Source organism: Kribbella sp. NBC_01505 (assembly GCF_045040285.1).
Classification (GTDB): domain Bacteria; phylum Actinomycetota; class Actinomycetes; order Propionibacteriales; family Kribbellaceae; genus Kribbella.
In genome coordinates this window covers 9053759-9169101 of the sequence record NZ_CP109425.1, presented here as the reverse complement: position 1 = coordinate 9169101, position 115343 = coordinate 9053759, and the positions used below count along the sequence as shown (strand labels likewise).

Genomic DNA, 115343 nt, shown 5'->3' with positions numbered 1-115343 from the left:
CGGATCGGTGACCGCGTCGAAGAACTCCTCCTCGGTCTCGGCGTACTCGGCCCGGACATCCGCCAAGTGGCTGTGCATGGCCTCGCGCGGCGGGTCCATCAGGTACCGGCAGGCCTTCTCGTACAGCCACAGCGCGCGCTCCTCCTGCGGGAGCGCGCCGCCGGTGAGGTGGCACTTCTTGTACTTCCGCCCGGATCCGCACCAGCAGTCGTCGTTGCGCCCGATGTCCGTTCGGGGCGCCGCGTGATAGCGCTGGAAGGCCTCCAGCATCTGGTCGTCGTCGGGCGCACCCATCCGGCCGAGCAGTGACAGACCACGGGTGGTGTCACCACGGTCGAACGCATAGCGAGCCAGGTCGAAGAGGCTCAGCGGCCAATCCGCATCGAGCGATTCGGCGGCCAGCAGCGTCTGTTCGGCGGTCGCGACGTCGCCGAGCAGCTCCTGGGACTTGGCCCGGAGCCAGAGCAGCGCGGGGCGAGCGGACCTCGGCAGTTGCGGCTCGAGGATCTTGGTGAGCCGAGCCAGCGCAGCAGCCTTGCCGGCGTCGTACCGAGTCGTGTGTTCCAGTAACGCGAGGGCGACCACCGGCTCGTCCAGAAGTGTGAGCAGCTCCTGCGACTCCTCGGTCAGCTCGGACAGGTCGTCCACCTGCTCGTACAGCCTGTTGGCCTCGATGACGGCCAAGGCCTCTTCTTCGTCCAGCTCGAAGTGCTCCATCACGTTGGCGATCCGGCTCTCCGCGCGCCAGGCCTCGAAGTCGAAATCGGCCCGCGCGTAGAAGTCGACGAGCCGGCGCAGGCCGTTCGCCGCGAAGAGCTCGTCCAGCGGTAGCAACGGCTCGCGGAAGAGCTCGGGATCCTCGGCACACAACAGCCAGATCGCGGCATCGAGCTGCTCGGGCTCACGCCGCTCCAGGAGGACGTTCAGCGCGTGGGCGGTCGCCGTACTGGCTTTTGTGCCGACCAGGCCGTCTGCAACCTCGAGACCGAGCCCGTCGCCGGCGATCCGCAAGGCGATCACGTCACCGGACTTGACGCCCTTGCCACTCCAGTAGCCCGCGGGGAGCAGGACCACCTCGTAGTCGGTCATGTCCTCGAGCGGGATGCCGCGCTCCTCGAGCTTCTTGGGCTCGAAGGGCACAACGATCAGCTCGACGGGGGTGCCGTCGAGCAGTTGCGCGTCCTCGGTTCCGAACAACAGCGCGGCCGCGGTGAGGTCGGGCGTCAGGAAGAGGACGTCGTGAGCGGCCTCGGTCTCCGTCACCCGCCGGGCGAACGTGCGGCCGGCGAGCAGGGTGGGCAACCAGGCCCAGCGGTCGTCGGCGAGCAGCACCACCTGGGAGTCGGGCTCGCCGTCGAGGGCGCCTCCCCAGGCTTCCGCGGGATCCGCGCCGAGGTCGACGCCCCGGCGGCCCAGCTCGGTGAACAGCTCGTCATCGGTCAGCGGCCCGCGCGCGGCGAGAATCTCCGCCGCGGCCTGCAGGATCGGGTGGTGAAGGTGCTCGGCGTCGCCCATGGGGGGCAACTCTAGGCCCCGGGAAGATCGGAGGCCGCTGACGGGTTGCGTAGGGTTGTGAGCCCGAACCCGAGGAGGACTGCGTGACGCAGTTGAAGCTTTTGAACGGTACCGAGATCCCCGCGGTGGGACTGGGTGTGTGGCAGGTGGAGGACGGCGCTCAGACCGAGCAGGCTGTCTCGGCGGCGCTGGAGGCCGGCTACCGGCTGATCGACACCGCGCAGGGCTACGGGAACGAGGCCAGCGTCGGGAAGGCGATCCGGGAGAGCGGGATTCCGCGCGAGGAGATCTTCCTGACGACGAAGTTCCTGCCGGCCAAGGACGACCCGTACGTCGAGGCCGAGAAGAGCCTGGAGCGGCTCGGCACGGACTATCTCGACCTGTACCTGATCCACTGGCCGCAGGGCGGTCCGACCTGGGCCTGGCCGGGGATGGAGAAGGTCAGTACGGCGGGCCTGTCGAAGGGCATCGGCGTCTCGAACTTCAGCGCCGCCGAGCTCGCCGAGCTGGCGAAGGTGGCCGAGATCCCGGCCGCGGTGAACCAGGTCTACTTCAGCCCGTTCGCCTACCGCCGCGCGCTGCTCGACGCGAGCAACGAGGCGGGCCTGGTCACCCAGGCCTACAGCCCGCTGGGCACCGGCGAGCACCTCACCGACGCGGTCGTCGGCCGGATCGCCGAGGAGCTCGGACGCACCCCCGCGCAGGTCCTGATCCGCTGGGGCGTCCAGAAGGGTCTGTCGGTCATCCCGAAGTCGACGCACCGCGAGCGCATCGTGCAGAACTTCGCAGTCTTCGACTTCGAGCTGGACGAGCAGGCCGTGGCCGCTCTCGACGCGCTCGACACGACGAACGGCACCGCGGACGGCTTGGCCGCCACCACCAAGTGGTGGAGCTGACCTAGCCGGTGGGCATCGGGTCCGCCCCGACCCTGATGCCCACCGACGGTCACTACCGCAACTGCCTACAGCTCTTATCGGAGCTTTTTACAGCTCTTATCGGAGCTTTTTGAAGGCAGTGCGGAGTTCTTGGGTGAGGAGCTTGGGCTGTTCCCAGGCGGCGAAGTGGCCGCCGCGGTCGACCTCGTTCCAGTGGATGAGGTTGCCGAAGGTCTTCTCGCCCCAGCTGCGCGGGGCGCGGTAGATCTCGGCCGGGAAGACGGTGACCGCGACCGGCACCCGCGGGATCGGTACGGCGTTGAACGGGCCACCGCCCGCCTGTGCGCCTTCCCAGTACGAGCGCGAGGACGACGTACCGGTGTTGGTCAGCCAGTAGAGCGAGATCGCGTCCAGGATCTCGTCGTAGGTGAGGACCTTCTCCGGGACGCCGCCGCTGTCGGTCCACTCGGCGATCTTGTCGTAGTAGTACGCCGCCATCGCGACCGGTGAGTCGGCGAGCGCGTAGCCGATCGTCTGCGGGCTCTGGTTCATCATCGCGGCGTAGCCGAAGCCGTCGCGGTAGAAGTGCAGCAGCCGGTCGTAGGCGACCTTCTCCCGCGGCGAAAGGCTCGCCGGTGCCGCATCGAAGTTCCGCAGGTGCCGCAGTACGTCGTCCGGAACGGTGCCCGGCATGTTGATGTGGATCCCGAGCAGGCCCTTGGGTTCCTGGGTGGCCAGGATCTCGGAGATGATCGCACCCCAGTCGCCGCCCTGCGAGACGTACTCCGGGTAGCCGAGCCGCTGCATCAGCTGGTGGAACGCGGTCGCCATGTGGCCCGGGTTCCAGCCGACCTTGGTGGGCCGCCCGGAGAACCCGTACCCCGGCAGCGTCGGCAGCACGAGGTGGAACGCGTCCTCGGCCTTGCCGCCGTGCGCGGTCGGGTTGGTCAGCGGGTCGATGACCTTCAGCAGCTCGATGATCGAGCCCGGCCAGCCGTGCGTCATCAGCATCGGCAACGCGTTCGCGTGCTTGGACCGGATATGCGCGAACTGGATGTCCAGCCCGTCGATCGAGGTGATGAACTGCGGCAGCGCGTTCAGCTTGTTCTCGACCGTGCGCCAGTCGTAGTGCGAACCCCAGTACTCGACGAGCGGCTTGAGCTTGCTCAGCTGCGCGCCTTGGGTGCGGTCGGCAACGGTCTCGCGGTCGGGCCAGCGGGTGCCCTTGATCCGGCGCCGCAGATCGGTGATCGCGGCCTGCGGCACCTTGATCTTGTACGGCCGGATCCGGGCGTCACCGTGACTGGTGGTGGCGGCCTGGGCCAGGTTCGGTACGCCGAACTGGACAGCTGCCGCACTCGCGGCGGCCAGGCCGAGGAACTGACGGCGGTCGGTCATGGGGAGGGCTCCTTCTGAGCTGCGGACTGACACTTGTCCGTCCACCATCGCCAGACCTGAGCCGGGTCGCCCCAGTGAGCACACTGGGAGGACCACTGGTCACCGGGGGAGCGTGTCCCGCAGCTGCCGCCGCGACGTGATGCCGAGCTTCGCGAAGGTCTTCCGCAGGTGCCACTCGACGGTTCGCGGGCTGAGGAAGAGCTGCGCCGCGATCTCCGGATTGGTCAGACCGTCCCGGGCCAGCCCGGCGATCTGCGCCTCCTGCGTGGTCAGCTCGTTCGCCGTCTCGACCGAGCGCTTCCGGACCGTCTCGCCAGTCGCGAGCAGCTCGTGCCGCGCCCGCTCTGCGAACGCCCCAAGCCCCAGCTCAGTCAGTACGTCGTACGCCGTCCGCAGCTCGGCGCGTGCATCCGCGCGTCGGCCTTCGCGACGCAGCCATTCGCCGTACAGGAGCCGACCGCGGGCCGCTTCACCCCGCAGACTCGTGCGGTCGTAGAACTCGATCGAACGCCGGTACTCCGCTTCGCCGCCGTTCAGCAGCGCCTCGACGCGCGCCTCGAGGCCACGACTCCAATCAGTCGGTACGGCGGCCGCCCGCTCCCGCAACCACGTGAGCGTCGACTCGACCAGCTTGCTGTCGCCGGTCCGCGATGCGGCTTCGGCGAGCTCGCCGGCGACCAGGGCGCTGTACCCGATCACCTCCTGCTCGAAGAGCCAGTGCGCGGCATCCCGGGCGATCTCGTAGCGACCGAGGCCATTGTTCAGAACGGCCTCCGCGTACGTCGTCAGCACGCCCGCGCGACCGCGATCCGGTCCGGCCGCGGTGGCCGGTTCGCCACGGAAGGCGGTGAGCAGCAGGGCGCCGTACTCGACCGATGGATTGCCGGTCGCGGCCGCGATCCGGCGTTGCTCGTCGACCATCCGGCCCGCAGCGGTCAGGTCGCCGCCGATGCAAAGCAGCGCCGCGCCGAAGTCGAGCGCGAACTGCAAGCGCAGCAGGGCTCCCGTCTGCCGGGCGATCCGCTCCTGCCGAGCGACCAGTCGCCGCGCGCTCTCGAGATCCCAGAGGTCCACGGCGACGATGCCGACGACCGTGTGCCCAGCCACCTGGTCGGAGTGGTCCCGCAACCCAGCCGCAACCGCCTTGGCCAGGTCGGGGGCGGCCACGACATAGCCACGGGTGAACCGCGCCGCAAGCGCATGCAGGAGCGAGTCCTCCGCCCCAGTCGCCGAGTCGAGCGATCCCGGAATGGCCGCGGCAACCTCCGCGACGATCCCGGTGGTGTCGGGGACGGCGGCCCAGATCGCCGCTGCCATCGCCGCGAGGTGCGTGCTCTGCGCCAGATCAGGCTTCAAGGATTCGAGCCGGCGCGCGGCGTCGAGCAGGGTCGCGGCGGCGGCCCGGTTCTCGCCTTGGTCGAACTGGATCTCACCGCGCAACCGCTGCGCCAGCGCCGACCGCAGCTCGTCGGGCGGGCTGTTCTGCAGGTTGTCGAGCAGACCGAGCGCGGTATCGAGCGCACCGCCGGCGCACCGCGCGGTCGCCGCGGCGAGCAGTCGCTCGGCTCGCCGTTCGGGATCGAGAGTCAGCTCGACCGCGCGCTCCAGGAAGGCACCGGCCGCGAAGTGCCCGCCGCGTTCCCGAACTCCGGCTGCGGACCGCTCGAGGTCGGCCGCCACGTCCTCGTCGGGCACTGGGCTGGCCTGCGCGCGGTGCCAGGCACGGCGGTCCGCGTCCCGATCCGGATCGGTGACCTCGGCCAGAGCCAGATGCGCAGCCTGTAGATCCGATGCGGTCGCCGTTCGGTACGCCGTCGATCGGACCAGCGGATGCCGGAACCGGATGTGCGTGCCGAAGGTGATCAGCCCGGACTCGAGCGCGGTCGTGGCCGCGTCCGCGCCGAGACCCAGCTGCTCGGCAGCTCGCCAGAGCAGCGTCGGATCGCCGAGTGGTTCGGCAGCGGCCAACGTCAGGAGTTGTCGGCTGGCGGTAGGCAACTCGTCCAGCCGCCGTTCGAAGCTCTCCTCGATCAGCGCGGTTCGGCCGGAGGAGTTGGCGGGCCCGACTCCGGTGTGCGGGAGTTCGAGCAAGGCAAGCGGGTTGCCCTGAGCCTCGGCGACGATCCGGTCCTTGACCCGCGGATCGACCAGCCCCGGCAGGGCCATCTCCAGCAGGGTCTGCGCGTCGGCGCGATCCAGCCCGGCGAGCTCCAGTTCGCGCAGTCCGGTGAAGCCGTGCTCGATGCCGTTGCGGACGGCAATGATCATCACGACCGCCTCGGCGTTCAGCCGCCGGGCCACGAAGGCGAGGATGAGTTCGGACATCTTGTCCAGCCACTGTGCGTCGTCGACCACGCACACCAGCGGCTTGTCGGCGGCCGCGTCGGCGAACAGGTTCAGGACGGCGAGTCCGACCAGGAACGCGTCCGGCGTCGGTCCGCTGACCAGGCCGAACGCCGTACCGAGGGCTTCGGCCAGTGGGGCCGGCAGCCGGTCGAGATCGGCCAGGAACGGCCGGCAGAGCGGATACAGACCGGCGTACGCGAGCTCCATCTCGGCCTCGACCCCGGCCGTCCGGGTGAACCGGCAGCCGTTGGTCCGGTCCTCCATCGCCTCGAGCAACGCCGACTTCCCGACGCCCGGCTCGCCACGCAGTACCAGTACCGCACTGCGCCCGCCACGGGCCGCCTCGATCAGGCGATCGAGTTCGGTGCTCTCCGTACGGCGCCCCACGAGCTCAGCTCTGACCACCCTGGCATCGTACTGACCGATTATGAAGAACCTGTCTGCTTACCGCAGCAGTCCGGACTCCCAGGCCCAGACGGCGACCTCGGTCCGGTTGCGGGCGGTGATCTTGCGCTGGACCGAGGTCAGGTGCGACTTCACCGTGGACAGCGAGATCATCAGCTCCTTGGTGATCTCGGCGTTGGTCCGGCCGCGGGCGACTGCCAGCGTGACGTCGAGTTCGCGCTGCGTGAGCGCCGGTACGGCGGGGCGCGCCTTCCCGCTCGTCGCGCTGAACTGGGCAAGCAGCCGAGTGGTGATCGACGGGGAGACCAGGGACTCGCCATGCGCCGCCGCGTGCACGGCCTCGATCAGGAGCCGCGGGCCGGCGTCCTTCAGCAGGAAACCGCAGGCCCCGGCGCGGAGGGCCTCGTGCACGAGCTCATCGAGGTCGAAGGTCGTCACGACGAGCACCCGCAGCGGGTTCCGGACGTCCGGACCGGCCAGGATCCGGGTCGCGGCCAGACCGTCGACGAGCGGCATCCGGATGTCCATCAAGGTGACGTCCGGCCGGAGTTCCTTGGCGAGGGCAACGGCCTGCTTGCCGTCGGCCGCCTCGCCGACCACCTCGATCCCGGGCTCACGCTCCAGGATCAGCCGGAACCCCGTGCGTACCAGCGCCTGGTCATCGGCCAGCAGAACGCGCAGCGTCACGATTTCTCCTTGGGCAGGGGCAGCTCAGCGAGTACCCGCCAGCCGCCCTCGCCATCCGGTCCGGCGGTCAACGTGCCGCCGAGCGCATCGATCCGCTCGCCCATCCCGATCAGTCCGTACCCACCCGCCGTACGCCGAGTGCGCGTCGAACCGTCGTTGCGGATCGCGGCGCGCAACCTCCGATCCACGACCTCAACCACGACTGTCACCTGGCGCGCTTCGGGTGCGTGCTTGCGGACGTTGGTCAGGGATTCGAGGACGATCCGGTGGACGGTCGAGACCGTCTCCGGAGCAACCGCCAGCTCGGCCAGCCCGGGGGCGAGTTCGAGCCGGACGTGGTCGTTGCCATCGACAACGGACTCGATCGCCGCGACCAGACCGCCGGTCGTCACCGGCGGTGCATCTTCCGGACTGCGCAGTACGCCGACCAATCGTCGTACCGCGGCCAGTGCCTCGGCGCCCGCCTGCTCGATCTCGCCGAGCATCTCGTGTTCGGTGCTGTCGGCAAGGACCACCTGGGCAGCCTGCGCGCGGACGACCACGCCGGTGATGTGGTGCGCGACGAGGTCGTGCAGTTCCCGGGCCAGCGCCAGCCGCTCCCGGTTCCGCGCCGCGGCCAGCGCCGCCTCGCGACGAGCGGCGCTGTCCCGCAGCATCAGCCCGACCGCCAATCCGACGCCCCACAGCACCGCCCAGACAATGGCCACGGTCAGAGTCGGCTGGTTGCCGTCGTACCGGAGTAGGGGTGCGGCGACCATCGCGAGCCCACCCAGGACCGCGAGCGCGCCGGCCCCGATCGAGGCGAGCCGATGACAGCACGCGCCGATCAGGAGCACCAGCGCCAGGGACTCGCAGTCGCCGGCGAGGGGTGCGCTCGGGTTGGTGAGCCAGCCGACACCGCTGCACAGCAACGAGATGGCGATCGCGACGGCCGCGAGCTGCCCGGTGCGTTCGGGGTAGCGGCGGCGCAGCAACGCGAGCGCGCTGATGGCCGCGCCCGACGAGAAGTAGAGAATCTCGCCGGGCTGGGCGCCGTCCAGGATGAGCCGCCGGATCAGGTCGTCGAGGTTGAGCCCGACGAGAAACACGATCTCGGCGATCATCAGGACGCGGGAGCGTGTCACCGGGGCGCCGCCGCGGCCGAGCAGCCGTAGTCGTGCGCCGGGCGGACACCGGTGGTCAGGAAGGTCGTCACCGGATAGTTCGCGCACTGGTTCCGGCCGAAGAGGTAGACGCCGTGACCGCCGGCGTCGGCGGTGATCATCATGACGCGCTGCCCGAACGCCTGCCGCATCTTCCGGGCACCGGCCAGGGGAGTGGCGGGATCGCGGAGGTTCTGCACCATCAGCACGTTAGCCGGACCGTGGTCGTTGATGCGGACCGGCGCCTCGGTCGCGTCCGGCCAGTAGGCGCACGGCTGGATGTTGGCCCCGGCCGCACCGAACAGCGGGTAGCGGACCCGGTCGACGGCGACCGCTCGCTGGTAGGTCTTGACCGACGTCGGCCAGCGCGAGTCGTTGCAGATCATCGCGTACCGGCCCGAGATGACCTGGTCCGCGCCTTCGGCCACACTTGTCGAGCTACCGGGCGGCGGTGGCGGCGGCTGGTTCGCGTCGAGCGCCTTCCACGCCTGGGCAAGTACCGGCATCTGCGTGGCGCCGTACAGATAGGCGAACGTGAGCAGCCGGAACATGGCTCCGTCGTAGCCGCCCTCGACGGGCTTCGTGTCGAGCCTCGCGGCCAGCTCGTGGTACTTCGCTGTCACCTGAGCGGGCGTCCGGCCGAGACCGTACTCGCGGAAGTTGGCCGCCAGGTACGCCGCGAAGTCCGGGAACCGGTCCTCGACCCCCTGGCTCCACAGGCGTTCGCTGGAGTAGTCCCAGCCGGCCGGCCCGAGATTGCTGTCGAGCACGATCCGGTCGCTGCGGTTGGGGAAGAGCGTCGTGTAGACCGCGCCGAGGTGCGTGCCCCAGGATGCGCCGAGGTACGACGTCTTCGCCTCGCCGAGCGCGCTGCGGATCTGGTCCATGTCACGCGCGGTATTGGCGGTCGAGATGTGGGGGAGCAGCGCGGCGGACTTCGAGCTCCAGCACTGCTTGGCGATCCGCTGGACGTCGACCGCCCGGTCGGCGACGGCGTCCGCGCTCTTCGCGTACGGCGGGATGTTCCCGTAGAGCTGCTGTTCCGCCGTCAGGCCGCAGGTCACCGGCGTACTGTGCCCGATCCCGCGCGGATCGAATCCGATCACGTCATAACTGTCGAGAACACTCTGCGGCAGCTTGGCGGCCACGAGGAGCGCCGGATAGCCGAGGCCGGCGCTGGGGCCGCCAGGGTTCGTCAGGAGTACCCCGCGGCGCTGGGCCGGGTTCTTGCTGGCCACTCGCGAGATCGCGATGTCGATCTTGCGGCCGGACGGATCGGCGTAGTCGAGCGGCACCTTCAGGGTTGCGCACTGCATCCCCGGTGGAACGGGCACGCCCGGCGAGACGTCCGCCGGGCACGCGCCCCATTTCACATCACTTGCTGGTTCTGGATCTGCTGCTTCTGGTTGGGCTTGCGACGTACTGGGGATCAGTGCTGTCGCCACGGTGGCGGCGGCAACGACCAGGGACAAGGACTTCCGCATCTCGCGTTCCTCCCGAGCTCGCTGTGGACACCGCTCACTCTTCCGAGCGGACCGCTGTCCCACATCGCACGGGCGGCTACTTCGGCCCCGGCCAAAAGTACGAGGGGATCAGGCGAGGACGGGCTGGGCGGTGGCCGGTACGGCGGCCTTGGCCTGGCGCTGGGCGTGGACGGCGAGGGCGATCATGACGGCCGGGATCAGCAGGTCGTAGACCAGGACGCCGCCGGTGTTGCCGGGGGCGTGGTCACCCTTGAAGAAGAACTGGTACAGGTGGCCGAGGTCGGCGCCCCAGAGGAACATGCCGGCGCCGAGGCCGACGGTGAGGCGCTCACGGTTCGACGCCTTCGAGGACGCGGCGCGGAAGGCCAGGACGGCGAGGCAGAGGTTGGCGCAGCCGATCTCGAACTCGAAGGGTGTCTGCTTGAAGCCGATCGCCTCGGACATCACCCCGGGGATGGTGAAGAACGAGACGACCATCCAGGCGCTGCCGCCGCCGAGGGCGGCGCCGGCCCACCAGCGCTGCCAGGTCTCGAGCCTGGCCTCGGGGGAGGTGTTGTGGCGGTTCTTGAGGGTGGCCCCGATGACGGCCAGCAGCAGCCAGATCATGGGAACGGACGTTTGGACGACGAAGCTCGGTGTGCTCATGAGGTCAATCTTGCATGGTTAATATTAACAAGTCAAGATCCGTGTATGCTCACCCTGTGGATGAAGGATTGGCAGACTTGTTGCACCGCGTCGTACTGATGGTGGGCGACGCCGGGCGCCGGCGGACCGACGACTCCGGCGGCCTTACCTACAGCCAGTTGCGGCTGCTCGGCGCCGTGGAAGACCTCGAGCCGGCCACGCAGCACCGGCTGGCGCAGGCGACGGCGGTCTCGGACCCGGCGATCAGCCGGGCCCTGAAGCCGCTGGAGGCGGCCGGGTACGTGCGGGTCGTCACCGACCCCGACCACCGCCGCCGCCGCCTGGTCACGCTCACCGAGGCGGGCCGCGCCGTCTTCCACGACAGCGGTAAGCCGCTGGTCGAGGAGTTGCGGGTGTATCTCGTCCAGGCGGGTTTCCCGTACGAGCGCTACTTGGAGGACACCACTCGGCTGGCCGAGCTGCTCAAAGCGACCTAGTCGCCCGCAGGATCATGAACGGCGGCCGGTCGACCAGTTCGGTCGGCGCGTCCCCGCCTGCCACAACCCGCCGTACTGAGTCATAGCCGGCTGCGTGCAGGCCCTCGAGCAGTACGTCGGTCGCCCAGCTGCCGGACTGGAAGCTGAAGCTGCCACCGGCGTACGAGATCGTGGCCTTGTACGGCTGCCGGCCGTCGATCGCGGGGCCGTTCGGTTCCTGCTGGACTCCGTAGCGACCGGCCTGAGTGCCGAGTACGTCCCAGTCGGCGTCGGCGTTGGCGGTCACGAGCAGCAGGTCGTCACCGGCGACCGCGAAACCCTTCATCATGGCGTCCAGGTCGGCCCGCGTCTCCGCGTGGTTCACCAGCCACATCGCCGTGACGAGGTCGAAGCGACCGTCTTGCGCGCCGAGGACGGCGTCGCCGATCAGGTACTCGATCTCGCCGGGCACTGACTCCGCGATCGCGATCATTTCCTCGGACAGGTCGACCCCGACGACCCGGTCTGCCCCCTGCGCGGCCCACAGCCGGCTGTAGAAACCGGTCCCGCAGCCCACGTCGAGGACGGTCCGCCCGGCCAGTCCACCGACCTCGGCCAGTACGACGTCCTGCTGGAACCGCCCGGCCACCGAAAGATTCCACTGGTCGTAACGGCCGGCCAGCGTCGCGTACGTCTCCATAGTTCCCCCGAAATCCGTCACCTCGTTGCTTGACGCATCGAGTCTGCCAGTCAGTACGCACGGGGACCCGGGAGTGGACCGGACGAACACAACGATGGCACGTTCGGGCAGCCTGACCGGGGGTGTTGTCGTCCGCGTCAGGTATCGGGCAGATACTGCTCCAGGCGACCGGATGAGGCCGGCCGCCTTCTGCCCACAGTTTCGGAGAATCACCCATGCCCGGTTTGACCCGGCGTTCCGTCCTATTCGCCGTACCCGCCGCTGCCGCCGCCATCGCATCCCCGGCCCTGATCAGCCGAGCGAGCGCCGCCACGCCGCACCAGAGCCCGATCGACATCCACCGCAGCGGAGCCGTCGTGAGCCACGACCTCCCGGCGTTGCACGTGCACTACCCGCGTTCGCTCGACCTGGAGATCCGCTACGAACGCAAGGACTCCGGCCAGCCCGACGGCTGCGAGCACCGCACCGCCGAGGAGACCGTGCTGGCCGAGATCCCGGCCGGCGCCGCCTGGGTGACGCTCGGCGGAGTTCGCTACGACCTGGCGAACTTCCACTTCCACACCCGCTCGGAGCACCGCCTGGACGGCCATCAGTTCCCGCTCGAGCAGCACTGGGTGCACATCGGCTCGAACGGCGAGAAGCTGGTGATCGGCCTGTTCATCACCACCGGCGGTCACGGCGGCACGCTCCAGGACCAGGCCCTGGCCACCGTCCCCGCCGAGTGCAGCGAGAACGTCCGCCTGCATGCCGCAAACCTGGCCGCGGCGCTCCCGACCGACCTGTCCACCTTCCGCTATGACGGTTCATTGACGACAGATCCCTACACCGAGCCCGTCTCCTGGCTCGTCCTGAACCACATCCGCGAGATCAAGTCCTCCTCGCTGACCCACTTCCAGTCCCGCTTCCCCGACGGCGACAGCCGCCCGCTCCAGCCGCTGAACGGGCGCACCGTCAAGTACCGCCCGCAGCACTAGCTGGTTCCGAAGAGCCAGAGTTCACCGCTGCCGACCGGAACGATGGCCAGGCCTGGACTCTCGCGGACCAGCATCTGCAGGAGGCTGCGGCTTGCTCAGAACACGCCGGTCGCCGTCCGGCTGACGATCTCCACCCGATCGGAGACCTGCAGCCGGTACCCCCTCCTTCGCGGCGACTGGCGTGTCCTTCAGTCGGCCGGACCCGCCGGTCCACTGCTTGCAAGGACGGCACTACCGGCGGGGCCGCGGAGGGGGTTGCGATGACGCTCCAGCAGGTGTCGTCACCGCGGCAGCGGGCCCCGGAACGCACCAAGGCGCGGACGCAGGACAACCGGATCCACAACCGATCGCTGGTGCTCGCGACGCTTTACCACCAGGGGCCGATGACCCGGTCCGAGCTCACACGCGCCTCCGGGCTGACCGCGCCGACGATCTCGGCGCTGGTTGATCAACCGCTACAGCGGTCTCGCGCTCAGCCTGAGCGGGTCGTCCGGGTCGACTGCGCCGCAACAGTCCTGGGGTGCGGCCAAGGATGCCCAGCTGCTGACCATCACCTGAACCGAAGCGGCGCCACCGAGTCGTGTCAGCTCGGTGGCGCCGCGTCAGTGATACCCGTCGACCGGATCGTCAGGCGGCCGGGGGCATCAGGACCGTGTCGATCAGGTAGACGGTCGCGTTGGCGGTCTTGACGCCGCCGCAGATGACGTTGGCGTTGTTGACCTTGAGGCTCTGGCCCGAGCCGGTGACGTCGACTTCCTGCTTCTCGACCGTCATCTGCTTGCCGACGACCGCGGTGGGGTCGAGCTGGCCGGCGACGACGTGGTAGGTCAGGATCTTGCTGAGCAGGGCGTCGTCGGTCTTGAGGGTCTCGATGGTCTTGGCGTCGATCTTCTTGAAGGCGTCGTCGACGGGTGCGAAGACGGTGAACTGGCCGCCGTTGAGGGTCGAGACCAGGTTGACCTTCGGGTTGAGCTTGCCGGAGACGGCCGCGACCAGGGTGGTCAGCAGCGGGTTGCCGGCGGCGGCGTTGGCGACCGGTACGGCGGCCATGCCGTCGACCGAGCCCGCACCGGTGGGGTTGGCCTTGGCGTAGGCCTCGCAGCCCGGGCCGACGAGGCCGGAGGCGTTGTTCATCGAGGGCTCGCTCGACGGCGCGCTGCTCGGTGCCGAGGTCGGCGTCGAGGCGGCCGGGGTGTCGGCCTTGTCGTCACTGCCGCAGGCGGCGGTGACGAACAGCAAGGAGAGGGCTGCGGCCGCGATACCGATGCGGGCGATGTTCTTGGACATGAGGGAACTCTCTTTCGAAGTCATGGTCTTGGAAGGCGGCCGACACCGGTAGTTCGGGGCTGCTCAGGGGGCGGATGGGTCGGATCGGGAAAAGATTGCGGACCCATCCGGGGCGGGCGGCAGGTTCGAAGAGCTGCTGTCCTGTTCGGCTTTCCGTCCTTGGAGATTCCTGATGCTCACACTGGCCTTCATCGGATTGGTAGGCGGTCTGATTACCGGGGTCTCACCCTGTGTCCTGCCGATGCTTCCGATCATCTTCTTCGCCGGCACTGCCGGTCAGAAGGAACCTGTTGCTCGTAAGGCCTCCGAGGCCGGCGGTGATGTGCTGGTCGAAGAGGTTGAGGTCGCGAAGCCGCGTCGTGATTTCCGGCCGTTGAAGATCATCGGTGGGATCGTGGTGAGCTTTAGTCTGTTCACGCTGACCGGTTCGGTGATTCTGTCGGCGCTGGGTCTGCCGGATAGCTTCTTGCGGTGGGGTGGGCTGACGATTCTGACGCTGGTCGGGCTCGGTCTGATCTTTCCGGCGTTGGGTCATTGGATCGAGAAGCCGTTCTATCGGTTGCCGAAGATCAACAAGAACAACAACGGTGCGTTCGTGCTGGGTTTGGGCTTGGGCACGCTGTATGTCCCGTGCGCGGGGCCGGTCCTGGCTGCTATCACGGTGGCTGGTGCGACGGGCAATGTTGGTTGGCGGACCGTCGTACTGACTGTGTCGTTCGCGATCGGTGCTGCGCTGCCGTTGCTGATCTTTGCTTCGGCCGGTTCGCGGATCTCGCAGCGGGTGAAGGCGTACCGCGATCATCAGAAGGGTTTCCGGGTCGGCGGGGGGATCGTGATGATCCTGCTGGCGATCGCGCTGGCTTTCAATATCACTGACGTGATTCAGCGGTCGCTTCCGTCGTATACGAGTGGTCTTGAGAAGAAGGTTGCGGAGAACAAGACGGTGCAGGGTGTGCTCGCTCCGGCGTTGGGTCAGGGTGGGCAGGAGTTGGTGAAGTGCACGCCGGGTGCGGCCGAGCTGGCGATGTGTGGTGCGGCGCCGGAGTTCACGGGTACGCAGAAGTGGTTCAACACTCCGGGCGGTCAGGCGGCGTCGATCGCCGAGCTGAAGGGCAAGGTTGTCCTGGTGGATTTCTGGGCGTATTCGTGTATTAACTGCCAGCGGGCGACGCCGCATCTGCTGGCCTGGGACAAGGCGTACAAGTCGCTTGGGCTGGAGATCGTCGGGATTCACTCGCCGGAGTTCGCGTTCGAGAAGAGCGCTGGGAACGTCGAGGCGGCCATCCGTAAGGAAGGCATCAGCTACCCGGTTGGTCAGGACAACAATCTGGCTACGTGGACGGAGTACCGCAATCAGTACTGGCCGGCGAAGTACCTGGTCGATGCCGGTGGCACCGTTCGGTCGATCAAGTTCGGCGAGGGCAGTTACGACCAGACCGAGAATCAGATCCGTCAGCTTTTGAAGGCCGCGAACCCGAACGTCCAGCTCCCGGCTCCGGTCGACGGCACCGTGAAGGCCGACTCGATCGGCGCCGACGGAACCACCCCTGAGACCTACCTGGGCTACTCCCGCGCGGCCAACCTGAACGGCTCGGGCAAGCTCACCCCGAACAAGACTGTTGCCTTCGGCCTCAACCCCGAGCAGCCCGCTGACACCTTCAGCCTCGGCGGTAACTGGGCTGTCGGAACTCAGAGTGTCACGTCGACCAAGGGTTCCCAGAGCCGGCTGAACTTCAACGCCGCCAAGGTCTTCCACGTCCTGTCCGGTGAAGGCACCGTCACCGTTTCGATCCCCGGTGTACCCGACAAGACCATCAAGGTCTCCGGCACCCCGAACGCCTACCAGCTGGTCGACCTCCCCGCCCAGCAACGCAAAACCATGACCGTCACCTACAGCCCCGGCCTCACCGCCTTCACCTACAGCTTCGGCTGAGGAGTCACCTCATGAGCAACCACCTGAGCGCAGTTACCGACGCGGACTTCGACAGCGTCGTACTGCAGAGCGACAAACCCGTCATCGTCGACTTCTGGGCCGAATGGTGCGGCCCCTGCAAGCAGGTCACGCCGATCCTGGAGGCGCTGGCCGCCGAGCACGGCGACCAGCTCACCTTCGTCAAACTCAACATCGACGAGAACCCCGCAACACCCGGCCGGTACGGCGTGATCAGCATCCCGACCATCAACGTCTACGTGAACGGCGAACTCGCCAAGTCCATCGTCGGCGCGAAGCCGAAGGCCGCCCTCCTCAAAGACCTCCAGCAGTTCGCCACCCTCTGAGCCAACGTCCGAAGAACCGCAGCACGTGGTCGGCGTGTCTTCGGACGTTGTGGTGTTGGGGCTATCCGGTACGGCGGGGGGTGCGCTCGGATGCGGCCGGAGCGGTCGCTCGTGGTTGCTCGCCGCTGCGGCCGGCTGGCAAAGGCGGGGTGGTGGGGTCGCGAGGTCGCCGTCGGTGTTCGGTCGCGGTGGGCTGGGGGCTTTGCCTGGGCAGGAACTCCGCCTTCCCGAATGCGCTCGTCCGATCCCGCCGCTCGGATTCGGCCGGTGGGGTGGGCGGTGGCTGGTCGCCGCTGCGGCCGGTTTTACTGAGACGGGTGGCTGGGCGGGTCTGTGGCTGGGCCGGATGGCGGGGCCGGGGGCCGCGTGCCCGTCGCTTGGGGCTGACGGGCTGTGGTTGCTCCCGACGGCGAGGAGGCCTGGTAGCTGGCCCGTCGCGGTGGTTGCTCCCGACGATCAGGAGGCCTGTCAGCTGACCCGCCGCCGCGGTCGACCACTGCGGTTCGAGTTGTCTGCCTCGGCTGCGGAAATTTGGCTGGATATCCGTTCAAGTTGGCCCTTCTCTGCTCAAATATTGAGGGGAGAACCAGCAACTTGCGGGGAGATCCCCTCGTTTTCCGGGACCGCAACCGAAGCCCGGAAGCTCAAACGACCGGCACGCGGTCACCGGCCTCGCCATCCCCCTTAGCCCCAGGCGACGCCCGCTTAGCGCTTCAGTAAATCGGCCGCCGCGGCGGCCAGCCACCGGGTACGTGTCCGGCCTGTCCGGTGCGGCACGAATCGGGGGCACAGCTCTCTTTGCGGGGATCTGCTGCCCAGTGGCAATGAGGTTCCACAAAGGCGCGCAGAACCGAGGTCGGCCGGTGATTCGCGGCGCGCGCGATGGCCCGGCCGCGGTACAGGGGGCGAACTGCTCCGCCGTTGCAGGTTTGCGGGGTTCTACTGTCACCCAGCGGCAGTAGATCCCCGCGGATCGGGCGAAACGCGCGGTGGGTCGAATAGTTTTCAGTTCTTTCTCGTGGGGCGAAAGTTCGGCGAAAGGGTTTCTGGCAAAACTCTGTGAAAAACGATCGTTTGCTTCTCCTCCGCGTTCTGGTGGATACGTTGTTAGGGACACTGACAACGCGAGGAGTCCGTCGTGAGCGTATCGACAGAAATCCCTTCTATAGCACATGATTCAGCGATCTATCGGTCGGCCGAACCTCCGCAGGAGCGGACGCTGGTGGATATCTTAAGCGCATCTTATAAAAGCCGTCCGCGGGCACCGGCAATCGACGATGGCGAGGTTGTGCTTGATTATGAGGCGCTGATGCGGCGGGTTAGTGAGATGGGTCGGCTGCTGCGATCCGGGGGGATCGGGGCCGGTGACCGGGTCGGCATTCGGATTCCGTCTGGGACGGCGGAATTGTATGTTTCTATTCTGGCGGTGCTCGCGGTTGGCGCCGCCTACGTTCCGGTTGACGCGGATGATCCGGATGATCGGGCCGAGCTTGTCTGGGCGGAGGCGCGGGTTTGCGCGGTGCTTCAGGCTGGGGGTGCGCTGACCTGGCGACCGGACGTTCCGCCGATCGGGACGCGGTACTCACCCACTCCGGACGACGATGCCTGGATCATCTTCACGTCGGGCTCGACCGGTCGGCCCAAGGGAGTCGCCGTACGCCATGGGGCTGCCGCCGCCTTCGTGGACGCGGAGGCTCGGCTGTTTCTGCGTGAGCAACCGCTGGGTCCGTCCGACCGTGTTCTGGGCGGGCTCTCCGTCGCGTTCGATGCTTCGTGTGAGGAGATGTGGCTGGCGTGGCGCCATGGTGCTTGCCTGGTGCCCGCACCTCGCGCGCTGGTCCGGAGTGGGTCCGACCTGGGGCAATGGCTGCAGGATCGCCGGATCACCGTTGTCTCGACTGTGCCGACGCTCGCGGCGCTCTGGCCGGAGGAGACCTTGAGCGATGTCCGGCTGGTGATCCTCGGGGGAGAGGCGACCGGCCCTGAGTTGGTGGCCAAGCTGGACAGGCCGGGGCGGGAGGTCTGGAACACTTATGGCCCGACCGAGGCGACCGTGGTGGCCAGCGCGGCGTTGCTCCAGGCAACTGAACCGGTCCGGATCGGTCTCCCGCTGGACGGCTGGGAGTTGGCCGTGGTCGACGACCACGGGGATCCGGTCGGCTGGGGCGAGGTTGGTGAACTGATCATCGGCGGGGTCGGGCTGGCCCGCTATCTCGACCCCGTGCAGGACGCGAGGGCCTTTGCGCCCTGTCCGGCGCTCGGTTGGGAGCGTGGTTACCGCAGTGGCGATCAGGTCCGGGCAGAGCCTGAAGGGCTGGTCTTCGTCGGCCGCGCGGACGATCAGATCAAGATCGGCGGCCGGCGGATCGAACTCGGCGAGGTCGAGGCCGCGCTGCTCGCCCTGGACGACGTTCAGGCGGCAACTGCCGCCGTACAGCGCACTCCGGCTGGCAGCCAGGTCCTGGTCGGCTACCTCGTGGTTGCCGACGAGTTCCAGGCGGCCGACGCTAGAGATGAGTTGAGCCGACGGCTGCCCGCTTCGCTTGTGCCCACCCTGACGACCCTGCCGACCTTGCCCACCCGCACCTCCGGCAAAGTCGATCGTACGGCGTTGCCGTGGCCGCTGCCCGACGACGACAATCAGGATCTCGACGAGACAGCCGGCTTCGTGGCGGGTCACTGGAAGCAGGTGCTCGGCAGCTCACCCGCACTCGATGCGGACTTCTTCGCTTCGGGCGGTACGAGTCTGGCCGCGGCACAACTGGTGTCCGGGCTGCGCAGCCGGTACCCCGAGGTGTCCGTCGCCGATGCGTATCGATATCCGACACTGCGAGCGCTCGCTGATCGGTTGAACGTCCTGAGTCCGAGCGACCCGAGCATCCGCGCCACCCGCCGTACGCCGAGGCTGTTCGGTGTCTTCCAATCAGTCATCACCGTTCTGCTGTTCGCGTTCGTCGGCCTGCGCTGGACGGCCGGCGTCTTCACAGTCGCTGCCCTCTACGGTCAATTCGCCGGCAGTACGACGGTGTCCTGGCAAACCTGGACCATGGTCGGACTGGCCTGGCTGCTCTTGTTCACGGTCCCCGGCCGGGTGGCACTCGTGGCTGGCGGAGCGAGGCTCCTCACCGCAGGACTACGTCCGGGCAGCTACCGTCGCGGTGGTTGGGTGCACCTCCGCATCTGGACGGCTGAGCGGTGGGCGACCGCGGTCGGAACCGGAGGAATCGCCGGTACGGCGTGGGCCCGCTGGTACGCCGTTGCCCTGGGATGCACGGTTGGACGCAACGTCGACCTCTACGGCCTCCCGCCCGTCACCGGGCTGGCGCGATTCGGGGACCGGGCAGCCGTGGAACCCGAGGCGGACCTGGCCGGGTGGTGGCTGGAGGGCCAGGAACTACGGGTCGGCGCGATCGACATCGGTCCCAGGGCCCGCGTCGGTGCGCGCACCAGCCTGCTGCCGGGCGCCATCATCGCGGCGGATGCCGAGGTGACGTCAGGCAGTTCGGTAGCGGGCACGATTCCTGCTGGTGAACGATGGGGCGGTTCGCCCGCCCGCCGACTGGATGAGGCCGGCCTGCGGTGGCCCGATGAACCGGCGAGGCGATCGCTCTGGTGGCAGCTCGCCCACAGCCTCACGCCGACAGCAACAGGTCTGATCGCTCTGGTGGCAACGCTTCCTGGCGTGTTGGCTGTTCAGATGCTGCTGAGCAAAGACTCGAGTCTTGGCTCGGTCCTCCTGTCAGGTCTGTGGATCGTGCCGGCCGCGGCCGCCGCATATCTGCTGCTGAACAGCATGCTGACCGCCGCCATGGTGAGATTGGTCAGCCTCGGTATTCGGCCGGGCGTTCACAAGGTGGACAGCAGGGCCGGATGGTGCGCTTCGCTGATCCAAGCCACGATGACGGTGGCGCGCGGCACGTTGTTCCCGCTGTACGCCGGTCTCTTCACACCGGTCTGGCTCCGGATGCTCGGCGCGACGGTGGGACGAAGGGCCGAGGTGTCGACCGTCACCGGCCTGCCGAAGATGATGACGGTGGGCAGCGGCGGGTTCCTCGCCGACGACTCGGTCGTCGCGCCCTATCAGTTGCGAGCCGGCTGGCTCCGGATCGGTCCCGCCGAGGTCGGCCGGCGGGCGTTCGTCGGGAACTCCGCGGAGGTCGAGCCGGGCCGAACGGTCCCCGACCATTCGTTGGTCGGCGTACTGTCCGAGACCCCTGACGGTGCCGGCGTCGGCTCGTCCTGGCTCGGCCGTCCGGCGATGGAGTTGCCGCGCGTCCCCCAAACCGGCCCGGTCGCGCGCACCTTCGAACCATCGCGTCGGCTCGTCCTGGCGCGAGCCGCGGTGGAGGCGTGCCGATTCGTCCCGGTGCTGCTGACGACCGCACTGGCGATCTTGGTCTATGTCGCGCTGTCGACCCTGAGCCAGCGGTACGGCGTTCTGCTCGCCGGGCTCGCGAGTCCCGCGGTGCTGTTGGCCGCGGCGGGCATGGGCGTGCTGCTGGCCGTGACCGCGAAATGGCTGCTGATGGGTAGGTTCCGCACCGATGAGCACTCGCTGTGGACGACGTTCGTCTGGCGCAACGAGCTGTCCGACGTCTTCGTGGAGGAGCTGGTGATCCGCTGGGCCGGGCTGGCCGTCGGGAGCCCGCTGTTCAACCAGGTACTGCGGCTCATGGGTGCGCGGATCGGCCGCGGCGTCTCCTGCGAAACGCGCTGGCTCCCGGAACCCGATCTCGTCACCCTGGAAGACGGAGCCGTGGTGAACCGAGGCTGCGTCCTTCAGACCCACCTGTTCCACGACCGCATCCTGCGCCTCGGCCCGGTCCACCTCGGCGCCGGAGCGACCCTTGGCCCGCACAGCATCATCCTGTTCGACGCAGCGCTCGAAGAGGGCTGCACAGTCGGCGCCAACTCCCTGGTGATGCGCGGCGAAAGCCTCCCGGCCAACACCCGCTGGATCGGCAGCCCCGTGGAACCTGTCGTCGACCAGGACGTGAGACGTGCCGTCGCCTGACGAATTGTCTCCTAAATTAGTGCACAACTGAGGAGGACTTTCGTGAGTGTGTCTGCGTCTGTATCCGTGGAAGGGTCGTACCGGTTGCGGTACGGCGGCCAGGTGGCGGGGGAGCCGCCGGCCGAGTGGACCGAGGTGCTGGCGCAGCAGTTGGCGCATCGGTCGGTACGACGCTATCGGCCGGATGACGAGGTGTCGGAGGAGACGTTGTTCGCGCTGATCGCGGCCGCGCAATCGGCGCCCACCTCGGGCAATCTGCAACTGTGGGCACGGTGTTCGTCGGTGCCATCCGCAACAAACCGCTCGAGGTCGCCGCAGAGCTCGGCCTGCCGCCCAACGTGTTCCCGGTCTTCGGGCTGACGGTCGGTCACCCGGACCGCGTCGACGAGACGGCGGTCAAGCCCCGGCTGCCGCAGGACGCCGTACTGCATCGTGAGCAGTATTCGCACAACCCCACACACCTCGAAACGTATGAGGACGTGCTGAACGGCTTCTATGCCTCTGCCGGTCTTCCACAAGGCTGGGCGCAACGGGTGGCGCACCGGTTCGGCAGTGTGGCGGGCCTCAAAGGACGTGAGCATCTTCGGGCTGCGCTGCTCGATCGGGGGTTCCAGCTGCGATGAGCACCTATACCGCTTCGTCGGCGCGCTACGAGACGCTGGACTATCGCCGTACGGGGGAGTCGGGGTTGAGGCTGCCGGCGTTCTCGTTCGGGTTGTGGCAGAAGTTCGGGACGGACTACTCGTATGCGACGCAGCGCGAGATCCTCCTGCATGCTTTCGATCTGGGGATTACGCACTTCGACAATGCCGATCGCTACGGACCGCCGCATCGGGCGGCCCAGGAGACCTTCGGCCGCCTGCTCGCCACGGACCTGGCGCCGTACCGGGATGAGCTGATCTTGGCGACGAAGGCGGGGAACCGGATCGGGCCGGGCCCGTATCAGTACGGCGGCACGCGGAAGTCGTTGCTGACCTCGCTCGACCAGAGCCTGCGGGACCTGGGCACCGACTATGTGGACATCTTCTACCACCACCGTCCCGACCTGGAGACACCGCTGGAGGAGACCGTCGGCGCATTGGTCAGCGCGGTCGAGCAGGGCAAGACGCTGTATGTCGGCATCAGCAACTACGAGCCGGATCGCGCCGAAGCTGCGGCTCAGCTGCTGCGTGCTGCTGGAGTTCCGCTGCTTGTCGATCAGAGCCGTTACTCGATCTACGACCGTCGCCCCGAGACCGACGGTCTACTCGAATCCGCCGAGCGCAACGGCTTCGGCGTCATCGTTTACAGCCCGCTCGCCCAAGGACTGCTCACCGACAAGTATCTGAACAGCATTCCGGAGGGCGCACGCGCGCAGAACAGTACGTTCCTTTCGCCCGATGTCATCGACGACACCTACCGGCGCCGTACCGCGGAGCTGAACAAGCTGGCCGAATCCCGTGGCCAGTCACTCGCCCAGCTCGCCTTGCAGTGGGTGCTTCGCCGTCCGGAGGTCACCTCGGCGCTGATCGGCGCGAGTTCGACGGCGCAGCTCGACCACAACCTGCAGGCGCTGACCTTCCCGCCGTTGACCTCCGAGGAGCTCGCGCTCATCGACACACATGGAGTCCACGGCACGGGCCTCAACCTGTAACCGGCGCCGCGATGCCAGACTGGGCGCCATGAGTGATCCCGTGGTGCGTACGCCGGCAGGCCCGGTCCTCGGTGAAGCTTTCGAGCACGGCACGGTCTTTCGAGCCGTCCCGTACGCCGCTCCGCCGGTTGGCGAACTGAGATTCCAGCCACCGGCAGGAGTCGCACCGTGGACCGAGATCCGGGACGCGCGGCAGGTCGGAGCCACGGCGCCGCAAAGCGCGGAGTCCTCGGAGCTGCTGCCGAACGTGATGATTGCCGGTGACGACTATCTGCACGTGAACGTCTGGACGCCGGATGTCAGCGGGTCGGCGCCGGTCGTGGTGTTCATTCATGGTGGCGCGTTCGTGACGGGCTCGAACGCGCTCAGTGGATACGACGGCTCGACCTTCGCCCGTGACGGCGTGGTGTTCGTATCGGTCAACTACCGGCTGGGGGCCGACGGCTTCCTCTGGTACGGCGACGGCGTGGCGAACCTCGGTCTGCTCGACCAGGTCGCGGCGCTGACCTGGGTCCGCGACTCGATCGCCGCGTTCGGCGGTGATCCGGAATCCGTCACGGTGATGGGCGAGTCGGCCGGCGCGATGAGCGTGGGGGCGCTGATGACGATGCCGGCCGCGCAGGGCCTGTTCCATCGCGCGATCATGGAGTCGGGCGCCGGCCACCACTCGATCTCACCGGCCGGGGCGCTGAAGGTCGGCAAGCGGCTCGCCTCGGCGCTGGGTGTCGCCGCGACCCGGGACGCGGTGGCGGCCGCAGATCTGGGTGAGCTGATCGCGGCGCAGACCAAGGTCTCCGCGCAGCTGGGGAAGTCGCCGTTCCGGCGCACTTGGGGTGACGTGGCAACGAACCTGATGCCGTTCGAACCGGTGATCGATGGGGAAGTGCTTCCCCAGTTACCGATCCGGGCGATCGAGAACGGCGCCGGCCGCGAGATCGACGTACTGGTCGGCTACAACACCCAGGAGGGCCGGCTGTTCTTCGCCGAACTGCCTGACCGCGGCCTGAAGACGCGCCTCGTGACCTTGGTGATCTCAAGGCTCTTCGGCCTCGGTCGCAAGGACCGCGCGGCCTATCGCAGCTGGGCAGCCAACGACTACGAGACCTTGGTCGCGCTGCTGACCGACGCCGTCTACCGCATCCCCGCCCTCAACCTCGCCGAGGCCCACGGCCGCGCGCACGTCTATCGCTTCAGCTGGGAGTCCCCGGCCCTCAACGGCCGACTGGGTGCAAGCCACGCCATGGAACTGCCCTACGTCTTCGACAACCTGGCCGACCCCAACTGGAAAGCCCTACTAGGCGGCCCCGGCTCCCAATCCATCGCCACCCAGATGCACGCCGCCTGGATTGAGTTCGCCAAGACCGGCACCCCCGGCTGGCCCCGTACACGTCCGGACGCCTCGAGATGGAGTTCGGCAACCGCACCACCCTCCAAACCGACATCCACCCACCCAGCCGAACCCTCTGGTCCGGCCGCCGTTAACCCCGCCCACGTCGCATCCGGCCGCCCGAAGAACTGATCCGCAAACTCCCTCAAGCCACCACCGTCGACGCGCGAGGAGAGGTCGGTCGCCGGCCTCGCCATCCTGCCCAGCCACAGACCGCCCGAGCCACACGTCTTTCAGCTAACCGGCCGCAGCGGCGAGCAATCATCGCGTACGCCGTCGGCCGGATCCGCGCGGTCGGACGGTGGTACTGCCTTCCGGCCCGGTATTGGTGGGCCGCGGAGTCAGCGGCAGCAACCACCGCGACGGATCACCTAGCAGGCCTAGCCGTCGGAAGTAGCCACCGCGACGGATCAGCTACCAAGGCTCCTGATCGTTGGGAGCAACCACAGCCCGTCGGCCTCAGGCGACGTGAGGCGCGGACACCCGCCCAGCCACAGATGACCCGAGCCACACGTCTTTCAGCTAACCGGCCGCAGCGGCGAACACCACCGGGTACGCCGTTCGGCCGCAGCCCACCAGTGCGAATCGGCGCTGTGCGGAGTCCGCTGCCACGGAAAGACGGTTGCGGAGGGGGAGGGTCGCTATCTGGCAGCCAACATCCGTGAACCTGCGACCGCCCGCCCATGGCGTCTCTGTGGGGATCTGCTGCCGCTGGGTGGCAGTAGATCCCCGCAAAGTCGCTCTTGCGCTCGGTTGCGATGCGGCCGGACGGCGTACGCGGTGGTTGCTCGCCGCTGCGGCCGATTGAACGGCCAGGGTGGCTGGCCTTTGTCTATGGCTGAGGGGGATGGCGAGGTCGGCGGCCACAGGTGCACGCTGTCTGAGCTTCCGGGCTTCGGTTGCCGTGCGGAGACGAGGGATCCCCTAACGGCTGCATCCCCAGCGAACCAGACGCCGACCGAGCGTGGATACTCCATCGCCTTCTGACCACAGAGGGACGATTTGGTTCCGCGCCGATCAGCGGACGGCCGCCTGGGGCTGACCGTCGGCCGGGCGGCGACATCGAGGGGTGCCCGCCCGCCGGGAGCCGCGTGGGCCAACTGCAGCCGGCTTGCGGTGGAGGATGGCGAGGCGTTCCTGGATACGCGGCACGCGGCCGCTAACCCCAGATCGCGTGGGCGCGCGGCTGAGCCGGCGCTGTGGTTCGTGATTCACGAGCGCCGGCTGCCGTTCCGAGTCGGGTGGTGACGGTCGGAGCCGCGAGCCACCAGCGGTCGGGGTCTACGGTCCTGCTGCTGGGGTGTCGTCGGTGCCCCAGGGGTCGGTGTAGCCGGGTGCATGCGAGAGAAGGTGGGCGCGGAAGGCTTCGCGCTCCGCGACCAGTGCGGGGCTGGGGTGGATGCTGTCGGCGGGGAGCCGGGTCGGCTGTTCGCATGTCGGGTTGCTCCCGGCATCGCCCCAGCTGAACCGATTCCCGCTGACCTCGCCCACGTCGACACGATCCCTGCTGGCACGAGCCGTGCTGGACTCGCCGACACCGCCGACACCGCGATCATCGCCCGCGCTGGTACGAGCCACGCGCTCATCGCCCGCACTAGCCCTGGCCTCGTCGGCATGAATCTCGCTGTCACCGCCGATGCCCGGACCTGCTCTGCCGGTACTGGCCCTACCGTCGCTGTCCCCACCGGCGTTGGCGCCGCTCGCGGTGCTGTCGGCCTCGGTGTCGGTGTTGTGGGCAGGGGTGACCCACGCGGCCATGGCAGCAAGGTCCGCAGGGGTGGGTGGTGGTGGGTCTGCCCAGGGCGGGCGACCGACGTGGACGACGCCTGCGGTGATGGTGATGGTCCATTGGTTCTTGTGGACCGCGCGGTGGTGGGCGGAACACACCAGGGCGAGGTTGTGCAGGCTGGTGGGGCCGCCGTCGACCCAGTGGATGACGTGGTGGGCATGGCACATCCACGGTGGCGCTTTACACACCACACAGCCTTTGTCTCGTTTGTTCAACGCCCGCCGGATGTAGCGGTTCACGAACCGTTGTTCGGTGCCGACATCCAGCGGCTGCGAATCCCCACCGAGCACGATCGGAAGGATCGCGGCATCGCAGGCGAGGAGCCGGACGGCGCCGGCGGACAGGTTCCCGCCGAACACCAGTTCACCCATCCCACCCGATCCACCCACCGCACCCGATCCATCCATCCCGTCCGTGGCCCCCGAACCGCCATTCGCACTGGCCGCGCTGTTGAAGGCGTCGGGGATGTTGGAGAGGGCGTTTTTGAGGTCGTTGAAGTCGATGGTGACGGTGAGGTGTGGTACGCCGGGGTGGTCGGGGTTGCCTGCTGCTGCATCTGAGATCCCGATCAGCGCGTCGGCTTGGCGTTGTTCCAGGGTGCGTGGGTCGCGTTCGCCGTCGATGGTTTTGTGGGGTTTGGCGAGGGTGTGGATCTGGGTTTTGACTTGTTCCCCGGCGGCGCCGGGCAGGAAACCGGTGATCTTCACCCCGCCCTCAACATCCCGTAGCCGCAGTGAGCGTTGCTTGTGGGCTTCGTCTTCGGCGGGTTCGGGGCCGTCGGTGTCGAGGCGGGCGAGGACGTCGCGGCCGAACTTGGTGAGCTCGCGGGTGTTGGTGTGCTCGGCGGCCTGGATCATTTGGCGTTCGGCGACGTCCAGGACTTCGACCGGGACCGTGGAGGGTGCTTTCTCCAGCGTGGACACGATGACCTTCGCCTGGTCCGGGTTCAGGGTGGCTGGTTCTGTGGGGTTCTGAGGGTCGGGTAGTGCGTCGGCGACGGCGGAGTATTTGGGGAGGTTCTTGGCGAAGGTGAGGTCTTTGCGGACGTCGGTGGGGACGAGGCGGTAGCGCTGCGAGACGAGTTCGGTGGTGTCGCGGGCGCCGAGTTCTTGGGCGGTGCCGATTTCGTCGAGGCGGGCCATGGTTTGCAGTTTCAGGGTTTCGATCAGGGCGGCGGTGGCCATCAGGGTGTCGAGAGTCGACAGCAGTTCGCTGCCGCTCTGCGTGTACACCGGTGGCATCGCCAAGATCTCCATACCCCAAAGCATAGCCATGCCCACCGACAGTTTTCGAGCCCAGAACCCCTTATTTGCAAAGGAAGTGTGGGCTCTTGGTGTGGGCTGATTGCCCGCTCAACTTGCCCACACCTGACCACAGCTAAATTCAGGCGGCGCTGGTCGTGTTGGCCGGAAATCCTTCGTCACTTGGCGCCGAAGAGTTTCCGGCCAGCCGCCACATCACGTACCCAAGCCACCGCCCGTCAGCCTCCAGCTCCAGGCGACGGGATCGCGGTCGCTGGGCTCGCCGTCCGGCTCAGCCATGCGCTCTGCTCGCGGTGCGGTTCAGTTGGCTGGCGTTGGTGGTCGGGCGGGGTGCAGACCGAAAGGTCTCGGCCGGTGTCGTGGGTTGGTGGTTGCTCGCCGCGCCCGGCCGATCTGAAAGACAGCACGGCGGGCCGCCGCGGTGGCTGGGGTGGTTGGCGAGGCCGCGTCGGAGGTTCCGGCCGCTTGCGGCTGACGGGTTTTGGTTGCGGTTCGGCAAGGGGAGGCCGGTGACCAGCTTCTCGTCGCCTGGGCTTCCGGGTTTTGGTTGCGGTTCGGCAAGGGTTGGCCGGTGACCGCGTTCTCCGCTGCCTGTGGCTGGTGGGCTGTGGTTGCGGTGCGGTGCGGTGCGGTAGAGGTCGGTGGTGGGTTTCTGTTGCCTGTGGTTGGCGGGGGCCGGTCGAGACGCTGTACCTGCGGCTGCTCGGTGTGGTCTGTGCTGTGCGGAGGAGTGCAGGGGGCTACTTCAATCGCATACTCGTGCTGTGTGGGGTGCCTGTGCGTTCGCTGGTGGATTTTCTTCACTGGGAGGCTGTTGCAGAATCGGCGTGGCTTTGGTGACTGGAATCCGGTGGCTGGGCGGGGTTGGTGCGGGTTCACGGATGATTGCTGCCGGTATTTGGCAGTAGGTATCCGTGGATCTGTGGCTGGTCGGGGTTTCCACGGGTTTGCGGGGATCTGCTGCCGCTGAGAGGCGGCAGATCCCCGCAAAGAGAGCTGTGGCCCCGATTCGCGCTGCACCGGACAGGCCGGGCACGTGGTCGGTGGCTGGTCGCCGCGGCGGCCGATTTGCTGAAGCGCTAGGCGGGCGTGGTCTGGGGCTGAGGGGGATGGCGAGGCCGGTGACCACGGTTGTGGTTGCTTGAGCTTCCGGGCTATGGCTGGGGTCGGCAGGGTTGCGGTAGTCGGTAAGTTTTGGTCGCTATATAAGAAAAAGTACCGGCTAAAGAACCCGGCTACCCGATCCGCCCAGCAGCAACCCCCGGCGGCGGATCACCTACCCGGCCTCCTCACCGCCAGCCCAGCCACAGCCCGCCAGCCACAAGCGACGGGAACCGCGGTCACCGACCGCACCATCCCCCTCAGCCGAAGACCACCCCAGCCACACTGCTTCAGTCAGTCCGGCCGCAGCGGCGACCAGCCACCGCGTACGCCGCCGGCCGAATCCGAGCGGACGGATGGGACGAGCACCTTCGGGGAGGAGGGGTTCCTGTCCAGGCAAAGCCCTCAGCCACCGCGACCGATCACCTGCCGCGATCTCGCTCCCCGAACCGGTCTGGGGAACAACAGCCGTCAAAACGCAACAGGCACCGGGCACCGGGCACCCAAAATCCACCGGATAGCGCGGCCTCACGAACCCCAGCCCCAGCCGGTAACCCCACGCGACGGTGGACGGCCGCCGGCCCCGCCATCCCCCCAGCCATCCCCTCAGCCATCCGCCCTGCTCGCCGTGCGCTTCAGCCGGCCGCCCTTGGCGGTCGGACGGGGTGCAGACCGAAAGGACTCGGCCACGGACGTGCACTGTGGTTGGTCGCCGCGTCCGGCCGATCTGAAAGACAGCATCGCTGGCCGCCGCAGTGGCTGAGGTGGATGGCGAGGCCAGCGACCAGAGGCGAACGTTGCGTGGGGTTGACGGGCTTGGGTTGCGGTCCGGGAGGGCGGGTGGCGGCGACGATCCTCGTGTTGCTTGGGGGTTGAGGGGTTTGGGTTGCGGTCCGAGACGGCGGGTGGCGACGATCCTCGCGTTGCTTGGGGCTGAGGGGCTTGGGTTGCGGTCCGAGACGGCGGGCGGCGACGACCCTCGCGTTGGACTGGGGTTGGCGGGGCGTGGTTGCGGTGTGGGGACAGGCCGGCGAGATCTCTGGAGGCCTTATTTGTCGGGGATGTGGGGGTGGACTTGCAGTTGACGTTGGCGTCAGGTTTTAGCGTGCGGGTATGACAGATCTAGTACTGGTTACGGGTGCGACTGGGCAGCAGGGTGGGATTGTCGCGCGCAGGCTGCTGGCTGATGGGGTACCGGTTCGGGCGTTGGTACGGCGTGCTGAGGCGGATGCGGCTCGGAGGATTGAAGCGGCGGGGGCGGAGCTGGTTGTTGGTGATCTGAGTGATCGGAGCTCGCTTGGTCCGGCGCTGGAGGGGATTCGGGCGGTGTTCTCGTTGCAGACGCCTGACCTGAACGACTTGGGTTCTGACGTTGAGCGGGTCAATGGGCTGAACCTCGTCCAGGCTGCGCGTGAGGCGGGGGTTGAGCAGTTCGTGCACTCGTCGGTGGCGGGCCTGGGGACGTTCCTTGAGCAGGCTGCTGAGGGGCGTGCTGAGGAGTGGGGAGTTCCGCACTACTGGGACAGCAAGGCGGCGGTGGGGTTGGCGTTGCCGGAGGCTGGGTTCCGGTCGTGGACGGAGTTCCGGCCGGCGTTCTTCACGACGAATCTGGTTCGGCCGTCGATCTGGTTCGAGGACCTGACCGGCGAAACGATCGTCACCACGATCAACGCGGACAAGCCACTCGCGGTGGTTGCTCCAGAGGATATCGGTGCCGCCGTGGCGGCCGCATTCGCAGACCCGGCGCGCTTCCACGAGCAGGTCATCGAACTCGCGAGTGAGCTGTTGTCGTTGCGGGAGATGGCCGCGGCGCTGACGACCGCCAGCGATCCTGCACGGGTGGAGACTGTCACCGCCGAGCAGGGGATCGGCCGCGGGATGTTGCCGCAGCTGATGGACAACCAGCTCGGGATGAACAACCGCGAGAACACCGCGGACCCGGCTGTTGCTACCGGCTTCGGTATCCCGCTCACGTCCTTCGCGACCTGGGCCGCTCAGCGCTAGCTGTGGACGACTGAGAGGAGCTGGAGTTTGTCGGCGTCCGCGGAGCCGGGCTCGGCGGTGTAGACCATGATCCGCAGGTCGTCACCGGCCACCTGCAGGACGTCGCAGTCCAAGGTGATGGCGCCAGCCCGCGGGTGGTCGATGGTCTTGCGGGTGGCCTGGTGCTCGGCCACCACGCCCGAAGACCAGAGCTCGTCGAAGCGGTCCGAGCGGCGGCGGAGGTCGTCGATCAGCGCGTGCAGGTTGGGGTCGTTCGGATAGCGGCCCGCCGTACGGCGAAGGTCCGCGACCTGTAGCTGTTGAAGCAGCCCTAGGGATTCCGGGGTTTGGCGGATTCGGCTCGTCGAGCCCAGGAAGTTGCGCCAGGCAGCGTTCCGTTCGTTGCCTTGCCGCTCGCCCATCAGCTCGACGTACAAGGCGTTGGCGTGCAGCTCGGTCAGCATCGCGTCGAACACGGCGACCGGGGTGTCGCCCAAACGCTCCAGCATCCGTTGCACACCAGGGGAGATGGAGGCCGGGATGCGGTCAGGGCCGGGTACGGCGAGCCCGGCGAGCTGGTAGAGGTGACTGCGCTCGTCGGTGCTGAGCTGGAGGGCGCGGGTCAGCGCCTCGACCACCTGCGCGGAGGGGTTGGCGGCTCGGCCCTGCTCCAGCCGGGTGAGGTAGTCGGCCGAGATGCCGGCCAGTTGGGCGAGCTCCTCGCGACGGAGTCCCGGCGTACGGCGGGCTCCGCTTCCAGGCAGGCCGACGTCTCGGGGCGCGACTGCCGCCCGCCATGTCATGAGTGCCTCGCCGAGGCCTGTCCGTGTCATCGGTTCCAGTATGCACGGGCGCCAGCCTGGCCCTGCGAGTCCTAGGACGGAGAGGCGACTACCTGTCCGAGGACCGCGGGAGCATCGTGAAGGACATGACAATCACGAACAAGCTTGCTCTCGTCACCGGTGCCACCTCCGGCATCGGCGCCGCCTTCGCCGAGCGGCTGGCAGCTGACGGCTACGACCTGATCCTGGTCGGCCGCCGGAAGGAACGCCTCGACGACTTCGCCGCGGCACATCCGGAGGTGTCCGTCACGGCGGTCACCGCGGACCTGTCGACCGATGACGGCATCACCACTGTGGCCGGTCTCGCCGCGACTGAGCCGCTGGATCTGCTGGTCAACAACGCCGGTGTCTCGCACTACATGCCGATGGCCGACCTGCCCGCCGACAAGGCGCGCGAACTGCTCGGCGTGAAGGTACTCGCGCCGACCCTGATCACCCGCGCCGCCGTCGGACCGATGCAGCAGCGCGGTTCCGGCGCGATCATCAACGTCGCCGGGATGATCGCCTTCAGCGGTCCGGCCGGCAAGTCGGTGATGCCACGACGAGCCGTGTACGCCGGAACGCTGGCGCACCTGGTTGCCATGTCGCAGGCGTTGAGCGCCGAACTCGACGGCACCGGCGTCCAGGTGCAGGTCCTGTGCCCGGGAGTGGTCGCGACCGAGTTCCACACCCGGCAGGGGCTGGATCTGAGCGCGATCCCGCGGATGAGCGCGGCCGATGTGGTCACAGCCGGTCTGCGCGGCCTCGAACTCGGTGAGGTCGTGGCCGCGCCCGGAGTGGAAGACATTCACCTACTCGAATCCGTTTTCCAGGCTGACCTGGCGGCATTCGGTGGGCAGAGCACGGAACTGGCGAGCCGCTACCGCTGAACAGCCAGGGCGCTCTCCATGCCGTCGAGGATCGCGCGGCAGTCGCGGAGCAGGGTCGGGGCGTCGTCCGCGGTGAGGAGGAAGACGCCCAGCCAGTTCCGCGATCCGCCGGACGGATCGAATTCAGGGACCTGGGTGCCGTTCGCCAGCATGAATGCCGGCACAGGCTCGACAGTGCTGCCGTCCGAAAGCAAGCTCGCCCAGTCGACCTGCTCCGGATCCCACAGCGGCTGGGTCTGCCACGGCGTACCGTCGGAACTCGCCGGAACCACGGCGACCGAGGCTGCCGCCCGGCCACCCGCGACGAGCATCGCCGGCGGGTAGTCGACGGGCTCGCCGAGCTGCTCGCGGATCAGCATGCCGATCGGGTCCAGGTCGAAGGCGATCTCGACCTGCCGCGTGGTGAGCAGTCCGCCGAAGCGGGCGCCGACCTCGATCACGACCAGCTCGCCGTCCGCCCGCAGCTTCAGTTCGGTGTGCGTACCGCAGGTGTCCAGGCCGAGCGCGTCGACCGCGCGCCGGGAGACGTCCTCGATCCGGCGCTGCAACTCCGCCGGCAGGACGCAGGGCGACGTACTGGCGACCTCGATGTACGGCGGGACCGTCGGCAGCTTGGCGGTGATCGCCAACGGGTGGTAGGTGCCCTTGGCAACGATGCCCTCGACGCTCAGGTAGTCGCCGTACCCGTCCTCGTCGTACCAGCCCTCGGTGGTGCCGTCCATGATCTCCTCGACCAGGCGGTCACCGTCGGTGTTCTGCTCGAACAGCTCGTTCATGCCGACCTGGCCACCGCGCTCCAGCGCCTGCTCGATCTCCGCCCACGCGTCGGCGACCTGGTCCTGCGAGGTCAGCACGAGCTGCGCCACCGAGCCCGCGCCCCAGGCGGGCTTGAGCAGCAGCGGCGGGGTCAGCGCGGCGAGCGCACCGCGAAGGTCGGCCGCCGAATCGACCCGGCGGAACCGGGGGATCGGAACGCCGGCCGCCTGCCAGGCCTGCCGCATCAGTCGCTTGTCCCGAGCCACCCGGATCCCCGGCCCAGCGCCGGACAGGCCGAGCCGGTCCGCTGCATTGGCCACAGCCAGTACGGCGAACTCGGACAGCGTGAACAGTGCATCCGCACCGATCTCCTGCGCGTGCGCGATGATCGCCTCGACCACCGGCTCACCCGGCGTCAGACCTCCGGGGTGCACGGAGATCGACGTACAGCATGGCTCCCAGATCGCTTTGGCTGCCTCTGGCAACGGCGACAGCGCGAGCACGTGCAGCTCGCCGCAGGCCGCGAGGCGCGGGAAGGCGGTCTCGAGCGGGGCGCCACCCTTGACGTAGACGTACAGGATCTTCTTCACGCGAGGCTCTCCTTGGTGGCCGCGCGATCGCGGCTGCGAGTGACGAGTACGGCGAGGGCGACCATCGCCACCGTGACGGCGGCGGCCAGTGCGACCAGGAACTCCGGCATCGCGCCCCGGGCGAGGAACCCGCCCATGATGAACACGACGAGCGCGCAGACGGCCCGGTCGGCGAGGGATTCGATCGACAGCAGGGTCGCGCGGCGGGACGGTTCGGTGATGGCCTGGTTGACCAGCTTGCGCTGCACGGGGAACGCGAGCCCGGAGGCCAGCGAGAACACGGCGAGACAGGCCATCGTGCCGACCAGGCCGAGCGGGATGACCGAGGCCAGCGCGATCGCCATCAGCACGGTCAGCGCCAGTACGACGCGGATCTGGCCGAACCGTGCCAGGACTGCCGACCGTGCCGCTCCGGCGACCTCGAACACGGTGGTGGCAGCCATCAGTACGCCGAACCAGTGCAGCGGAAGGTGCTTCGATTCCAGGATCGGCTGGAACAGGTTCGCCTGGCCGATCCGGACGAGGGTGAACACGGCGATGCCCTGAGCCATCAGCAGCATCAGCCGCTTCGACTTGAGCAACGACCTCAGCGCACCGCCCAGTGCAGGGAGGACCGGATCAGGCGTCGAATGCTCAGAGGTCCCTGGCAACGCAGGGAAGCCCAGCGCGATCACGGCCGCGATCCCACACGTCACCGCGGACAAGACGTACGGGGAAGGTCCCCACCAGGCGGTCAGAAAGCCGGCCGCGGGCAGGCACACGATCCGCCCGATCAGCGTCCAAGCGCGCGCCGAACCTTCGGCACCCTGGTACGACGCCTCGTTCCCGGTCCGCTGCAGATACTCGTACAGGTAGGCACTGCCGGCCCCGGAGAACAGCGAGTGCGCCAGCGCGATCAGCAGGAACTGCGCGAGGAACCCGCCGAACGTCGGCTCCCAGACCGGGATCACGTTGGCGACCACGAGAATGATTGCGCCACCTTGAAGGCAACGCCGATAGTCGAACCGGTCCGCGATCATGCCGGTCGGGATGTCGAACAGGCAGAACGCCAGGTAGAAGATGCTCTGGATGGAGAAGATCTCGGTGTCCGAGAGTCCGGCGGACCGCTGGAACACGTAGAAGACCGGCAACCACCACAGCAGCCCGGCGAACAGCTGGAAAGCGTTGTAGCGACGAATCACCCGCGTCGCATCGGTCGTGCGCGCGGTCACGCGGCGAGCTGGTAGGGCCGGCACTGCAGCAGCACGATCCGGTCACCGTCGACGAGCCACTCGACATCCACCGGTGCGTCGACCGGTCCGTCGGCCCCGGCGAAGTGGGCCTGCAGCAACCGTCCGATCAGCGCGAGCCGTCCGAGCGTGACCTTGGCCTGGTCGTCCACATCGACGCCATCGGTGCCTAGGGCAACCGTTCGGCTGCCGCCCTCCATCGTGTTGTAGAGGTGCTGCAACGGGTCACCGGTACCGGAGACCACGTCGTCGACGGAGTTGCGGGCCAGGTTCAGCAGGACGGAGCGGAAGTCGGCGCGGTCCAGCGGGTTCGTGGTGACCATGACGCCACCGAGCGCGCCGTCGAGCTGCTGCTGGATGACCACACCCATGAAGCAGTCCGACAGCCCGATCCCGGCCTCGTCCCGGAGCAGCACGCCGCGCGTGGTGACGAGCGAGGCCCACACGCGCTGGATCGCATGGACGACGTCCTCGATCGACTCGACCTCGGGGATCGACTCGTAGATCCCGGCGGCCGAGAAGCCGATCAGGTCCTCCGCGTTCGACGAGCTCCGCACCACGACCCGGCCGGCGCCGGTGAGATGCCGCAGTACGGCGTCCTCGATCAGCGTCCGCAGATCCGTGGGCAGCGGGGTGTCGCGGATCAGCGCACCGAGCTCGGCGCACAAGCCGTCGACCTCGCCGCCGAGTGCCAACGCCATCTTCAGCTTGCCGATGGTCTGCTGGATGGCCGGTGACGACTCCAGGAACTGCTGCTGCAACGCGAACGGCAGCGCGACCCCGCGCGGAACGGTCACATACTCCTTGACCATCCGCAGCGCAGCCTGCGACAGCTCACCCGGGTCGATGCTGTCGGCATCGAGGTGCCGGGCCAGGTACTCGAGCAGGTGCGGTCGCGGCGGGCGGGGTGCCGCGTAGAAGCCAAGCCAGTAAGGCGATCCGTCCCGCAGTACGGCGGTCAGCTCGCCCAGATTCGCGGCCTTCGTGCCGAACCGGTGTGCGTCGGTCTGCCGCAGCTCCTCCAACGGCAGAATCTGTGCCGCGGCCAGATCGGGCTTGCCGATGTCCACCTGAGTGATCGCCCACGCCGGACCGGCATCGATCGAGTCCGGCCGGGTCACCTCGCGGACCGAAAGGTTCGCGGGATCCACGGTCACCTCGACCCAGGCGCCGTCCAGCTTCGCGAGGTCCGCGAGTGCGCCGATCTGAATGGCGTTCGGGATACCCCAGCCGGCCGCGAGCACGTTCGTGTGCGACAGGGGAGTGGTGTGCCGGGAATTGATCAGCCCCGAGATCCGCGGGATGTCATCGGGCATCCGGTCCATCACCAGAACGTCGTACCAGCGGACGGACTCGTTCGTCGTCCGGTACTCGTTCTCAGATGTGAATACGCGCAGCCGGCCGGTCGTCGTACCGGGATTGAGCGGCACGTACGGCGCGGTCGAGTACAGCTCGTGCGCGAGGATCCGCGGCACGCCGTCGGCGGCGAAGCCTTCCTGCAGATGGTTGGCGGGCTTCAGCAGAACCGGTACGGCGTCATCCACGAGCTCGCGGACCGTCCGGTAGAAGGTGTGCAGGAGCTCGGCGTTCATCGTGTCGACCTCGACGGTCTCCAGGCTGAAGAACTGACCGCCGTACTCCGCGCGGTCGTGCAGGGCGAGCGTCCCGAGCAGGAAGCGCCGGTCCGCGGCCCGGTAGACCGAGTCGTTGAAGGCATCCAGGTTCCGCGCCAGCTCGGCCCGGGTCATCCCGAGGATCCGCTCGGCGACGTACTGGACGTGCAGCAGGCGATCGGCACCGTCGATCAGGTGAACGGTCCCGGTCTCCTGGTCGAGAACGAGCTTCACGTACGGGTACCCGGCGACGGTGGTCGCGAGGCCGGCGAAGTCGGCCAGAGTCAGGTGGGCATGGGGCAGTGAGGGAATTGTGGGGGCGGTAGACACAACAGATCACAGTAAGGTAAACGCCGTGCCTACGGGTAGTTTTCGTGACGCGCTGTGGCCAGTCTCACCACCTGTAACGTTCAGCGCGCGCTGACGACCGCCGTGATCGCGTTGGTGAGGTTGGCTTCGACGAGGGCCGGGTCGTCGAGGTAGCCGGCGACCAGAGCGCCGTCGCGGAGCATCATGATCTGACCGGCCGCGCTGTCGGCGGCCGCACCGGCGGGGACCCCGAGGCGCTCGGCCAGCGAGCGGAAGTAGTCGGTCCACCATTGGCGCTGCTCGGTGACGAGCCGCCGTACCGGGTGATTGACGTCGGGATACTCGGCGCCGGCGTTGATGAACGGGCAGCCGCGGAAGCCGGGCTGGCAGCTCGAGTTCGCCAGTACGCCGACGACGCCGCGGAGCGCGTCCTGGGTGTCGGGGGTGTCACCGGCCGCGGTGATCGCGGTTCGCTCCCAGTCGGCCTTGCCCTGCAGGTAGGCCAGCACCAGGTCGTCCTTGGTGGGGAAGTGCCGGTAGAAGGTGGCCTTCGTCGTACCGACCCCGGCGATGATCCGGTCGGCGCTGATCGCCCGGATGCCCTCGGCGTAGAACAGCTCGCTGGCGCAGTCGATCAACCGCTCGCGCACCGGGCGCGCGCGTTCGGTCGTGGAGGTGTCGTTGGTCATCACGGCGATTGTCCCATCCCGAGGTTTGACTTCTGCAAGAGTAACTAGTTAGTCTACCTGACATCAGCCCCTGGATCTAAGGAGTCCGAGATGCCCACACGCACCGCACGCACCGCTTGGAACGGCACCCTCCAGGAGGGCTCCGGGCAGGTCGAGCTGACCAGCTCGAAGGTCGGCACCTACGAGGTCTCGTTCCCGAAGCGGGCGGCCGAGGAGGCCAACGGGACGACGAGCCCGGAAGAGCTGATCGCGGCGGCGCACTCGTCCTGCTACGCGATGCAGTTCTCGGCGCTGATCGGCGAGGCCGGCGGTGTCCCGCAGGCCCTCGACGTCAAGGCCGACGTCACGCTCGGCCCGGACCCGGCCGGCGGTTTCAAGCTGACCGGCATCACGCTCACGGTGCGCGTCGAGGTCGACGGCATCGACGCCGACACCTTCGCCAAGCTCGCCGCCGACGCCAAGGCCGGCTGCCCGGTGAGCAAGGCCCTCACCGGTGTCGAGATCACCCTCGACGCCGCTCTCGAGCAGTAACGGCAGCTGACCTCAGGCTCTTCGGGAGCGCGCGTCGGCGAGAGCAGCGGTGGCTTCGGCCAGCCGCTGCCATTCGCCGACTTGTTCCAGGCCACGGATCGCCGTCCGGTACGCCGTTGCCGCCTCGCGAAGGCGGCCGAGTCCGGCGAGGGCGCGACCCAGTTCGTAGTGAGTGACCGCCGTACCCCACTGGTCGTCGTGGGCCTCGAACACCGCGAGGGCCCGGCCGCCTCGCCGGAGTGCCTCCTCGTGATTGCCCTGGTCGTTACGCAGAGCCATAAAGCGATACTCCGCCATCGCAGCACCCCGGTCGTCGCCGATCTCGGTGCGCATCTTCAGAGCGAGCTTGAGGCAGGCCGCAGCCTCGGTATGGCGGCCGAGCATCTGCAGTGTGTGTGATCTGCGGCCGGTGGCAGCGGCCTCGCCGAGCTTGTCGCCGAGCGCCCGACACTGGTCCGCATGATCCGCGTGCCGAGTCTCAGCCTCGGCGTACTGGCCGAGTCCTTCGTAGGCGAGACCAATACGGCCCGAGAGCTCGGCCACCTCCGCTGTGAGCCCAGCGGCCCGAGCGTCGACCAGTCCGAGCTCGCAGGACGCCAGACCGGCGCGGTAGCGATGCTGACCGAGTTGGCCGAGCCCGAGCATGCTGTAGGCGAAGGCGCGGGCCGCCACATCGCCTGACCGGTCCGCGACGATCCGGGCGTGGTCGGCGACCTCGATCATGTCGGACCACCGGCAGCGCAGGTCGTAGTACCAGGGGATGAGCTGGGTGAGCTCGCCCAGCAGAGCGTCGTGTTCGCGGTCCGTGCGCGCACTGATCCGCCGTACGGCGCCAAGCAGCGTCCCGGCCTCGGCGTCGAGCCACGCCACGGCGGCAGCGCGGCCGCCCGGGTACTCCCCAGGCTCCGGCGACACCGCTACGGCCGCACGTTGCGCCTGCTCGAAAAGCCAGCAAAACAAGGCGCTCTCGGCCTTGTCGCGTTCCGAATCCTCCTGCAGGAGCTCGCAGGCGTAGAGCCGCAGCAGGTCATGCAGGCGGTAGCGGCCAGGCGTTGCAGCCAGACCGATCAGACTCGCTCCGGCCAAGACCTCGAGCGCGGACTCAGCCGGCTCACCCAGCAGCGCACCGGCAGCCTGTACGTCGAAGTCCGCGCCCGGCGTGAGCGCCAGCCGCCGGAACAGCCGGCCGGCGATCGGCGACAGCTCGCGGTACGACAACGCGAAGGCGCTCCGCATCGCCAGGTCGCCCGCGGTCAACCGACCCAGCCGGTTCTGCTCGTCGCGCAGCAGCTCGGCGAGATGCGCGATCGTCCAGTCGGGCCAGGACGCGAGCCGGTTCCCGGCGATCCGCACGGCCAGCGGGAGCCGTCCACAAGCGGCCACCACCTCCGCCACCGACTCGGGCTCAGCCTGCGCGCGCCCGGCTCCGACGATCTCGGTGAGCAGCGCCTGCGCGTCATCCACCGTCAACTCGGCCAAGCCGACGCGCCTCGCCCCGGCCAACCCCGTCAGCCGCTGCCGACTGGTGATCACCACCAGCACCGGCCCCGGACCAGGCAGCAACCCACGCACCTGTGCCTCGTCCCGCGCGTTGTCCAGCACCAGCACACACCGCCGCCCAGCCATCCGGGACCGGAACATCGCCGCAACCTCATCGACCTCGGTCGGCAACTGCGCATCCGGTACGCCGAGCGCCCGGAGCAACCGGCGCAGTACCGCCTCAGGCTCGGCGGCACCGAGCTCGACGAAGAACTGGGCATCCTGCAGCCCGAGCCGGAACGCCTGCTGGGCTGCATGCACCGCCAACGTCGTCTTCCCGGCGCCAGGCTGTCCGGTCACCACCACTGTCACCGGCCCTTGACCAGCCAGACAGTCAGCGGCCGCAGCCAGCACAGTCGCAAGCTCCGTACGGCGTCCCTGGAAGTCAGCCGGGACAGCGGGCAGCTCGGCGATGGTGACGGCGGGCTGCTGCTCGACAGGATCGATCTTGCTGGTCGCGCGTTCGGCGAGCGCTGCAGTCCGGAGCGCGCGGAGCTCCCCGTCGGTGATCCGGAGCTGATCCTCGTACCGCTCGATCAGGTCCGCCGGTGCGAGCCGTCGACCCTTCTCATAGTCGGACAGGCCACCGTGGCCCTGCATGCCAAGGCGTGCGGCGAGCTGTCGCAGGGACAGCCCACGGGCCATGCGATAGCGCAGCATCGCAGCACCGAGCGCTGCCAGGGCGGAGCTGTCCATAGCCTCACCTCACCCCAGTGGACAGTCTCTGGACGGCAATCAAGCCACAAGATAACCGACGCTCCGTAGTCGGCGGATAGCTTTTCGCCACCGATCCTGTTCCGTCCCATCAGGAGGACCGTTATGACGTTCAACTCGCAGTTGCGCTGGGGTGCAGCGCTCTGTTTCGCCACCGCGCTGGCAGTGCCCGCCACCGCCGCACAGGCGGCACCGCAACCAGATCTGCAGCAGGCCGTGACGGCCAAGGTCGGCCTGGCGAAGGCAAGCAAAGCCAGTTCTGACGTCCAGGTGAACGTGACCCGCGGCGCTGGGACCGGCACCGTGTTCGGTACGACGGTCGCGCTGGTTCCGCAGGGTCAGGACACTCACCCGGAGGGGTGGTTGTTCGCCGCTCGCCTCGTCGACGGGAAGTGGCAGGTCGGCCTCGAGGGCGAGCGAGCCTTCAGCGATCTGGCTGCTGCCTCGCCGGTGGTCTCGACGAAGGAGAAGCAGCTGTTCGCCCCGCAGGCCGCCGGTGGCGACTTCCGCACCGGTATGCGGCTGCCGTTCGCGGTCGGTGCCTCCTGGAGCATGCCGGGCGGCGCACACGGTTGGGCGGGCACAGACACGCCGTACAGCTCGGTGGACCTGTCCGGCGGCAACGGTCAGGTACTCGCGGCCCGCGGCGGGACGGCGTACACGATGTGTGGCAATGGCAAGGGGTGGATCCGCGTGATCCACGACCGTGGTTACGCCACCGACTACTACCACCTGTCCGGGAACATCGCGGCCAACGGGCTGGGTGTCAGTGAGGGCACGTTCCTCGGCAACATCGGCACCGACGTCTCCTGCGGCGGCTCGGCCAGCGGGCCGCACGTCCACTTCGCGCTCCGGCAGAACAGCGCGTACGTCGGCATCGCGAACCACAACGTCGGCGGCTGGGTCTTCCAGAACGCCGCCTCCGCGTACAACGGCACTGCCCTGCACGGAAGCACGGTCCGTAGCCCCGGCCAGCAGCTCTACAACTACGGAGCGCTCGGCTTCACCCAGGGGATCATCGACTCGAACGGCGGTACGACGGTCAACAAGCGCACCGGACCGGGGACCGGCTACGCACTCGCGGGAAGTGTCGCCGACGGTACGACGGTGAACATCTCCTGCTCCAAGAACGGCACCTCGCACAGCGGGCGCTGGGGGACCACCAGCCTCTGGAACCGGTTGAGCGATGGCACCTGGGTCACCGACGCGTACATGTGGACCGGGCTGGCTACGCCGGTCAACGGCACCTGTCCCTGACCTGAGGTGGCCGGGGTGCCCCCAGCGCCCCGGCTGTCAGGCCAGCTTGCTGCTGATGAATCGTTTGCCGACGTTGATCATCGGCTTCTCCACCCAGAGGAAGCACAGGTGCGCCATCAGGATCGACATCAGCGACACGGCGACGAACGGCACCGGCGTCTTGCCGAGGCTCGCGCCGAACAGCAGGTAGATCCCGGCCACGGCCTCATGCGCGATCAGCTGCACCAGATAGATCGAGTACGAACGTTCACCCAGGAAGACGAACGGTCGCATCGACAGCAGTCGCTGCGGGAACGCGTTCGCCAGCAGAGCGGGAAGTAGCAGGAAACCGACCAGCAGCACGTACGGCGGGGGGACCGCGATGAAGCCGGGGACATTGCCGGCGAGGTGGTGCTTCTCGATGAACGCGCCCCACAGGTGCACGCTCCCGTGGATCGCCACGAACGCGGCAGCCGCCGTACAGGCGACCCACGGCCGGGTCAGCGGCTGGAACAGCTTGTAGGTCCTCGGGTTGTGCATCAGGATCGCGACCAGGCAGCCGACCAGGATCGAGAAGTAGTGCGCCGTCCAGCCTCGCGGGTCGCCGCCCATCGAAAGCGGCACCATGACGACCATGATCGCCATCAGCACCAGGCTCAGGCCGACCCGGCTGCCGAACTTCGCCTTGCGCTGCACGATGATCGCCGAGAAGGCCAGCAGCGGCCAGAACAGGTAGAACTTCTGCTCGATCCCCAGTGACCAGGACTGCCCGTACGACCCGCCGTGGCCGAACTCGTTGAAGAAGGTCAGGTACAGCGGCAGCTCGGAGCCGGGCGGGCTCTTGGTCAGGTTGCTGTGGAACAGCTGCAGGACCAGCGTGACGCCGAGCAGGACGAAGTAGACCGGCAGGATCCGGAAGATCCGCCGGGCGTAGAACTTCTTGAACGAGATCCGCCCGGAGCGGTCCTCCTCGCGCAGCATCAGCGTGGTGATCAGGTAGCCCGAGATCACGAAGAAGATCTGGACCCCGATCCAGCCCTGCACCCAGTCCGGCCCCTGGTTGTGGAAGACCACGACCATCAGCGCGGCGATCGCGCGCAGTCCGTCGAGGGCGGGGAAGCGCTTCAGCGCCAGATACTCGCCGTGGGTCATCGGCTGCCGCTTGGTGCCGGCGCCCTGCCCGGCTCCGGCGAGCCCGCCTGACGCCACGTCGGTGGTCGGCGATGAAGTCATCCTTGTCAGGCTCCTCTGCGTCGCCCGCGATCTCGGGCAGGGGGTCGAGCAAGTGAACAGTGGGACGCCGGCGCCGAGAGAAAAGTTCAGTCCGTTACACCCAGATACCGTCCGTCACTATATCCGCCACCTTGGGTCAGTGCCCAAACGTGCAGATAGCCATGCCTGGCAGGCCCGCCGGACGGGTGATCGGCCGGTGCTGAGGCGGCGGTGAAATGGCCGTGAAACGGCCGGCCCGGACGCTGAGCGAGGAACTGGTGGCTGGGGCGTGTGACTCATGCCACGCCACTCAACCTCTGGTCCTTCCCAAGTGGTCTAACTCGTCGTCGCGCCGCGTGAGGTCGCGCTTTCGGCGTACGACGACGGGTCCGTGTCAGACCACGGGATGACGTCTGCTGCCAACTGGGGGCTGATGGCAAATGGATCCGATTTCCCTAGTTTTTAAGACATGTTGACGGCGGATGCGACCGCGGAAGGAAACGAAATGCCGGAGCGGAGCCGCGTCGCCTGGGCGGATGTTGCCAAGGGCGTCTGTATTTTGCTGGTCGTGCTGTGGCACGTCCTGATGAAGCACTACCTGCAGATCGACTGGCACATCGGCGGCCATGTGAAGGGCGCCTGGGGGACCTTCGGGGAGCAGCTGCTACCGCTGCGGATGCCGTTGTTCTTCGCCGTCTCCGGGTTCTTCGCGGTGCGTGCGGTGCAGCGGACCTGGCCGGAGGTGCTGCGCACCAAGGTGGCGAAGTTCTACTACCTCTACGTGCTCTGGCTGATCATCCACACCGCGATCCTGGCCTTCGTGCCGGACTTCGGCACCGAGAGTGCGGACGGGCCGCTCAAGTTCGTCGCCCAGTTGTTCATCACACCGTCGAACCTCTGGTACCTCTACGCACTCGCGCTGTACTTCATCGTCGCCAAGGCGGCCCGCCGGCTGCCGGTCTGGCTGGTCCTCGGAGCGGCCTTCGTGCTGTCGGCGATCGCATCGGCCGGGCTCGTCCCGGTCCCGGGTGACCGGGCCGGCGTCTACCAGAACCTGATCTTCTTCCTGGCCGGTATCTACGGCAAGACCGTGATCGAGAAGCTGGCCGCCCAGGCGAGCTGGCTGCGACTGGCCGTGATCGCCGTCCCGTACGCCGTACTGCTCGGTGTCGTGCAGGTGCTCCACGCGAAGACGTGGTTCGGGCTGTGGCCGATCGTGAGCGGGGTGGCGATCGTCCTCGGCGTCACGGCCGCGGGGCTGGTGACGCGCTCGGAGCGCCTGACCAACGGTCTCGCGAGCGTCGGCCGGCGGACGCTGCCGATCTACGTGATGCACATGCCGCTGCTGGCGCTGGTGCACGAAGCGCTGCTCAAGCCGCTGTCGTCCGCGAGCCCGACGATCCAGCTGGTCACCCAGATCGTCGAGCCCGTCGTCCTGACCGCCTTCCTGGCCTGGCTGTGCCTGGTCCTCTACAAGTACTTGCCCAAGGCCCTCTTCGAGCTGCCGTTCGGGCTCGGGCTCAGCCGCAGTGCTGCGCCCGCTCATCGGCGGACATCGCCGCTGCCTTCGCGGTAACCGTGCGGTATTAGCCCAGCGCCTGGATCGCCGCCGTGGCCGCGGCGGCGATCAGCGCATCGTCGGTCGGGGCGTCCTTGACGCCCTTCGTGGACATGATCGCGAGCATGATCGGCGCGCGGTTCGGCGGCCAGATCACGGCGACGTCGTTGCGGCCGCCGTAGTTCGCCGTACCGGTCTTGTCGCCGACCTTCCAGTCCTTCGGCACGCCCGCGCGGATCGTCTTGTCGCCGGTGGTGTTGGTGAGCAGCCAGCCGTTCAGGATCGCCTGCTTGGCCCGCGGCAACGCGTGGCCGAGGGTGAACTTCTGCAGGCTCGTCGCGAGCTGCCGCGGGGTGGTGGTGTCGCGCTTGTCGCCGGGGGTCGCTTCGTTGAGCGTGGGCTCGTTGCGGTTGACGTTGGAGATTCCGTCCCCGAGCTTGCGCAGCGCTGTCTGGAGGGCGGCCGGTCCGCCGAGCTCGGCCAGGATGAGGTTCGCGGCGGTGTTGTCGCTGTAGCGCATCGCGGCGTCGCACAGCTCGCGCAGCGTCATACCGGTGTCGACGTGCTTCTCGGTGACCGGCGAGTACGAAACGAGATCGGCCGCCGTGTAGCGGATCAGCTTGTCGAGGTCCTTGGTCTGACGCAGCAGTACGCCGCACGCCAGCGACTTGAACGTCGAAGCAAACGCGAACCGCTCGTCGGCCCGGTAGCTGACCGTACGGCGGCTGCCGGTGTCGAGCGCGAACACCCCGAGCCGCGCCGAGTACTGCTTCTCCAAAGCGCGGAACGCACCCGCCTGGGTCACCGACGCGGTGGTTGCCGTCGGCATCGATGCCGGTGCGGCCACCGCCCCCGACGAGCAAGCGGAACTGATCAGCAGGACAGCGGACACACCAGCCAACAGAAGTCGTCGCATGCCCCCAACATAATCAATCGTTGGAAAGACGCCGCGCCGGACCCCGGAGTACCGGCTCCGCCTCCCGGTCGCGCCGGTCAGTCGAAGTCGAAGATCGAGTTCCGGTCGTAGAAGTGCAGCACGTACCGGCAGTTGTCGCAGATGAGCAACGTCATCCGGTGCGACGTGAACCCCCAGCGTGAATCCTGGCGGGACTCCTCCTGCGAGAAGCTCACACCGTTACAGAGGGGACAGGCAAGCGAAGGCTGATCAGTCATGCCCCCTAAGACGCACCAACCCCCGTCCCGGTGCCCGCCATCACGTCTTTGTGGAGTCCTGCTGCCGCTGGAGCCTGTTGCGATTTGGCGGCTGCTGCTCCCCAAACTGGTTTGGGGAGCGAGATCGCGGCAGGTGATCGGCCGCGAGGGTTGGGGTCTTTGTCTGGACAGGAACCCCGCCTTCCCGGATGTGCTCGTCCGATCCCGCCGCTCGGATTCGGCCGGTGAGGTAGGCGGTGGCTGGTCGTCGCTGCGGCCGGATTTACTGAGACGGGTGGCTGGGCTGGTCTTCGGCTGGGCCGGATGGCGAGGTCGGTGACCGCGGTTGCGGTTGCTTGAGCTTCCGGGCTGTGGTTGCTCCCGACGATCAGGAGGCCTGCTAGCTGGCCCGTCGCGGTGGTTGCTCCCGACGACAAGGAGGCCTGTCAGGTGACTCGCCGCCGTGGTTGACCACTGGGGTTCGGGTCGCCTGCCTCGCCTGCGGAAATTTGGTGGGATATCCGTTCAAGTTGACCCTTCTCTGCTCAAAATATGAGGGGAGAACCAGCAACTTGCGGGGAGATCCCCTCGTTTTCCGGGACCGCAACCCAAGCCCGGAAGCTCAAACGACCGGGTACGCGGTCACCGGCCTCGCCATCCCCCTCAACCACAGACCACGCCCACCTAGCACTTCAGCAAATCGGCCGCCGCGGCGACCAGCCACCGGCTACGTGTCCGGCCTGTCCGGTGCGGCGCGAATCGGGGCCACACCAACACCCCGCGAACACGCACAAACCGCGACCAACCGCCTCGTTACATCTTTGTGGAGTCCTACTGCCACTGAGTGGCAGTAGCACTCCACAAAGGCGAGCTTCCGCCCGGTTCGGACGCGGCCAGCGAGTTGAGGTCGTCTGCAAGGTGCCGGTTGCGAGATTCACGGATGCCTACTGCCGCTCCCTGACAGTACAACTCCGTGAACCGACAGACACGCCCGCACATCGCGCCTCTGCGGGGACCTACTGCCGCTCAGAGACAGTAGATCCCCGCAAACCGCCAAAACCACCGCAAACGGGCCACCCAACAGGCCTCCTCACCGCCGGCCGCAACCGAAGCCCAGAAGCTCAAGCAACCGGCACCGCGATCACCGGCCGCACCATCCCGCCCAGCCACAGACCACCCCAGCCACACCGCTTCAGTAAAACCGGCCGCAGCGGCGACCAGCCACCGTGTACAAGATCGGCCGAATCCTAGCGGACGGATGGGACGAGCACCTTCGGGGAGGAGGGGTTCCTGCGTCCGACGGTGGATCACTCACCGCAGACCTCATCGGCCGCAGCGGTCGACCCACGCCAGGGGAGATCCCCGCCGAGCACTTCGAGTTAGCGGTAGCCGCGAAAGGCGGCTCGGACCTCGTTGGTGAACAATGCCGGTTCTTCCCAGGCGGCGAAGTGGCCGCCTCGGGTGGGTTTGTTGTAGTAGTTGAGGGTGGGGTAGTTCTTCTCGACCCAGCTGCGCGGGGCCTGCATGATCTCGCCGGGGAAGGCGCTGAAGCCGACCGGTACGCCGACTGGGGGTGGGACCGGGCCGATGGCGCGGGCGCGGGCGCTTTCCCAGTAGACGCGGGCGGCAGATGCGCCGGTGCCGGTGAGCCAGTAGAGGCTGATGTTGTCCAGGACGTGGTCGCGGGTGAGGTTTCCGGCGGGCATGCCGTTCACGAACGCCTTGGAGATCTTGTAGTAGCTGTCGGTGTCGTGGTCGAGCATCCAGGCGGCCAGGGCGACCGGGGAGTCGAGCAAGGCATAGCCGACGGTCTGCGGGCGGGTGGTCTGCTCGATCCGGTAGCCATTGCCGGTGGCATTGAATTCGGCGACCGCGGCAGCCGCGGCGCGCTCCTCGTCGGTGGTGGTTGGCCAGCCGACTCCGTTGAGGGCTGCGCCGAGCAGGTTGACGTGGATGCCGAGCAGGCCGGTCGGCGCCTGGCGACCCAGGTTGTCGGTCACGGCGGAGCCGACGTCACCACCCTGAGCGACGTACTCGCTGTAGCCGAGTCGCTGCATGAGTACGTGCCACGCCTTCGCGGTATGCCCCGGGTCCCAGCCGACCTCGGTCGGCTGGCTGGAGAATCCGTACCCCGGGATCGACGGCAGCACCAGGTGGAACGCGTCGGACGCCTTGCCGCCGTGCGCGGTGGGGTTCGTCAGCGGGCCGACGGTCTCGAGCAGTTCGACGAAGGAGCCCGGCCAGCCGTGCGTCATGATCAGCGGCAGCGCGTCCTCGTGCGGCGACCGGACGTGGACGAAGTGGATGTCCACACCGTCGATCTCGGTCATGAACTGCGGCAGCTTGTTGACCTTCGCCTCGAACCGGCGCCAGTCGTACCTGCTCAGCCAGTACTTCGCCAGCGCCTGCGTAGTCGCCAGCTGCACACCCTGAGAGCGGTCACCGACCAGTTCTGCCGTCGGCCAGGTCACCGCACCGACCCGACGCCGCAGATCCGTCAGCTTCGCCTTCGGGATCGACACCCGAAACGGACGGATCCCAGCACCGGTCACCGGCGCGGCTTCTGCGACGGCCGCGTTGCCCAGGGCCGCCAGACCGACTCCGGCCACCAGTCCACCCTGCAGCACCGCCCGCCGTGAAGGCTCGATCGCATTCCCGAAGCGCATTCGTCTCTCCATTCAACAAAACCCGTGCTGTCACCACCCACCCTGGTCCGACGACCCGCCCGTCGCACCCGTGAAACCCCCTGGTCTCACTGGCACGCCGGTCAGGTGCGGAAGGTGACCAAGGCAAACTGCGCGGCGAGACGAACCAGGCCACCGGCAAGATCGTCCTTCGCGTTCGAGACTAAGGAGCGCAGGTCGGCTTCGGGCCCTGGTAGCCCGGCTTGGAGGACTTGTCGATGCCGACGTAGCACTCGATGTCTTCGCTGACCGTGTTCTCGCCGATTGTGGCGTCGGTGGACTTGATGGCCAGGCCGATCGCCTTGTCCGGGCCGGCGGCGAAGGTGTTGCCCTCGACTACGAGATGCTGGATGTCCTCGATCATCAGCGCCTGGGATGCCTTCAGGGTCTCGCAGTAGTTGTTGCGGAGGGTGAAGTAGTTGCTGTGTCCCTTGCCGTCGCCTTCGCCGTCGTTCGGGCCTTCGGCCATCAGGCACATGTTGTCGATCTTCTCGCAGCGGTTGCCCTCGATCAGCACCCGCTGGCTCGGCGGGGAGTCGTCGGCGTAGGTCTGCATGCAGTCGGCGTGCCGGCCGCCGGTGTTGCGGGTACCGCTGATGGTGTTGTTGAGGATCTTCAGGTCGTTGCCGAAGAACCGGAGCCCGTCGCCGTCACCGCCCTGCGGGTCGGTGACGGTGTTGTTCTGGAGGGTGATGTTGTTGCCCTCCAGCCGGATGCCGGGCGCGCTCGGCCGGTTGATCTTGTAGTTCTGTACGACGACGTAGTCGGCCTCGATGGTGATTCCGGCCACCGACTGCCCGTTGCCGTCGTACACCTTGGGGTTGTCCGCGGTGCCACCTTGCGTGATCGTGAGCCGGCTCGTCTGCGGGGCTGCCGCTGCTACGTGGACAGTTCCGGCGGCAAGTACAGCGGCCAGAGCAATGATTGGGGCGGTCCTCATGAGGTACTCCTGCTCGAACGGGGCTGGTTCCCCGCGAAGCTAAACCCGAAGCCCCGGGAGCAGTCCCGAACTACTCGTTGAGCACACCCAGATCGGCCGAGGTCAGCGTCGTCGACAGCATCAGCGCGGTGAAGAGGTTGTCGTTCAGCGTGTTACCGACCGGCTCGCCGATCTCTTCCCGAGTCAGCCCGGACACGCCATCCCGAGACAGCCTGGTGCGGACGCCGGAGACGAGGTGCTCAACCCGCTTCGGACTCCAGCCGGCATCGGGAACGATCTCCGCGAGCTCGTCGGCCGCCTGCCGCCAGGACAGGGGGAGCGGATGCAGGTCGTGGAGCAGATAGCGCTGGCCGACCACAGTCAGGACGAGCCGCTCGTCAGCTGAAAGCTTCCATGACCGTGGCGGCTGAGTCGGATCCTGCGGCCGTACGACGGGCTTCACCCCGCTGTCACCCGCGACGAATATCTCGAGCAGATGCTCACGGCCCTGCGATCCCTGCACGAACAGCGGCGTGTACCCGGCTGTCAGTGGGATCGCCGTCTCCCCAGGCAGCAACCATTGGGATCGGGGGAACCGGATCGGCAACCGTCCGATCGCCGTCACCCACCACTGGCCCTGGGTGAAATCCAACCGGCCATGCCGTCGGCTGACCCGCTGGTCGTCCTCGCCGACACAGACATGGACGTCCGGCTTGTTCCGGCCGAAGTAGATCGTGTGCCCTTCGCCAGGAGCGACCGACAGACCACCCGCCACGCTGAGCACATAGATGGTCTTCGGCGCAGCCGCCGGAGCGAAGTTCGCCAGGCTGGTCCGCTCGTCCGGCAGGATCTGACCGAGTGGTTCCATCCTCACGCCCTCGGGAGCTTGGTCGCCGCGGCTTGACCGAGCTGCGTGGCCAAGCGGCACAGCTCAGTACTCGAAGAGTTGCCTCGGACAACAAGCTTGATCAGCTCGACCGCCTCCTTGCCATGCGGGTCCGCGTAGGAGCGGTGCACGATCCGCGCGACACAGGTATCCGGGCCGTCGTCCTCCGCCGCCACGAACGCCTTCCGGTCACCGAACCGCGCCGGTACGCCGTCGGCCGCGGTCAGCGGCTGATCCCGATCGAACACCAGATCCACGCCGAGCTGATTGGTCGTGCTCTCCCACTCGCAGCTCCAGTTGCCGAACCCGCGGTCAGGATGGTTGCCGTCGACACCAGGTATCCGGGCGAGCGCCGGCGCGTCGAGCAGCGAACACGCGTCGGCCTGGATCAGCGACTCGGACTGCAGCTGCCCTGCCCGGCGGGCGATCGGCCCGGCATCCAGAACTGTCACCGCATGGGCGGTCGCGGCGTCGGCCACCTTGCAGAGATCGGGTCCGACGTCGCCCAGCCGCCGTACCGAGACGTAGACCCGGTGCCGATCGGAGAGCAGCAGCATCCGCTCGCAGTTGTCGTCCTCTGCCTTCGGGCGCAGGATGCCCGTGATGTTGCCGGTGTGGGCCTCGAGACCGGCGGGCGTCAGATCGGCGCCGAGCGGAGTCTCCAGCTCGACCTTGACGTCGAGCTCCTGCTCGTCGGCGACGGTGACGATCACATCGCAGCGGTTGAAGTTGCCGTAGTCGGTCTCCAGATCCGTGCTGCCGAACTGGATCAGCGTGCTCGGCTCAACCAGGGAACAAGGATCCGCGGTCATCAGCTCACCAACAGGTCCCGCGGCCGGCGCAGCCTGCGGTGTGTTCTTGTCCAGCAGCGGACGCACCACAAACACACCAGCCAGTACGACGACCAGCCCGGCCGCCGCGGCCACCACGGGCCACCGGCGTCTCCGGGCCGGTGGTGCCAGTTGCACCGAGCCTCCGAGCTCGGCGACGAGTTGTGCCGCAGTCGGTCGCACGGCGGGATCGACTGCGAGGGCACGGGCAAGCACCGAGGTGAGCTCGCCGGCACGACGACTGGGCTGGATCTCGCCCTGCGCGGATTTGCGCAGCAGGGCCAGCGGATTCGACTCGGTACCGAACGGTGAATGACCTTCGACCGCGGTGTAGATGATCGCGCCGAGCGAGAAGATGTCGGACGCCATGGTCGGCTCGGCGCCGTTGGCCACCTCGGGAGCCAGATGCGCCGGCGTACCCATCGTCGAGCTGTCCGTCAACGTGGCATCGGCCCAGATGCGCTGCGCGATACCGAAGTCGGTGAGCTTGGCGGTGCCGTCCTCGGTCACCAGGACGTTGGCGGGTTTGAGGTCGCGATGGATCACGCCGGTGGCATGGACGGCCTGCACAGCTTGAGCAATCTGCAGACCAATGGCCGCCGCCTCGTGCGGCGGCAGCGGTCCCCGCCGCTCGACAATCTCCGCGAGGGTTGGGGCCGGCACGTACTCGAGCACCAGCCAGTAGTCGAGGCCGTCCTCGATCACGTCGAAGGTCGTCACCACATGGGGGTGGTGCAGACCGGCACTCAGCTTCGCCTCGCGCCGCAATCGCCGGCCGTCCGGATCGTCGGCGCCCGGGTGCGCCCGCTTCAGGGCCACCACCCGGCCGAGCTCGAGATCCAGCGCCCGCCAGACCGAGCCCATCCCGCCGGTACCGAGCGGTTCCTGCAGCAAGTACCGGCCTGCGATGGGCTGATCGCGCTCGCTCATCACGCTCCTCACTCGCGGACGGTCACACCTGGCAACCGTCGTTGAGCAAACAGTAGCGTCCTGAGGCAGGCAGCAGCTCACCGCCCGAAGACAACCTCCCGTCCCTGCGCCGACTGGGTGAGTAGGTGTCCGCGAGCGCGAATCATTGAACTGTCCCGTCGCCGGCGAGCAGGCGGAGGCCTAGTGGAGTTGCGAGGTGCAGGACCGAGCCGCCGACTCGGCGCCGGGTGATCAGGCCCGCCTCGCGGAGGGCCGCGGCCTGCTGGCTGGCCGAGGCAGGGGAGACCCCGCAGCGCCGGGCCAGCTCGGTCGTCGTACAGGCCGTGACGGCGGCGGCCAGTGCGGCGGCGCGGGTCGCGCCGAGGACTGCGGGCAGCCGGTTGCCGTCCGTGGCCGGGCCTTCTTCCGCATGCCGCAGCAGACCGGGCTGGTGCTGGATCGGGTAGACCAGCACCGGTCTGAGCTCAGGGTCGAACAGCTTGGTCGGCACCCGCCAGCAGAACGCGGACGCCTGGAGGTGCAGTCCGCGACCGCCGAGGTGGTAGTCGCTGTCCTTCAGCCCGACGATGTGCAGCACTGGCGCTTCCCAGTGCATCTGCGTGTTCAGTGAGCTGAGCAGGCCTTCGAGTCCTTGGCGCGCGAGCTTGTCCGTCTGCCGGCCGCTGTCGGCCGCGACGTGGGTCCGAAGTGACTGCCAGTACGGCGCGATCGCCGTGTCGTGGTAGACCCGCAGCGCCCGTCCAAGCCGGCGGTGTGCGTCCTGCCGTCCGGTCGCGACTGCCCGTCGCCACGTGGTGCCCGGCGATCCCTTGCGCAGCAGCTCGAGCTGCCGGTCGATGTCTCGCCAGGGCGTGGCGAGGACCTGGCCGAGCCCGGTGGCGAAATCGACCGCGGTGTCGGACGGGGTCAGGAAGTCGGGTGAATAGCCGCGCGATGGGGCCAGGTCGAGCAGGAGCCGGGTGTGCTCGGGCGGTACGTCGGCCAGCACCCGGCGCCGCCAGTCCGTGAAGTACGGGCGGCCGTCCTGGTGCTGGAGGATGTGCAGGCTGAGCAACAGCTCCCACATCGGCGTGGGCTCGGTCGCGATGGTGGTGCGGGCCAGGTCCTGTGGAGTGAAGTGGATGCGAAGCATGGGGCGGCTCCAGAGCGTGCTGATCACTGCATCGGTGCTGCTTCGGCACGATGCTAGTGATGCTGCTCGGGAGGGGTCCCGGCCGTCAACCGTCGTACTTGTCGAGTTTCCAGCGCTGACACGGGCCGTTCCAGTACGGCCAGATGATCAGGTCGGCCCCGGCGTCCTCGCGGCAGCCGCCGACGTCCATGGATTTCCCGGTGGTCGTCTGCCGGATCGACCAGCTGCCGCCGTTCGCGGGCTCGATCCGCCAGCGCTGGCAGGCGGAGTCGTCGGCGGTCCACAGGTGGACGATGGCGACGTTCTCCTCGGAACAGCCCAGCACGTCGGCCGCCTTGCCCGAACTCGGGTCGATCAGCTGGTAGACATCGTCGCCGACGGGTTTGAGCCGCCAGCGCTGGCAGGGGCTGCCCGAGTTCCACGTCCAGGTCCGCATGTCGGCGCCGTCGGCGTTCACACAGTTGGTGACATCCACAACCTTCCCGCCGCGGACCGAGCTGATCCGGTAGCGCGCGTCCAGCTGCTTGCCGGCCGCGGCCGGCCGCAGGATCCACTGCTGGCTCGCGGCGGCGCTACAGGTCTGCTGCGCGATCACGGCACCGTCGGTCGTGGCGGCACCCCGGACTCCGACACACTTGCCGCTGTGCCCCATCCGCAAGCGCACCAGGGTGTCTCCGGTTACTCCGTCGACGGGCTCGATACCGAACTGCTGATAGGCATTGCCGAAGCAGGCCCACTGCACGATCGGCGCGTCGTCGGCCAGGCTCTCGTCGTTGACGTCGAGACACCTGCTCCGGCCGTCGATCCCGGCACCGTCGATGTGGTTGGGGTGCAGCATGAACTGATCGGTGCCTGCGACCTGCTCGACCCGGAACCGCTGTTGCAATGCGCCCGCACACGCCGCCTGCTCGAACGGCGTCTCGTTGTCCTGACCCGCTCCCTTGACCTGCAGGCAACGCCGGCTGTGCCGGGCGACCAGTTCGTACGCGCGGTTCTCCAGCTCGAACTTCGGTCCGGTGACCGCGCCGACCGTCGTTCCCTGCCAGGCGAGTCGCCGCGGGCCGAACGCCGTACCGGATGAGTTCAGCAGGTAGGCCGCGCGGCCGCCGTTGGCCGTGCTCGCCAGGATCGCGAGATCGTCCTTGCCGTCGCCGGTGAAGTCACCGGCGCTGAGGGCAACTTTGGCCGGGTCGAATTCGCCGGGTGTCCGCCACCAGACGCTGGATGTCAGCGTGGGTTGGCTCGGGGTGCCGGTCGATCGGAAGACGACGACGCCGAGGTCGGTGTCGCTGTAGTCGTAGGCGGCGATCAGGTCGTCGCGGCCGTCCCCGTCCACGTCGCCGACCGTGGTCCGGCTTCGGTCCAGGCAGTAGGCACCCGCGCCGCTGTCGTGCAGGACGACGGGCGTCGCGGCAAACGCCGTACCGGTCGAGCGGTAGAGCTCGCTGACTGTCCGGCAGTTCGCGGTCGTCTTCTGGGTGACCAGATCGTCGGAGCCGTCGCCGTTGAGGTCTGCCAGCTGCAGACTGCTCAGCGCCCAATCGCCAGTCGCCCGCAACCACTCGGTCGGCGCACCGAGCGCGCCACCGCGGAAGACCAGTACCTTCCAGGTGCCGTCGCCGTTGTTGACCTGGACTGCGAGATCGCTCCGATGGTCGCCGTCGACATCGCCGGACGCGATCCGGGCCATGCTGTGCGTCCAGCTGTCCGGGCCGCTGACCCAACTGGGCGAGGCGGCCGCGACATACCCGTTGCCGTCGGACTCCAGCAACCGCAGCGACATCCGCCGCCCGGCCTCCTCCCGGAACAGCGCGACATCGGAGCGCCCGTCGCCGTCGAAGTCGCCGGGCACCGATCGGGTCCGGTCGAGCGGATACCCGCCGCTGTCGCCGGAGTCCCACCCGATCTGACCACCGAGCAGACCGTTGCCGCCGGCCACCAGATTCCAGACCGAGGTCCGGCCGTTGCCGTGATCGAGCACAGCCTGTACGTCGGCGCGGCCGTCGCCGTTGACGTCGCCCCGAACCTGGGGTGGCGGGGAAGGGTTGGGTTTCGCGCGCAGACTCCACCCCGGCGTAACCGCACTGAGCTGGCCGGCCCGGTCGGCCGATCGGACGAAGAGTCGCGCGTCGCCCGCGCCGTTCGGAGGGTTCGGCGTGATCGTGACCGGCAACTTCGCCGTACCGTCCGGGCCGACCGGGATCCGTTGGGTGACTCGGTCCTGCTGGAAGCCGTAGTAGAACTCGGTGGTGTCGGTATCCCCGGCCGCTGGTCGCAGGGTGACCACGCCGGCCGTCCGGGCCGGGATGACCGCGACACTCTCCGGGTAGTCGGTGGACTCGATCGTCGGCGGCGGCGGCGGCGTCTGATCGACGGTGAAGTAGCAGGCCGGGCTGGTGGGACCGAAGGGGATCCCGTCATCGGCGACCGCGTCGTCGCTGCGAGCCTGGTAGGAGTAGATGACGCCCTCGGTCAGCTTGTCCGCCGGGATCTGCGGCCAGGCGAAGGCCGCGCCCGAGGTGGTCAGCGCCGAGTCGACCTCATGGACGACGGCGTTGGTGTCGGTCCGGCGAATCGTCAGCCGGGTGGTGACGTTGTCGTTGTCGAGATCGCTCGCCACCGCGCCGAGCGTCGGCTGGGTGGTGTTGATCGCCGCCGGGGCGGTGGCCGTGCCACAGGGCTGCGGACGGTTGAAGTTCACCTTGATCGGCACCCGCGGCGGGTTGTTGTAGCTGACCACGATCTTGGCCGTGTCCCAGTAGAAGACCTTCCACTGGTCGCCCTCGTCCTCGTCCGGCGCGCGCAGACCGACGGTCACGAAGGACTTCCGGCCGGCCGCGGCCGTGCGGACGAGGTCGAGGATCGACTGTGCGTTGAACTCCATCGCCATGTCCGGCTGGCTGGCCGGATCCGCGCTGCCCTTGGCGGACGCGAGCTTCTTGATCCACTTGTTCTTGGAGTTGTTCCAGGTCAGCGACTTGCTCGGGTCGATCGACTCGGTCTGCCACAGGTCGACCGGCTCCTTCTCCTTGACGCCGGTCTCGTCCAGCACGATCTGGAACTTCGCGCTGCTGATCGTGCTGCCGATCAGCGGCCCGGTGTCCAGCTGGAAGAACGAGCGGAACATCGCCCCCTTGTCCTCCCCGAACTCGGCGTACCCGACGAAGGCACGGCCGCGCAGGGTGTTCCAGTACGACTTGTCCTCCTCGTCGCGGTTCACCTGAGTCCAGCGGTACGGCATCGCGGCGTACGACTTCGCCGGGACCTCGAGCGTGTGCATGGGTTGCGACCGCGCCTTCGGCTGGTCCGCCTGAGCGGGCAGCGGGGCGGGAGCCAGGGGAGTGAGGCACAACGAGAGCACGGCCAGCAGACCGATGAGCGCGCGCTGCCTGCGGCGACGTGCCATGACGAACCTCCCCCGTAACCCTGAGTGCCGACATCGTGCCAGGGCGCGCCGACAGTTCGGAAGCCCCGCCGGCGAACTGGGTTTTGGCCCCATCCGAATCCGTTGCGCACGCAGAGTCGCCGAACCGATACTGACGCCGAGTTGCTCCCCGACCACTCTGGGTCGATCTGTCCCGCCCCCTGGAGGAATCCATGTCCGCTGTTGCTGAGGTCCGGTCCGGCCGGGCGCGAAGGTGGCGCCGGCAGGCGTCGGTCCCGGTCGCGATCGTGACCGCGCTGGCCCTGATCGTCACGCTGGACGGTGGCGCGACCGCGGAGGCGGCGCGGATGGCGCCGAAGGACAAGATCTTCAAGCCCCGCACGGAAGAATCGGTCGGCGGCGTCGACGCGAAGGCGACTCCGCGGCGGACCGATCCGGCCGAGACCAAGGCGCTGACGGCCACACCAGCCGTGATCTGGCCGAAGGCGGGTAGTGCGGAGGTCGCCGTACCGCGTCCGGCCGCGCCCGGTGTGGCGTGGGACGGCGTACTGAGTGGTTCGGCCAAGGTTCGGCCGGGGCCGGCAACTCGCGCCGGCGGGCTGCCGATCTGGGTCGGGCCGACGATGGCTGCGAACCGTTCGGAGGCCGTCGCCCCCGCGCCCGCGCGGCTGAAGGTCGATCTGCTCGGCAGAGACGGCGACCGGCTGCTGATGCGACTGGCCGGCGCTGACGGCGCGAAGGCGGCGGGCCAGGTCGAGCTGCGAGTGGACTATTCGGCGTTCGCGCAGGCGTACGGCGCCGACTGGAACAGCCGGCTCCGGCTCGTCCAGCTCCCGGGGTGCGCGCTGAAGACGCCGGATGCTGCCACGTGCGCCGGTACGCCGATCGCCACTCGCAACGACGGCTCCGGCGTACTGGCTGCCGACGTACCCGCTGCCGGCCTGTACGCGATGGAGGCGGCCGCGGCCGGTGGCGCCGGTGACTTCGGCGCGAGCTCATTGTCTCCGGCAACGAACTGGCAGGTCGGCGGATCCTCGGGCGACTTCAGCTGGCGCTATCCGATGGAGACCCCGCCCGGCCTCGGCGGTCCCGCGTCGGGCCTGTCGCTGGAGTACTCGTCCGGCGGTGTGGACGGCCGGACCTCGGCCACGAACAACCAGCCGTCCTGGGCCGGTGAAGGGTTCGAACTCGAGCCAGGTGGTTCGATCGAACGCCGGTACGCCGCCTGTTCGTCGAAGACCGAGAAGTCGGGCAACAACGGCAGCAAGAAGATCGGCGACCTGTGCTGGGCGACGGACAACGCGTACTTCTCGCTCAACGGCAAGGGCGGTGAGCTGGTCCGCGACGACGCCACCGGCGCCTGGCGACCGCGCGCCGACGACGGATCCAAGATCGAGCGGCTGACCGGTGCGCCGAACGGCGACAACAACGGCGAGTACTGGCTGCTGACCACCGAGGACGGCACGAAGTACTACTTCGGCATGAACCGGCTGACCGGCTGGACGTCGGGCAAGCCGGAGACGAAGTCGACGTGGACGGTGCCGGTCTTCGGCAACCACAGCGGTGAGCCCTGCCACGACGACGACTTCTCGGACTCGTACTGTCAGCAGGCCTACCGCTGGAACCTCGACTACGTGGTCGACCGCCATGGCAACACCATGAGCCTGTTCTACGACACCGAGACCAACAACTACGGCCGCAACGCCAGCGCGAGCTCGGTCAGCAGCTACGTCCGGGCCGGCACCATCAACCGGATCGAGTACGGCCAGCGGGACGGCTCGGTCTACACCACCCCCGCGGTCGCCCGGGTGCAGTTCACCACCGGAGAGCGGTGCATCGGCGCCTGTACGTCGTCTCAGCCCGCCACCTACCCGGATACCCCGTGGGACCAGTCCTGTACGTCGTCGAGCAGCTGCAAGAACAAGCTCACTCCGACGTTCTGGACCCAGAAGCGACTCGCGAAGGTGACGACCGAGGTGTGGCGCGGTACGGCGTTCGCCCCGGTCAACTCGTGGACGTTCCGGCACTCGTTCCCCGCACCCGGTGACGGCACCCGCGCCGGACTGTGGCTGGAGGCCATCAGCAACGCCGGTCACGTCGGCGGCCAGGCCGAGACCCCCGAGGTGAGCTTCGACGGCGTCCAGCTACCCAACCGGGTCGTCGGAACCGAGGGCATTCCGGCGATGAACTGGTGGCGCATCGGCGCCGTACACACCGGAACCGGTGGCGAGCTCGCGGTCCGCTACTCGGCGCAGGACTGCAGTCTGCCGGGCAACGTGCCGGCTCCGGACACCAACGGCAAGCGGTGTCATCCGGCCAAGTGGACGCCGGACGGGCAGAAGGAGCGGCAGGACTGGTTCAACAAGTTCGTCGTGACCGACGTGACCGAGTCCGACCGGGTCAGTGGGCTCGAGCCGGTGGTGACGAAGGTCGAGTACCTGTCGCCGCCGGCCTGGCGTCATGACGAGGAGGACGGCCTGGTCGACATCGACCGCAAGACCTGGTCGCAGTGGCGCGGCTACGAGCGGGTCCGGGTCACCAAGGGCCACCCGTCCGGGGTGCAGTCGGTGACCGAGAACCGGTTCTTCCGCGGGATGGACGGTGACAAGCTCGCCAACGGCGGCGTCAAGGACGTGCAGGTGACCGACTCCACCGGCGCGAAGGTCGAGGACGTGAACCCGCTGGCCGGACAGTCGCGGGAGGAGATCAAGTACAACGGCACCGCGATCGAGGAACGCTCGATCACCGACCAGTTCATCTCGGCGCCGACCGCGACGCGGGTGCGGTCCTGGGGCAGGACCCAGGCCTTCCAGGTCGAGGAAGGAGCGGTCCGGCAGTACGAGGCGGTCGACGGTAGCTGGCGGCAGTCGTCGTCGAAGAACACCTACAACGCGACCGGTGCGCTGACCCAGCAGGACGACTTCAACAACCTCGCCGATCCCGCCGACGACACCTGCACGCGCTACAGCTACACCGAGAACTCCGCGGCCGGACTGCGTGAACTGCCAGTACGACGGCAGACCGTCTCGAAGGCGTGCGACCAGCCGTGGGCGAACACCGACGTGATCGCGGACCAGCGGCTGTACTACGACGGCGCGACGACACCCGGTGCCGTACCGACCAGGGGCGACGTGACCCGGAGCGAGCGGCTGAGCGGGTTCGCGGCCGACGGCACACCGACGTACAAGACGCAGTTCACGAACGCGTACGACGCGATCGGCCGCTCGGTCGAGTCCACGGACGCGTTGAACCGGACCAGCAAGCTGAGCTACACGCCTGCCGGCGCCGGTCCGTTGACCCAGGTGGTCGAGACCGCACCGAACGGCCACACGACCACGACCGTGCTCGAACCGGCCTGGGGTGAGGAGCTGACGGTCACCGATCCCGACGGCCGCCGGACCGAGCTCGCCTACGACCCGCTGGGACGCACCTCGAAGGTGTGGACGGCGGGCAGACCGCGCAGCGAGGCACCGAACTATGCCTACAGCTACACACTGCGCGGCGACGGTCCTGGTGTGGTCAGTACGACGACTCTGCAGGCAGACAACAGCTTCGAGACCACACTGGAGCTGACCGACGGACTGCTACGGCCGCGCCAGACGCAGGAGCCCGCGCCTGGTGGTGGGCGGGTGATCACCGACTACGTGTACGACTCACGCGGTCTGCAGGTGAAGGAGAACGGGCCGTACTACAACTCGGCACCGCCGACCGACCAGGTGCTGCTCCCGAACGAGGCGCAGGTGCCGACGCAGCAGCTCACCACCTACGACCAGGCGGATCGTCCACTGACCCAGGTGCTGAAGTCGCGGAACACCGAGAAGTGGCGGACGACGTACACGCAGACGGCGGGTCGGTACACGACCGTGCCCCCGGCTGGTGAGCACCCGGTCACCCGGATCACTGATGTGGAAGGGCGCCTCACCGAGCTGCGGACGTACGCCGGCGACGACGCCAGCGGTAGCTATGACTCCACGCTGTACACGTATCACTCGGCCGGACAGCTCGCGACGGTCAAGGACCCGGTCGGCAACCTGTGGAAGTTCGACTACGACGTCCGTGGTCGGCAGATCAGTTCGGTGGACCCGGACAAGGGCACCACGCGCTTCACCTACGACGACGAGGACAGGCTGCTGACGTCGACCGATGCGCGCGGCGCGACCGTCGCCTTCGCGTACGACGAGCTGGACCGGCCGACCGCCGTACATGACGGGTCTTTGGCCGGACCGAAACGGGCGGAGTGGACGTACGACACGCTCGCCAAGGGATCACCGACCTCGGCCACGCGCTACGTGAACGGGCAGGCGTACACCGTCCGGGTCACCGGCTACAACGATGCCGGCAAGCCACTCGGCGCCGAGGTGACGCTGCCGGCCGCGGAAGGGCAGCTCGCGGGCACCTACCAGGTGAAGAGCACCTACAACGCCGACGGTGAGATCGCCAGCACCGAGCTGCCCGGTATCGGCGGTCTGCCCGCGGAGACGCTGCGCTACGGCTACAACGCACAGGACATGCCCACGACGCTGACCGGTGCCAGCTCTTACGTCACCGGGACGACCTACACGCCGTACGGCGAGACCGAGAGCCTCACGCTCGCCCAGAGCGCCAATGGGCCGACGGTGAAGCGGAAGTACGAGTACGAGGAAGGCACTCGGCGGCTCGCTCGGCTGGTGACGGAACGGGACGTCCAGCCCGAGCTGATCTCCGACACCACCTATGGCTACGACCCGGCCGGCAACGTCAAACGGATCTCCGACAAGACGTCGGCAAGCAGTGGTGAAGCAGCCGACACCCAGTGCTTCGACTACGACCACCTCCGCCGCTTGACGGCTGCGTGGACTCCGGCGAACAGCGACTGCGCAGCCGCACCGACTGCTGCCGCGCTCGGCGGACCAGCGCCGTACTGGCAGTCGTGGACGTTCGACAAGGTCGGTAACCGGAAGACCGAGACCCGGCATGCGTCGGGTGGCGACACCACCTCCACCTACCGCTACCCGGACGCCGGTCAGGCGCGGCCGCACGCCGTACAGGACATCACTACGACGACACCGGCCGGCACGGCGACCAAGAACTATGGGTACGACGCCACCGGCAACCTGACGGACCGGACTGTCGCCGGAGTGGGGGAGACCTTCGTCTGGGACGCGGAAGGCCAACTGGAGAAGGTCACCAAGAACGGGAAGACGACCTCGTTCGTGTACGACGCGGATGGCGGTCGGCTGCTGCGTCGCGACAGCTCGGGGACCACCTTCTACCTCGGTGAGACCGAGTTGCTGCTCGAACCCGATGGCAAGGTCACGGGCGCCCGGTACTACCAGCACGGCGACCAGACCGTCGCCGTCCGGACCGCTGGCAAGCTGCACTGGCTCGGTACCGATCACCACGGCACACCGAACCTGGCCATCGACGCCGACAACCAGTCCTTCGAACGCCGCCGGACCACCCCGTACGGCGAGGCGCGCGGAACCGCCCCGGCCAGCTGGCCCGGGCAGAAGGGATTCGTCGGCGGGAAGGACGATCCGAGCACCGGGCTGGTGCACCTGGAGGCACGCGAGTACGACCCGGCGACCGGACGGTTCATCTCGGTCGATCCGGTCGCGGACTACCAGGATGCCCAGCAACTCAACGGGTATGCGTACGCCAACAACAATCCCGTCACCTACCTCGACCCGGACGGGCGGCTGTTCTGGATCCCGATCATCATTCTCGCGATCCGGTTGATCCCGGTGGCGATCCGCGTCGTCCAGGCCATCTCCACGGCGGTGCGCGTGGTCACGCCGGTTGTTCAGAACATCACTACCGCGGTGCAGGTCGCCGGGAAGATCATCCAGGTGGTCCGGCAGGTGACCAGGATGGTCACCAAGATCAAGACGGTCGTGAAGAAGGTGGCGCGCACCATCCAGTCGATCAAGCGGATCACGACCAGGACGGTGAAACGGGGGCCGGCGCCGAAGAGTGCGGCGCCCCGCAACGTGGCCAAGAAACCCGCGTCGGCCGCCAAACCGCAGGCCAGGAGTGCACCGCGCAACACCCCGAACGCCCGGGAGAAGGCGCCTCCGGCCGCCGCGAAGAAGCCGGTGCCGCGGAAGGTCCAGCGGGAGCTGGACCGGTGGAAGAAGGAGGCCGCGGCGAAGAAGAAGGCGAAGGACGCGGAGAACCGGCACAACGGCTATCGGCCGAAGTCTCCCGGGCTGGAGCCGGGCGGCGGCAGCAAGCCGCCGCCTCCGCCCCGCGACTTCGGGCGGACCTGGCGGATGGACGAGCCCCCGGAGGATCCCTGGTCGCTGAACGCCCAACCGGGCGATCCGCTCGAGGAGCCGACGAAGTTCAAGAACCCGCTCAGCGACGAAGGCACTCCGACCACCCGTGGCGGCAAGGCCGCCTACGGTGCGCACCAAGGGCTCAAGTTCGGGAAGAACATCCGGAAGATGTTCGACGGCGTCGACGACTTCTTCGACTTCTTCAGCTGACGGTTGGGAACGACCACAGAGTTTCTGTAGAGAATTTGCGGCATGGCGTCGAACTATTGCGTTGACTTGCCTCCTTCCTTAAGGTGTGCGCACCCCGCCCCCGAGGAAGGCACACGCCATGCCGCAACCCATGCCTCAACGACACTGTGAAGCACGCCCAAAAACAGCCCGGTGGCTCGCACTAGCGACCATCGCGGCGGCCGGAATCGCCGTACCGCATGCAAGCGCCGTACCGGCCGCGATCCAGGCTGTCGGAGCCACGCTGCCGTTCACGATCCTGGAGGCCGAGAGCTCCGCGACCAACGGGAGCAAGATCGGCCCGAGCTACGCACAGGGAACGCTCGCCGCCGAGGCTTCCAACCGGCAGGCCGTCACGCTGAACGGCGGCCAGTACGTCGAGTTCACCGCTCCCGGCACGACCAACGCGATCAATGTCGCCTACTCGGTCCCGGACGGCCGGACCGGGACGCTGGCGGTCTATGTCAACGGGCAGAAGTTGTCGCAGTCCCTGGCGGTGACGGCGAAGTACAGCTTCGTGGACACCGGGTGGATCGTCGGCTCGCGGACGCACAAGCTGTACGACCATGCCCGGCTGCAGCTCGGGCAGACCGTCAACGCGGGTGCCAAGATCAAGCTTCAGGTCGACGGTGAGAACACCGCCGGTCCCTACACGATCGACGATGTCGAGTTCGAGAATGTCGCCGGCCCCGCCGGCCAGCCTGGTGGCTCGATCTCGATCACCGATCGCGGTGCGGACCCGAACGGGAACAACGACTCGACCGGTGCGATCCAGAGTGCCATCGACAGCGCCCGCGGTTCTGGTGGGACCGTGTGGATCCCGGCCGGCCGGTTCCGGGTCGGCGGCACGATCAACCCCGACGGGGTCACGCTGCGCGGTGCGGGGCGCTGGCACTCGACGTTGCTCAGCAGTCACCTGATCGACCGCCCGAACGGCGGCGGCAACGTCAAGCTGTACGACTTCGCCGTGATCGGCGAGGTGACCGAGCGGAACGACCAGTCGCCGGACAACTTCGTCAACGGCAGCCTCGGCCCGAACTCGGTCGTCTCCGGACTCTGGCTGCAGCACCTGAAGTGCGGGCTCTGGCTGACCGGGAACAACGACAACCTGGTCGTCGAGAACAACCGCTTCTACGACATGACCGCCGACGGGCTGAATCTGAACGGTACGGCGTACAACGTCCAGGTGCGGAACAACTTCCTGCGCAACCAGGGTGACGACTCGCTCGCGGCCTGGTCGCTGCACGCGGCGAACCGGAACAGCACCTTCGCCAACAACACGGTCATCCAGCCGAACCTGGCCAACGGCATCGCGATCTACGGCGGGACCGACATGACGGTCCGGGACAACCTGATCGCCGACACCAACGCGCTCGGCGGCGGGATCGCGATCTCGAACCAGAACTTCGCGTCGCCGTTCTTCCCGCTGGCCGGGACCATCACGGTCTCCGGCAACACGCTGCTCCGCACCGGCGCGATGAACCCGAACTGGGGCCAGAACCACCCGCACGGCGCGATCCGGGTCGATGCCTACGACAACCCGATCAACGCGCAGGTCCGGTTGCTGAACAACCGCCTGGTGGCCAGCCCGTGGTCGGCGTACCAGTTCGTCGACGGCGGCGGTGCCGGGCGCGCGGTGCAGAACGTGACCGTGGACGGCGGCTCGATCGAAGGCGCCGGTACGTTCGCCTTCCAGGCCGAGACGACCGGGTCGGCGACGGTCAGCAATGTCGTTGCCAGCGGCATCGGCCGGGCCGGCGTCTACAACTGCGCCTACCCGAGCGGCTCCTTCGGTCTCAACCGCGGCTCCGGCAACAGCGGCTTCGACTCGACCTGGAGCGGCTGCAACTGGGTCGAACCGGGTAACGGCGGCGACCCCACGCCGCCGACGGGCAACCTCGCGGCCGGACGCCCGGTCACCGCGACCAGCGTCAACCAGAACTACGGCGCGGGTAACAGCGTCGACGGCAACTCCGGCAGCTACTGGGAGAGCGCGAACAACGCCTGGCCGCAGTCGATCACCGTCGACCTCGGCAGCAACCAGAACGTCAAGCGGCTCGCCCTCAAGCTCCCGCCGAGCTGGGGCACCCGGTCGCAGACGATCGAGGTGCTCGGCAGTACGAACAACTCGTCGTACAGCCAGCTCGCCGGTGCCGCCGGGCGCACCTTCGACCCAGGGTCGGGCAACACGGCGACCATCACCCTGCCGAGCGTGGCGAACACCCGCTGGGTCCGCCTGACCTTCACCGCCAACAACGGCTGGCCCGCCGCCCAGCTCTCCGAGTACGAGGTCTACGCCTCCTGATCCCGCTAACGTCCGAAGGAACCGAAGGCGCTGCCCGCGGTTCCTTCGGACGTTGTTGGTTTGACCCCGGGGGGTGTGATGATTGCGCGGCTGCGGCGGTAAACGGGGTGTGGAGACGATGACCGAACCCGAGACAGCCGATATCGAACGGCTCTATCAGACGCACTACCGCGCCGTACTGCGGTATCTGAGCCGGCGAACCGAGAGTTCCGACACCGCTGCCGACATCGCGGCCGAGGTCTTCCTCGTGGCCTGGCGCCGCCGGTCGGAGCTGCCCTGGGGCCGGGCACTGCCGTGGCTCTACCGGGTGGCCGGCTACGAGCTGGCGAACCGCCGGCGGTCGGCCCGGCGCGCGACCGCGGCCTACCTGCGGGTGGGCAACGACCTGGCGACGCAGACCTCGGCCGAGCCGGCCGAGCTCGCCGAGTGGTCGGCCGAGCTGGGGGACACCTTGACCGCTCTGCGCGAGTTGTCCGGGCCGGATCAGGAGGTCCTGCGGCTGGCCGCGTGGGAGGAGCTGCACGGCAAGGACCTGGCCGTGGCACTCGGGTGCTCGACGACCGCGGCCGCGATGCGGCTGTTGCGCGCCCGACGCCGCCTGCGAGCTGTGCTGCAGGAGTCGTCGGTCCAAGGTTCCTCAGTCGTCGTCACCCGCCAGCCGGAGCAGCAAGGAGACCACTCATGAAGATCAACGAGCTCGATGCGCTGCGTCGCGTCGATCCGGCGGCCGGCATCCCCGACGGACCGCTCACCGAGCAGGAGCTCGCGGTGCTGGACCGCATCCGGACCCGGATTGCCGCGGAGCAGCACGTCGCACCGATCAACGGCTCAACCCACCAGAAGCCAGTACGGCGGCGAGTGGTGCTGCTCGGTGCAGCGGCGGCGAGTGTCGCCATCGGGGCCGCTGGCGTCGTGATCGATCCGTTCGGATCAACTGGAGTTGCCATGGCGGTGACGCCCCCGCTCCTCGACCACGAGCTGGCTGCCGGACGCCCGGCGAACGCGGAGCTGATCGCGCTGGCCGCAAAGGCGGCGCGGGACACCACGCTGCCGGGTAGTTCCGGCGGCGTGCACACGGTCCGGGCGCAGTCGTGGAACCTGTCCACCAACGTCGACGGGGAGAAGGTGACGTCGGCGGTGGTGCCGGAGCAGTCCGAGCTCACCTGGTCGAGCGTCGACCTGTCCGGACAGCTGGTCCGCAAGGACAGCAAGACCGGGAAGGTGGTCGACAACCTGACGTGGGCCAAGGGGACCTACGAGCAGGGGTTCAGCTACCCACTGTCCGGTGATCCGACGAGTCTGCGCGCCCAGCTGCAGGCCGGGCACGACATCGATGCCAACGGCACCGTTGCGCTGACCGAGGCGGTCGGCGACGTCTACAACGAGACGATGCCGGTGCCGGCCGTTCGCTCGGCGCTGCTGACGCTGCTGTCCGGCCGCAAGGATGTCGTTGCCTTGGGCCCGATGGTCGACCGGGCCGGCCGGACCGGTGCAGCCTTCGCCGTCGAGACCGACGCCAGCGGTCTGCCGACCCGCTACGTGCTGATCTTCGACCCGGCGACCGGCAGGCTGCTGGCCGACGAGGAGGTCCTGACCAAGACTGCCGGCAAGCTGAATGTGCGGGTCCCGAGCGTGATCGGCTACACGCTCTACCAGTGAGGATACGCGGACGATAGGTGCGGGCTCGTAGCATCTGGGGTATGCGGGTGCTGATCGTGGAGGACGAGCCGGAGATGGCGGAGGCGATTCGTGACGGGCTGCGGCTCGAGGCGATCGCGGCGGACATCGCCGGTGACGGTCATACCGCGCTGGAGCTGCTGAGCCTGCACCAGTACGACATCGCCGTCCTGGACCGGGACATCCCCGGGCCGTCCGGGGACGAGGTCGCGGCGAGCATCGTCGCCTCGGGCAGCGGTATGCCGATTCTCATGCTGACCGCGGCTGACCGGCTGAACGACAAGGCGTCCGGCTTCGAGCTCGGAGCGGACGACTACCTGACCAAGCCGTTCGCGCTGCAGGAGCTCGTCCTCCGGCTCCGGGCGCTCGACCGGCGGCGGGTGCACAACCGGCCGCCGGTGTGGGAGATCGCCGGGCTGAAGCTGGATCCGTTCCGCCGCGAGGTCTACCGGGACGGCCGGTACGTCGCCCTGACGCGGAAGCAATTCGCCGTACTGGAGGTGCTGGTCGCGGCCGAGGGCGGAGTGATCAGCGCCGAGGAGCTGCTGGCCCGTGCCTGGGACCAGAATGCCGATCCGTTCACGAACGCCGTCCGGATCACGGTCTCGACGCTGCGCAAGCGCCTCGGCGAGCCGTGGCTGATCGCCACCGTGCCGGGGGTCGGCTATCGCATCGGCACCGAGGATGAGTAGGCCGCCGGGGCTGAGCGTCCGGGTGAAACTCACCCTCAGCTATGCCGGCCTCGTGATGGTGGCCGGCATCCTGCTGATCGGGGCCGTGTACCTGTCGCTGCGGCTCACCAAGCCGGACGGAATCGCGATCACCGTCAGGTACAGCTATTCCGAAGGCCTGGTGCGGAGGTTCCTGCCGGGGGTTGTCGTGATGATGTTGTTCCTCTTGGCCTTCGGCCTCGTGGGTGGCTGGATCCTGGCCGGCCGGATGCTTGCCCCGGTCTCGCTGATCACGAATGCCGCCCGGCTGGCCACGACCGGGTCGCTGGCCCATCGGGTCCGGATGCCGGGCCGCAACGACGAGTTCCGCGAGCTTGCCGACAGCTTCGACGCGATGCTTGCGCAGCTCGAGGCGCACGTCGCCGAGCAACGCCGGTTCGCCGCGAACGCCTCGCACGAACTGCGGACTCCGCTGGCGATCACCCAGACCCTGCTGGACGTGGCGCGCAAGGATCCGGACCGGCCGGCCGACGAGCTGGTCGACCGGCTGCATGCCGTGAACGCCCGGGCGATCGATCTGACCGAAGCACTACTGCTGCTGAGCCGCACCGACCAGGAAACCTTCACGCGCGAAGGCGTCGACCTGTCCCTGGTGGCGGAGGAGGCGGCCGAGACCCTGCTGCCGCTCGCCGAGGAGCGCGATGTGCTGCTGGAGACGTCGGGTGAGCCGGCTCGCACGATGGGATCCCACGCGCTCCTGCTCCAGCTGACCACGAACCTCGTGCACAACGCGATCGTCCACAACCTCGCCACCGGCGGCATCGTGCAGGTCGACACCGCCGTCTGGCCGACATCCGTCGTACTGACGGTGGAGAACACCGGTGAGCAGGTCACCCCGGAGCAGCTCGCGACGCTCACCGAACCGTTCCAGCGCGGGGCCGAACGCATCCGCAGCGGTCACGGCGGCGTCGGCCTCGGACTGGCGATCGTCAAGCGCATCGTCCAGGTCCATCACGGGAGTCTGAGTCTCCGAGCCCGCTCCGATGGTGGTCTCCGCGTCACCGTGGAGCTTCCTCGCGACGAAACCACGACGACCGTCCGCTCTGGTTGACGTAGCCGCGGCCCTGATAGAACGCGTGGGCGTCCTCCCGTCGGTCCGAGCTGCTGAGCTCGACCCGCAGGCACCCGTGCTCGACCGCGAACTCTTCGGCGGCCGCCATCAGCCGACCACCGATCCCTTGGCCGCGGACCTGCTCGGACACCACGAGAGCCACGACCCGCGCCCAGGATCCGGTCCGTTCGAAGTACGGGCCGACGTGGACCGCGACCACCCCGAGAAGGTTGCCGTCGGCATCTGCCACGTACGCCGCACTGGTCGGATCCACGTGCCAGGCTCGGATCCGGGCAGCCGTGGCCTCCGTGTCCTGATCGGGATAGCCCAGCTGCACGAGCAGCTCGCTGACGGCCGCGGCGTCGCCGGCCTCGGCGGGTCGGACGATCATGCGATCGGGAAGTCGAAGTAGCTGTCCGGGTAGGGCTCGTCCTTCAACGTGTAGTGCCACCATTCGTAGTCGTAGCGCTGGAAACCGCTGGCCTCCATGATGCTGCCGAGGTGCTGCCGGTTCTGCGCCTCGGCCGGAGTGATTCCGGTCGCGCCGTGATGCGAGATCGAGTCCATCAGGTCGTGATCACCACCCATCGCGGCAAGCTCGCCGGTGTCCAGGTGGTAGAGCGTCAGGTCGACCGTGCTGCCCCGACTGTGCCCGGATCTGGCCGATACATAGCCCTGATCGAACATCTCGGTCCGGCCGATGTTCGGGTAGTGCCGCGGCTTGGTCCGGCCGTCCTCCGGCTCGCCCGCCCAGCGCAGGAAGCGATCCACCGCGCTCTGCGGACGGTAGCCGTCCCAGATCAACAGCCCGAAGCCCAGTACGGCGGCCTCCTCGCGCCCGCGGGCCAACGCCGTACAGAGGGCTTTGGTGCCGACGATCCGATTGGCGAAGTACCCGTCGACGGGCCGGCCGGTGAAGTTGTCCCAGGTCGCGTACTTGGCGTCCCAACGGATTCCGGAGACGAACTCGTCCAGGAACACGAAGTCGGCCTTCATCGCTGGCTCCCTTCCACTGCCAGGGCCACCGCCCGGTCGATCACGTCACCCATCGAGCGGCCCGCCGCCGCCATCATCCGCGGATAGCGACTGTACGACGTCAGCCCGGGCAAGGTGTTGACCTCGTTGAGAACGACGGCCCCGTCCTCGGTGAGGAACATGTCCACTCGCGCCAGACCGCGGCAACCCAGCGCACGGTAGATCGCCATCGCGGTCTCCTGCACCAGCTTCCGGACCTCCTCCGGGATCTGCGCGGGCACCACCGGCACCGAGTTCTCCGAGCCGTCCTCGGGGGAGTCCTCCTGGTGGATCCGGAAGAAGCCGTGCGTCAACGTGATGTGGTCGAGTTCGCCGGTGACGAGGTCGCCGTCGTTCCCGAGAACCGCGCAGCCGATCTCGCTTCCGACGACGCCCTCCTCGATCAGCACCTTGGCGTCGTACCGGCGAGCGGTGGCCAGCGCGGTCGGCAGCTCCTCGCGGGAGCTGACCTTGCTGACTCCGAACGACGAGCCCGAGCGGGCCGGCTTCACGAAGACCGGGTACTTGAGTTCATCGGGGTCGATGTCCTCGCCCGGCAGGACGGTCCAGAAGTACGGCGCGGCGATCCCGGCGCTGCGCACGACCGTGTAGGCGAGGGATTTGTCCATGCACACCACAGAACTCTGGATGTCGCAGCCGACATAGGGAAGTCCGGAGAGCTCGAGCAGCCCCTGGATCGCGCCGTCCTCACCGAACTTGCCGTGCAGAACCGGCAGCACGACGTCCAGCTCGATGGTCTCGTAGCGACCATTCTCGAGCACCAGCAACCCAGGCGCGCTCCGGTCCGGCGAGAGGATCGCGGGCCGGCCGTGTTCGAGGTTCGGCCCGTCGCACAGCTGCCAGGCGCCGTCCTCGGTGATCCCGATCCAGAACGGCTCGTACTTGTTCCGGTCGAGGTGCTTCGCGACCTCCTGCGCCGACTTGACCGAGACGGGGTGCTCCTCGCCCGCGCCGCCGAACAGAATCCCTAGTCTCATATCCATTCCCGCTTCCGGCTCTCATGCTTCAGACAGTTGATGATGGAGTTCTCGACCGTGTCGCTCAGGGCATGGTCGGTGTAGAACGCGGTGTGCGGGCTGACGATCACGTTCGGCAGCTTCTGCAACCGCGACAGCAGATGGCTCTCGAGGGGCCGGTCCCGGCGGTCGGCATAGAAGATGCCTTCCTCGCCTTCGAGTACGTCGAGGGCCGCGGCACCCAACCGCCCGCACTCGAGCGACTCGACCAGCGCCTCGGTGTCGAGCAGCGCGCCGCGGCCGGTGTTGACGACATAGGCGCCGTACTTCAGCTGCTCGATCCGGGAGCGATCCAGGAGATGGTTCGTCTCGTCCGTGAGCGGCGTGTGCAGAGTCACCACATCGCTGATCCGCAGCAGCTCCGCGAGTGGGACGTAGTCCGCCGACGTCCGCGGATTGGTGTCATAGGCAACGACCTGGCAGCCGAAGCCGCGCAGCCGGTCCATCACCGCGGCGCCGATCCGGCCGGTGCCGATGACGCCGACCGTGAGATCGCGCAGCTCGCGGCCGCGGATGTCCGTCAGCCGGTAGTCGTGCAGGTCGACCCGCTTGAGCATCGGCTTCGCGTTGCGGATCGCCATCAGCATCAGCATCACCGTGTAGTCGGCGACGCTGTCGGGCGAATAGGCGACGTTCTGGACGGCGATGCCAAGGCTCTCGGCGTAGTTCACGTCGAGGTGGTTGTAGCCGATGCTCCGAGTGGAGATGTACGTGACGCCCGCGCGGCTGAGCGCCAGCAGCGTGGCGTTGGTGATCCGTGCTTTGTGCCCGACGCTGATGCACCGGTTGCCGGACACCAGGTCGATCGTGGCCTCGGTGACCGCCGCGGGAGTCGTCGTGGGCTGCACACCGAAGCGGGCCGCCAGCTCCTGGAACAAGGCGGCCTCGTCGGGCTCACAGCTGTAGACCGTGATGCCCAGTCCTGGTTCGCTGTAGTTCATGCGACCAAGTCAAGCCGGGCGGTCGTTGCAGGCCCGTATCCAGCTTTTCATATGCTGACGAAAGGCCGGGCCCCGTCGAACGAGGCTCCTCATGCTCGCCCTGACCGGAGTGGCAAGTCTCGGTTCCCGGTCAAACCAGGTCAGGCCGAGAGGGCAGCCAGTTGGGTGGCGACCGCGCGGGCCTCTGGCGTCTGCAGACGGTTGAAGATCGCCAGCGCCTGGCGCAGCTCGGACTGTGCCGTCCGCGGATCGCCGAGCAGCACGAGGGCCCGGGCGCAGCCTTGGTGACTGCGGGCCTGTTCGTACGGATCGCCGACCTCGGTCGAGATCGCCAGGGCGGCCCGGTGCCGCTCCAATGCGGTCGCGGGCGATCCCGCCGTACGGGCGATGGCTCCGGACTCGTTGAGCGCCAGGGCCTCGGCGTCGCGGTTGGCCACCTCGACGGCGATCTTGAGGGCGAGCTCGAGGCGGGCGCGGGCCGGTTCGACCGCTCCGAGGGCGCACAACGCTCGGCCGAGGGTGATGAGTGCGTAGGCCTCACCGGTCCGGTTCGCGGTCTCGCGGGCGATGGCGATCGCGTCCTCCGCATCGGCGCGCGCCTGGTCGTACCGGCCGAGGCTCAGGTTGACGCCGGCCCGGCTGTTCCGGGCGCGGCCTTCGGTCACCCGGTCACCGGTCTCACGCAACATCGCGAGGCATTCCTGAACCCGTTCGTACGCCTCGTCGTACCGGCCGAGCCGTTCGGCCAGGTGCACCACGTTGTGCAGGGCCTGCGCTGCGGCCAGCCGGGAGTCGATCGTGTACGCGATCTCGATGGAGCGCAGGTAGTTCGCATACGCCTCGCCGTACGCGCCGACGCGTTCGAGCACCAGCCCGAGGTTGATCAGGGCGCGGATGTGCTCGCGATGATCGCTGCTTGCCGAGGCGATCGCGAGCGCCTCGGCGTACACCTCACGAGCTTCGCCGAACCGTCCGAGCCGCCAGTAGACGACCCCCAGACTGCTGAGCGCGCGCCCGCGTTCGGAGCGCGGAGTCGCGCGGGCGGCGGCCGCATGCAGCACTTCACCGTCCGAGTAGTGGCCGGCGTCGTCGAGGAAGCGGTAGAGGATCGACGACAGATCAGCCGCGTGGCCGGGCAGGTTCTGTTCGGCGGCGCTGAGCCCGCAGGCCACCAGGTTCACCCGCTCGGTCTCGAGCCAGACCAGCGCGGCATCCCGGTCAGCCGGCGCGTCCGCAGCCGACTCCTCAGGCGGACGCCACTCCGCCTCGTACGGCGCGTAGACCGACATGGCCACGGCGGCCCGCGCTCGGTAGTGATCCGCCAACCGGGTGAACGCGGCCCGGCGGGCACTTGCGGGGTCCTCGTCGCTGCCGCGCCTAGTGGCGTACACGCGGACCAGATCATGCAGCTCGAACCGCCCGGGCGAGCGCTGCTGCAACAGGCTCCCGGCCACTAGATCGCCCAGCAGGACCGAGGTCGCGGCCTCATCCGCGCCGGCCAGCACCGCCGCCGCGGCGGTGCCGAAGTCGGCACCGGGGTGGAGCGCGAGCATCCGGAGCAGCGTGCGATGGTCCGGCGGCAGGCTGCTGTCCGATTGGGCGAGAGCGAGCTCGACCGTGTCGTCCAGCGACAACGTCCGGCCGCGCTCGACCAACCGCTCGAGATGGTCGGCCAGGCTCCACGCGGGCGTGGCCCCGATCCGGCCGGCCACCAGTGCCAAGGCAAGCGGCAGCTGACCAACCTGTACGGCGATCCGCTCGGCCGTCGTCGGGTCCGCACTCACGCGCGCCGACCCGATCGACCTCCGCAGCAGCTCGTCCGACTCAGCCGGAGTGAACGCCCCGAGCTGCCATCGCACCGCGCCGGGCAGCTCGAGCCGCCGCCGGCTCGTCACCAGCACTACGCTCCCCGGTACGGCGGGAAGCAGCGGCCGCACCTGCTCGGCCGAGGCAGCGTTGTCCAGCAGGATCACCGACCGGCGACCCGCGAGCGCCCGCCCCAACCTCGCCGTACGGGCACTGGCTGGGGTTCCGCGCACGCCGAGCAGGCGGAGGAAGGCTTCCAGTACGGCGCCTGGCTCGGCCGGCTGGCGCGGATCGAACCCGCGCAGGTTCACCGCGAGCACCTGGTCGACCCCGTCCATCAGATGCGCCAGATGCACGATCAGCCGCGTCTTACCGACCCCGGCCATCCCATCGACCGCGATGACCACCGGCTCCGGCTGCCCGTTGCCCCAGGGCCGTAGGTGCGCCAACGCGTCCGCCCGGCCGGTGAAAACCTGCAGGTCGTCCGGCAGCCGATCCGTCACGTTGACCACGGCCGCATCCGAGGCCGCGCCGCACACCAGCTGATAGGCCTGCCGCCACGCCAGCACGACCCGCTCGTCGGCGTCCCCGGTGAGCGCCCGTACTACGTCGACCACCAGCTCGACGTCGAGCCGGCTCCGACCGGGTTGCAGACACCGGTAGACCGTGTCGTACGCCGGAAGCTCGGCGACTCCGCGGGCCGTCCGGCTCCGCACGATCCGCCGGTGCAACTCGCGGTAGGACACGCCTGACCACACCCGCAACTCGCGCAACCGCGCGCCGAACTCGGTCAGCCCGGCCGTACCGTCCGGTCCCGGCTGTGTACTCGCACCCATCCCCGTGCCTCCTTGGGGCGGTAAGTGGCGGGGTACAGCATGCCGCACTTCATTGCGTCGGGGTACCACGGACGCGGGCGATTACTCAGCGTTGACGCCGGGTAGGAGCGGCGTACCGAAGTGGTCGTTTGACCGTTTTGAATTCACCGAGCTGGCAGGGGGCGATGGGCATGGCGAGTGAGTTCCAGCGGCGCAAGGTGGCCGGGGTGTTCGGCGCGATGGATGCGGACGGCAACGGCTATCTCGAGGAGTCCGACTTCGAGGCGCTGACCGAGCGGTGGGTCGGGCTCCGCGGCTGGGCGCCGGGGACCGCCGACTACGACCGGATGCGGTCGATCATGATGGGCTGGTGGTCCGCGATCTCGACGCTGTCCGGCGCCGAGCACAGCGACAAGGTGTCGCTCGACGAGCTGATGAACGTCGTCGACCAGCTCCCGGCCATGGACGACGCGATCTACGCGACCGCCGACGCGATGTTCGACGCGATCGACGAGAACGGCGACGACCGCATCGCCCTGACCGAGCACAAGCAGGTCGTCTACGCCTGGAAGGGCACCGACGACGGGATCGAGGAGGTCTTCCCGAAGCTCGACCTCAACGGCGACGGTCACCTGTCCCGCAAGGAGTTCCAGGAGCTGTGGGCAGGCTTCTGGCGCGGTGACGACCAGGAGTCCCCGTCGCAGTGGGTCTTCGGACCGTACTGACTCCGGCCGTGCGTAACTGACAGGTAAGAACGGTAGGGGGTTGCACCAGTCGCGCCACGGTTGGTGCCTGAGGCTGGGAGCGCTGCCAACAATCTGAAGTGGTTGTCGCGGACATGGCTTATGGATAGGCGGAATGTTGTTGGGAGCGCTTCCAGAAAGCTAGCTTTCGGGACCTTCGATGGGAAGAGCTCGACGCATTGACACGGCCCGATCGGGTGGTCCAGCATTCCGCCAACGCCACGGTTCGTGCCGGACGACCTTCACTCAGAGAGGGCGCCGGAAATGTTCGTACTCAAGACGCTGACAGCCGCAGTGCTGACGGCAGCGTTCGTGCTGCCCGCGACACCTGCCGCCGCGGCAAGCCCCATCGGTCTGACCAATGGTTTCTACGTTAACCCCGACTCGTTGCCCGCGACCTGGGCCCGGAACAACGCCGGCGACGCACGCGCCGCGCGGATCCAGAGCTCGATCGGGTCCAAGCCGATCGCGCGCTGGTTCGGCAACGACAGCAACATCGGTACGACGGTCGCGAGCTACACCGGCGCGGCCGACGGTCAGGACAAGCTGCCCGTCCTGGTCGCGTACAACATCCCTGACCGCGACATCTGCGCCGGGCATTCCGGTGGCGGAGCGGGCAGCGCATCGGCGTACCGGACCTGGATCTCCAGCTTCGCCGCCGGGATCGGCAGCAAACCCGCGGTCGTGATCATCGAGCCGGATGCGCTGAACGGTATGGACTGTATGACGCAGACGCAGAAGGACGAGCGGCTCGGCATGCTGCTCTACGCGACGCAGATGTTCCAGCAGAAGGCCCCGAACACCTATGCCTACCTCGACGCGGGGAACCCCGGCTGGACCGCAGCCTCCACCATCGCCTACCGCCTCGGCCAAGCCGGCATCGCCAACATCCGCGGCTTCGCCGTCAACGTGTCGAACTTCTACTGGACCAGCGAATCCGTCACCTACGCCAATTCGCTGAACAGCTACCTGGCGACGGCCAAGCCGTTCGTCATCGACACCAGCCGCAACGGCAAAGGTCACGGCGACGGCTGGTGCAATCCGCCCACCCGCAAGCTCGGCGTGACCGCGCAGACCGGTGGCGGCGCCGAGATGCTCCTCTGGGTCAAGACTCCCGGCGTCTCCGACGGCCCGTGTGGGACCGCAGCCTCCACGCCGGCCGGTCAGTTCAACCCCGATCTGGCGGTGCGCCTCATCGACGGAACCTGACCGGTACGTCGTACCGCGTGCGAGCCCCTCGTCCGCCACTATGGAGTAGGGGTCTTGGAACGAGGAGGACGGCCATGGCAGATCACGTGCACCGCCGGATGGTTGCGGTTGCCAGCGCGGCGGTGATCCTGCTGGCCGGGTGTACTGGTGAGAAGCCGGATGCGGTGCCGACCCCGAGTGGTTCCGGGAGTCAGCCGGTCCCGAGCGTCACCAGTACTCCGCCGTCGGCCACCCAGCCTCCGACCTCGTCGACCACGCCCGGTACGACGGTCGCCCCGACCCCGCCGTCCGCGCCGAACCCCACCTCGGCGCCGGTACGGCGGGTGTTCCGCTACCAGGCGCTGTGGCCGTTCACCACCGAGGCACGTGCCGCGGAGTGGCAGCGGTCGTACCGGAGCGGCGGGCACCAACCGTGGCACCTCGATCCGGCCGAGACCGCGTTGTCGTTCACGCAGCAGTTCCTCGGGTTCAAGGACATCAAGCTGATCTCCTCGCGCAGCGTCCGCGGAGACGAGGCCTACATCGGCGTCGGCTACCAGATCGAGACCGGCAAGAAGTTCACCGCCGCCGTCGTGCACCTGACCCGGATCGGCCAAGGTAGCGACGCGCCCTGGGAGGTGGTCGGCACGCGCGACACCGACCTGTCCGTGACCAGCCCCCGGTACGGCGCCGCGGCCGGCTCACCGCTCACCGTCGGCGGCCGGATCACCGGGGTGGACGAGGCCATCCGGGTCGAGGTCCGGCAGGCGTCCTCAACGGCCGTCCTCGGAACGCTCTGCTGTGTCCCCGCAGGCGGCGAGCGCACCCCGTGGACGGGCCGAGTGACCTTCCGCGGTGCGACCGATCCGGCGCTGATCGTGGTGGCCTCGTCCGGCGGCCACAACCAACGCACGGAGCGGTTCGCGCTCACCGCCGTACGACGCGGGTAGACCGTCCTGCCTCGCCGGCCAGGTCTACATGCAGGATCGATCAGAACACGAGATCGGACAGCATCTCGATCTGGGCGAGGTCTGGCGAGTAGCAGTACAGCACCAGTTCGTCCGCGCCGAACTCCTGATAGGCCGCGACAGTGTCCTTGATTTCTGCAGGATCGCTGATCGGAGCCCCCCATCCAGGCTTTCCGGTAAAGGCGTAGTAGTCAGCAATCGCCGAGCGTGCGAATTCGGTGGTGGTAGCTGGGCCTATCGCGACGTTGATCTGGCAGACGAGCCGTGGTCGTCCGGCGCGACCGGCGGCATCCCATTGTTCGCGGACGGAGGTCACCAGCGGTCCGGCCCACGCCAGTGGAGCAGCGCAGAGAAAACCTGTGCCGTGCCGTGCCACCCGTGCCAGGGCCGGCGGTGCGAAAGCTCCGATGAGGACCGGGGGTCCTCCAGGTGTGGCCGGGGCCGGCCCGATCGTGCCGCCGGCATCAACGCTGCCGGGTGCCGCATACGGATGGCCCGCCCAGATCTGGTGCAGGTCTTCGAGTTGCCGATCGAGCTGGCGTCCGCGTTGGCTGATCGGGGTGCCAGCCGCCGCATGATCGTCAACTCGGCCACCAATGCCGAGGCCGAGGACGAACCGCCCGTCCGACATCCGATCAAGCGTGGCGGCTTGCTTGGCCAGAAGCGCGGTCGACCGCAGCGGACCGAGCAGCACTTCCGTTTGAAGGCGGATCCGTTCAGTCGCACCCGCAAGCATCGCCAGGGCCGTGAGCGGTTCGGGATTGTCGAACGTGAGGCGGTCGAGCAGAGCCAGTGAGTCGAAGCCGCTCGTTTCCGCGCGTCGGGCCCAATCGAGCAGCGCGCGAGGATTGCTGATGGGAAGGCCAAGACCGATGTCCATGAAATCTCCAAATGATGGCAGCCGAAAAGAGCTGTCGCCACCTCCTCCCCGGCCAAGCCGAGGTCCTGCGCCCATCTGCGACGTACTGCTCGGGCGACAGAATTTGGAGTTCCACGAGAAGCGTACCAGCAACCGGGCTCGGTCAGTCCTTCCGAACCGAGACCTCTTCGTCCTTGGCGGGAGGGTCCACCGCCGCGTGTTCGAAGGTGACGTCGATGGTCTCGGCGGCCTTGTGGCGTTGCGCCTGCGCGTACATGGCGTAGGCGCGGTGGTCGGCCGGCGTCAGGTCGGTGGCCGAGTCGGTGAAGAGGGCCAGCAGTGAGCGTGGGTAGAGCTGGTGGGCGATCACCGAGTTCAGCTCGGCGCCGATCACGGCGATCACCGCGGCGGCGTAGATGAGACCGATCAGGCCGAGCGTCAGCGCGAAGATGCTGTTGACCTCGCTCGCCTTGGCCAGTACGTCGTTCACGTAGATGCCGCCGAGTCGTTCGAGCAGGTGCCAGCCGAGCGCCGTGAAGATCGCGCCCGGAATGATCTTCCGGAAGGCGGGCCGTGGCCTGGTCGCCGGGCGCAGGCAGAGCGTCAGCATGGTGGCGAGCACCAGGATCGACCCGATCGAAACGAGCCAGCCCATGTTGTCGGCGACCACACCCGCCAGGGACGCCTGACTGCCGGCCAGAACGGTCAGGGTGGCGAAGCTGAGCACGGTCAGACCGGCCAGCGACAGCAGCGCCCCGGACCGCAGCCGCCCCTGGAACGGGTTCGGCCGCCCGTTGCGCGGCGTGCCCCAGGTGACGTTGACCGCGTTCTGCACCGCCTGGCCGAGCCCGATGATGCCGTACAGCGCGGTAATCGTTCCGACGATCACCGCCGCCGTACTGCCCTGCAGTCCTTGCGGCGTCGCCAGCTGCGTTCCGACGATCGGGAACTCCTTGAGCGCCGACTGCAGCACCGCCTTCTGCAGCTCTTCGTTGCCTTGGAGAACGAATCCGAGAACCGACGAGGAGATCAGCAGCAGCGGGAAGATCGCGGCGAAGGCGTAGTAGGTGATGATCACGGCGAGATAGCTGCCCTGGTCGTCGAAGAACTTGTACACCACCGCCAGCGGGAACCCCAGCCGCCGATGCCGCCGCTGCGCAGCATCCAGCCGCCCCAAGGTACTCACGCCCCAACCGTACTGACTTGGATACCTTCCCCGCCCCACCGCCCCGATCCAACGCCCCAGATCCCGGCAGCGGCGCCCCAAAAAGCGTCAACAAGCTTCACAGCCCAGCAACAGCCGGGCAACGTGGCCAGGTGACGCTGTGCGCATGGAATCGTTGCGTACGGCGCTGGTGGGCGGGCAGGCGTGTGAGGTGTGCGGGCGGCTACCCCATCCACGGCGACTCCGGCTGACCGTGGCCAAGCTGCTGGCCGTCTTCCCGGTCGAGTTCGCCCTGCACGCGATCGTGCTGGCGCTCCACCCGCCGTACGTCGTCGCTGTCGGCGTGCTCGTCATCACGACGACCGTGCTGGTGATCTGGGTGGTGGAGCCCTCGGCGATGCGGTTCCTGCGCGCGTGGCTACACGCGCCACACGTGCAGGCGAGCAGCGGGATCGACGCGCTGTGGCGGATCCGGGTCACGGTGGCGGACCGGGTGGGATCCCTCGAGCGCGTGACGCACGAGCTGGCCGGCGTCGAAGCGAACATCCTCGGCCTGCACGTCCACGCGGTCGAGAACGGCGTCCGGGACGAGCTGGTCGTGTCGGCGCCCGACTCGGTCCGGGCCGCGTCGCTGTCCGCCGCGGTCGAGGATGCGGGCGGAAACGACGTACAGGTCTGGCCGACCACCGCACTCGCCCTGATGGACGGCCAAACCAAGGCCCTGAGCCTGGCCGCCCGCGTAGTAGGCGACCCCACCGAGCTGCCCCACGCAGTCGCCGAACTCCTCGGCGCCCACCTGATCACCGACCGCGTCCTGCTCTCCGGCCCACTCCCCACCGACGGCACCCTCCTGAAGATCCCGTCCCCCTGGGCCGGCATGTTCGCCTTCACCCGCCCCGGCGAACCCTTCACCCCAGCCGAATCCGCCCGAGCCCACCGCCTGGCCCAACTAGCCGAACTCGCCGTACCCAGGCCGGCCCACCGGCTCTGACGGTTCAGGCTTGGTTATAACCGGCGAGTAGCCGGATGCGGGAGTTCTCAAGGTGGGTTCGCATCGCCTGCTCGGCCCCGCCAGCCTCACCCAGGTCGAGACCGGCTGGGGCCGGAAGGCCTACCGCCCGGGCCGGCCCGACGACAAACCGCCGTACAACGATCCGTCGGTGCAGACCGATCCGGTGTACGACGCGGCGTACAAGTCCTCTCTCACTCGCGGAAGTCAGCGTGTACAAAGAATCCTGACGTCCTTCGAGAGGGAGTGGTGGAACCTTGCCGAAACCCAACATCCTGCTCATCGTCTCCGACGACCACGGGTATGCCGACCGGACCGCGCTCGGCGTACACGGCGACCTGAAGACGCCGGCGCTCGATCGGCTCGCGGCCGAGGGGGTCAGTTGCACGGATGCCTACGTGACGGCGCCGATCTGCAGTCCTTCCCGGGCGGCGATCATTTCGGGCCGATATCAGCAGCGCTGGGGAGCGGAGTGGTTCGAATCGTCCTCGTTCCCGCCGGACGACGTGCCGTCGCTGGCCGAGCGGCTTCAGGACGAGGGGTATCGGACCGGCTACTTCGGCAAGGTGCACTACGGCGGTGAGCAGGTCGGGGACCGGGCCTGCCCGCCGCACCACGGCTTCGAGACGACTCTGTACGGCCTGGCCGGACAGTCCTTCGGCCGGTTGAACTACCTGCACCACTCAACAGAAGCGCAGGCCGAGTACGGCGACCCGGCCGCGGTGCACATGGCCGTCCAACCGCTGTTGTCGGGTGACGAGCCGGTCGAGCACGAAGGCTTCCTCACCGCCGAGATCGGTCGCCGGGCCACCGAGTTCATCAGTTCGGCCGAAGAGGAGCGGCCGTACTTCTGCATGGTGGCGTTCAACGCCGTCCACAACTTCTGCTGGCAGTTGCCGGACGAAGAGCTCGAAGCCCGGGGCCTGCCGAAGTTCACCGACTGGACGCCCGACACCGGCCTGGCCTTCGGTGACTGGTACGACGACGTGATCGTGCCGAACCTGCCCAACGGTCGCGAGTACTACCTCGCCCAGCTCGAACTGATGGACGCCGAGATCGGCAAGCTCCTCGCCACCATCGACAGCACCGGCGACGCCGAGAACACGATCGTCGTCTATGTCACCGACAACGGCGGTTCGACCTGCAACTTCGGCGACAACACCCCGCTCCGCGGCACGAAGTACACGCTGTGGGAGGGCGGCATCCGGATCCCCATGCTGTGGCGCTGGCCCGGCGTACTGCCTGCTGCGCAGAACTGCGACGCCCTGCTCAGCACACTCGACCTACTGCCAACCCTCACCGCCGCCGCCGGCGCCGCACCCGGCACCACCGACGGCATCGACGCGCTCCCCACCCTGCGCGGTTCAGGCGACGGTCACCCCACGCTGCACTGGGACTGCGGCTTCCAATGGGCCGTCCGCGACGCGGACTGGAAGCTCAGCTGGGTGGACAACACCGAGGACACCCGGCACCTGCAAACCTACGAACACGCCCCGATGGGCAACGGCATGTTCCTCGCGAACCTCGCCGAAGACGTCACCGAACAGCACAACCTCCTCGACGCCGAACCAGAGATCGCCGCCCGCCTGTCCGCACTCCACCACCACTGGCGCGCAAACCTCAACCGCCCCTAACGTCCGAAGGACCCGCGGGCTCAGTCTCCGGATCGTCGGACGTTATGGGCGGTTGCTCTGGTTGTGGCTGGTTCACGGATGATTACTGCCGCTGCGGGCCTGGTGCGAATTGGCAGGCGGCGTCTCCCTAAACCGGTTTGGGGAGGGTTTGAGACCGATTCGGGGGGTGAATGCTCCCCGGTTCGCCCTTCGGGAGGGCGAGAGGCTCCCCGAACCGGTTTGGGGAGCGATGTCGCGAGAGGTGATCGGTCGCGGTGGCTGGGGTCTTTGGCTGGGCAGTAGCCCCTCCTTCCCGAAGGTGCTCGTCCCGTCCGGCCGCTCGGATTCGGCCGGCTGGGTAGGCGGTGGCTGGTCGCCGCTGCGGCCGGTTTTACCTGAAGCGGGTGGCTGGGGTGGTCTGGGGCTGAGGGGGATGGTGCGGTCGGTGACCGCGGTTTCCCGTTGCTTGTGGTTGACGGGCTGTGGTTGGGGCCGGCGATGAGGAGGCCTGTCAGCTGACCCGTCGCCGTGGTTGACCACTGCGGTTCGGGTCGGCTGCCAGCGTGCGGAATTTCGCTGGATATCCGTTCAAATGGGCCCTTCTCTGCTCAAATATTGAGGGGAGAACCGGCAACTTGCGGGGAGATCCCCTCGTTTTCCGGGACCGCAACCGGAGCCCGGAAGCTCAGGCGGCGGGTACGCGGTCGCCGGCCTCGCCATCCCCCTCAGCCACAGACCAGGCCCGCCTAGCGCTTCAGTAGATCGGCCGCTGCGGCGACCAGCGACGGTGTACGTATCCGGCCTGTCCGGTGCGGCGCGAATCGGTGGCTGGGCGGTTCTTTGGCTGGGCGGGATGGTGCGGTCGGTGACCGTGGTGGCGCGAGACACCTCGTGATTGCTGGAGACCTGTTGCCCCAGGTCTCCAGCGCCAAGTTCCTGTCTCCGGCCGCTAGTGGAGGCGCCGTCGTCAGGTGAGGGTCAGGAGGCTGGGCCCCAGATGATGGGGCTGGTGCTGAACTGGCTGGGTGAGGTCAGGGGGAGGGTGATGGACGACGCGGCTCCGGGGGAGCGGCTGATGGCGAACTGGCCGTAGTTGAGGTTGGCCTGCTGTTGCGGGGTCGGGGCCATCGGGATGTGGAAGTTCGACGGCGTCTGGCTGGACAGGACGACCTGGAGACGGAAGCCGGGCGGGATCAGGGTGAAGTTCGGCAGGACGGAGATGTCCACCTTCACCGTCTCGGTCGGGGTGAGGAACTGCTGGCTCGCCTGGGTGAACGGGTGACTGGCCTTGATCAGCGCGCCGCCGTCGCCGTACCAGCTCTTGGCCGTGTCGAGCTGGCGCAGACTGACGAGTTGGGTGCCGTCGGCAAGCTTCGTCGCGAAGCCGTACTGGTTGACGAGGTTGACCGTCGCGGTCACCTGCGCGTCCTTCGTGGTGGACTTGACGTAGGCGGTCACGTTGATCGGTCCGTCGAGCACCTTGCCTTCGGTGAACGCGGGCGTGTTGTAGGTCGCCGGGAACCAGGGCGCCGAGTAGTAGATGGTGTCGGCGCCGGCGACCGTGGGCTGGTTGGCGGTCAGAGTGCCACCGGAGTTGAGGTAGTACGACTCGGTGCGCAGGGACGGGGGCCACGCAGCGGAGTCGACCCAACGAGCGGCCTGGTTCTGGAACAGGTGCAGCGGCGTGGACGTGTCGGCCATGCCGGTCGGCTTGCCCTTGAGCCAGGTGTCGAACCACTCCTTGCGGATGTTGGCCAGTACGTCGCCCGAGACGTTCGCACCGTGGGTCCACGGACCGACGATTGCCTGGTACCGGCCGGTGACCGGCTGCCCGGCCTTGATCGGTGCGGTCAACGGGCGGCCGTGGTACGCGTTCTGGGCGGCGACGTACGAACCGAGGTTGCCGCTCGGGAAGAGGTCGTTCCAGCCCGACTCCGACAACGCCGGTACGCCGTTCGCGACGATCTTCGGCATCAGCTGCTCGATGCTCAGGTTGTTCCAGTACTCGTTGTTGTACGAGCGCGGTCCACCGGTCTTCAGGTCGCTGACCGTCTGCTGGATCGGCTCGTTCTGCGCGTTGGACTGCGGGCCGCGCGGGATGACCGTGGCGACCTGCGGGACGAACTGCGACGGGATGCCGCCGGCCGCCGCGAGGTCCTCGTACGACGACGAGTCCGTGCAGAACGGCGCGATCGCCTTCAGCGCGGAGTTCGGGCCGACGGCCGCGGCCGTGTACCACTGGTTCACGCCGAGGTACGAGCAGCCGTCGAGACCGACGGTTCCGGCCGAACCGTCCAGGGTGCGGGCGGCCCAGTTCACCAGGACGGCGCCGTCCTTCCCTTGCCGCTCACCGAACCAGTCCAGTTGGCCACCGGAGGTTCCGGTGCCGCGGACCGCGGAGACGACGTAGATGTAGCCACGCTTCACGAAGTAGTCGCCGGCCACCGTCGGGTCCATCAGCTGGGTGCCGTACGGGTTCTGGCTCAGCAGCACCGGGAAGGTGCCCGGGGCGCGCTGCCCGTTGCTGAGGTTGGTCGGGTAGACGATCTGGACCGCGATCGAGACACCGTCGTCCATCGTGACGGTCGCGGTGACCGGCGTACTGCGGCCGTAGGTGGCGGCTTCGGGTTGCGGCGTCCAGGCGGTCGCCGCGGTCTGGGTTTCGGTGGTGGCAAGGGCGGGTGGTGCGACGACCGGTGCCAGTGCGAACACCAGCGCGCCGGTCAGAGCCAGCAGACGTTTCCTCACTTCGAACTCCTTTATTTCTGAGCGGCCAAATTTCAAATGGCCAGATGGAATCGGCCGAGGGCCCAGGCGCGGTCTCCTGGTTCGGCGATGACGTCGACGGTCCTGCCGTCGACCAGCGACTCGAGCGGCTCGATCAGACCGTCGGCGACGGCCTCGCCCCAGGCCTGCGTGGGCCCTTCGCCCCACGGGTACCAGGGCACGAGATCGTCGACGACGACCAGACCGCCGGGCTTGGCGAGCCGGGCGGCGTTGCGGATGTCGGCGGTCGCGACCTCGTACTCGTGACCGCCGTCGACGAACACCAGGTCGAACACCCCGGCCTCGTACGCCGGAAGCGTGTTCAGCGAGTTCCCGATCACCAGCTCGTGGCGGCCGGGGTAGCGCTCGTCGACGAACTCCTTGGCGAGTTCGACCGCGTGCCGCCGGTCGAGCTCGAACGAGACCACGGTGACGTCGGGCGAGCTCTCCAGGAAGGCGATCGCGGAGAACCCGACGTTGAACCCGACCTCGGCGATCCGCAGCGCGCCGGTCCGGACCGTGACCTCCTGCAGGTACGTCGCTTCCTCGACGCTGGCGCCTCCTTCGTAGAGGCGGCCGCCGTTGCTGCGGACGTGTTCGTACACGTCCCACATGAGCCGTTCGATCCGGCTCATCTCGACATCGGATTGCATGGTTGTCCTCTCTCTACAAACAACGAGGCCTTCACTGAGCACAGGAGCTGAGCGGCTCGAGCAGCTCCGCCGGCAGCCAGGTAGGACTGCTGGATGCGGGCCGCGTTGTGGACGTACTGGGGATGGATGAGCAATGACGTGATCGCCGCCCGCAGGTCTTCCGCACTCGCGCGGTCGAACCGCACGCGGACCCCCGCGCCGGTGGCGACGACCTGTTGGGCGAGCATCGACTGGTCGTCCCGGATCGGTGCGACCACCAGCGGTACGCCGGCTCGCAGGCTCTCGCTGACCGTGTTCTGGCCGCCGTGACAAACCACGACCGCTGCCCGCCGGAGTAGCTCGACCTGCGGAATCCGGTCGGCCACGATGACGTCGTCGCTCGGCACGTCTCCGGCGACGACACCTTGGACCTCGCGCATCGACGCCAGCGCGGCCACACCCTCGGACACGAACCGCCGTCCGGCCGCCGCGTTCGCCGTACCGAGGGTGATCACGACGAGCGGTCGCTCGTCGAGCCGGTCCCAGGGGAAGTCGACCTTCGGCGGGTCGGTGACCGGAGCACCGACGTACTGGACAGCGAGATCTGGAGCCGGCGGTCCGGCCAGCTCGCGCGTGGTGAAGGCGAGGATGAGGTGCGGCGAGAACCGCAGATCAAGCTCCGGTACGTCGTACCGCCGGCACAGCTCGTACAACAGCCCGGTGATCCAGGCTGCGATCTTGGGGAAGGCAGGTTCCGCGAGCTCGGTCGAGGTCGATGCCGAGGTCGCCCACGGGATGCCGAGCTCGGTCGCCACTACCGCACCCGCAAAGGCTTGCTGATCGGCGACGACAACGTGCGGTGCGAAGTCCTCGACCGCGGCCCGCACGCCCGGCACCATCTCGTCGGCCAACGGGATCAGGTAGTTCTGCCAGAGGTACTTCAACGCGGCGAACCCACGCAGCTCGGCCGGACGCAGCTCGACCGCGAACGGACGTGCGTCGCCGGCCGGGTAGACCGGCTCACCAACGAGTTCCGACGTGGTGGGTTCGGGGCCGCACCACGCCACCTCGTGGCCGTTCGCGCGCAACTCGGCCGCCACGGCGCGCAAGGGCGTGACGTGTCCGGTGAGTGGCGGGACCACGAGCAGGAACCTCATGCGGCTTGCCGACCGATCCAACTCAGTACCAGCTCGCGGACCTCGCGGTGACGCTCGACCAGCACCGAGTGTCCCTGGCCGTCGAAGACGTGCAGCTCGCCGTTCGGCAGGAACGTTGTCAGCGCTTCGAGGTCGTCGGACTGGTAACCCTGGCTGCCCAGGATGGACAGCACCGGGCACTCGATGCCCGCGATGTCGTCGGCGCTGAGCAACGGACCGAGCGGCACCTCCTGCGCCATGCTGGTGGACATGATCCGGTCGGCGGCCTGCCGGGCCAGGCGCCGGTGGTGCGCGCTGAAGTTCGCCTCGATCCAGTCGAAGCTCTCCTCGCGCCCGAGGAACTCGATGACGTAGTCCAGGATCTGCGTCATCTTGTCGGCCCAGATCTCGGTGGCCGGCTCGGACTCGATGCAGACGATGCTGCGGACCTTGCCCGGGTGCGCGGCGGCGTAGCTGAAGGCCAGCGTGCCGCCGAAGCTGTTGCCGACCAGATGTACCTGGTCGACCTCGAGCTGGCCGAGCAGGTCGTGCAGGTCGGCCACGAAGTCGCCGATCGTGTAGCCGTTGAGCGGCCGCTCGGTCTTGCCGTGCCCACGCAGGTCGTAGCTGATCACGTTGATCCCCGCGGCCGCGACCGGCGGCGCCAGCGTCAGGTAGAAGCTCGCCAGGCTGTCGGTTCCCATCCCGTGCAGGAAGACCACGGTCTGTTCACCGTCGGCGGGGACGAGCTGAACGTTGGTGCTCAACCCGTTCACCATCATCGTCGGCATCTGCGTCAGCCCCGCGCCGCGAGCCGGTCGGACACGAACTCGGCGATCGCGCCGACGGTCAGCTCGATGACCTCGTCGAGATCCTTCTGGGCCAGGTGTTCGGCCAGGTTCACGTCCGGGCCGAAGTGCTCGGCGAGGATGCCCGCGAACGTGACGAGGTCGATGCTCTGCAGCCCGAGGTCCTCGTGGAACGTGCTGGCCGGAGTGATCTCCAGGTCCAGCAGGTCGAGGTCGCCCACCAACGGGGCGAGCAGTTCGGCAACGGTGTCGAACACGATGAGGCTGGTGGTCATGCGGGGCTCCCGAGGGGTGTCGCCAGGGCGTGGGCGCGGTTGCTGTCGGAGGTGACGGTGATGGACAGGGGCGGTAGGACCCGGCCATGCAGGCCGGACACGGACTTCTCGTCGTCGTGGACGTGGAGCTCGGCCGGATACACCGGTTCGCCGAGCAACGCCCGTACGGCGTCCTTGATCGCGATCCGGCGGAGTAACCAGCCGCGCTGTTCGCGGGGCGGGCAGGCCGCGTACGCCGTTCGCTCGGCGCGATTGAGGTAGACGGCCGCGTAGAACTCGCGAGCGGCCAGGCTCGGCCAGCGGTCCTCGACGGAGGCCGTGCCGTCCGGAGCCACGGTGGAGAAGCGATTCCGGTCCGGGTACGCGTAGACGCGATGGGCGGCGCGGTCACAGGGGAAGCGGACGTCGCGCCAGTTCTCGACGCGCGCCAGCACCTGTCCGTCCAGGATCAGATGCGCGGTCATCTCCAGCAGATCGGGCTCGGCGCGGATCTCGGCCACGCACTCGATCTCGGTGCCGGGTTCTGGTTCGGGCGCGTACCACGTGATGCGCTTGATGCCGCGCGGGAAGGCCAGCAGGTTCTCGGTCTCGTTCGCGAGCATCCAGCACCCGAGGAGTTGACCGACGTTGTCCAGCAGGGCTCCCGGCGCCGGCGGCACCACCAGGCGGCCGCGAATGTGCCCGCGCCCAATGCCGTGCAGCATAGCCAGACCCTGGTACGCCGGACCGTGGAACATCTCGCGGTTCGTATAGATCTCGGCGGCCGTCAGCGGCGGCGCTGTCTCGGCCTCGGTGCTGACCGGTGCCATCGGAGCAATCGGGAAGGTAGCCGCGGTGTTGACGGTGAGCTGCGCATAAGAGCCGAGGTCGACGCGGACCGTGTCCCCGTCGCGCTGCATGGACACCTGGATCGTGCTGGCCGGTTCTGCGAGCAGCCAGCGCGCGAAGGTCGCGTCCTGGACGCCGATGGCGAGGGTGCCCGGCCAGGCCTTCTCGACCTGGCGGCAGGCGAGATCGACGAGCGCGGTCGCGGGTACGACCGGCCAGAAGTCGGACTCGTCCGGCCAGCCCGCGCGCTGCCGGAAGAACCGGTGGTCCCGCAGATACGGCATCGCGGTGAGAGAGACCTCCACTGTGGTCTCGACGGTGCGATTGCCCGCGTAGGCCGCGATGACACTGGCTGCGCTGCGCCGGGTCTCGGCGAGCAGCGCGGTGAACTCGGCAACGATCTCGTCGGAGACACCGGTCGGTATGTCGACCATAGGTTCGAGGAGTCCGCGCGCGTTCTCCGGCAGCGACAGCAGGGCACTCGACGTGTTCAGTCGCACGGTGCGCGGTTCCAGTACGTCGAACTGTGGCTGCGCGCCTTCCACCCACATGGCCGTGGCCACTCGGCGGAGCTGGCTGAGCCCGGACCGGAAGCTGGAGGCGGCTCCGATGACGAGGTGCTCGGCATCCTGCAGGGTGTCGCTCACGAATGAGCCGAGCTGGCCGGCACCGACCTGGATGAACGCGCGGAACCCCTCGCCGTACAGGGTCTTGATGAGTTCGCGAAAGCGGACCTTCTGGACGAGGTGGGCGAGGTAGAGGTCGCGGATCGCGCCGGGCTCGGTGGGGTAGGGCGCGACGGTTGTTGCCGACCACATCGGAATTCGCGAGGCGCGGAAGTCGAGGTCCTTGACGAGGTTGGCGAACGGCGTCAGGTGCGGGGTGAGGTAGCGGGTGTGGACGCCCGAGCGGAACGGTAGCGACCTGGCGATCACGCCTGCGCCGCGGCACGCTTCGGCGAGCTGCCGGATGGCGTCCGGTGCTCCGCACGCGATCGTCTGCTGGGGCGCGTTGTCGTGCGACAGAACGATGTCGAGGCCGGCGTAGAGCGGTTCGGCGATCTCGGCCGCGCAGCCGAGCACGAGGAATTCGGTGTCCGGGATCGTGAAGCCGTCCGGCCAGTAGCGGCTGACCAGGTCGGCGGCCGGGCCGGTGGAGTACATGCCGGCCACCTGCATCGCGGTCCATTCGCCGACGCTGTGACCGGCGAGCGCGTCCGGGGCGACGCCGATCCGGCCGAGAGCCTCGTGCAGCAGTGTGCCGACGTGCGTCACGCTCTCGGCGTGATCGAGCAGACTCACGGTCGACCAGCTCGGGGCGGGCAGTCCGAACTGCCGGGCGACGTCCGCACAGTTCGGCGTACCGTCTCCTTCCAGGCCTGGGAACAGGAAGGCTGTCTTCGAATCCGGTGCCTGTAGCAACGGACTTGTCGTGCACCAGATGTCTTTCGCGCCGCGCCAGGGCTTGCCTTCGGCAACGACCTTCGCCGCGATCCGGCGGGCCAGGGCGAGGTTCGGTTCAGTGGGACCGACGATGCCGATGCGGAACCGCCCTTCTGCACCGGCACCGTCGGGTTCGTGGGGCCGGTCGAGCCGGTCGAGCAGCTCGTCGGCGGTGTGTGCGGCGATGCGCAGTACCCGCTCAGGTTCGTGCACCCGCGCCCGGCCCTTCTTCGGCGCGTGATCGGCCTCCTCCAGGACGACGTGGGCGTTCACCCCGCCGAATCCGAAGGCGTTCACCGCGGCCCGCCGCGGCCAGTCCGTGGCCCATTCCTCGGCTGTGCCGATCGTGCGGAAGCGGGTGGTCTCCACGAGCGGGTTGGGCTCCGCGCAGTGCAGGGTCGGTGGGAGGACGCGGTGGTGCAGCGCGAGCGCGACCTTCACCAGGCCGGCGATCCCGGCGGTCGGCAGCGTGTGCCCGATCATCGACTTGACCGAGCCGATCACCGCGCGCGGGCCGTCGTCGGCGGGTCCGAAGACCTCGGTCAGGGTTGCCAGTTCGGCGGCGTCGCCGGCCTTGGTCGCGGTGCCGTGGGCTTCGAGCAGACCGATCGAGGACGGGTCGAGATCGGCGGCCGACCAGGCCCGTCGGAGCGCGAGGACCTGGCCGGCGACCGATGGGCTGAGCAGGCTCGCGCCCTTGCCGTCGCTCGACGTACCGGAGCCTTTCAGCACGGCGTACACGCGGTCGCCGTTCGCGCGGGCGTCGTCGAGGCGCTTGAGCATGACGATCGCCGTACCTTCGCCGATGAGCAGACCGTCGGCGTCCTGGGACAGCGGGCTGATCCGCTGGCTCGGCGATAGCGCGCCGATCTGGGTGAACATCGACCAGAGAGTGTCGTCGTGCGTGTGGTGCACCCCACCGGCCAGTACGACGTCGCACCGGCGGCGGACGAGTTCGCCGATCGCCTGGTCGACGGCGACGAGTGAGGAGGCGCAGGCCGCGTCCACCGTGTAGGCCGGACCGAAGAGGTCGAGGCGGTTGGCGATCCGGGAGGCGGCCAGGTTCGGGACCAGCCCGATGGCCGTCTGGGGGCGGAACTCGCCGAGTGGTTCGAGCAACGCCGTACGGAGACGCTCGATCACTTCGGGTCCGGCTGAGGGGACGAGCTCCTGGACGGTGCGGGTGATCTGCCGGATGGTTCGCACGCGCTGGTCGAACCGTAGGAGGCCGGGGGAGAGGTAGCCGCCGCGGCCGAGGATGACGCCGACCTTGGCGCGATCGCCCAGCCGGTCGAACCCGCCCGCGTCCTCGATCGCGGCCACTGCGGTCGCCAGAGCCGCGAGCTGGTCGGGTTCCATCCCGTCGACATCGGCCGGTGGGATGCCGAAACCGAGCGGATCGAAGTCGACGGTGTCCGGGACGAATCCGCCCCGACGCCCGTAGGTCTGGTCCGGCGCCGTACCGGTGCTGCCGTGGAATCCTTGCTCCCAGCGGGTGACCGGTATGTCGGTGATGGCGTCTGTGCCGGTGATGATGTTCTGCCAGTACTGGCCGACGTTCGCGGCGCCGGGAAGCAGCACGCCCATCCCGACGATCGCGACCGGCTCCTGGCTCACCACAGCGAGGCCGTGTAGAGCACGGCGCGGACGTCGGGCGAACCGTAGGCCAGCTCGCGCAGTAGTGCGGCGGTGCCTTCGTCGGGGTCGATCAGCGCGACGTCGCGGCGGCCGTATTCGCGGGCGAGCTCGGGGGTGACCATGCCGCTGTGGTCGTCGGCCGGTGCCCACGGGCCCCAGTGGACGGTGAGTGCTCGGCCGTTCCAACGGGTGGCGAGGTCTTCCAGTGCATCGTTGGCGGCGGCGTAGTCGGTCTGGCCGCGATTGCCGAGTACGGCCGAGATGCTGCCGAAGAACGTGATGAAGCCCGGCTGGATCTTCTCCTCGGTCAGTGCCGCGAGCAACGTACTGGCGCCGGTGACCTTGGTCTCGAAAACGGTGCGGAACGACGTGTCGTCCTTGAGAGCCATCAGTTTGTCGTCGATGACACCGGCGGCATAGACGACGCCGTCGATGCGGCCGTGCCGGGTGACGACGTCCTTGACAAGCTGATGAACGGCTTCACTGTCTTGTACGTCGACGCTCTGGTAGCCGGAGCGACCACCGGCCGCGGTGATCTGGTCGAGCGTTCGGCCGATCTCGCGCTGGGCGAGGACAGTCCGAACCTGGCGCTCGATGTCCGCGACCGAACCGCCGCGGGTGATCAAGGTTTCGCGGATGGCTTGCGCGTCGTGGGGGAGGGCGGCGTCTTCGGGCGCCATCGGCCAGGGGGTACGGCCGGCCAGTTCGATGCGGGATCCGTTGGCGGCCAGGGCGATCGCCGTACGGGCGGTGATGCCGCGGGCACCGCCGACCAGCAGGACGACGGAGTCCGCGTCGAGGCCGATCGCCTGCAGCTCGCCGCTGCCCGGTCCGGCTCCCGAATGGGCGAGGGAACCGAGTTCTTCGTTGGTCGGTACGTCGGTCCAGCGGCCCTGACTGTTGTGGTGGGCAACGACCTGGCCGTCGTCGGTGAGCAGCTCCGACAGCACGATCGTGGGGACGTCGTCGAGGTCGTCGATCAGGACGAGCCGGGTGCTCGCATCCCGCTCGAGTGCCGCCGCCCGGAACAGCCCGCGCAGTCCGGCACTGGCCTGAGCCACCGCGAGGAACGTACCGCGGGCCTCCTTCAGCTGACCGAACAGCCGTGGTGCGGGCGACTCGCCGGTGTCGGTCAACGCGTCGAGCGAGATGACGAGGTCCGCGTCAGCCCCCTCAACAGCCGTCGCACCCGCACCAACGAGCCGCCCACGAATGGACCCCGCCAGATCCTCCGGCCCCAGCACCGTAAACGTCTTCCCATGCAGACTCGCCCCATCAGCACCCGCCGGCGGGCAAGCCTCCGCCCGCGCCACATACCGCCGCGGCGCCGTACCGACTCCTGTCATAACGTCCGAAGAAACGCCGACCGTGGTCTCCGCATCTTCGGACGTTGCGAGGGGGGTGAGGAGGAGTTGCAGTTGGGTGATGAGGCCGTTGGCGGTGCGTTGGCGGACCAGGAGGTCGGTGCTGTCGGTGGCGGTGAGGCCTAGTTGGGTGAGGAGGGTGCCGGCGATCTCGGTGCGTTTGATGGAGTCGATGGAGAGGTCGGCTTCGAGGTCGAGGTCGCCTTGGATCATGCTCGCCGGGAAGCCGGTCCGATCACTGATCACAGCCAGCACCGAAGCGCGAACATCGGTGGCGACCGGTTCCACCACCGGCTGTTGTTCGATCACCTGGACGGGGGCGACGACCACCGCGGGGGCGGGCTCGACCGGGCGGGGCGGGGCGGTCGGCGTACCGAGGTAGCCGAGCATCACGTCGCGTTGGCCCGCGACGAACTCGCGGCTGGTACGGAGGAACTCGACGATCACCTGGTCACGCTGGGCTGGCTCGTTCATCACGGTCCTCGGGATCGGGCGGGCGGGGGTGAGTCCGTTCGGAGGGATCTGTCCGTCGGGCCGGCGAACGACGTGGCCGTTCACCGTCCACACATCCGGACGCGGCGCGGGCGGGGTGGGACGGCCGCGGTAGAGCCGGTCGGTGTCGACCGGGACGCCGGCCCGCGCGAGGGCGCCGAGCGTGGTGAGGAATCCGTTCAGGCCGGGTTCGCAGGCGAGCACCTGGTGCGGGCGGTCGCCGAGGATCTCGCCGACCAGCCGGGACAGCACCCGGCCGGGCCCGACCTCCAGGAAGATCCGGGCCCCAGCGGCGTACATGTCCTCGATCTGTTCGACGAACCGAACCGCCGACGGGATCTGCAGCGCCAGCTCGTCCCGAACCGAACCAGGTTCGTACCGCCTGCTCGTCCGGTTCGACCACACCGGCAAGCTCGGGTCCTGGATCGGCGCGCTCCGCAGCGTCTCGGCGAACAGGTCACCGGCCGCCGCAACCAGCGGACTGTGGAAAGCGCACGAAACCGGGATCCGCTTGGCAGCGACACCGCGTTCCCGCAGCTGCGCGACGCTGTGGTCGATCGCGGACACGCTGCCGGAGATCACGACCTGCTCAGGAGCATTGTGGTTGGCCACCACGACATCCAGACCAGCCAGCTTTTCCGCGAGATCGTCAGACCGAGCCCGTACGGCGGCCATCGCCCCGGACGGCATGCCCGCGATCGCGGCGGCCCGGGCACGACTCAACTCGACCAGCGTGGCCGTGTCGAACGCACCGGCGACCGACAGCGCGACCAGCTCGCCATAACTGTGCCCAGCAAGGAAGTCAGGCGTGACGCCAAGCTCGGCCAGCAGCCCACAGACGGCGGATTCGACCAACCCGAGCGCGGGCTGTGCGACCTGGGTGTCGGTCACCGCCGCGCTCTGCGCCGTACTGCGGACGTCGTCGAACGCGCGGGGCGGGAACACCGCCGACACCAGGTCGGGGTGCGCTCGCATGCTGTCCGCGAGCTCGGGGAAGTGCACGAACAACTCGGCGAGCATCCCGGGCCGCTGACTCCCTTGTCCCGGGAACAAGAACGCGAGCTTCCCCGGCGTGGTCTCCCGCACGGTGATCGCTGGTACGTCGGTCTTCCAGTCCCGCAGCGCGTGCGTGCGATCAGGCGGAACCGGGCCCGGCGCCAGGACGGCGTGGAAGTTGGTGCCACCGAACCCGAACGCGCTGACTCCGGCAAGCCCACGCATTCCGGGCGCCGGCCGTGCGGTGGTCGAGAACGTGAAGGGACTGCCATCGGCATCCCAAGCGGTGTTGGGCGAGTCCAGGTGCAGGGTCGGCGGCACCACCTCGTGCCAGATCGCCAGTACCGCCTTGATCAGTCCGGCCAGCCCGGCCGCGCACTTGGTGTGGCCGATCTGGCTCTTCACCGATCCCAGCGCGATCGATCCGGGCCGCGCACCGGCGTCGGTGAAGAAGCCGGTCAACGTTCGCAGTTCGGTCGCGTCGCCGACGACGGTTCCGGTCCCATGCGCTTCGATTAGGCAGACGTCGGTCGGCGATACTCCGGCGTCCTCGTAGGCGCGTTCCAACGCACGCCGCTGTCCCTCCGGACGCGGTGCGGTCAGCCCGAGCGCCTTGCCGTCGCTCGCCGCGCCGACCCCCTTGATCACGCCGTACACCCGATCGCCGTCCCGCTCCGCGTCAGTACGGCGCTTCAGCACGAGACAGGCGACGCCTTCGCCGAGTGCGATGCCATCGGCGGCCGCGTCGAACGGGCGGCAGCGTCCGGTTGGCGACAACGCACCCGCGGAGGTGAAGTTCAGGTAGTCGTTGATGCCGTTGTGCAGGTCGACGGCACCGCACAGCACCATCGAGCTCGTACCGGATCGCAGTTCCTTGACCGCGATGTCCAACGCGGCCAGCGAGGACGCGCACGCCGCGTCGACGGTGTAGTTCGCGCCACGCAGGTCGAGCCGGTTGGCGATCCGGCCGGAGATGACGTTGGCCAGGGTTCCGGGGAAGGAATCCTCGGTCAGCTCGGGCAGCTGACCGAGTAGCTCCGTCGGCACCTCGGCCAGGTAGCTGGGAAGCAGCGCTCGCAGTACTTCGGCATTGGCCAGATCGCTTCCGGCCTCGGCGCCGAACAGCACGCTGGTGCGTTCACGGTCGAAGGGGCGTTCGTCGTACCCGGCATCGGCGAGTGCTCGGCGTGCGGTCTCCAGCGACACCAGCTGCGCCGGATCAATGCTCGCCATGGACGTGGGCGGGATGCCGTAGGCCAGCGGATCGAACTCGACCGGCGGCAGGAACCCTCCCCAGCGCGAGGTCGACTGTCCGGCATAGATCGCTGGGTCCCATCGGTCCGCCGGAACTTCGGTGACCGAGTCCACGCCGTTCAGGATGTTCGACCAGAACGCGGGGAGGTCAGGTGCGCCGGCGAAGGTGCAGGCGATGCCGACGATGGCGATGTCGCGGTCGGCTGAGGCGATCGATTCCCGTGGCGCGCGGTTGCGCAGGAGCTCGGTGGCGCCGTCCGTGACCGCGGCGTGCAGCTCGGCGATCGTCGTACCGGCGTTACGTAACACTGATACCTGACCGGCCATGTACAGGCCTTGGTCGAGCTGGGCGTCGCCGTCAACGGTGACCAGCTCGGCGCCTTCGCGCACCAGACCCTTGGAGGCGATCCGCAGTCGGCCGGTGTTCAACTCTTCGAGACGCTGCCAGGCATCCTGGCGCGGCAGGTCCGTGAGCTCACTCTTGAGCGTTTCGAACTGAGCGGTATACGGGCTGGGCAGGCAGCGCGTGCTGTGGCCGGGCGCCGTCTCCAGCGTCACCGTTGCCTCGGCCTCGATCGCCTGCTCCTGGAACAGCTCGGTGATGGCTCCGGTGGCAACGGCCTCGCGGGTGAACAGGTACGCGGTGCCCATCAGCACGCCGATCCCGGCGCCCCTGGTCGCGAGTTCGGCCGCCGCGGCCGCGACCATCGCGGCCGACCGGGCGTCGTGGATGCCGCCGGCGAACAAGATCTCCAGGCCCGGCCCATGCCCGCGCAGGACGTCAAGCTGCTGCTCCCAGAGCGCGAAGCTTGATCGCGGGCCCACATGCCCACCGCACTCGGCACCCTCGAACACGAACCGCTTGATCCCGGCGTCGAGGAACTGCTGCAACAGGATCGGCGACGGCACATGCACGTACGTCGCGATGCCCTGCGCCTCGAGTGCCTTCGCCTGGGTCGGCTTCCCACCGGCGAGCAACGCACACCGCGGCTTCGCAGCCAGTACGGCGGCCAGCTGCTCCTCCCGCCTTTCCGCGTCGATGAACCCGAGCAGGCCGGCGCCCCAGGGACGCTCACCGAGCGCCTGCGCGGTCTTCGCGAGCAGCTCCGTCGTCTGGGCACCCGTGGAGGTCGCCACGGCAACGAACGGGAACCCGCCGTGCTCAGCGACTGCCGCGGCGAACGCGGGCTGGTCGCTCACCCTGGTCATCGGGCCTTGAGCGATGGGCAGGGCGCTACCGAGCGTCTGGCACAGCGGCGCGCCTTGGTCGGCAGGGTCCGGAAGGTGATCGATCGCCGCGCGCAGCGAGCGCACTGCGGCCTCTGCCGAGCGATACCGGCCGGCGAAGAGTGGAGCGAGCGACGAGTCGGGCAGTGACTGTCGCTGTACCGAGGTTGCCTCCGGCAACAGCGTGAGCTGCTCGTCGAGCAGGACGCCGGCTGCCCCGCCCGCGACCGCGCCGACCGCGGTGCGCGGTCCGACTCCGGTCGCCCAGACGGGGATCTGATCGCCGTACACGTCGAGGAGCTGTTGCAGCAGGACGAAGGCCGACAGCTCGGCAGCGACCGCTACCAGGCCGATCGCTCCGTGCTCGACGGCCTCCGCTGCCTGTTGCACCGAGGTCACCTCGGCGAGGGTCGGCAGTTCGATCCTTGGTCCGCCAATCCCTTGCAGGACTAGGGAAACGCCGCAGTCTCGAATCGCGTCCGGCGCGATCGTGCAGTCGGCCGGCACGCGAACGCCGTACGGGATGTCACGGAGTTGGGCGGCTGACTGGGTCAGTCCCGTCGTGCCGGCTAGATCGAGGATGGGGAATCCACCGCCCCGGGCCAGGGCGGTGAGGAGCTGGGGGGCGGAGCTCAGTCCGAGGACCTTCGCTCGAAATACGTCGCTCACAGGGCGTACCTCCTTGTTCACCGGTAGCAACACCCGGTCGAGAGCAAGGAGAACGCAGAGAAGCTGAGAAATGCAAGAGGAAGAAGCGTTAAATTCTCGCACCCTCTCCATGTGGAGATATGGGTTCGGTGACGTTTTGGGTATACATGTCAACTACCTGTGATCAGCATCTGGAGCCGCCGTGGAACTGGCTGGACGTGTGATCGTGGTGACCGGCGCCGCGCGGGGAATCGGCGCCGCGCTGGCCTGCCGGTTCGCCGCCGAAGGCGCCGCCGGAGTGGTCGTCTCCGACCTGGATCTCGACGCCGCCGAGGTGGTCGCCGCGAGAATCGTTGCCCAGGGCAGTAATGCGGTCGCGGTCCGGGCGGATGTCTCTTCGAAGGACGACCTGAAGGGTTTGGTGCTGGCGGCCAAGGATCATTACGGACCGGTCGATCTCTTTTGCTCGAACGCCGGAGTCGCCTTCGGCACCGGGGTGCACGCGTCCGGCGATCAGTGGGCGACGTCGTGGGAAGTCAACGTGATGCAACACGTGTACGCCGCTCAGCTGGTGGTGCCCGCGATGGCGCGACGCGGAGAGGGCTATCTGCTGATCACCGCATCGGCGGCCGGACTGCTCGGTGCGCCGGGCGATGCGCCGTACTCGGTGAGCAAGCACGCGGTGGTCGGGCTGGCCGAGTGGCTCGCCCTGACCTATAGACCGAAGGGCGTGAAGGTCAGTGCGTTGTGCCCGCTCGGTGTCCGAACCGCCCTGCTCGAACCTGCCGTCCTGGCTGGGCATCCGGCCGCACTGGCGATCGCCGCGCAGGCGCCGATGCTGGAGCCGGCAGAGGTGGCTGAGGCCGCCGTACAGGGAGTGCGGGACGAGGACTTCCTGATTCTGCCGCACGAGTCGGTCCGGGAGCGGTATGCGCGCAAGGCCCAGGATCCCGGCCGGTGGATCGACGAGATGATCGCAGAAGGGCTCTGAGCATGGAGTTTCGCAGAGTGGGCACGAGCGGGCTGGCGGTGAGCGAGGTTGCCTACGGCAACTGGCTGAACCATGACGCCGACTGCGTGCAGGCGGCGCTGGACGCCGGGATCACCACGTTCCACACGGCTGCGGCCTGGGGTGGGGGAGCGGCCGAGGAGAGCCTGGCGGCAGCCTTGGCCGCGGCGCCGCGCGACGATCTCGTCCTGTGTACTGGCGTGTTCTGGCCGGAGGGTGCCGGGCCGAACGGCGCTGGTCTGAGCCGGAAGCATCTCGTGAAGTCCTTGCACGGCTCACTGCGCCGGCTCGCCACGGACTACATCGACATCTATCAGCTGCTGCGTTTCGACTATCAGACTCCGCTCGAGGAGACGTTCCTCGCGCTCTCCGACCTGGTGCGCCAGGGCAAGATCCTGTACGTCGGAACGTCGGAGTGGAGCGCCGATCAGCTGCAACGCGCCGGGGCGCTGGCCGAGCGGTACGACGTACCGTTCGTGGTCAATGAGCCGCACTACTCGATGCTGTGGCGAGTGGCGGAGTCCCAGGTGATGCCGGTCTGCGATCGGCTCGGGGTCGGGCAGTTCGCTTCGGTCCCGCTCGCTCAAGGGGTGCTCACCGGCAAGTACGGCGACGGCCAGGTCCCGCCCGGTTCACGGGCTGCTGGCAACTATGTCCAGCAGCTGATGATTCGCGGCCTGCTGGTCCCGGGGGTGCTGGATCGGGTTGAGCTGCTGCGTGGCGTGGCTGCGGATGTGGGACTGACGATGGCCCAATTGGCTGTTGCCTGGGCGCTTCAGCACGACAGCGTCGCGTCGGCCGTCGTCGGTGCGAGTACGCCGGAGCAGGTAACCGAGAACGCGAAAGCGGCTGGCGTCCGGCTCGATATCGACGTACTGACCAGGGTTGATCAGTTGCTCGGTGGCGCCATCCAGACCGACCCGCGGCTGACCTGGTCGCCGCCCGCGGGGCTCGGTTAGCCTTCGCGCACCAGCCGATCGGCGAGCCGGAGCAGGATCGTCAGCTCCTGCTCGCCGGCGACCTCGAAGAGATTCCGGCGGACCGACCGCGCGTGGATGATGTCGGTTGCCTCGAGTGCTTCGCGTCCATGGGTTGTGAGCCTCACGAGCATCGACTTGTCTTCGCAGAGCTTGCGGTCGATCAGGCCCTTGGCCTGCATCCTGGTGAGTTGCCGGGACAGCCGGCTCTTCGACCAGTACATGGTGTCGGCCAGCCGCTGCTGGCCGATCGAGGCGCCGGCCTCCTTGATGTGCATCAGCACACTGTGCTCCGCCTGCGAGAGGTCGGACACCTCTTTGACATCGAGGGATACCCGGTAGCGCAACAAGTCCGCGATTTTCAGTGCGGAGCGCCAGATTTCCATTTCACTGGCCGTCAGGTGGTCGTCCACAGGGAGAACTCTGCGTGAATGTGGGTTCTATGTAAACGGATCAGCACGCCTGAACTTCGTCAGGACTGCTGGGAGTAGTGGCGGCGGGCCTTCATCCGGTTGCCACAGGACTGCATCGAACACCAGCGGCCGGTGTTGGCCTTGCTGCGATCGAGGAGGAACAGGTGGCACTCGTCGTTGGCGCAGGCCCGAAGCCGCCCGGGCTTCGACCGGCTCACGGCGTCCCAGGCCATGACGATCCTGGCTGGTAGCAGGGTCCGGCCTTCGAGGCTCCACTCGATCCCGGAGTCCGTGACTGCGGGTGCCACGTGGATCCCGCGCAGGAACGGCTCCAGGGCGGTGGTTGTCTGGTCGCCGCGGACGACGGACTGCAGCGCCGAGCGGACAGCGGTCAGCGCCTGACGTCCCTCGGCCTCCGCGCCGTCCGTGTCCAGCCAGGTCCGCCACGCGATCGTCTGCTCCAGCTTGTCGCTCTCCACGCCCCGGGTCATCGGCGTGCTGTTCAGCAGGTCGAGCAGCAGCTCCTCGTCGGCAGCCACCGACGTCACCGTCACCATCGTCATCGTTCTACCCTCCTTGGCCCTGTTGACAGGTTATATCATCATCGGTTTCTATATAACCCTATTGCTCAACCGAGAGGGTTAGAACGATGACGAAGGTCCACCACCGGTACGCCGAGATCGACGGGCAGCGGCTGTTCTACCGGGAGGCGGGTGCCGCGGAGGCGCCGGTCGTCGTCCTGCTGCACGGCTTCCCGACCAGCTCGTTCATGTTCCGCGAGCTGATCCCGCGACTGGCCGACGAGTACCGGGTGATCGCTCCGGATCTGCTGGGGTTCGGGCTGTCCGACGCGCCGGCCGCGACGGAGTTCGACTACACCTTCGACGCGCTGACCGACCTGACCGCGGGACTACTCGCGGAGCTCGGCGTCACGTCGTACGCGATCTATGTGCAGGACTACGGCGCACCGGTCGGCTGGCGGCTCGCGCTGCGGAGTCCGGAGTCGATCACGGCGATCATCAGCCAGAACGGGAACGGGTACGACGACGGGTTCATCGAGGGTTTCTGGAAGACGGTGTGGGACTACCAGGCCGAGCAGAACCCGGAGACCGAGGCGGCGATCCGGACGGCGCTGTCGCTGGAGGGGACCCGCTGGCAGTACGTCGCGGGCGTCGAGGACGAGAGCCTGCTCAGCCCGGACACCTGGCACCACGACTTCGCGAAGATCTCGCGGCCCGGCAATGACGAGATCCAGCTGAAGCTGTTCCGCGACTACGCGACCAATCCGGCGCTCTACCCGCAGCTGCACGAGTATCTGCGGACGAGTCAGCCGCCGGTGCTGGCGGTGTGGGGGAGTGGCGACCCGATCTTCGGGCCGGAGGGCGCCAAGGCGTTCGGGCGCGATGTGCCGGACGCCGAGATCCACCTGCTCGACGGCGGTCACTTCCTGCTGGAGAGCGCGCTCGACGAGACCGCGGACCTGATCCACGACTTCCTGGACCGCCGCGTTCGATCGGTGCGCTGAACCGCAGGCATAAAGCAACCCCCGCACATGGTGTGCGGGGGTTGCTTTGTTTCTAGTCGCAGGTGTCGCAGATACCGCTGGCCGGCGTCTGCAGGTTGCACTTGGGGCAGGCCTTGATCGGCCGTTCGGCGATGGCTGCCTTGCGAGCACGGGCCCGCGCGGCGCCGAGCTTGGCCGGGATCATGGCGCTGCCGCCGTCGGACGGCAGGTTGCCGGCCTCGAAGTGGCGGTACGCCGCGAGCCGCTCGTGCGAGGCGTGCGCGTCGGGGTCGGCCGGGGTCTCGCCGGTGGCGGCGCCGACGATGGCGGCGTAGCCCTCGAAGACACTTTCGTCGGGGTTGACACACAGCGCGGGCAGCATCGGCTCACCGCGGCGCAGGTTCTCCGCGTAGACCTCGGCGAGGGTGCCGCCGATCCAGAGGCGCGGAAGCTGCTTGGTCCGGATACCGGTCGCCTCCTGCACTCCGGTGGCGAGGTCCTTGAGCTGCACCAGCGACTGGTACTTGTTGGCGGCGACGAGCAGCATCTCGCGAGCTGCTCCCGCCCACTCGACGCGTGCGGCGGCTACTCCGATATCGGACACCTCACGCCAGGAGCGCTCTTCTACAGCGGGTAGTTCGTGGTCTGATGTGGCGACATCGAAAGTAGACACCTTCGAAACCCTACGGTGCCGCGGCCGATCGGCGAAACCGCACAGTGTGAGATCAGTCGTGCTGAGGCAGTAATTGTGCTTTAAGCGAGACCCGAGCCCGGCTGATCCGGGACTTGACGGTGCCGATCGGTACGCCGACCTGGTCCGCGATCTCGTCGTAACTGAGCTCGTAGATGTCGCGAAGGACGACCGAAGTGACAGTCTCGGGCAGATCCGTCTCCAGATGCTCGAGCGCGTCGAGCAGATCGAGCCGGGTCCCCGCGACGACGCTCGTGGTGCGCGGGTCAGGACGGTCGTAGCGAGCCGGGCGGTCGTCGTCCTGCCAAGCTGCCGGGTTCTCGACGGCGCGGCGCTTCAGCCGGCGGTAGGTCTCCCGGGCGGCGTTCGACGCGACCACATGGACCCAGGTGCTGAACCGGCTCCGGCCCGAGAACGTGCCGATCTTGGTCGCGATCGCGAGCAACGCGTCCTGACAGGCATCCTCGGCGTCGGCCCGGTGCGGCAGGATGCGCTGGCAGATCCGCATCACCTGCGGCTGCACCTGCCGGATCAGCTCGTCCAGCAATGCGGGGTCCTGGGCAGCGCGCCGGGCCAGGTCGTCGAGCGCGTCCCCGTCGTTGGCCATGTCGTTGACGATAATGGTCGCCATGGTTCAGCCCTCTCATTTTGGCCGGTACGCCGTGATCCGGCGCTTGGGCAGTGGTGGTTTCGCTGCGGTCTGGCTGGTTCGGGACGAGGAGCTCGACGCCGAGGTCGCGGTGAAGGTGCTGGCCGAGCACTGGGTCGACAATCTCGACGTACGGCGTCGCTTCGTCGAGGAGGGGCGATTCCTGCGGAAGGTCGACTCGCCGTACGTCGTCGGTGTCCACGACATCGGCACCACGGATGACGACCGCCCGTTCCTGGTACTGACCTACGCCGACCGCGGGACGCTGGCCGAGCGCATCAAGGCGGGCCCGCTCCCGCTCGCCGACACGGTGGCGGTGATCGACGATGTGAGCTCGGGGTTGCAGGAGCTGCACGACCGCGGCGTACTGCATCGTGACGTGAAGCCGGAGAACGTGCTCTTCCGGAGCACTCCTACGGGGGAGCGGGCGATGCTCGGGGATCTTGGGTTGGGTAAGTCGCTTGAGGCGGTGTCTCGGGTGACCATGCCGGGCGGTACGCCGGCGTACGTCGCGCCGGAGCAGGTTCGTGGTGATGTGCTCGATGCGCGTGCGGATCTGTATGCGCTGGCTGCGGCTACTTATGCGGCGCTCGCCGGGCAACCGCCGTACGGGGCGACGACGTTGGCGGCCGTGTTGGCCGTCGATGGGCCGCCGGCTCCGCTGGAGACTGTGCCGGCTGCGGTGAACGAGGCTATTCGGCGCGGGCTTCGTAAGGACCGCGAGGAGCGGTGGCCGGATGTGCGGTCGTTCGCCGATGCGCTTCGGGCTGCGGCGGAGGCTGGTGCGCCGGCGCGGCGGTTCTCGCTCAATCCGTGGGTGGCTGCGACGGTTGCGGCGGCGGTGCTTGGTGGTGCGGGTGGGTACTTGGGGTGGCAGTACGGGGTGAGTCGGCAGTGGGTGCGGGTTGTGGATCAATCGGGGGGCCTTTCGGTGAAGCTTCCGCGGGACTGGGGTCAGAGCCGAAGTGGCTCGGGCTGGCAGCCGCAGGGGGCGACCGGTCGACTGCCTGGTCTGTTGGCGAGTGGTGACAACGCCAGCTGGAACCAGCCGACGGCGAAAGTCTCGGGTGTCTTTGTCGGGGTCTTGCCGTCAGGATCGTTGCCTGCGGCAAGCTCATTGCCTGGGCCGGCTGGTTGCACGGTGACACCTGAGCGAGCTGATAACGCTGAGATGGCGACCGCGAGGTATACGGGATGCCCGGCCGGCATGACGACGTACGAACGAGTCCAGAAGGTTGGGGCGTCGCTGGTGCGGATCCAGGTGCGGGCCTCGGATGCCGCTGAGGCCGAGCAGGTCTTGGACTCAGTTGCCTATACCCCGACTAAATAGCCCCTGCTCTTCTTCCTCACCGGTCGCGGTGGCTGGGCACTTTGGCTGGTCAGGAACCCCGCCGTCCTGAATGTGCTCGTCCCATCCCGCCGCTCGCATTCGGCCGATCTTGTACGCGGTGGCTGGTCGCCGCTGCGGCCGGATTTACTGAGACGGGTGGCTGGGGTGGTCTTCGGCTGAGCCGGATGCTTCGGTCGGTGACCGAGGTTCCCCGTTGCCTGTGGCTGACGTGCTGTGCTTTCCGCCGACGAATCACGAGGCTTTGTAGCTGACCCGTCGCGGTGGTTGCTGACGTCAGACCAGCTGACCTGGCCGGTTCGTTGGTCGGTGCTTTTTCTTATATAGCGACCAGAACTTACCGACTACCGCAACCCTGCCTAGCCCAGCCATAGCCCGGAAGCTCAAGCAACCGAAACTGTGGTCACCGGCCTTGCCATCCCCCTCAGTCAGAGACGACGCCCGCCTAGCGCTTCAGTAAATCGGCCGCCGCGGCGACCAGCCACCGCGTACGTGTCCGGCCTGTCCGGTGCGGCGCGATTCGGGGGCACACCGACCACCTTTGCGCGGATCTACTGCCACCCAGAGACAGCAGATCCCCGCAAACACGCGCCAGAAGGGTGAACTCGCGTTAGCCGGTGGATTTTGGGTGCTCTGTGACGATTTTCCACCGGATAGCGCGGGGGACGGCCCGCGGGGGAGGTTGTGTCAGTGGGTTAGGTCGTAGGGGCGGTTGTCGGTTTGGCCGGTGCCGGGCTTTAGGGGGGTGGCCAGTTCGCAGGTGCCGGTTGCGGGGGTGCAGCGGGCGATGGCGGTTTTGGTGGCTTGTTCGGCCAGGACGAGGATGTGGGTGGGGTCTTCCATGGTGGTGGAGATGATGGTGACCTTGGAGCCGCCGGACCATTCGCGGACCGGTTTGCCGTTCTTCAGGTCCAGGGCGGCGAAGAGGCCGTCGCCGTAGCCGTCGCGGTAGGCGGGGCCGCCCAGGGCGTAGGCGCTGCCGCCTCGGAGTTCGTCGATCGCGTAGTCGCAGGTACCCCAGCGCTTGTTGCCGACGGCAAGGTCTACCAGTGCGGTGCAGCTGCCGTCGTCGGAGGTTGAGACGATTGATGCGGCGAGCTGGAGGTTCGAGGAGACTGCGGACGGCGTCGGTACGGCGTTGATCGGCTTCGGGGCCTCGTCGCCGGCGATCCACTTGTAGAGGATCTCCTTGTTGCCCTTGGATGCGCTGAAGTAGACCTCACTGCCTTGTACGGCGAGCACGATCGGACCCTGCTCGCCGGTGCGCTGGAGGGTGTACTTCTCGCCGCTCGCGTTCTCGCGCCAGACCAGGGTGAACCGCGGGAGCTCGGTGCCGTCGGCATTCGTCGGTTGGACGGCGTACGCGCTGGTTGTGCGGTCGGCTGCGGAGAGGACGGTCGACACGTCCTTGACGGTCTCGCCGCGCGTGCCCTTGCTCCAGGTGGTGAGCGAACCCTTGCCGGTGTCGCCCGGGCTGTGCAGAACGAGCGCGTCGGCGGTGCCTGCGCGGGCAACGTCCCAGACCGGACCGTCCGAGGCGGGCAGCGTGAACTTGGTTGAGCCGAAGTGCACCGTCCGGCCGTCGAGGTACGACGTCTTCGGGGCCGCGCCCTGCTTGAGCTTGGTGAGGTCGAGGGTGAGCTTCACCGCATCGGTCGACGGCGTACCGGGCGGGCTGCTCGTCGGCGTGGACGGTTTCGGCATGGTGCTGGTGGCTGTGCTGGTCACGGTGTCGATCGGGTTGACGTCGCCGCCGGACGCCGCTGCGAGCGTCGGCGTCTGCTGCGCAGCGACCAGCGCGCCCGCCACCACGGCAGCGATCGAAACGCCCGCCACCAGGCCGGCCAGCTTGATACTCCGATTCATCATGTCCTCCGGAATTCGTGCTCAGTGTGTCGTACTGGAGGGCTTTGATGGTCGGGCGACACCTTCGGTTCACGAGATCGGGATCTGTCACAACATTCGTTCCCCAGGGGGCGGTCTGACGCGGGGTAGTCGGGCCGACCTGTTGCGTGACGGCCTCGGAGCTGCCAGTTTGGCGCCATGATGCGGAAGGCGCTCGTCGTACTGCTTGGGTCAGTACTCGTTTCCACCGGTCTGTCGGCGGGGCATGCGTCGGCGGTGCCGGAGGGGCCGCGGGACGTGATCGTCCAGCTGTTCGAGTGGAACTGGAAGTCGGTCGGCCGGGAGTGCGGTGCGTTCCACGGGCCGCGCGGGTACGGGGCGGTGCAGGTGTCGCCGCCGCAGGAGCATGTCGTGCTGCCGGGGCAGGGGTATCCGTGGTGGCAGGACTATCAGCCGGTCAGCTACAAGATCGACAACACGCGGCGCGGGACTCGCGCGGACTTCGTGGCGATGGTGAACAGCTGCCATGCGGCCGGTGTGAAGGTGTACGTCGACGCTGTCATCAACCACATGACCGGTGGATCGTCAGGTGGTGCAGGAAGCGCAGGGTCGTCGTACACGCACTATGACTATCCGGGGCTCTACCAGACGCAGGACTTCCATCACTGCGGACGCAACGGGAACGACGACATCGTCAACTACGGGGACCGCTACGAGGTGCAGAACTGCGAGCTCGTCGATCTCGCGGACCTGGCCACCGGTACGGACTACGTGCGCGGGCGGATCGCGGCGTACCTGAACGATCTGTTGTCGATCGGGGTCGACGGCTTCCGGCTGGACGCCTCCAAGCACATGCCGGCCGCGGACATCGCCGCGATCAAGGCGCGGCTGTCGCGAGCGGCGTACCTGTATCAAGAGGTCATCTACGGCCCGGGTGAGCCGGTCACGCCGGACGAGTACGTCGGGAACGGGGACGTGCACGAGTTCCGCTACGGGCAGGACCTGGCCAAGATCTTCAACACCGAGCGGCTCGCGTACCTGAAGACCTTCGCCTCGCCACTGCCGTCGGACAAGGCAGTGGTCTTCACCGACAACCACGACACCCAGCGCGGCAGCGGCGTCCTCACCTTCCGCGACAACGGCCGTTACGCACTGGCGAACGCCTTCATGCTCGCCTGGACCTACGGCACCCCGGCCGTCATGTCGAGCTACGAATACACCTCGAACGACCAGGGCCCGCCGGCCGCCGGTGACGGCCGCACGACCGACACCACCTGCTTCACCAACCGCTGGCGCTGCGAACACGAGTGGCGCGTCATCGCCAACATGGTTGCCTTCCACAACATCTCGCGCGGAGCCCCCGTCACCGAATGGTGGGACAACGGCAACGACGCCATCGCCTTCGGCCGCGGTACCAAGGCCTACCTGATCCTCAACGACGAAGGATCCGCCATCACCGGCCGCACCTTCCACACCAACCTGCCCGCCGGCGTGTACTGCGACGTCTTCCACGGCGACTACACCCCAGGCAACTGCACCGGCCCCACCTACACCGTCGACGCCAACGGCTGGTTCCGCGCCGACATCGCCGCCCAGGACGGCCTGGCCCTCCACGCCGCCGCCAAGGTCAGTTGAGTACATGGCGAACCTCGGCGGGGGAGGAGCTCCGGGAGAGCGGCCCCTTCACCCCGGCGAAGGCCCAGTACGTCGTACGGCAGGCGGCGGCCGGATTGGCGCCGTTCCTGGCCGACGAGCCGGCCGAGCTCGACCACCAGCGTTACCAAGGCCGTGAAGAAGACCAAACCAAGCAAGCCCAAAGTGAAGAAGCCGAAGAAGCCCAAGCCCTGAAAGCCCGTGCCGACTACAGATAGAGCTCCAGCTACTCCCAATCGCCCGGCTCGTCACGCAGTACGGCCAGAACCTCGGTAAGGCACTGCTGAAAGGTGCCACAGCCCCGCACCCGTACGCCGCCCCCCGGAGCGCCCGGGCCTGAGATCGTTGCTGCCCAAGGGTCCTCGCCGGTCGCGAGCCGAGCATGGTCGACCTCGATCAGCAACCCCACCCCAGCCGACCCGAGACGCTCGAAGAGCTCCTCGACCTCGGTCCCACTCAGTCCCATCCGTACAACTCCAGCCACTCCCAGTCGCCGGGTATCGCCCTCAGCTGCTCGACGACAGCATCCAGACACTCCTCAAGTCTCCGGTAGTCCAGCCGCATGACCCCGCGGTCGCCCACCTGCGGTCCGCGCAGAACCACCGTCCACGGCCGGCGACCAGGTCCCATCCGCTCATGGTCGACCCGGACCATCATGCTGACGCCGGCCCGTCCGACGTCCTGCATGAATTCGGCCAGGTCGAAGTCCTCCAGCTTCATCCGAGGAACTGCTCCAGGGTCAGTTCTCGCCGGACCATTCGGCTGGCGTCGATCACCGGGAGGTCTCGGCCGGCGGCTTTGAAGACGGGGATCTCGACGTCTTCGGGGTCGAAGACGGTGTCGTCCAGGCTGCCCTCGAGGATGAAGCCGAAGAAGGCCTTGAGCGCCTCGTTCCCCAGGTCCGACGGATGGAACGGCAACGGGTAGTCCGGGGCGTGGGTGAGCGGGTGCTCGCCGGCCCAGAACGGATCTTCGAAGGGCAGACGTTCGCCGATGTCCTCGATGACCCCGGCGTCCGGACTCATGCTCAACGCCCGCAGCAGCTGCCCGTCCTTCCAGGTCGCGATGCCCATCGAGTCGTCGGTGCTCTGCATGAAGACGCCGTAGGCGTCCCGGCCCGCCGACAGACGAGAAACAACCTCCGTCAGCTCACTGGGCCGGGACCGCGCGAATCCCAGCGAGCTGACGAGCTCGAGGCCTTCGAACGACGCTGCTCCGACGATGCCGGGGTTCGGCCAGATGGCGAGGTCGAGCGGGAGTATCTCGACCTCCTCGGCAGCAGCGCCGAGGACACCCTCGGCCAGGCGTTGGGACTGTGCTTGGTCGATGGTGAGATCGCCTTGGAACACCTCGCGGGGGTCCCGTTCGGCGAACATGATCACGCCGGCTTTGGAGCCCATTATTCGCGCCATCCAGTGAGGTCGAGGGTCTTGGCGGTTTCCACGCGGAAGCCGAGGGTGATGGTGGTCTGGTCGCCGGGTGCGAGGTCGAGGCGCCAGGTGATGATGCCGAGCTCGGTGGTTTCCGTGGGGTCGGGGGTGGCGGTGCTGGGTTTGACGACGATCTCGTGATCGCGGGAAACCGGCAGTTGGTCCAGGACGGTGATGCGGGCCTGGCGGGGAGTGTGGTTCTCGATCTTGGTCTCGTAGTTGACGTCGCGGCGACGGGTCGAGCCGAGAGTGGCCTTGGTCGCGGTACGGCGAACCAGCTTGCGTTCGACTCGGATGCGGTCGTCGAGGCCCAGGGCCAGCTCGACCTCCTCGCCGGGAGCCCAGAGGGGGAGCGAGGTCGACCCTACGAAGTCGGCTTCGTGGAAGACGGCTGCCTTGCCCGCGGGGAGGGTGTGCGTACCGGAGTTCACCACTGTCGCGCGGAGGTGGACGTCGGTCGAGCGGACCGGCGCTGTGATGTAGTCGAGCTCGGTCTCAAGCTCGATGGAGGCGATCGTCGCCCGGTGCGCGGCGCCGTCGGCCGGCACAGCGACTGGCCGCGGGGGAGTGTAGGTGGCCGCCGTGACCCCTTGTTCGACGATGGCCTCCACCTCTCTAAATCCGGGGGCAGGCGCGCCCCCGGCGTGAAGGACCTCGCCGAAGTCCGCGTCTGCGGCCGCCATAGCGAACCTGGCCCGAGCCGCCGGGGCTGCCGGGACCGGTGGCTGGCGACGGTCGAGGTACCACGGGTCGAGCTCAGGCACCTTCGCGTTCGCCGCCGGCCGGGCCGTGGACAGCGTGAGCTCACACTCGGGCCAGTGCTCACCGGTCTGCTGGGTGATCAGACCGAACCACGTCAGCGTCAGCCGATCGCCCGACACGCGGACGTCGTACGAGCTGGTCCATCCGGCGTACGGGACGACGTAGGAAAGCTCGATCTCCACCTCGGCCTCAGCCTCGAGCGCCAAGGCAACGCCGACCGAGCGGCGATCCGGAGCCCACTGCTGCGAGACCGCGGCCAGCCGGCGCTCCACGGCCGCGAGTCGCTCCTGAGCCTCCTCCTGCTGACCGGCAAGCTCACGACGCTTCGTCCGTACGGCGGTCAACCGGGTGGCGAGCGAATCCGTGAACTCGCCCAGGTCCGCGCTCTCCGAACCGGCCGCCAGGGTACGCGCGAAGGTCCCGCCCGCACGCCGACCCAGCTGAGTCAGGAACGTGTTGAGCTGACCCTGCACCTCATCGGCATCCGCCAGACTCGCGACCTCATCAGCCGCCGCACGCCGCTGCTGCTCCAGCTCGGCCGCGGACTCGTCCGGCGCCTGCGCGTGCTGCCGCGTCGCCACGTCCACCCCGAGCACAGTCGCCGGCCCGCGCCCGGCCACCCGGACCGAGTCCTCTTCGAGCACCAGCGGCAGCGAGTCGACGTACACAGTCTGGTCGCCAGCAGGCAACGTGATCCGGCCGCGCCGGGTCACCCGAGCGCGGTCCGGATAGACGGCCACGGCCACGATCGGAGCATCGAGTTCGGTCATGGTCCGACACTAGTCCGGGCCAGATTCACCAGGACCGATCCGGACCTCACAACCCCAAGTAACTCTGGTCGGCGCGGCCCTCGTCGTACCGGCGAAGCTGCTCGGCGACCCCGTCGGCGGCGATCCGGTGCACCGCGTCGAGATCAAGCGCGCCATCGATCGCGGTCAACGTGCGATGGGCAGCACGGACAGCGTCGGGACCGATGGCGGCGAACCGTTCGAGGTGTGTGCGGACGACGTTGTCAGGATCCGTGGTGACATCGCGCCAGGGCACCGGCTCGGTGCTGAAGACAAGCTCGCGCACGAACTGCGAGCTGTGCCGGGTCCGCAGGAGCGCGATCGCATACGACGGTACGACGCCGCGGCTGAGCTCGGGCAATCCGAACGAAGCGCGCGGCGTGGCAACGATGAGATCACTGGTCAGCGCGAGCGCCGCACCGAACGCGCGCGCGGCGCCGTCGACGACCGCGATGACCGGAAAGGACCGCGCGGTCCAAGCCTCGAAGCAGTCCGCCAGATGGGGCGCGTAGTCCGGTGACGCTCGCCCAGGCTGCTCCGGGTCGGCGTAGCTGCCGCCAGAACAGAACACCGCCTCGACACCGGAACGCAGTACGGCGGAGTGCACCGCTCCATCACGTTCAGCCGTCTGCAAGGCGGTGGTCAGGCCGGCGAGCGCGCGGCTGTCGAGGGTGTTGCCGACGGCCGGACGGTCGATGGTGATCTCCGCCGTACCGGCTTGGATGGTGAGCCGGATCCCGCTGTCTGCTGATTGCATAATCGCATTCTGCTGGGTGATCGCCGCCCTAGGGTGGATCGCATGATGACAGGCACCGCCGCCGGCGTACCGTTCACCGCTCTGCCGCCGACTGGTGGCGGCCCAGCGCCGCTCCTCGTGACCTGGCACATGCTGGATGCGCCGAGAACGGACGCTGCCTTCGCCGCGGCGCTGCCGATGCACGAAGTGCCTGCGTGGCGGGTCCATCTGGGCATGCCGATGTGCGGGGCGCGGATGGTCGACGGGAGTACGGCGGCCGTTGAGGCGCTGATGCGGAAAGACCCGCTGATGTCGTTCCTGGCACCGTTCGTCCGGCAGGCGGTCGACGAGTTCCCGGCCGCGCTCGACTCGCTGCGGACCCAACTGCCCGTCGGCACCGGACCGATCGGCGTACTGGGCGGCTCGCTCGGAGGCGCCGTGACGTTGCAGGTCTTGGCCGGGACCGACATCCCGATCGCCGCGGCAGCCGTGGTCAACGCGGCGGTGCGGATGCGATCCGTCGTCGACCTGTTCGGCGAGTACCAGTACGACGCGGAGTCCGCCCGCGCGGTCGACGACCTGGACTTCGTTGCCCGGAGCAATGAGATCGCGAACCGCGCCCCGCTCCTGGTGGTGAGCGGTGAACTCGATCACCCGGCCCTGCGCGCTGACGCCCTGGACCTGGTGGATGCTCTGGGCTGTGAACTGCGGTCGATCCCCGGCCTGGCTCATCCGCTGGCCGACGAGCCTGGTCTTGAGCCCGCGCTGCAACTCCCACTGGCGCGGACCGTCGACCAGGCCCTGACGACCTGGTTCACCCAGCACCTCGGGCCCGTACCCAGCTGAGCACGGGCCCGACGCCGGGCGTTACGGGATGCTGACTCCGAAGTCGCGGTTGGCGGTCGCGAAGTCCTGGAAGCCGATGCGGGCACCGGCGGTACGCGTCGTGGTTCCGTTGGCGATCAGGCCCGCATCGCCGCGGGAGTACATCGGGCCGCCGGAGTCACCGCCGCGGGCAGCGGACTGTCCGTCCATCTGCTCGCCTTCGACGAGGTCTTCGCGGTCGTTGTAGAAGAACAGGACCTTGATGTTGCAGACCGGTCCACCGATCTCGGAGGCGCTGGTCTGCCCGCCCTGACACAGGAACTGGCCGATGTAGACGTGGCCCCAGAAGGGGACGTTCTGGACGAGATTGTCGTTGCTGTTGCCCACGTAGAGCTGGAAGTCGACGGCGTTGGTCGGGATCAGCGCGATGTCGTGGTCGCCGTTCTTGGCGCCCATGTTGCCGATGTACTCGCCCTGCCGGTCGGCGAACTGCTGACCCGGCGAGCCGCAGTGGCCGGCGGTGAGGATGTACGGCCGGCCCTGGGCGTCCTTCACCCCGAAGCCGGTTGTGCAGATGGCACCCGCAGACTGGTTCCACAGACCGGCACCACCGATCCACGGCGACCAGTCGTCGTTGCGGGACGTCGGCTTCAGCGGCGCCTCCGCAATGACCCGGACCGGTACGCCGGTCTGCTGCTGCAGGGTCTGTCCGAGCGCGGCCGTCTTCTGGCGGCCCGGGCTGACGCCGAGCACCAGCCCGCTACCGTCACCCGGATCCTTCACGGCGTCGATGCCGTTGTTCGGGTTCTGCTTCTGCCAGGCTTCGATCGACTTCGCGGCAGCGTCGAGTTCGGCCTTGGAATGAACGGCTTTGGCGATCCGCACCGGCGCGGTCCGGCCGGCTGAGGCGACGGCCTGCTGGATGCGGGTGGGCGGCGTACCTTTCCACCAGAGCACGACGGAATCGTCGGTCAGCACGAGGCCGGCGTACCCGGTCAGTCCTGCTGTTTCGACCACCGCGGCCACTTGGTCGGCGGCTTCGACCAGTGGCCGTTGCGCCAGCATCTGCTGGTCGGCGGCGGTGAGCTTCGTGGCGGCGGTCCTCGATTCGGACGGAACCTTCTCGGAGGCCTGGGACGGTGCGGTGGTGAAGGCGGTGAGCAGGGCGACGGCGGCAATCGCGACACCGGCTGCTCGAACACGATCAGCTGATCTACGCATAGCAGTTCCTCACACTTGGGGCGGCGTGTGCCCCACTGTGTTTACGCCGCTACAACCTGTCAATACATCGTTGTCAATTCTGGTGGCCACCAGCAGGCGTTGACCGGATCCGGCCGCGCTCGCTGCCGGTTGCCGCTCGCTGTCTAGCCTGGTGCCCGTGACCCAGCAGCCGGCCATCGACCCGGACCGCCTGATGCATGACGTCGAGCTGCGCTGGAAGCTTCGGCAGAACGGCATGCTGCTGGTGCCGACCTTCCTCGACGAGGAGTTCGCCGAGCACCTGCTGACCGAGCTGACCTGGCATGAGACACATCGCCCGTACGCCGAGGTCCGCCTGCTGCTGAATGTCGCCGGCGGGAAGCTGCCCGCGATCCTCAGCGTGGTGGACTTCGTCTGGTCCCGGCGGGTCCGGGTGGCGACCCGAGTGATCGGCCTGGCCGCAGGCCCGGCGGTGCTGCTCGCGGCCGCCGCCGCACGAGGGATGCGGTCCGCGTCGGTCGAGGCTCGCTTCTTCCTCAACCCGATCGCCCGCCTCTGCCCAAGCCCGCCCGACGAATGGACCCCGACAGCGGCGGCATCGCTCACCATGTTGACCGGTCGCGGCGACATGCACGCCACCCAGGCCGACCTCGAGGCCGGCCTGCGCTTCACCCCAGACGAAGCCTGCGCCTACGGCTTGATCGACCGCGTCGAACCGACCGACGCGAGCCTCGTCCCTGGTCTTTGACGGATCGCCCCTTGACTAGTTACACCTTGTATACTTACGGTGTAAGTCAACGTTTTCTACAGCCTGGGGGGCCTTGATGAATCGACGTGTCCTGACCGCGAGTCTGGCGAGCATCGCGACCGCGATCGCACTCGCAATTCCGATCACTCCGGCAACTGCCGCCGTACCGGCAGCAGCGCCAACGGCGGGCGACTTCACGAAGTTGTACGTCGGACCTGAGGGCGGGATGTGGTACCAGGTGCATGTGCCGCCGGCGCAGGCCGCGGGGAAGCCGCTGCCGGTGGTGGTGTCGCTGCACGGCTGCACGATGAGTGGCTACGGCCTGAACAACATGCGCGATCTGACGAACTTCAACGCGGTGGCCGACGAGAAGGGGTTCATCGTCGTCTACCCGACCCAGGATGTCTTCCGCGACATCACGGGCTGCTGGGGCGGCCTGAAGCCGGAGCATCAGCGCCGCGGGCACGGTGAGCCGGAGATGTTCGCCGGGGTGACCAAGCAGGTCATCGCCGACTACAACGCCGACCCCAAGCGGGTGCACATCAACGGCGCCTCCTCGGGTGCGGGCTCGGCCGTCATCATGGGGGTCGCGTACCCGGATCTCTTCGCCACGGTCACGTCAGTGGCCGGTGCCGAGTATGCGGCGAACGAGATCAACCTCGACGATCTCACCGACCCCAGCCCGGTCGACACGGCGAAGCGGGCCTGGGCGCAGATGGGCAAGCGGGCCCGGCCGGTACCGACCCTGGTGGTGCAGGGTGATCAGGACACGGTGGTCCGGCCGTTGCTCGCGGATCGCCTGGTGACGCACTGGGCGGCCATCGACGACCTCGCGATGAACAACGCCCTCGACGGTCAGATGGACGACATCGCGGACAAGACCGTCACTGTGACGACACCCGGCAAGAAGAGCTTCACGCAGAAGAGCTACGTGCCGCGGGCCGGCGGTCCTTCGCTGATCGAGTACGTCACCGTTCACGGGCTCGAGCACAAGTGGCCCGGTCCTGGCACCGGGGCACTGGTCGACAACGACGGGCCGGACCTGGCCCGGATCATCTGGGACTTCAACGCCACCCGGAGCCTGCCCTGATGCAGGCAATGAGCCTGAGCTAGGACAAGAATGCCCTCTATGGGCACTCAGGCCGAGCGCAAACCCCGGATGACCCGGGAGACGCGGGGCGCGCAATTGCTGGACGTGGCCGAGGGGCTGTTCGCCACTCGGGGCTTCGAGGGCACGTCCATGGAAGACATTGCGCGCCACGCGGGCGTCACCCGGCCGATGGTCTACCAGCACTATCCGACCAAGGACGCCATCTATCTGGAGTGTGTCCGCCGGGCCCGGGCCGAGCTCGAGGAGAAGATCCGCGAGCCCGAGGTGATGATCGAGGCGGGCGCCGGGATCGGTCCCGTGATGGAGCGGGCCGGCGAGGTCTTCTTCTCCTTGCTGGAAAGGGATCCGCAGCGCTGGATGGTGCTGTTCAACCCGAGCATCGCGTTGTCGAAGGAGCTCTCGGAGCAGCTGACCGAGATGCGCCGGCAGACGATCACCCGCATCGCCGGCATGCTCCGGCACCTCCCGACCGAGGACGACGTCCGTGTCCTCGCCTTCTCGTACGCCGTCAGCGGGGTCGGCGAGCAGCTCGGCCGCTGGTGGCTCGCCAACCCCGAGGTCCCGCGGTCGCAGGTCGTCGCCCTCTTCCGCGACTTCACCACCGGCGGCCTGACCAACTTGCTCCACGGCGAGCCTGATTGATCGCGGCCGACGGCGATGACGCGGATCTCAGGGGAGCGGTGGGAGGGCGGCGAGGGAGGTGTCGCCGGTTGCGGCGACCTGGGCAGCGGGCGACGAGATGAATTCGCCGATCGTGCGGGTCGGCCGGGGCTCGT

General features: G+C 68.1%; 87 protein-coding genes (2 of these 87 running past the window's edge). 36 read left to right on the top strand and 51 right to left on the bottom strand.

What is annotated here, in order from left to right; translation table 11 throughout:
- On the bottom strand, window positions 1–1515 hold the 5' portion of the coding sequence (locus OG474_RS42725; protein ID WP_405059397.1) for an SEC-C metal-binding domain-containing protein. Its footprint begins 417 nt before the window's first position; the window shows 1515 of its 1932 coding nt (coding positions 1–1515); the start codon lies at window positions 1513–1515; its stop codon lies beyond the left edge, outside the window.
- A gap of 83 nt (window positions 1516–1598) precedes the next feature.
- On the opposite strand from OG474_RS42725, the gene OG474_RS42720 reads away from it, so the two are divergent.
- The gene (locus OG474_RS42720) at window positions 1599–2411 is read left to right on the top strand and encodes an aldo/keto reductase (RefSeq protein ID WP_405059396.1); all 813 of its coding nucleotides are present in this window, start codon (window positions 1599–1601) and stop codon (window positions 2409–2411) included.
- Between the two features lie 96 nt (window positions 2412–2507).
- Here OG474_RS42720 and OG474_RS42715 read toward each other — a convergent pair whose 3' ends face one another.
- The 6 genes from OG474_RS42715 to OG474_RS42690 form a co-directional block, all read right to left on the bottom strand.
- Window positions 2508–3788: an epoxide hydrolase family protein gene (locus OG474_RS42715; protein ID WP_405059395.1), complete on the bottom strand. Its 1281-nt coding sequence runs from the start codon at window positions 3786–3788 to the stop codon at window positions 2508–2510.
- 99 nt (window positions 3789–3887) lie between these two features.
- On the bottom strand, window positions 3888–6539 hold the full coding sequence (locus OG474_RS42710; RefSeq protein WP_405059394.1) for an ATP-binding protein: 2652 nt from the start codon (window positions 6537–6539) through the stop codon (window positions 3888–3890).
- A 39-nt stretch (window positions 6540–6578) separates the two neighbouring features.
- Window positions 6579–7226 (bottom strand): response regulator, encoded by a 648-nt coding sequence (locus OG474_RS42705; RefSeq protein ID WP_405059393.1) that lies wholly within the window; start codon window positions 7224–7226, stop codon window positions 6579–6581.
- Complete coding sequence (locus OG474_RS42700; RefSeq protein WP_405059392.1) at window positions 7223–8350, bottom strand: sensor histidine kinase; 1128 nt, start codon at window positions 8348–8350, stop codon at window positions 7223–7225. The genes OG474_RS42705 and OG474_RS42700 overlap by 4 nt, the downstream gene beginning before the upstream one ends.
- Window positions 8347–9852, bottom strand: a complete 1506-nt coding sequence (locus OG474_RS42695) for an alpha/beta hydrolase (RefSeq protein WP_405059391.1) — start codon at window positions 9850–9852, stop codon at window positions 8347–8349. The genes OG474_RS42700 and OG474_RS42695 overlap by 4 nt, the downstream gene beginning before the upstream one ends.
- Before the next feature lie 108 nt (window positions 9853–9960).
- Window positions 9961–10497 carry a DUF6790 family protein gene (locus tag OG474_RS42690; protein ID WP_405059390.1) on the bottom strand — a complete coding sequence of 179 codons (537 nt, stop codon included), beginning with the start codon at window positions 10495–10497 and terminating at the stop codon, window positions 9961–9963.
- A 56-nt stretch (window positions 10498–10553) separates the two neighbouring features.
- On the opposite strand from OG474_RS42690, the gene OG474_RS42685 reads away from it, so the two are divergent.
- Complete coding sequence (locus OG474_RS42685; protein ID WP_405059389.1) at window positions 10554–10973, top strand: MarR family winged helix-turn-helix transcriptional regulator; 420 nt, start codon at window positions 10554–10556, stop codon at window positions 10971–10973.
- On the opposite strand, the gene OG474_RS42680 is transcribed toward OG474_RS42685, so the two are convergent.
- Entirely contained in the window at window positions 10960–11673 is a 714-nt protein-coding gene (locus OG474_RS42680) for a class I SAM-dependent methyltransferase (RefSeq protein ID WP_405059388.1), read from the bottom strand. The two genes, OG474_RS42685 and OG474_RS42680, sit on opposite strands and share 14 nt — an antisense overlap.
- Before the next feature lie 194 nt (window positions 11674–11867).
- Between OG474_RS42680 and OG474_RS42675 the strand changes: the two genes are divergently transcribed.
- Window positions 11868–12626 (top strand): carbonic anhydrase family protein, encoded by a 759-nt coding sequence (locus OG474_RS42675; protein WP_405059387.1) that lies wholly within the window; start codon window positions 11868–11870, stop codon window positions 12624–12626.
- A gap of 627 nt (window positions 12627–13253) precedes the next feature.
- Here the strand turns inward: OG474_RS42675 and OG474_RS42670 are convergent.
- The gene (locus tag OG474_RS42670; RefSeq protein ID WP_405059386.1) at window positions 13254–13913 is read right to left on the bottom strand and encodes a fasciclin domain-containing protein; all 660 of its coding nucleotides are present in this window, start codon (window positions 13911–13913) and stop codon (window positions 13254–13256) included.
- A 172-nt stretch (window positions 13914–14085) separates the two neighbouring features.
- On the opposite strand from OG474_RS42670, the gene OG474_RS42665 reads away from it, so the two are divergent.
- The 7 genes from OG474_RS42665 to OG474_RS42635 all read left to right on the top strand — a co-directional run bounded on the left by OG474_RS42665 (window position 14086) and on the right by OG474_RS42635 (window position 24356).
- Entirely contained in the window at window positions 14086–15846 is a 1761-nt protein-coding gene (locus OG474_RS42665) for a cytochrome c biogenesis protein CcdA (protein ID WP_405059385.1), read from the top strand.
- An 11-nt stretch (window positions 15847–15857) separates the two neighbouring features.
- Complete coding sequence (gene trxA, locus OG474_RS42660; protein WP_405059384.1) at window positions 15858–16190, top strand: thioredoxin; 333 nt, start codon at window positions 15858–15860, stop codon at window positions 16188–16190.
- 1138 nt (window positions 16191–17328) lie between these two features.
- Window positions 17329–21204 carry a Pls/PosA family non-ribosomal peptide synthetase gene (locus tag OG474_RS42655; RefSeq protein ID WP_405059383.1) on the top strand — a complete coding sequence of 1292 codons (3876 nt, stop codon included), beginning with the start codon at window positions 17329–17331 and terminating at the stop codon, window positions 21202–21204.
- 42 nt (window positions 21205–21246) lie between these two features.
- Window positions 21247–21564 carry a nitroreductase family protein gene (locus OG474_RS42650; protein ID WP_405059382.1) on the top strand — a complete coding sequence of 106 codons (318 nt, stop codon included), beginning with the start codon at window positions 21247–21249 and terminating at the stop codon, window positions 21562–21564.
- A complete protein-coding gene (locus tag OG474_RS42645; protein ID WP_405064693.1) occupies window positions 21468–21827 on the top strand; it encodes a hypothetical protein in 360 nt (119 codons plus the stop codon). The genes OG474_RS42650 and OG474_RS42645 overlap by 97 nt, the downstream gene beginning before the upstream one ends.
- On the top strand, window positions 21824–22837 hold the full coding sequence (locus OG474_RS42640; protein ID WP_405059381.1) for an aldo/keto reductase: 1014 nt from the start codon (window positions 21824–21826) through the stop codon (window positions 22835–22837). The genes OG474_RS42645 and OG474_RS42640 overlap by 4 nt, the downstream gene beginning before the upstream one ends.
- Window positions 22838–22865: 28 nt before the next feature.
- On the top strand, window positions 22866–24356 hold the full coding sequence (locus tag OG474_RS42635) for a carboxylesterase/lipase family protein (protein WP_405059380.1): 1491 nt from the start codon (window positions 22866–22868) through the stop codon (window positions 24354–24356).
- Window positions 24357–25505: 1149 nt separating this feature from the next.
- Here OG474_RS42635 and OG474_RS42630 read toward each other — a convergent pair.
- Entirely contained in the window at window positions 25506–27269 is a 1764-nt protein-coding gene (locus OG474_RS42630; RefSeq protein ID WP_405059379.1) for a DUF222 domain-containing protein, read from the bottom strand.
- Window positions 27270–29489: 2220 nt separating this feature from the next.
- Between OG474_RS42630 and OG474_RS42625 the strand changes: the two genes are divergently transcribed.
- A complete protein-coding gene (locus OG474_RS42625) occupies window positions 29490–30380 on the top strand; it encodes an NmrA family NAD(P)-binding protein (RefSeq protein ID WP_405059378.1) in 891 nt (296 codons plus the stop codon).
- On the opposite strand, the gene OG474_RS42620 is transcribed toward OG474_RS42625, so the two are convergent.
- A complete protein-coding gene (locus OG474_RS42620) occupies window positions 30377–31192 on the bottom strand; it encodes a helix-turn-helix transcriptional regulator (RefSeq protein ID WP_405059377.1) in 816 nt (271 codons plus the stop codon). The two genes, OG474_RS42625 and OG474_RS42620, sit on opposite strands and share 4 nt — an antisense overlap.
- A 95-nt stretch (window positions 31193–31287) precedes the next feature.
- Between OG474_RS42620 and OG474_RS42615 the strand changes: the two genes are divergently transcribed.
- Window positions 31288–32070 carry an SDR family NAD(P)-dependent oxidoreductase gene (locus OG474_RS42615; protein ID WP_405059376.1) on the top strand — a complete coding sequence of 261 codons (783 nt, stop codon included), beginning with the start codon at window positions 31288–31290 and terminating at the stop codon, window positions 32068–32070.
- Here the strand turns inward: OG474_RS42615 and OG474_RS42610 are convergent.
- The 4 genes from OG474_RS42610 to OG474_RS42595 all read right to left on the bottom strand — a co-directional run bounded on the left by OG474_RS42610 (window position 32061) and on the right by OG474_RS42595 (window position 37256).
- On the bottom strand, window positions 32061–33416 hold the full coding sequence (locus OG474_RS42610; protein ID WP_405059375.1) for an acetyl-CoA carboxylase biotin carboxylase subunit family protein: 1356 nt from the start codon (window positions 33414–33416) through the stop codon (window positions 32061–32063). The two genes, OG474_RS42615 and OG474_RS42610, sit on opposite strands and share 10 nt — an antisense overlap.
- Window positions 33413–34627, bottom strand: a complete 1215-nt coding sequence (locus OG474_RS42605; protein WP_405059374.1) for an MFS transporter — start codon at window positions 34625–34627, stop codon at window positions 33413–33415. Before OG474_RS42605 ends, OG474_RS42610 begins: the two co-directional genes overlap by 4 nt.
- On the bottom strand, window positions 34624–36588 hold the full coding sequence (locus tag OG474_RS42600; protein WP_405059373.1) for a PEP/pyruvate-binding domain-containing protein: 1965 nt from the start codon (window positions 36586–36588) through the stop codon (window positions 34624–34626). Before OG474_RS42600 ends, OG474_RS42605 begins: the two co-directional genes overlap by 4 nt.
- Before the next feature lie 80 nt (window positions 36589–36668).
- Window positions 36669–37256 carry a TetR/AcrR family transcriptional regulator gene (locus OG474_RS42595; protein WP_405059372.1) on the bottom strand — a complete coding sequence of 196 codons (588 nt, stop codon included), beginning with the start codon at window positions 37254–37256 and terminating at the stop codon, window positions 36669–36671.
- Between the two features lie 90 nt (window positions 37257–37346).
- On the opposite strand from OG474_RS42595, the gene OG474_RS42590 reads away from it, so the two are divergent.
- Complete coding sequence (locus OG474_RS42590; protein ID WP_405059371.1) at window positions 37347–37787, top strand: OsmC family protein; 441 nt, start codon at window positions 37347–37349, stop codon at window positions 37785–37787.
- Between the two features lie 12 nt (window positions 37788–37799).
- On the opposite strand, the gene OG474_RS42585 is transcribed toward OG474_RS42590, so the two are convergent.
- Window positions 37800–40022, bottom strand: coding sequence for an ATP-binding protein (locus OG474_RS42585; RefSeq protein ID WP_405059370.1), 2223 nt, complete (start codon window positions 40020–40022; stop codon window positions 37800–37802).
- A 123-nt stretch (window positions 40023–40145) separates the two neighbouring features.
- On the opposite strand from OG474_RS42585, the gene OG474_RS42580 reads away from it, so the two are divergent.
- The gene (locus OG474_RS42580; RefSeq protein ID WP_405059369.1) at window positions 40146–41297 is read left to right on the top strand and encodes a peptidoglycan DD-metalloendopeptidase family protein; all 1152 of its coding nucleotides are present in this window, start codon (window positions 40146–40148) and stop codon (window positions 41295–41297) included.
- A gap of 36 nt (window positions 41298–41333) precedes the next feature.
- On the opposite strand, the gene OG474_RS42575 is transcribed toward OG474_RS42580, so the two are convergent.
- A complete protein-coding gene (locus tag OG474_RS42575; RefSeq protein ID WP_405059368.1) occupies window positions 41334–42509 on the bottom strand; it encodes an acyltransferase family protein in 1176 nt (391 codons plus the stop codon).
- Window positions 42510–42957: 448 nt separating this feature from the next.
- Here OG474_RS42575 and OG474_RS42570 point away from each other — a divergent pair, with 448 nt between their 5' ends.
- Window positions 42958–44064 (top strand): acyltransferase family protein, encoded by a 1107-nt coding sequence (locus OG474_RS42570; protein ID WP_405059367.1) that lies wholly within the window; start codon window positions 42958–42960, stop codon window positions 44062–44064.
- Between the two features lie 10 nt (window positions 44065–44074).
- Here the strand turns inward: OG474_RS42570 and bla are convergent, their stop codons facing one another.
- The 8 genes from bla to OG474_RS42530 form a co-directional block, all read right to left on the bottom strand.
- Window positions 44075–44962, bottom strand: a complete 888-nt coding sequence (gene bla / locus OG474_RS42565; protein WP_405059366.1) for a class A beta-lactamase — start codon at window positions 44960–44962, stop codon at window positions 44075–44077.
- A gap of 77 nt (window positions 44963–45039) precedes the next feature.
- Window positions 45040–45177, bottom strand: coding sequence for a hypothetical protein (locus OG474_RS42560; protein ID WP_405059365.1), 138 nt, complete (start codon window positions 45175–45177; stop codon window positions 45040–45042).
- A 1400-nt stretch (window positions 45178–46577) separates the two neighbouring features.
- Window positions 46578–47864 carry an epoxide hydrolase family protein gene (locus OG474_RS42555; protein ID WP_405059364.1) on the bottom strand — a complete coding sequence of 429 codons (1287 nt, stop codon included), beginning with the start codon at window positions 47862–47864 and terminating at the stop codon, window positions 46578–46580.
- Between the two features lie 181 nt (window positions 47865–48045).
- Complete coding sequence (locus OG474_RS42550) at window positions 48046–48822, bottom strand: hypothetical protein (RefSeq protein WP_405059363.1); 777 nt, start codon at window positions 48820–48822, stop codon at window positions 48046–48048.
- 70 nt (window positions 48823–48892) lie between these two features.
- Window positions 48893–49669 (bottom strand): hypothetical protein, encoded by a 777-nt coding sequence (locus tag OG474_RS42545; RefSeq protein WP_405059362.1) that lies wholly within the window; start codon window positions 49667–49669, stop codon window positions 48893–48895.
- A gap of 2 nt (window positions 49670–49671) precedes the next feature.
- On the bottom strand, window positions 49672–51447 hold the full coding sequence (locus OG474_RS42540) for a serine/threonine-protein kinase (protein ID WP_405059361.1): 1776 nt from the start codon (window positions 51445–51447) through the stop codon (window positions 49672–49674).
- A gap of 142 nt (window positions 51448–51589) precedes the next feature.
- Window positions 51590–52579, bottom strand: coding sequence for a MarR family transcriptional regulator (locus tag OG474_RS42535; protein WP_405059360.1), 990 nt, complete (start codon window positions 52577–52579; stop codon window positions 51590–51592).
- Window positions 52580–52664: 85 nt separating this feature from the next.
- On the bottom strand, window positions 52665–55985 hold the full coding sequence (locus tag OG474_RS42530) for an RICIN domain-containing protein (RefSeq protein ID WP_405059359.1): 3321 nt from the start codon (window positions 55983–55985) through the stop codon (window positions 52665–52667).
- Window positions 55986–56176: 191 nt separating this feature from the next.
- Between OG474_RS42530 and OG474_RS42525 the strand changes: the two genes are divergently transcribed.
- From OG474_RS42525 to OG474_RS42500, 6 genes are all read left to right on the top strand, one after another.
- Window positions 56177–62431: an RHS repeat domain-containing protein gene (locus OG474_RS42525; protein WP_405059358.1), complete on the top strand. Its 6255-nt coding sequence runs from the start codon at window positions 56177–56179 to the stop codon at window positions 62429–62431.
- Window positions 62432–62561: 130 nt separating this feature from the next.
- A complete protein-coding gene (locus OG474_RS42520) occupies window positions 62562–64754 on the top strand; it encodes a discoidin domain-containing protein (RefSeq protein ID WP_405059357.1) in 2193 nt (730 codons plus the stop codon).
- A gap of 118 nt (window positions 64755–64872) precedes the next feature.
- Window positions 64873–65439, top strand: a complete 567-nt coding sequence (locus OG474_RS42515) for an RNA polymerase sigma factor (protein WP_405059356.1) — start codon at window positions 64873–64875, stop codon at window positions 65437–65439.
- Window positions 65436–66413, top strand: a complete 978-nt coding sequence (locus OG474_RS42510) for a CU044_5270 family protein (protein ID WP_405059355.1) — start codon at window positions 65436–65438, stop codon at window positions 66411–66413. Before OG474_RS42515 ends, OG474_RS42510 begins: the two co-directional genes overlap by 4 nt.
- A 41-nt stretch (window positions 66414–66454) precedes the next feature.
- The gene (locus OG474_RS42505; RefSeq protein ID WP_405059354.1) at window positions 66455–67123 is read left to right on the top strand and encodes a response regulator transcription factor; all 669 of its coding nucleotides are present in this window, start codon (window positions 66455–66457) and stop codon (window positions 67121–67123) included.
- On the top strand, window positions 67116–68213 hold the full coding sequence (locus OG474_RS42500) for a sensor histidine kinase (RefSeq protein ID WP_405059353.1): 1098 nt from the start codon (window positions 67116–67118) through the stop codon (window positions 68211–68213). Before OG474_RS42505 ends, OG474_RS42500 begins: the two co-directional genes overlap by 8 nt.
- Here the strand turns inward: OG474_RS42500 and OG474_RS42495 are convergent.
- The 5 genes from OG474_RS42495 to OG474_RS42475 form a co-directional block, all read right to left on the bottom strand.
- Complete coding sequence (locus OG474_RS42495) at window positions 68161–68604, bottom strand: GNAT family N-acetyltransferase (RefSeq protein ID WP_405059352.1); 444 nt, start codon at window positions 68602–68604, stop codon at window positions 68161–68163. The two genes, OG474_RS42500 and OG474_RS42495, sit on opposite strands and share 53 nt — an antisense overlap.
- A complete protein-coding gene (vanX, locus tag OG474_RS42490) occupies window positions 68601–69209 on the bottom strand; it encodes a D-Ala-D-Ala dipeptidase VanX (RefSeq protein ID WP_405059351.1) in 609 nt (202 codons plus the stop codon). Before vanX ends, OG474_RS42495 begins: the two co-directional genes overlap by 4 nt.
- Window positions 69206–70231, bottom strand: coding sequence for a D-alanine--(R)-lactate ligase (gene vanA, locus OG474_RS42485; protein ID WP_405059350.1), 1026 nt, complete (start codon window positions 70229–70231; stop codon window positions 69206–69208). Before vanA ends, vanX begins: the two co-directional genes overlap by 4 nt.
- Window positions 70222–71205 carry a D-isomer specific 2-hydroxyacid dehydrogenase family protein gene (locus OG474_RS42480; protein WP_405059349.1) on the bottom strand — a complete coding sequence of 328 codons (984 nt, stop codon included), beginning with the start codon at window positions 71203–71205 and terminating at the stop codon, window positions 70222–70224. Before OG474_RS42480 ends, vanA begins: the two co-directional genes overlap by 10 nt.
- 140 nt (window positions 71206–71345) lie before the next feature.
- Entirely contained in the window at window positions 71346–73847 is a 2502-nt protein-coding gene (locus OG474_RS42475) for an ATP-binding protein (RefSeq protein ID WP_405059348.1), read from the bottom strand.
- A gap of 170 nt (window positions 73848–74017) precedes the next feature.
- Between OG474_RS42475 and OG474_RS42470 the strand changes: the two genes are divergently transcribed.
- The 3 genes from OG474_RS42470 to OG474_RS42460 all read left to right on the top strand — a co-directional run bounded on the left by OG474_RS42470 (window position 74018) and on the right by OG474_RS42460 (window position 76707).
- The gene (locus OG474_RS42470) at window positions 74018–74551 is read left to right on the top strand and encodes an EF-hand domain-containing protein (RefSeq protein WP_405059347.1); all 534 of its coding nucleotides are present in this window, start codon (window positions 74018–74020) and stop codon (window positions 74549–74551) included.
- 282 nt (window positions 74552–74833) lie between these two features.
- Window positions 74834–75778, top strand: coding sequence for a glycoside hydrolase family 6 protein (locus OG474_RS42465; RefSeq protein ID WP_405059346.1), 945 nt, complete (start codon window positions 74834–74836; stop codon window positions 75776–75778).
- 74 nt (window positions 75779–75852) lie between these two features.
- The gene (locus OG474_RS42460) at window positions 75853–76707 is read left to right on the top strand and encodes a hypothetical protein (RefSeq protein ID WP_405059345.1); all 855 of its coding nucleotides are present in this window, start codon (window positions 75853–75855) and stop codon (window positions 76705–76707) included.
- Window positions 76708–76747: 40 nt separating this feature from the next.
- Here the strand turns inward: OG474_RS42460 and OG474_RS42455 are convergent, their stop codons facing one another.
- On the bottom strand, window positions 76748–77605 hold the full coding sequence (locus OG474_RS42455; protein WP_405059344.1) for an LLM class flavin-dependent oxidoreductase: 858 nt from the start codon (window positions 77603–77605) through the stop codon (window positions 76748–76750).
- A 142-nt stretch (window positions 77606–77747) separates the two neighbouring features.
- Window positions 77748–78770, bottom strand: coding sequence for a YihY/virulence factor BrkB family protein (locus tag OG474_RS42450; RefSeq protein WP_405059343.1), 1023 nt, complete (start codon window positions 78768–78770; stop codon window positions 77748–77750).
- Between the two features lie 145 nt (window positions 78771–78915).
- Here OG474_RS42450 and OG474_RS42445 point away from each other — a divergent pair, with 145 nt between their 5' ends.
- Window positions 78916–79740: an amino acid-binding protein gene (locus tag OG474_RS42445; protein ID WP_405059342.1), complete on the top strand. Its 825-nt coding sequence runs from the start codon at window positions 78916–78918 to the stop codon at window positions 79738–79740.
- Window positions 79741–80015: 275 nt separating this feature from the next.
- Window positions 80016–81392 (top strand): sulfatase, encoded by a 1377-nt coding sequence (locus tag OG474_RS42440; RefSeq protein WP_405059341.1) that lies wholly within the window; start codon window positions 80016–80018, stop codon window positions 81390–81392.
- A 957-nt stretch (window positions 81393–82349) separates the two neighbouring features.
- On the opposite strand, the gene OG474_RS42435 is transcribed toward OG474_RS42440, so the two are convergent.
- The 7 genes from OG474_RS42435 to OG474_RS42405 are packed head-to-tail and all read right to left on the bottom strand — an operon-like array spanning window position 82350 to window position 96899.
- Window positions 82350–84119, bottom strand: a complete 1770-nt coding sequence (locus OG474_RS42435) for a CocE/NonD family hydrolase (protein ID WP_405059340.1) — start codon at window positions 84117–84119, stop codon at window positions 82350–82352.
- Between the two features lie 32 nt (window positions 84120–84151).
- Window positions 84152–84790, bottom strand: coding sequence for an O-methyltransferase (locus tag OG474_RS42430; RefSeq protein ID WP_405059339.1), 639 nt, complete (start codon window positions 84788–84790; stop codon window positions 84152–84154).
- Window positions 84769–85926, bottom strand: a complete 1158-nt coding sequence (locus tag OG474_RS42425) for a glycosyltransferase (RefSeq protein ID WP_405059338.1) — start codon at window positions 85924–85926, stop codon at window positions 84769–84771. The genes OG474_RS42430 and OG474_RS42425 overlap by 22 nt, the downstream gene beginning before the upstream one ends.
- Window positions 85923–86696 carry an alpha/beta fold hydrolase gene (locus tag OG474_RS42420; RefSeq protein WP_405059337.1) on the bottom strand — a complete coding sequence of 258 codons (774 nt, stop codon included), beginning with the start codon at window positions 86694–86696 and terminating at the stop codon, window positions 85923–85925. Before OG474_RS42420 ends, OG474_RS42425 begins: the two co-directional genes overlap by 4 nt.
- Window positions 86697–86701: 5 nt before the next feature.
- A complete protein-coding gene (locus OG474_RS42415; protein WP_405059336.1) occupies window positions 86702–86989 on the bottom strand; it encodes a phosphopantetheine-binding protein in 288 nt (95 codons plus the stop codon).
- The gene (locus OG474_RS42410) at window positions 86986–90876 is read right to left on the bottom strand and encodes a beta-ketoacyl synthase N-terminal-like domain-containing protein (protein ID WP_405059335.1); all 3891 of its coding nucleotides are present in this window, start codon (window positions 90874–90876) and stop codon (window positions 86986–86988) included. Before OG474_RS42410 ends, OG474_RS42415 begins: the two co-directional genes overlap by 4 nt.
- A complete protein-coding gene (locus OG474_RS42405) occupies window positions 90873–96899 on the bottom strand; it encodes an SDR family NAD(P)-dependent oxidoreductase (protein ID WP_405059334.1) in 6027 nt (2008 codons plus the stop codon). Before OG474_RS42405 ends, OG474_RS42410 begins: the two co-directional genes overlap by 4 nt.
- A gap of 181 nt (window positions 96900–97080) precedes the next feature.
- On the opposite strand from OG474_RS42405, the gene OG474_RS42400 reads away from it, so the two are divergent.
- Complete coding sequence (locus OG474_RS42400) at window positions 97081–97869, top strand: SDR family oxidoreductase (protein ID WP_405059333.1); 789 nt, start codon at window positions 97081–97083, stop codon at window positions 97867–97869.
- 2 nt (window positions 97870–97871) lie between these two features.
- Window positions 97872–98846, top strand: coding sequence for an aldo/keto reductase (locus OG474_RS42395; protein WP_405059332.1), 975 nt, complete (start codon window positions 97872–97874; stop codon window positions 98844–98846).
- Here OG474_RS42395 and OG474_RS42390 read toward each other — a convergent pair.
- Both OG474_RS42390 and OG474_RS42385 read right to left on the bottom strand, forming a co-directional pair.
- Window positions 98843–99277 (bottom strand): MarR family winged helix-turn-helix transcriptional regulator, encoded by a 435-nt coding sequence (locus tag OG474_RS42390; protein WP_405059331.1) that lies wholly within the window; start codon window positions 99275–99277, stop codon window positions 98843–98845. The two genes, OG474_RS42395 and OG474_RS42390, sit on opposite strands and share 4 nt — an antisense overlap.
- A 59-nt stretch (window positions 99278–99336) precedes the next feature.
- On the bottom strand, window positions 99337–99840 hold the full coding sequence (locus tag OG474_RS42385; protein ID WP_405059330.1) for a CGNR zinc finger domain-containing protein: 504 nt from the start codon (window positions 99838–99840) through the stop codon (window positions 99337–99339).
- Between the two features lie 86 nt (window positions 99841–99926).
- On the opposite strand from OG474_RS42385, the gene OG474_RS42380 reads away from it, so the two are divergent.
- Complete coding sequence (locus OG474_RS42380) at window positions 99927–100802, top strand: alpha/beta fold hydrolase (protein ID WP_405059329.1); 876 nt, start codon at window positions 99927–99929, stop codon at window positions 100800–100802.
- 52 nt (window positions 100803–100854) lie between these two features.
- Here the strand turns inward: OG474_RS42380 and OG474_RS42375 are convergent, their stop codons facing one another.
- Window positions 100855–101454 (bottom strand): hypothetical protein, encoded by a 600-nt coding sequence (locus OG474_RS42375; RefSeq protein ID WP_405059328.1) that lies wholly within the window; start codon window positions 101452–101454, stop codon window positions 100855–100857.
- Between the two features lie 52 nt (window positions 101455–101506).
- Window positions 101507–102103, bottom strand: coding sequence for an RNA polymerase sigma factor (locus OG474_RS42370; RefSeq protein WP_405059327.1), 597 nt, complete (start codon window positions 102101–102103; stop codon window positions 101507–101509).
- Between OG474_RS42370 and OG474_RS42365 the strand changes: the two genes are divergently transcribed.
- Window positions 102102–103451 (top strand): serine/threonine-protein kinase, encoded by a 1350-nt coding sequence (locus tag OG474_RS42365; RefSeq protein WP_405059326.1) that lies wholly within the window; start codon window positions 102102–102104, stop codon window positions 103449–103451. The genes OG474_RS42370 and OG474_RS42365 overlap by 2 nt on opposite strands.
- A gap of 705 nt (window positions 103452–104156) precedes the next feature.
- On the opposite strand, the gene OG474_RS42360 is transcribed toward OG474_RS42365, so the two are convergent.
- Window positions 104157–105335: a hypothetical protein gene (locus OG474_RS42360; protein ID WP_405059325.1), complete on the bottom strand. Its 1179-nt coding sequence runs from the start codon at window positions 105333–105335 to the stop codon at window positions 104157–104159.
- A gap of 177 nt (window positions 105336–105512) precedes the next feature.
- On the opposite strand from OG474_RS42360, the gene OG474_RS42355 reads away from it, so the two are divergent.
- Complete coding sequence (locus tag OG474_RS42355; protein WP_405059324.1) at window positions 105513–106949, top strand: alpha-amylase family protein; 1437 nt, start codon at window positions 105513–105515, stop codon at window positions 106947–106949.
- Window positions 106946–107185: a hypothetical protein gene (locus OG474_RS42350; protein WP_405059323.1), complete on the top strand. Its 240-nt coding sequence runs from the start codon at window positions 106946–106948 to the stop codon at window positions 107183–107185. The genes OG474_RS42355 and OG474_RS42350 overlap by 4 nt, the downstream gene beginning before the upstream one ends.
- An 8-nt stretch (window positions 107186–107193) precedes the next feature.
- Here OG474_RS42350 and OG474_RS42345 read toward each other — a convergent pair whose 3' ends face one another.
- The 5 genes from OG474_RS42345 to OG474_RS42325 are packed head-to-tail and all read right to left on the bottom strand — an operon-like array spanning window position 107194 to window position 110704.
- Window positions 107194–107433, bottom strand: a complete 240-nt coding sequence (locus OG474_RS42345) for a hypothetical protein (RefSeq protein ID WP_405059322.1) — start codon at window positions 107431–107433, stop codon at window positions 107194–107196.
- Window positions 107424–107687, bottom strand: a complete 264-nt coding sequence (locus OG474_RS42340) for a hypothetical protein (protein ID WP_405059321.1) — start codon at window positions 107685–107687, stop codon at window positions 107424–107426. The genes OG474_RS42345 and OG474_RS42340 overlap by 10 nt, the downstream gene beginning before the upstream one ends.
- The gene (locus tag OG474_RS42335; RefSeq protein ID WP_405059320.1) at window positions 107684–108367 is read right to left on the bottom strand and encodes a DUF6928 family protein; all 684 of its coding nucleotides are present in this window, start codon (window positions 108365–108367) and stop codon (window positions 107684–107686) included. The genes OG474_RS42340 and OG474_RS42335 overlap by 4 nt, the downstream gene beginning before the upstream one ends.
- On the bottom strand, window positions 108367–109929 hold the full coding sequence (locus tag OG474_RS42330; protein ID WP_405059319.1) for a mucoidy inhibitor MuiA family protein: 1563 nt from the start codon (window positions 109927–109929) through the stop codon (window positions 108367–108369). Before OG474_RS42330 ends, OG474_RS42335 begins: the two co-directional genes overlap by 1 nt.
- 46 nt (window positions 109930–109975) lie before the next feature.
- Window positions 109976–110704, bottom strand: a complete 729-nt coding sequence (locus OG474_RS42325; protein WP_405059318.1) for an enoyl-CoA hydratase/isomerase family protein — start codon at window positions 110702–110704, stop codon at window positions 109976–109978.
- 42 nt (window positions 110705–110746) lie between these two features.
- On the opposite strand from OG474_RS42325, the gene OG474_RS42320 reads away from it, so the two are divergent.
- Window positions 110747–111529, top strand: a complete 783-nt coding sequence (locus tag OG474_RS42320) for an alpha/beta hydrolase family protein (protein ID WP_405059317.1) — start codon at window positions 110747–110749, stop codon at window positions 111527–111529.
- Between the two features lie 21 nt (window positions 111530–111550).
- Here the strand turns inward: OG474_RS42320 and OG474_RS42315 are convergent, their stop codons facing one another.
- A complete protein-coding gene (locus OG474_RS42315) occupies window positions 111551–112729 on the bottom strand; it encodes a hypothetical protein (RefSeq protein WP_405059316.1) in 1179 nt (392 codons plus the stop codon).
- Between the two features lie 157 nt (window positions 112730–112886).
- Here OG474_RS42315 and OG474_RS42310 point away from each other — a divergent pair, with 157 nt between their 5' ends.
- The 3 genes from OG474_RS42310 to OG474_RS42300 all read left to right on the top strand — a co-directional run bounded on the left by OG474_RS42310 (window position 112887) and on the right by OG474_RS42300 (window position 115209).
- A complete protein-coding gene (locus tag OG474_RS42310) occupies window positions 112887–113456 on the top strand; it encodes an ATP-dependent Clp protease proteolytic subunit (RefSeq protein ID WP_405059315.1) in 570 nt (189 codons plus the stop codon).
- A 76-nt stretch (window positions 113457–113532) separates the two neighbouring features.
- Entirely contained in the window at window positions 113533–114546 is a 1014-nt protein-coding gene (locus OG474_RS42305) for an alpha/beta hydrolase family esterase (protein ID WP_405059314.1), read from the top strand.
- A 39-nt stretch (window positions 114547–114585) separates the two neighbouring features.
- A complete protein-coding gene (locus tag OG474_RS42300; RefSeq protein WP_405059313.1) occupies window positions 114586–115209 on the top strand; it encodes a TetR/AcrR family transcriptional regulator in 624 nt (207 codons plus the stop codon).
- A gap of 27 nt (window positions 115210–115236) precedes the next feature.
- On the opposite strand, the gene OG474_RS42295 is transcribed toward OG474_RS42300, so the two are convergent.
- Window positions 115237–115343, bottom strand: the end of a protein-coding gene (locus OG474_RS42295; RefSeq protein ID WP_405059312.1) for an RCC1 domain-containing protein. The gene runs 1066 nt beyond the window's last position; 107 of the gene's 1173 nt are visible here — the last part of the coding sequence; its start codon lies off the right edge, out of view; it ends in the stop codon at window positions 115237–115239.

Excerpts from the sequence above, each read along its gene's own strand:
- OG474_RS42715 (WP_405059395.1), bottom strand. The coding sequence starts at position 3,788 with ATGACCGACCGCCGTCAGTTCCTCGGCCTGGCCGCCGCGAGTGCGGCA.
- OG474_RS42695 (WP_405059391.1), bottom strand. The coding sequence starts at position 9,852 with ATGCGGAAGTCCTTGTCCCTGGTCGTTGCCGCCGCCACCGTGGCGACA.
- OG474_RS42690 (WP_405059390.1), bottom strand. The coding sequence starts at position 10,497 with ATGAGCACACCGAGCTTCGTCGTCCAAACGTCCGTTCCCATGATCTGG.
- OG474_RS42675 (WP_405059387.1), top strand. The coding sequence starts at position 11,868 with ATGCCCGGTTTGACCCGGCGTTCCGTCCTATTCGCCGTACCCGCCGCT.
- OG474_RS42670 (WP_405059386.1), bottom strand. The coding sequence starts at position 13,913 with ATGTCCAAGAACATCGCCCGCATCGGTATCGCGGCCGCAGCCCTCTCC.
- OG474_RS42665 (WP_405059385.1), top strand. The coding sequence starts at position 14,086 with ATGCTCACACTGGCCTTCATCGGATTGGTAGGCGGTCTGATTACCGGG.
- trxA (WP_405059384.1), top strand. The coding sequence starts at position 15,858 with ATGAGCAACCACCTGAGCGCAGTTACCGACGCGGACTTCGACAGCGTC.
- OG474_RS42640 (WP_405059381.1), top strand. The coding sequence starts at position 21,824 with ATGAGCACCTATACCGCTTCGTCGGCGCGCTACGAGACGCTGGACTAT.
- OG474_RS42635 (WP_405059380.1), top strand. The coding sequence starts at position 22,866 with ATGAGTGATCCCGTGGTGCGTACGCCGGCAGGCCCGGTCCTCGGTGAA.
- OG474_RS42630 (WP_405059379.1), bottom strand. The coding sequence starts at position 27,269 with ATGGAGATCTTGGCGATGCCACCGGTGTACACGCAGAGCGGCAGCGAA.
- OG474_RS42625 (WP_405059378.1), top strand. The coding sequence starts at position 29,490 with ATGACAGATCTAGTACTGGTTACGGGTGCGACTGGGCAGCAGGGTGGG.
- OG474_RS42620 (WP_405059377.1), bottom strand. The coding sequence starts at position 31,192 with ATGACACGGACAGGCCTCGGCGAGGCACTCATGACATGGCGGGCGGCA.
- OG474_RS42615 (WP_405059376.1), top strand. The coding sequence starts at position 31,288 with ATGACAATCACGAACAAGCTTGCTCTCGTCACCGGTGCCACCTCCGGC.
- OG474_RS42595 (WP_405059372.1), bottom strand. The coding sequence starts at position 37,256 with ATGACCAACGACACCTCCACGACCGAACGCGCGCGCCCGGTGCGCGAG.
- OG474_RS42590 (WP_405059371.1), top strand. The coding sequence starts at position 37,347 with ATGCCCACACGCACCGCACGCACCGCTTGGAACGGCACCCTCCAGGAG.
- OG474_RS42585 (WP_405059370.1), bottom strand. The coding sequence starts at position 40,022 with ATGGACAGCTCCGCCCTGGCAGCGCTCGGTGCTGCGATGCTGCGCTAT.
- OG474_RS42580 (WP_405059369.1), top strand. The coding sequence starts at position 40,146 with ATGACGTTCAACTCGCAGTTGCGCTGGGGTGCAGCGCTCTGTTTCGCC.
- OG474_RS42575 (WP_405059368.1), bottom strand. The coding sequence starts at position 42,509 with ATGACTTCATCGCCGACCACCGACGTGGCGTCAGGCGGGCTCGCCGGA.
- OG474_RS42570 (WP_405059367.1), top strand. The coding sequence starts at position 42,958 with ATGTTGACGGCGGATGCGACCGCGGAAGGAAACGAAATGCCGGAGCGG.
- bla (WP_405059366.1), bottom strand. The coding sequence starts at position 44,962 with ATGCGACGACTTCTGTTGGCTGGTGTGTCCGCTGTCCTGCTGATCAGT.
- OG474_RS42555 (WP_405059364.1), bottom strand. The coding sequence starts at position 47,864 with ATGCGCTTCGGGAATGCGATCGAGCCTTCACGGCGGGCGGTGCTGCAG.
- OG474_RS42550 (WP_405059363.1), bottom strand. The coding sequence starts at position 48,822 with ATGAGGACCGCCCCAATCATTGCTCTGGCCGCTGTACTTGCCGCCGGA.
- OG474_RS42545 (WP_405059362.1), bottom strand. The coding sequence starts at position 49,669 with ATGGAACCACTCGGTCAGATCCTGCCGGACGAGCGGACCAGCCTGGCG.
- OG474_RS42540 (WP_405059361.1), bottom strand. The coding sequence starts at position 51,447 with ATGAGCGAGCGCGATCAGCCCATCGCAGGCCGGTACTTGCTGCAGGAA.
- OG474_RS42535 (WP_405059360.1), bottom strand. The coding sequence starts at position 52,579 with ATGCTTCGCATCCACTTCACTCCACAGGACCTGGCCCGCACCACCATC.
- OG474_RS42530 (WP_405059359.1), bottom strand. The coding sequence starts at position 55,985 with ATGGCACGTCGCCGCAGGCAGCGCGCGCTCATCGGTCTGCTGGCCGTG.
- OG474_RS42525 (WP_405059358.1), top strand. The coding sequence starts at position 56,177 with ATGTCCGCTGTTGCTGAGGTCCGGTCCGGCCGGGCGCGAAGGTGGCGC.
- OG474_RS42520 (WP_405059357.1), top strand. The coding sequence starts at position 62,562 with ATGCCTCAACGACACTGTGAAGCACGCCCAAAAACAGCCCGGTGGCTC.
- OG474_RS42515 (WP_405059356.1), top strand. The coding sequence starts at position 64,873 with ATGACCGAACCCGAGACAGCCGATATCGAACGGCTCTATCAGACGCAC.
- OG474_RS42510 (WP_405059355.1), top strand. The coding sequence starts at position 65,436 with ATGAAGATCAACGAGCTCGATGCGCTGCGTCGCGTCGATCCGGCGGCC.
- OG474_RS42505 (WP_405059354.1), top strand. The coding sequence starts at position 66,455 with ATGCGGGTGCTGATCGTGGAGGACGAGCCGGAGATGGCGGAGGCGATT.
- OG474_RS42500 (WP_405059353.1), top strand. The coding sequence starts at position 67,116 with ATGAGTAGGCCGCCGGGGCTGAGCGTCCGGGTGAAACTCACCCTCAGC.
- OG474_RS42495 (WP_405059352.1), bottom strand. The coding sequence starts at position 68,604 with ATGATCGTCCGACCCGCCGAGGCCGGCGACGCCGCGGCCGTCAGCGAG.
- vanX (WP_405059351.1), bottom strand. The coding sequence starts at position 69,209 with ATGAAGGCCGACTTCGTGTTCCTGGACGAGTTCGTCTCCGGAATCCGT.
- vanA (WP_405059350.1), bottom strand. The coding sequence starts at position 70,231 with ATGGATATGAGACTAGGGATTCTGTTCGGCGGCGCGGGCGAGGAGCAC.
- OG474_RS42480 (WP_405059349.1), bottom strand. The coding sequence starts at position 71,205 with ATGAACTACAGCGAACCAGGACTGGGCATCACGGTCTACAGCTGTGAG.
- OG474_RS42475 (WP_405059348.1), bottom strand. The coding sequence starts at position 73,847 with ATGGGTGCGAGTACACAGCCGGGACCGGACGGTACGGCCGGGCTGACC.
- OG474_RS42470 (WP_405059347.1), top strand. The coding sequence starts at position 74,018 with ATGGCGAGTGAGTTCCAGCGGCGCAAGGTGGCCGGGGTGTTCGGCGCG.
- OG474_RS42465 (WP_405059346.1), top strand. The coding sequence starts at position 74,834 with ATGTTCGTACTCAAGACGCTGACAGCCGCAGTGCTGACGGCAGCGTTC.
- OG474_RS42460 (WP_405059345.1), top strand. The coding sequence starts at position 75,853 with ATGGCAGATCACGTGCACCGCCGGATGGTTGCGGTTGCCAGCGCGGCG.
- OG474_RS42455 (WP_405059344.1), bottom strand. The coding sequence starts at position 77,605 with ATGGACATCGGTCTTGGCCTTCCCATCAGCAATCCTCGCGCGCTGCTC.
- OG474_RS42445 (WP_405059342.1), top strand. The coding sequence starts at position 78,916 with ATGGAATCGTTGCGTACGGCGCTGGTGGGCGGGCAGGCGTGTGAGGTG.
- OG474_RS42430 (WP_405059339.1), bottom strand. The coding sequence starts at position 84,790 with ATGCAATCCGATGTCGAGATGAGCCGGATCGAACGGCTCATGTGGGAC.
- OG474_RS42425 (WP_405059338.1), bottom strand. The coding sequence starts at position 85,926 with ATGAGGTTCCTGCTCGTGGTCCCGCCACTCACCGGACACGTCACGCCC.
- OG474_RS42420 (WP_405059337.1), bottom strand. The coding sequence starts at position 86,696 with ATGCCGACGATGATGGTGAACGGGTTGAGCACCAACGTTCAGCTCGTC.
- OG474_RS42415 (WP_405059336.1), bottom strand. The coding sequence starts at position 86,989 with ATGACCACCAGCCTCATCGTGTTCGACACCGTTGCCGAACTGCTCGCC.
- OG474_RS42395 (WP_405059332.1), top strand. The coding sequence starts at position 97,872 with ATGGAGTTTCGCAGAGTGGGCACGAGCGGGCTGGCGGTGAGCGAGGTT.
- OG474_RS42385 (WP_405059330.1), bottom strand. The coding sequence starts at position 99,840 with ATGACGATGGTGACGGTGACGTCGGTGGCTGCCGACGAGGAGCTGCTG.
- OG474_RS42380 (WP_405059329.1), top strand. The coding sequence starts at position 99,927 with ATGACGAAGGTCCACCACCGGTACGCCGAGATCGACGGGCAGCGGCTG.
- OG474_RS42365 (WP_405059326.1), top strand. The coding sequence starts at position 102,102 with ATGGTTCAGCCCTCTCATTTTGGCCGGTACGCCGTGATCCGGCGCTTG.
- OG474_RS42370 (WP_405059327.1), bottom strand. The coding sequence starts at position 102,103 with ATGGCGACCATTATCGTCAACGACATGGCCAACGACGGGGACGCGCTC.
- OG474_RS42360 (WP_405059325.1), bottom strand. The coding sequence starts at position 105,335 with ATGAATCGGAGTATCAAGCTGGCCGGCCTGGTGGCGGGCGTTTCGATC.
- OG474_RS42355 (WP_405059324.1), top strand. The coding sequence starts at position 105,513 with ATGATGCGGAAGGCGCTCGTCGTACTGCTTGGGTCAGTACTCGTTTCC.
- OG474_RS42345 (WP_405059322.1), bottom strand. The coding sequence starts at position 107,433 with ATGGGACTGAGTGGGACCGAGGTCGAGGAGCTCTTCGAGCGTCTCGGG.
- OG474_RS42340 (WP_405059321.1), bottom strand. The coding sequence starts at position 107,687 with ATGAAGCTGGAGGACTTCGACCTGGCCGAATTCATGCAGGACGTCGGA.
- OG474_RS42335 (WP_405059320.1), bottom strand. The coding sequence starts at position 108,367 with ATGGGCTCCAAAGCCGGCGTGATCATGTTCGCCGAACGGGACCCCCGC.
- OG474_RS42330 (WP_405059319.1), bottom strand. The coding sequence starts at position 109,929 with ATGACCGAACTCGATGCTCCGATCGTGGCCGTGGCCGTCTATCCGGAC.
- OG474_RS42325 (WP_405059318.1), bottom strand. The coding sequence starts at position 110,704 with ATGCAATCAGCAGACAGCGGGATCCGGCTCACCATCCAAGCCGGTACG.
- OG474_RS42320 (WP_405059317.1), top strand. The coding sequence starts at position 110,747 with ATGATGACAGGCACCGCCGCCGGCGTACCGTTCACCGCTCTGCCGCCG.
- OG474_RS42315 (WP_405059316.1), bottom strand. The coding sequence starts at position 112,729 with ATGCGTAGATCAGCTGATCGTGTTCGAGCAGCCGGTGTCGCGATTGCC.
- OG474_RS42305 (WP_405059314.1), top strand. The coding sequence starts at position 113,533 with ATGAATCGACGTGTCCTGACCGCGAGTCTGGCGAGCATCGCGACCGCG.
- OG474_RS42300 (WP_405059313.1), top strand. The coding sequence starts at position 114,586 with ATGGGCACTCAGGCCGAGCGCAAACCCCGGATGACCCGGGAGACGCGG.